The sequence below is a fragment of the Moraxella sp. RCAD0137 genome (genome assembly GCF_002894025.1).
GTDB lineage: Bacteria > Pseudomonadota > Gammaproteobacteria > Pseudomonadales > Moraxellaceae > Moraxella > Moraxella porci.
The window spans coordinates 57,672-169,752 of record NZ_LTCC01000004.1 but is presented as its reverse complement, the minus strand read 5'-3'; the positions used below and the strand labels follow the sequence as shown (position 1 = coordinate 169,752).

At 47.3% G+C, this 112,081-nt stretch carries 103 protein-coding genes, 3 tRNA genes, 1 pseudogene and 2 riboswitches (1 of these 109 running past the window's edge); of the genes and pseudogenes, 53 read left to right on the top strand and 54 right to left on the bottom strand.

Annotated features, from left to right (window positions below):
• Both AZ602_RS05230 and AZ602_RS05225 read left to right on the top strand, forming a co-directional pair.
• A pseudogene (locus AZ602_RS05230) lies at nucleotides 1-102 on the top strand (IS1595 family transposase); the annotation flags it as partial.
• 150 nt (nucleotides 103-252) lie between these two features.
• A complete protein-coding gene (locus tag AZ602_RS05225; RefSeq protein WP_103034013.1) occupies nucleotides 253-1,758 on the top strand; it encodes a sodium:alanine symporter family protein in 1,506 nt (501 codons plus the stop codon).
• A 153-nt stretch (nucleotides 1,759-1,911) separates the two neighbouring features.
• On the opposite strand, the gene AZ602_RS05220 is transcribed toward AZ602_RS05225, so the two are convergent.
• The 5 genes from AZ602_RS05220 to ampD form a co-directional block, all read right to left on the bottom strand.
• Nucleotides 1,912-2,412, bottom strand: a complete 501-nt coding sequence (locus AZ602_RS05220) for a protein disulfide oxidoreductase (RefSeq protein ID WP_103034012.1) — start codon at nucleotides 2,410-2,412, stop codon at nucleotides 1,912-1,914.
• A 69-nt stretch (nucleotides 2,413-2,481) separates the two neighbouring features.
• The gene (gene fdxA, locus AZ602_RS05215; protein WP_103034011.1) at nucleotides 2,482-2,805 is read right to left on the bottom strand and encodes a ferredoxin FdxA; all 324 of its coding nucleotides are present in this window, start codon (nucleotides 2,803-2,805) and stop codon (nucleotides 2,482-2,484) included.
• A 272-nt stretch (nucleotides 2,806-3,077) separates the two neighbouring features.
• Nucleotides 3,078-3,578, bottom strand: a complete 501-nt coding sequence (locus AZ602_RS05210; RefSeq protein ID WP_103034010.1) for a hypothetical protein — start codon at nucleotides 3,576-3,578, stop codon at nucleotides 3,078-3,080.
• A gap of 285 nt (nucleotides 3,579-3,863) precedes the next feature.
• Nucleotides 3,864-5,414, bottom strand: coding sequence for a murein biosynthesis integral membrane protein MurJ (gene murJ, locus AZ602_RS05205; RefSeq protein ID WP_103034009.1), 1,551 nt, complete (start codon nucleotides 5,412-5,414; stop codon nucleotides 3,864-3,866).
• 94 nt (nucleotides 5,415-5,508) lie between these two features.
• Nucleotides 5,509-6,123 carry a 1,6-anhydro-N-acetylmuramyl-L-alanine amidase AmpD gene (ampD, locus tag AZ602_RS05200; protein WP_369803868.1) on the bottom strand — a complete coding sequence of 205 codons (615 nt, stop codon included), beginning with the start codon at nucleotides 6,121-6,123 and terminating at the stop codon, nucleotides 5,509-5,511.
• A gap of 195 nt (nucleotides 6,124-6,318) precedes the next feature.
• Here ampD and AZ602_RS05195 point away from each other — a divergent pair, with 195 nt between their 5' ends.
• From AZ602_RS05195 to AZ602_RS05185, 3 genes are read left to right on the top strand one after another with little or no spacing between them, the layout of a single operon-like run.
• A complete protein-coding gene (locus AZ602_RS05195) occupies nucleotides 6,319-8,142 on the top strand; it encodes a DUF4105 domain-containing protein (RefSeq protein ID WP_103034008.1) in 1,824 nt (607 codons plus the stop codon).
• Between the two features lie 30 nt (nucleotides 8,143-8,172).
• Nucleotides 8,173-9,057 (top strand): nucleoside-diphosphate sugar epimerase, encoded by an 885-nt coding sequence (locus AZ602_RS05190; RefSeq protein WP_103034007.1) that lies wholly within the window; start codon nucleotides 8,173-8,175, stop codon nucleotides 9,055-9,057.
• The gene (locus AZ602_RS05185; protein WP_103034006.1) at nucleotides 9,050-9,634 is read left to right on the top strand and encodes a hypothetical protein; all 585 of its coding nucleotides are present in this window, start codon (nucleotides 9,050-9,052) and stop codon (nucleotides 9,632-9,634) included. The genes AZ602_RS05190 and AZ602_RS05185 overlap by 8 nt, the downstream gene beginning before the upstream one ends.
• Nucleotides 9,635-9,719: 85 nt before the next feature.
• Here the strand turns inward: AZ602_RS05185 and AZ602_RS05180 are convergent, their stop codons facing one another.
• Together AZ602_RS05180 and AZ602_RS05175 are read right to left on the bottom strand one after the other, a co-directional pair.
• On the bottom strand, nucleotides 9,720-10,706 hold the full coding sequence (locus AZ602_RS05180) for an amidohydrolase family protein (RefSeq protein ID WP_103034005.1): 987 nt from the start codon (nucleotides 10,704-10,706) through the stop codon (nucleotides 9,720-9,722).
• A gap of 225 nt (nucleotides 10,707-10,931) precedes the next feature.
• Entirely contained in the window at nucleotides 10,932-12,386 is a 1,455-nt protein-coding gene (locus AZ602_RS05175) for a DASS family sodium-coupled anion symporter (RefSeq protein WP_199174092.1), read from the bottom strand.
• Nucleotides 12,387-12,671: 285 nt separating this feature from the next.
• Here AZ602_RS05175 and AZ602_RS05170 point away from each other — a divergent pair, with 285 nt between their 5' ends.
• The 3 genes from AZ602_RS05170 to AZ602_RS05160 are packed head-to-tail and all read left to right on the top strand — an operon-like array spanning nucleotide 12,672 to nucleotide 18,891.
• Complete coding sequence (locus AZ602_RS05170) at nucleotides 12,672-15,590, top strand: valine--tRNA ligase (RefSeq protein WP_103034003.1); 2,919 nt, start codon at nucleotides 12,672-12,674, stop codon at nucleotides 15,588-15,590.
• Nucleotides 15,590-17,707, top strand: coding sequence for a class I SAM-dependent DNA methyltransferase (locus tag AZ602_RS05165; protein WP_255409077.1), 2,118 nt, complete (start codon nucleotides 15,590-15,592; stop codon nucleotides 17,705-17,707). The genes AZ602_RS05170 and AZ602_RS05165 overlap by 1 nt, the downstream gene beginning before the upstream one ends.
• Nucleotides 17,647-18,891, top strand: coding sequence for a restriction endonuclease subunit S (locus tag AZ602_RS05160; protein WP_199174089.1), 1,245 nt, complete (start codon nucleotides 17,647-17,649; stop codon nucleotides 18,889-18,891). The genes AZ602_RS05165 and AZ602_RS05160 overlap by 61 nt, the downstream gene beginning before the upstream one ends.
• On the opposite strand, the gene AZ602_RS05155 is transcribed toward AZ602_RS05160, so the two are convergent.
• Complete coding sequence (locus tag AZ602_RS05155; RefSeq protein ID WP_103034001.1) at nucleotides 18,888-19,790, bottom strand: histone deacetylase; 903 nt, start codon at nucleotides 19,788-19,790, stop codon at nucleotides 18,888-18,890. The genes AZ602_RS05160 and AZ602_RS05155 overlap by 4 nt on opposite strands.
• A 29-nt stretch (nucleotides 19,791-19,819) precedes the next feature.
• Nucleotides 19,820-20,521, bottom strand: a complete 702-nt coding sequence (locus AZ602_RS05150) for a hypothetical protein (protein ID WP_146025224.1) — start codon at nucleotides 20,519-20,521, stop codon at nucleotides 19,820-19,822.
• Between the two features lie 288 nt (nucleotides 20,522-20,809).
• Here AZ602_RS05150 and ccmA point away from each other — a divergent pair, with 288 nt between their 5' ends.
• Both ccmA and AZ602_RS05140 read left to right on the top strand, forming a co-directional pair.
• The gene (gene ccmA / locus AZ602_RS05145; protein ID WP_227525180.1) at nucleotides 20,810-21,388 is read left to right on the top strand and encodes a heme ABC exporter ATP-binding protein CcmA; all 579 of its coding nucleotides are present in this window, start codon (nucleotides 20,810-20,812) and stop codon (nucleotides 21,386-21,388) included.
• On the top strand, nucleotides 21,385-22,059 hold the full coding sequence (locus AZ602_RS05140) for a heme exporter protein CcmB (protein WP_103033999.1): 675 nt from the start codon (nucleotides 21,385-21,387) through the stop codon (nucleotides 22,057-22,059). Before ccmA ends, AZ602_RS05140 begins: the two co-directional genes overlap by 4 nt.
• A 91-nt stretch (nucleotides 22,060-22,150) precedes the next feature.
• Here AZ602_RS05140 and AZ602_RS05135 read toward each other — a convergent pair whose 3' ends face one another.
• The 12 genes from AZ602_RS05135 to AZ602_RS05075 form a co-directional block, all read right to left on the bottom strand.
• Nucleotides 22,151-23,014, bottom strand: a complete 864-nt coding sequence (locus AZ602_RS05135) for a PhzF family phenazine biosynthesis protein (RefSeq protein ID WP_103033998.1) — start codon at nucleotides 23,012-23,014, stop codon at nucleotides 22,151-22,153.
• Between the two features lie 33 nt (nucleotides 23,015-23,047).
• Nucleotides 23,048-23,908 (bottom strand): nitrilase-related carbon-nitrogen hydrolase, encoded by an 861-nt coding sequence (locus AZ602_RS05130; RefSeq protein WP_103033997.1) that lies wholly within the window; start codon nucleotides 23,906-23,908, stop codon nucleotides 23,048-23,050.
• Between the two features lie 148 nt (nucleotides 23,909-24,056).
• On the bottom strand, nucleotides 24,057-24,257 hold the full coding sequence (thiS, locus tag AZ602_RS05125) for a sulfur carrier protein ThiS (RefSeq protein ID WP_103033996.1): 201 nt from the start codon (nucleotides 24,255-24,257) through the stop codon (nucleotides 24,057-24,059).
• A 49-nt stretch (nucleotides 24,258-24,306) separates the two neighbouring features.
• Entirely contained in the window at nucleotides 24,307-24,675 is a 369-nt protein-coding gene (locus AZ602_RS05120) for a DUF423 domain-containing protein (RefSeq protein ID WP_103034023.1), read from the bottom strand.
• 75 nt (nucleotides 24,676-24,750) lie between these two features.
• Nucleotides 24,751-25,608, bottom strand: coding sequence for an RNA polymerase sigma factor RpoH (gene rpoH, locus AZ602_RS05115; protein WP_199174091.1), 858 nt, complete (start codon nucleotides 25,606-25,608; stop codon nucleotides 24,751-24,753).
• Between the two features lie 386 nt (nucleotides 25,609-25,994).
• Nucleotides 25,995-26,336, bottom strand: a complete 342-nt coding sequence (locus AZ602_RS05110; RefSeq protein WP_103034022.1) for a sulfurtransferase TusA family protein — start codon at nucleotides 26,334-26,336, stop codon at nucleotides 25,995-25,997.
• Between the two features lie 110 nt (nucleotides 26,337-26,446).
• Nucleotides 26,447-27,430 carry a murein tripeptide/oligopeptide ABC transporter ATP binding protein OppF gene (gene oppF / locus AZ602_RS05105; protein ID WP_103033994.1) on the bottom strand — a complete coding sequence of 328 codons (984 nt, stop codon included), beginning with the start codon at nucleotides 27,428-27,430 and terminating at the stop codon, nucleotides 26,447-26,449.
• 3 nt (nucleotides 27,431-27,433) lie between these two features.
• Nucleotides 27,434-28,411, bottom strand: coding sequence for an oligopeptide ABC transporter ATP-binding protein OppD (oppD, locus tag AZ602_RS05100; protein WP_103033993.1), 978 nt, complete (start codon nucleotides 28,409-28,411; stop codon nucleotides 27,434-27,436).
• Nucleotides 28,412-28,476: 65 nt separating this feature from the next.
• Nucleotides 28,477-29,376 (bottom strand): oligopeptide ABC transporter permease OppC, encoded by a 900-nt coding sequence (gene oppC, locus AZ602_RS05095; protein WP_103033992.1) that lies wholly within the window; start codon nucleotides 29,374-29,376, stop codon nucleotides 28,477-28,479.
• Nucleotides 29,377-29,406: 30 nt separating this feature from the next.
• Nucleotides 29,407-30,327 carry an oligopeptide ABC transporter permease OppB gene (oppB, locus tag AZ602_RS05090; protein ID WP_103033991.1) on the bottom strand — a complete coding sequence of 307 codons (921 nt, stop codon included), beginning with the start codon at nucleotides 30,325-30,327 and terminating at the stop codon, nucleotides 29,407-29,409.
• Between the two features lie 398 nt (nucleotides 30,328-30,725).
• On the bottom strand, nucleotides 30,726-32,327 hold the full coding sequence (locus AZ602_RS05080) for an ABC transporter substrate-binding protein (protein ID WP_227525177.1): 1,602 nt from the start codon (nucleotides 32,325-32,327) through the stop codon (nucleotides 30,726-30,728).
• A gap of 125 nt (nucleotides 32,328-32,452) precedes the next feature.
• Nucleotides 32,453-34,132, bottom strand: coding sequence for an ABC transporter substrate-binding protein (locus AZ602_RS05075; RefSeq protein WP_103033988.1), 1,680 nt, complete (start codon nucleotides 34,130-34,132; stop codon nucleotides 32,453-32,455).
• Between the two features lie 252 nt (nucleotides 34,133-34,384).
• Between AZ602_RS05075 and AZ602_RS05070 the strand changes: the two genes are divergently transcribed.
• Nucleotides 34,385-35,908 (top strand): M48 family metalloprotease, encoded by a 1,524-nt coding sequence (locus AZ602_RS05070; protein WP_146025223.1) that lies wholly within the window; start codon nucleotides 34,385-34,387, stop codon nucleotides 35,906-35,908.
• Nucleotides 35,909-36,009: 101 nt separating this feature from the next.
• On the opposite strand, the gene AZ602_RS05065 is transcribed toward AZ602_RS05070, so the two are convergent.
• Nucleotides 36,010-36,672: a YcxB family protein gene (locus AZ602_RS05065; protein ID WP_103033986.1), complete on the bottom strand. Its 663-nt coding sequence runs from the start codon at nucleotides 36,670-36,672 to the stop codon at nucleotides 36,010-36,012.
• 268 nt (nucleotides 36,673-36,940) lie between these two features.
• Between AZ602_RS05065 and serS the strand changes: the two genes are divergently transcribed.
• The 19 genes from serS (at nucleotide 36,941) to AZ602_RS04965 (ending at nucleotide 60,358) form a co-directional block, all read left to right on the top strand.
• Nucleotides 36,941-38,212 (top strand): serine--tRNA ligase, encoded by a 1,272-nt coding sequence (gene serS, locus AZ602_RS05055; RefSeq protein ID WP_103033984.1) that lies wholly within the window; start codon nucleotides 36,941-36,943, stop codon nucleotides 38,210-38,212.
• A 110-nt stretch (nucleotides 38,213-38,322) separates the two neighbouring features.
• Nucleotides 38,323-40,323 (top strand): transketolase, encoded by a 2,001-nt coding sequence (gene tkt / locus AZ602_RS05050; RefSeq protein WP_103033983.1) that lies wholly within the window; start codon nucleotides 38,323-38,325, stop codon nucleotides 40,321-40,323.
• 244 nt (nucleotides 40,324-40,567) lie between these two features.
• Nucleotides 40,568-41,293 (top strand): UMP kinase, encoded by a 726-nt coding sequence (gene pyrH, locus AZ602_RS05045; protein ID WP_103033982.1) that lies wholly within the window; start codon nucleotides 40,568-40,570, stop codon nucleotides 41,291-41,293.
• 49 nt (nucleotides 41,294-41,342) lie between these two features.
• Entirely contained in the window at nucleotides 41,343-41,897 is a 555-nt protein-coding gene (gene frr / locus AZ602_RS05040) for a ribosome recycling factor (protein WP_103033981.1), read from the top strand.
• Nucleotides 41,898-42,010: 113 nt separating this feature from the next.
• Nucleotides 42,011-42,751 carry a polyprenyl diphosphate synthase gene (gene uppS, locus AZ602_RS05035; protein ID WP_103033980.1) on the top strand — a complete coding sequence of 247 codons (741 nt, stop codon included), beginning with the start codon at nucleotides 42,011-42,013 and terminating at the stop codon, nucleotides 42,749-42,751.
• Between the two features lie 36 nt (nucleotides 42,752-42,787).
• Nucleotides 42,788-43,636: a phosphatidate cytidylyltransferase gene (locus AZ602_RS05030; protein WP_103033979.1), complete on the top strand. Its 849-nt coding sequence runs from the start codon at nucleotides 42,788-42,790 to the stop codon at nucleotides 43,634-43,636.
• A gap of 10 nt (nucleotides 43,637-43,646) precedes the next feature.
• Entirely contained in the window at nucleotides 43,647-44,885 is a 1,239-nt protein-coding gene (dxr, locus tag AZ602_RS05025; RefSeq protein ID WP_103033978.1) for a 1-deoxy-D-xylulose-5-phosphate reductoisomerase, read from the top strand.
• Nucleotides 44,882-46,258 (top strand): RIP metalloprotease RseP, encoded by a 1,377-nt coding sequence (rseP, locus tag AZ602_RS05020; protein ID WP_103033977.1) that lies wholly within the window; start codon nucleotides 44,882-44,884, stop codon nucleotides 46,256-46,258. Before dxr ends, rseP begins: the two co-directional genes overlap by 4 nt.
• A 182-nt stretch (nucleotides 46,259-46,440) precedes the next feature.
• Nucleotides 46,441-48,900: an outer membrane protein assembly factor BamA gene (gene bamA / locus AZ602_RS05015; RefSeq protein WP_103033976.1), complete on the top strand. Its 2,460-nt coding sequence runs from the start codon at nucleotides 46,441-46,443 to the stop codon at nucleotides 48,898-48,900.
• Nucleotides 48,900-49,913, top strand: a complete 1,014-nt coding sequence (gene lpxD / locus AZ602_RS05010) for a UDP-3-O-(3-hydroxymyristoyl)glucosamine N-acyltransferase (RefSeq protein ID WP_103033975.1) — start codon at nucleotides 48,900-48,902, stop codon at nucleotides 49,911-49,913. Before bamA ends, lpxD begins: the two co-directional genes overlap by 1 nt.
• Nucleotides 49,914-49,930: 17 nt before the next feature.
• Nucleotides 49,931-50,446 carry a 3-hydroxyacyl-ACP dehydratase FabZ gene (gene fabZ, locus AZ602_RS05005; RefSeq protein WP_103033974.1) on the top strand — a complete coding sequence of 172 codons (516 nt, stop codon included), beginning with the start codon at nucleotides 49,931-49,933 and terminating at the stop codon, nucleotides 50,444-50,446.
• Nucleotides 50,447-50,491: 45 nt separating this feature from the next.
• Nucleotides 50,492-51,265, top strand: a complete 774-nt coding sequence (gene lpxA / locus AZ602_RS05000) for an acyl-ACP--UDP-N-acetylglucosamine O-acyltransferase (RefSeq protein ID WP_103033973.1) — start codon at nucleotides 50,492-50,494, stop codon at nucleotides 51,263-51,265.
• Between the two features lie 291 nt (nucleotides 51,266-51,556).
• A complete protein-coding gene (locus AZ602_RS04995; RefSeq protein WP_103033972.1) occupies nucleotides 51,557-53,044 on the top strand; it encodes a sodium-dependent transporter in 1,488 nt (495 codons plus the stop codon).
• 9 nt (nucleotides 53,045-53,053) lie between these two features.
• A complete protein-coding gene (locus tag AZ602_RS04990) occupies nucleotides 53,054-53,182 on the top strand; it encodes a methionine/alanine import family NSS transporter small subunit (protein WP_103033971.1) in 129 nt (42 codons plus the stop codon).
• Between the two features lie 272 nt (nucleotides 53,183-53,454).
• Nucleotides 53,455-55,059 (top strand): cytochrome ubiquinol oxidase subunit I, encoded by a 1,605-nt coding sequence (locus AZ602_RS04985; protein ID WP_103033970.1) that lies wholly within the window; start codon nucleotides 53,455-53,457, stop codon nucleotides 55,057-55,059.
• A gap of 8 nt (nucleotides 55,060-55,067) precedes the next feature.
• Nucleotides 55,068-56,207 (top strand): cytochrome d ubiquinol oxidase subunit II, encoded by a 1,140-nt coding sequence (gene cydB / locus AZ602_RS04980; RefSeq protein WP_078318560.1) that lies wholly within the window; start codon nucleotides 55,068-55,070, stop codon nucleotides 56,205-56,207.
• 31 nt (nucleotides 56,208-56,238) lie between these two features.
• Entirely contained in the window at nucleotides 56,239-56,361 is a 123-nt protein-coding gene (gene cydX / locus AZ602_RS04975; RefSeq protein WP_078318540.1) for a cytochrome bd-I oxidase subunit CydX, read from the top strand.
• A gap of 205 nt (nucleotides 56,362-56,566) precedes the next feature.
• Nucleotides 56,567-58,525, top strand: a complete 1,959-nt coding sequence (gene dsbD, locus AZ602_RS04970) for a protein-disulfide reductase DsbD (protein WP_227525176.1) — start codon at nucleotides 56,567-56,569, stop codon at nucleotides 58,523-58,525.
• Nucleotides 58,526-58,846: 321 nt separating this feature from the next.
• Entirely contained in the window at nucleotides 58,847-60,358 is a 1,512-nt protein-coding gene (locus AZ602_RS04965; RefSeq protein WP_103033969.1) for an aldehyde dehydrogenase family protein, read from the top strand.
• Nucleotides 60,359-60,544: 186 nt separating this feature from the next.
• On the opposite strand, the gene AZ602_RS04960 is transcribed toward AZ602_RS04965, so the two are convergent.
• Nucleotides 60,545-62,056, bottom strand: a complete 1,512-nt coding sequence (locus AZ602_RS04960; protein ID WP_369803865.1) for an alanine/glycine:cation symporter family protein — start codon at nucleotides 62,054-62,056, stop codon at nucleotides 60,545-60,547.
• A gap of 491 nt (nucleotides 62,057-62,547) precedes the next feature.
• Between AZ602_RS04960 and AZ602_RS04955 the strand changes: the two genes are divergently transcribed.
• From AZ602_RS04955 to zupT, 7 genes are all read left to right on the top strand, one after another.
• On the top strand, nucleotides 62,548-63,195 hold the full coding sequence (locus AZ602_RS04955; protein WP_103033967.1) for a LemA family protein: 648 nt from the start codon (nucleotides 62,548-62,550) through the stop codon (nucleotides 63,193-63,195).
• 84 nt (nucleotides 63,196-63,279) lie between these two features.
• Nucleotides 63,280-64,407: a YgcG family protein gene (locus tag AZ602_RS04950; protein WP_103034020.1), complete on the top strand. Its 1,128-nt coding sequence runs from the start codon at nucleotides 63,280-63,282 to the stop codon at nucleotides 64,405-64,407.
• Nucleotides 64,407-64,925 carry a TPM domain-containing protein gene (locus AZ602_RS04945; RefSeq protein WP_103033966.1) on the top strand — a complete coding sequence of 173 codons (519 nt, stop codon included), beginning with the start codon at nucleotides 64,407-64,409 and terminating at the stop codon, nucleotides 64,923-64,925. Before AZ602_RS04950 ends, AZ602_RS04945 begins: the two co-directional genes overlap by 1 nt.
• 70 nt (nucleotides 64,926-64,995) lie before the next feature.
• A complete protein-coding gene (locus AZ602_RS04940; protein WP_103033965.1) occupies nucleotides 64,996-65,394 on the top strand; it encodes a hypothetical protein in 399 nt (132 codons plus the stop codon).
• Nucleotides 65,395-65,567: 173 nt separating this feature from the next.
• A complete protein-coding gene (gene rplU / locus AZ602_RS04935; RefSeq protein ID WP_078254333.1) occupies nucleotides 65,568-65,879 on the top strand; it encodes a 50S ribosomal protein L21 in 312 nt (103 codons plus the stop codon).
• A 63-nt stretch (nucleotides 65,880-65,942) separates the two neighbouring features.
• Nucleotides 65,943-66,200: a 50S ribosomal protein L27 gene (gene rpmA / locus AZ602_RS04930; protein WP_078254332.1), complete on the top strand. Its 258-nt coding sequence runs from the start codon at nucleotides 65,943-65,945 to the stop codon at nucleotides 66,198-66,200.
• Nucleotides 66,201-66,330: 130 nt separating this feature from the next.
• A complete protein-coding gene (gene zupT, locus AZ602_RS04925; protein ID WP_103033964.1) occupies nucleotides 66,331-67,122 on the top strand; it encodes a zinc transporter ZupT in 792 nt (263 codons plus the stop codon).
• A gap of 106 nt (nucleotides 67,123-67,228) precedes the next feature.
• Here zupT and AZ602_RS04920 read toward each other — a convergent pair whose 3' ends face one another.
• The 3 genes from AZ602_RS04920 to AZ602_RS04910 form a co-directional block, all read right to left on the bottom strand.
• Complete coding sequence (locus AZ602_RS04920) at nucleotides 67,229-67,879, bottom strand: DUF2057 family protein (RefSeq protein WP_103033963.1); 651 nt, start codon at nucleotides 67,877-67,879, stop codon at nucleotides 67,229-67,231.
• Between the two features lie 129 nt (nucleotides 67,880-68,008).
• Nucleotides 68,009-68,794 (bottom strand): DnaA ATPase domain-containing protein, encoded by a 786-nt coding sequence (locus AZ602_RS04915; protein WP_103033962.1) that lies wholly within the window; start codon nucleotides 68,792-68,794, stop codon nucleotides 68,009-68,011.
• Nucleotides 68,795-68,951: 157 nt separating this feature from the next.
• Nucleotides 68,952-70,064 (bottom strand): AI-2E family transporter, encoded by a 1,113-nt coding sequence (locus AZ602_RS04910; RefSeq protein WP_103033961.1) that lies wholly within the window; start codon nucleotides 70,062-70,064, stop codon nucleotides 68,952-68,954.
• A 328-nt stretch (nucleotides 70,065-70,392) separates the two neighbouring features.
• Between AZ602_RS04910 and purM the strand changes: the two genes are divergently transcribed.
• Both purM and purN read left to right on the top strand, forming a co-directional pair.
• Nucleotides 70,393-71,436, top strand: a complete 1,044-nt coding sequence (purM, locus tag AZ602_RS04905) for a phosphoribosylformylglycinamidine cyclo-ligase (RefSeq protein WP_103033960.1) — start codon at nucleotides 70,393-70,395, stop codon at nucleotides 71,434-71,436.
• Nucleotides 71,436-72,110: a phosphoribosylglycinamide formyltransferase gene (gene purN / locus AZ602_RS04900; RefSeq protein WP_103033959.1), complete on the top strand. Its 675-nt coding sequence runs from the start codon at nucleotides 71,436-71,438 to the stop codon at nucleotides 72,108-72,110. The genes purM and purN overlap by 1 nt, the downstream gene beginning before the upstream one ends.
• A gap of 92 nt (nucleotides 72,111-72,202) precedes the next feature.
• On the opposite strand, the gene AZ602_RS04895 is transcribed toward purN, so the two are convergent.
• The 9 genes from AZ602_RS04895 to leuS all read right to left on the bottom strand — a co-directional run bounded on the left by AZ602_RS04895 (nucleotide 72,203) and on the right by leuS (nucleotide 80,767).
• Nucleotides 72,203-72,278, bottom strand: a tRNA-Asn gene (locus AZ602_RS04895).
• A gap of 4 nt (nucleotides 72,279-72,282) precedes the next feature.
• A tRNA-Lys gene (locus AZ602_RS04890) sits at nucleotides 72,283-72,358 on the bottom strand.
• Between the two features lie 20 nt (nucleotides 72,359-72,378).
• A tRNA-Lys gene (locus tag AZ602_RS04885) sits at nucleotides 72,379-72,454 on the bottom strand.
• Between the two features lie 208 nt (nucleotides 72,455-72,662).
• Nucleotides 72,663-74,666, bottom strand: coding sequence for a MacB family efflux pump subunit (locus tag AZ602_RS04880; protein ID WP_199174088.1), 2,004 nt, complete (start codon nucleotides 74,664-74,666; stop codon nucleotides 72,663-72,665).
• Nucleotides 74,667-74,670: 4 nt separating this feature from the next.
• Nucleotides 74,671-76,002 (bottom strand): efflux RND transporter periplasmic adaptor subunit, encoded by a 1,332-nt coding sequence (locus AZ602_RS04875; RefSeq protein ID WP_103033957.1) that lies wholly within the window; start codon nucleotides 76,000-76,002, stop codon nucleotides 74,671-74,673.
• A 160-nt stretch (nucleotides 76,003-76,162) separates the two neighbouring features.
• Entirely contained in the window at nucleotides 76,163-76,606 is a 444-nt protein-coding gene (locus AZ602_RS04870) for a hypothetical protein (protein WP_103033956.1), read from the bottom strand.
• The gene (gene holA, locus AZ602_RS04865) at nucleotides 76,603-77,634 is read right to left on the bottom strand and encodes a DNA polymerase III subunit delta (RefSeq protein ID WP_103033955.1); all 1,032 of its coding nucleotides are present in this window, start codon (nucleotides 77,632-77,634) and stop codon (nucleotides 76,603-76,605) included. Before holA ends, AZ602_RS04870 begins: the two co-directional genes overlap by 4 nt.
• Nucleotides 77,634-78,137: a hypothetical protein gene (locus AZ602_RS04860; RefSeq protein ID WP_103033954.1), complete on the bottom strand. Its 504-nt coding sequence runs from the start codon at nucleotides 78,135-78,137 to the stop codon at nucleotides 77,634-77,636. Before AZ602_RS04860 ends, holA begins: the two co-directional genes overlap by 1 nt.
• Nucleotides 78,137-80,767: a leucine--tRNA ligase gene (gene leuS / locus AZ602_RS04855; RefSeq protein ID WP_103033953.1), complete on the bottom strand. Its 2,631-nt coding sequence runs from the start codon at nucleotides 80,765-80,767 to the stop codon at nucleotides 78,137-78,139. Before leuS ends, AZ602_RS04860 begins: the two co-directional genes overlap by 1 nt.
• Before the next feature lie 120 nt (nucleotides 80,768-80,887).
• Here leuS and AZ602_RS04850 point away from each other — a divergent pair, with 120 nt between their 5' ends.
• Complete coding sequence (locus AZ602_RS04850; RefSeq protein ID WP_103033952.1) at nucleotides 80,888-81,265, top strand: ArsC/Spx/MgsR family protein; 378 nt, start codon at nucleotides 80,888-80,890, stop codon at nucleotides 81,263-81,265.
• Nucleotides 81,266-81,310: 45 nt separating this feature from the next.
• Here the strand turns inward: AZ602_RS04850 and tgt are convergent, their stop codons facing one another.
• Nucleotides 81,311-82,474: a tRNA guanosine(34) transglycosylase Tgt gene (gene tgt / locus AZ602_RS04845; RefSeq protein WP_103033951.1), complete on the bottom strand. Its 1,164-nt coding sequence runs from the start codon at nucleotides 82,472-82,474 to the stop codon at nucleotides 81,311-81,313.
• An 89-nt stretch (nucleotides 82,475-82,563) separates the two neighbouring features.
• The gene (queA, locus tag AZ602_RS04840) at nucleotides 82,564-83,637 is read right to left on the bottom strand and encodes a tRNA preQ1(34) S-adenosylmethionine ribosyltransferase-isomerase QueA (RefSeq protein ID WP_103033950.1); all 1,074 of its coding nucleotides are present in this window, start codon (nucleotides 83,635-83,637) and stop codon (nucleotides 82,564-82,566) included.
• 175 nt (nucleotides 83,638-83,812) lie between these two features.
• Between queA and AZ602_RS04835 the strand changes: the two genes are divergently transcribed.
• The gene (locus AZ602_RS04835; protein ID WP_103033949.1) at nucleotides 83,813-85,039 is read left to right on the top strand and encodes an Mrp/NBP35 family ATP-binding protein; all 1,227 of its coding nucleotides are present in this window, start codon (nucleotides 83,813-83,815) and stop codon (nucleotides 85,037-85,039) included.
• 80 nt (nucleotides 85,040-85,119) lie between these two features.
• Here the strand turns inward: AZ602_RS04835 and AZ602_RS04830 are convergent, their stop codons facing one another.
• From AZ602_RS04830 to gcvT, 10 genes are all read right to left on the bottom strand, one after another.
• Nucleotides 85,120-85,581 carry a hypothetical protein gene (locus AZ602_RS04830; RefSeq protein ID WP_103033948.1) on the bottom strand — a complete coding sequence of 154 codons (462 nt, stop codon included), beginning with the start codon at nucleotides 85,579-85,581 and terminating at the stop codon, nucleotides 85,120-85,122.
• Between the two features lie 175 nt (nucleotides 85,582-85,756).
• Entirely contained in the window at nucleotides 85,757-87,529 is a 1,773-nt protein-coding gene (locus AZ602_RS04825) for a sodium:solute symporter family protein (RefSeq protein ID WP_103033947.1), read from the bottom strand.
• Nucleotides 87,530-87,532: 3 nt separating this feature from the next.
• The gene (locus tag AZ602_RS04820) at nucleotides 87,533-87,799 is read right to left on the bottom strand and encodes a DUF4212 domain-containing protein (protein WP_078317525.1); all 267 of its coding nucleotides are present in this window, start codon (nucleotides 87,797-87,799) and stop codon (nucleotides 87,533-87,535) included.
• Nucleotides 87,800-88,124: 325 nt separating this feature from the next.
• Nucleotides 88,125-89,732, bottom strand: coding sequence for a carbon starvation protein A (locus tag AZ602_RS04815; RefSeq protein WP_103033946.1), 1,608 nt, complete (start codon nucleotides 89,730-89,732; stop codon nucleotides 88,125-88,127).
• Nucleotides 89,733-89,988: 256 nt separating this feature from the next.
• Nucleotides 89,989-92,844 (bottom strand): aminomethyl-transferring glycine dehydrogenase, encoded by a 2,856-nt coding sequence (gene gcvP / locus AZ602_RS04810; RefSeq protein WP_103033945.1) that lies wholly within the window; start codon nucleotides 92,842-92,844, stop codon nucleotides 89,989-89,991.
• Nucleotides 92,845-92,861: 17 nt separating this feature from the next.
• Nucleotides 92,862-93,332, bottom strand: coding sequence for a hypothetical protein (locus AZ602_RS04805; protein WP_103033944.1), 471 nt, complete (start codon nucleotides 93,330-93,332; stop codon nucleotides 92,862-92,864).
• Between the two features lie 28 nt (nucleotides 93,333-93,360).
• On the bottom strand, nucleotides 93,361-93,804 hold the full coding sequence (locus AZ602_RS04800; protein WP_103033943.1) for a hypothetical protein: 444 nt from the start codon (nucleotides 93,802-93,804) through the stop codon (nucleotides 93,361-93,363).
• A 60-nt stretch (nucleotides 93,805-93,864) separates the two neighbouring features.
• Entirely contained in the window at nucleotides 93,865-94,245 is a 381-nt protein-coding gene (gene gcvH / locus AZ602_RS04795) for a glycine cleavage system protein GcvH (protein ID WP_103033942.1), read from the bottom strand.
• 106 nt (nucleotides 94,246-94,351) lie between these two features.
• The gene (locus AZ602_RS04790; RefSeq protein ID WP_146025222.1) at nucleotides 94,352-94,813 is read right to left on the bottom strand and encodes a hypothetical protein; all 462 of its coding nucleotides are present in this window, start codon (nucleotides 94,811-94,813) and stop codon (nucleotides 94,352-94,354) included.
• A 64-nt stretch (nucleotides 94,814-94,877) separates the two neighbouring features.
• Entirely contained in the window at nucleotides 94,878-95,981 is a 1,104-nt protein-coding gene (gene gcvT / locus AZ602_RS04785) for a glycine cleavage system aminomethyltransferase GcvT (RefSeq protein ID WP_103033940.1), read from the bottom strand.
• Between the two features lie 95 nt (nucleotides 95,982-96,076).
• Nucleotides 96,077-96,174, bottom strand: a riboswitch (glycine riboswitch).
• A 21-nt stretch (nucleotides 96,175-96,195) separates the two neighbouring features.
• Nucleotides 96,196-96,351: riboswitch (glycine riboswitch) on the bottom strand.
• A 147-nt stretch (nucleotides 96,352-96,498) separates the two neighbouring features.
• Between gcvT and AZ602_RS04780 the strand changes: the two genes are divergently transcribed.
• The 9 genes from AZ602_RS04780 to AZ602_RS04740 all read left to right on the top strand — a co-directional run bounded on the left by AZ602_RS04780 (nucleotide 96,499) and on the right by AZ602_RS04740 (nucleotide 102,744).
• Nucleotides 96,499-96,819 carry a YcgL domain-containing protein gene (locus tag AZ602_RS04780; protein WP_103033939.1) on the top strand — a complete coding sequence of 107 codons (321 nt, stop codon included), beginning with the start codon at nucleotides 96,499-96,501 and terminating at the stop codon, nucleotides 96,817-96,819.
• 134 nt (nucleotides 96,820-96,953) lie between these two features.
• Nucleotides 96,954-97,472 carry a hypothetical protein gene (locus AZ602_RS04775; RefSeq protein ID WP_103033938.1) on the top strand — a complete coding sequence of 173 codons (519 nt, stop codon included), beginning with the start codon at nucleotides 96,954-96,956 and terminating at the stop codon, nucleotides 97,470-97,472.
• A 166-nt stretch (nucleotides 97,473-97,638) separates the two neighbouring features.
• A complete protein-coding gene (gene rpsF, locus AZ602_RS04770; RefSeq protein WP_078317532.1) occupies nucleotides 97,639-98,040 on the top strand; it encodes a 30S ribosomal protein S6 in 402 nt (133 codons plus the stop codon).
• Nucleotides 98,041-98,056: 16 nt separating this feature from the next.
• Nucleotides 98,057-98,284, top strand: coding sequence for a 30S ribosomal protein S18 (rpsR, locus tag AZ602_RS04765; protein WP_078317533.1), 228 nt, complete (start codon nucleotides 98,057-98,059; stop codon nucleotides 98,282-98,284).
• A gap of 19 nt (nucleotides 98,285-98,303) precedes the next feature.
• Nucleotides 98,304-98,780: a 50S ribosomal protein L9 gene (gene rplI / locus AZ602_RS04760; RefSeq protein WP_103033937.1), complete on the top strand. Its 477-nt coding sequence runs from the start codon at nucleotides 98,304-98,306 to the stop codon at nucleotides 98,778-98,780.
• Between the two features lie 403 nt (nucleotides 98,781-99,183).
• Complete coding sequence (locus AZ602_RS04755; RefSeq protein WP_103033936.1) at nucleotides 99,184-100,113, top strand: META domain-containing protein; 930 nt, start codon at nucleotides 99,184-99,186, stop codon at nucleotides 100,111-100,113.
• A gap of 308 nt (nucleotides 100,114-100,421) precedes the next feature.
• Complete coding sequence (locus tag AZ602_RS04750) at nucleotides 100,422-100,967, top strand: NADPH-dependent FMN reductase (protein ID WP_103033935.1); 546 nt, start codon at nucleotides 100,422-100,424, stop codon at nucleotides 100,965-100,967.
• A 167-nt stretch (nucleotides 100,968-101,134) separates the two neighbouring features.
• Nucleotides 101,135-101,962: an ion transporter gene (locus tag AZ602_RS04745; protein ID WP_103033934.1), complete on the top strand. Its 828-nt coding sequence runs from the start codon at nucleotides 101,135-101,137 to the stop codon at nucleotides 101,960-101,962.
• A gap of 71 nt (nucleotides 101,963-102,033) precedes the next feature.
• A complete protein-coding gene (locus AZ602_RS04740; protein ID WP_103033933.1) occupies nucleotides 102,034-102,744 on the top strand; it encodes a rhomboid family intramembrane serine protease in 711 nt (236 codons plus the stop codon).
• Nucleotides 102,745-102,823: 79 nt separating this feature from the next.
• On the opposite strand, the gene argB is transcribed toward AZ602_RS04740, so the two are convergent.
• The 6 genes from argB to rsgA all read right to left on the bottom strand — a co-directional run bounded on the left by argB (nucleotide 102,824) and on the right by rsgA (nucleotide 106,798).
• Nucleotides 102,824-103,720: an acetylglutamate kinase gene (gene argB, locus AZ602_RS04735; RefSeq protein WP_103033932.1), complete on the bottom strand. Its 897-nt coding sequence runs from the start codon at nucleotides 103,718-103,720 to the stop codon at nucleotides 102,824-102,826.
• A gap of 39 nt (nucleotides 103,721-103,759) precedes the next feature.
• On the bottom strand, nucleotides 103,760-104,224 hold the full coding sequence (gene dut / locus AZ602_RS04730) for a dUTP diphosphatase (protein WP_103033931.1): 465 nt from the start codon (nucleotides 104,222-104,224) through the stop codon (nucleotides 103,760-103,762).
• A 134-nt stretch (nucleotides 104,225-104,358) separates the two neighbouring features.
• Nucleotides 104,359-104,808: a protein-export chaperone SecB gene (secB, locus tag AZ602_RS04725; protein WP_078317541.1), complete on the bottom strand. Its 450-nt coding sequence runs from the start codon at nucleotides 104,806-104,808 to the stop codon at nucleotides 104,359-104,361.
• An 84-nt stretch (nucleotides 104,809-104,892) separates the two neighbouring features.
• Nucleotides 104,893-105,150, bottom strand: coding sequence for a glutaredoxin 3 (grxC, locus tag AZ602_RS04720; protein ID WP_078317542.1), 258 nt, complete (start codon nucleotides 105,148-105,150; stop codon nucleotides 104,893-104,895).
• 67 nt (nucleotides 105,151-105,217) lie between these two features.
• Nucleotides 105,218-105,631 carry a rhodanese-like domain-containing protein gene (locus AZ602_RS04715; protein WP_103033930.1) on the bottom strand — a complete coding sequence of 138 codons (414 nt, stop codon included), beginning with the start codon at nucleotides 105,629-105,631 and terminating at the stop codon, nucleotides 105,218-105,220.
• Between the two features lie 84 nt (nucleotides 105,632-105,715).
• Nucleotides 105,716-106,798 carry a ribosome small subunit-dependent GTPase A gene (gene rsgA, locus AZ602_RS04710; protein WP_103033929.1) on the bottom strand — a complete coding sequence of 361 codons (1,083 nt, stop codon included), beginning with the start codon at nucleotides 106,796-106,798 and terminating at the stop codon, nucleotides 105,716-105,718.
• A 281-nt stretch (nucleotides 106,799-107,079) separates the two neighbouring features.
• On the opposite strand from rsgA, the gene AZ602_RS04705 reads away from it, so the two are divergent.
• Nucleotides 107,080-109,122 (top strand): UvrD-helicase domain-containing protein, encoded by a 2,043-nt coding sequence (locus AZ602_RS04705; protein WP_103033928.1) that lies wholly within the window; start codon nucleotides 107,080-107,082, stop codon nucleotides 109,120-109,122.
• A 63-nt stretch (nucleotides 109,123-109,185) separates the two neighbouring features.
• Here the strand turns inward: AZ602_RS04705 and AZ602_RS04700 are convergent, their stop codons facing one another.
• Entirely contained in the window at nucleotides 109,186-110,349 is a 1,164-nt protein-coding gene (locus tag AZ602_RS04700) for an MFS transporter (RefSeq protein ID WP_103033927.1), read from the bottom strand.
• A gap of 266 nt (nucleotides 110,350-110,615) precedes the next feature.
• Here AZ602_RS04700 and AZ602_RS04695 point away from each other — a divergent pair, with 266 nt between their 5' ends.
• Together AZ602_RS04695 and AZ602_RS04690 are read left to right on the top strand one after the other, a co-directional pair.
• Entirely contained in the window at nucleotides 110,616-111,869 is a 1,254-nt protein-coding gene (locus tag AZ602_RS04695; protein ID WP_103033926.1) for an FAD-dependent monooxygenase, read from the top strand.
• A gap of 42 nt (nucleotides 111,870-111,911) precedes the next feature.
• Nucleotides 111,912-112,081: the beginning of a CidA/LrgA family protein gene (locus AZ602_RS04690; RefSeq protein WP_103033925.1), read on the top strand. It continues 208 nt past the right edge of the window; the window shows 170 of its 378 coding nt (coding positions 1-170); it begins with the start codon at nucleotides 111,912-111,914; the stop codon falls past the right edge of the window.

The following is a 112,081-nucleotide window of genomic DNA, read 5'->3' as shown; positions in this document are numbered from 1 at the left end:
AAGAAACACTTTCATCTTTTTATCAAAGAATGTGAGTTTCGTTTTAACTATGGTACACCATCTAATCAGCTTAAAGTATTGAGAAGATGGTGTGGGATTTAGGCTAATCTAGTACAGCCCCTTACTTTTTATATTGTATAGTCAATTATAAAAACTGTTGAATTAAGGAAGATGATGGCAAGGTGCTATCATCTTTTTTTGTGCTTTTTTTATCTTGGATGGTGATGGGTTGCCATCAAGATGGAGTGTTTTATGTACGAAAATCCACTTTCTTGTACGGCAAAGCCAAACTTTGTCGAGATTTTACATTGTACGGTCAATGCCTTTAGCGCGCCTTTGTGGGATGTGCTGATTTGGATGTTGGTCGGTATTGGCTTTTTCTTTACTGTTTTCTCAGGATTTGCACAGTTTCGCCTATTTGGTCAAAGTATCAAAACGATGCTTGGCAGCCGCAAAAATGACAACGATGCCGATGGTATCTCAGGCTTTCAGGCTTTTGTCACAGGTCTTGCGAGCCGTGTCGGTGTGGGTAATGTCGCAGGTGTCGCGATTGCTATCGGTATCGGTGGTGCTGGCGCGGTATTTTGGATGTGGCTGATTGCCTTGATTGGTATGTGCTCGGCATTGGCCGAGAGCAGCCTGGCTCAGCTATTCAAGGTGCGTGATGAGCATACCAATCGCTTCCGTGGTGGCCCTGCCTACTATATCGAACAAGGTCTTGGTCAAAAATGGCTGGGTGTGGTGTTTGCATTTGCGTTGATTGTGTGCTTTGGCTTTGTGTATCAGTCGATTCAATCAAACTCAATCGCGCTTGCCATCCAATCGGCAGCGGGCTGTGTGGGTGAGAATGATGTTTGCCAAGCTGATTGGCAAATTTATAAGCACGTCGTGGGTGCGGTGCTTGTAGTGATGACTGCGCCGATTATCTTTGGTGGTATCACTCGTGTGGCGAAGATTGCTGAGACTTTTGTCCCTGTGATGGCACTGTTTTATCTACTGGTTGCGTTGTATATCGTTGGTGTGAATATTGATAAAATCCCAAGCGTGATTTCATTGATTTTTACCAAGGCGTTTACTTTTGAAGCAGCGGGCGGTGGTCTGTTTGGCTCAATGGTATCGGTGGCGATGATGCAGGGTATCAAGCGTGGTCTGTACTCAAACGAAGCTGGCCAAGGTTCTGCACCAAACGCCGCTGCCGCTGCCAATGTCAAGCATCCTGTAGAGCAGGGCATCATTCAGATGCTGGGCGTCTTTGTAGATACGCTGATTGTTTGCTCATGCACGGCGTTTGTGATTTTGCTTGCGGTGATGCCAGAGAATGCCGCTGATTTGTCAGGTGTGCAGCTGACGCAGATGGCACTTGAAAGCCATGTAGGCTGGTGGGGTCAATATTTCTTGGCGTTTGTCCTGTTTATGTTGGCGTTTTCGACCATCATTGGCAACTATGCCTATGCTGAGTCGAATATGCAGTTTTTGAAAAATAATGCCTTCTTGCTGACCTTATTCCGCATGGCGGTGCTTGGCTTTGTGTACTTCGGTGCAGTGACCAAAGTGGCTGTGGTGTGGGATATGGGTGATTTGACGATGGGTGTGATGGCATTTATCAACCTAATCGCCATCGTGCTGCTATCACGCTATGTATTTACACTGGTCAAAGACTATAACGCTCAGCTCAAAGCAGGCGTGGATAAGCCAGTGTTTGACATCAATAAATATCCGCATTTGATGAAAAAAGTGCGTTCAGATATTTGGAAGTAATGTGCATTATAACAGCAGGTTTAATGGCCTGCTGTTTTATTTGGTGGTGGGTGAATCTGCATCGGAGTTGTTGCCAATAAATGGCAGTATTAAAGCGTACTTAATTGACCACGCCTCAAAAAGCTCATCCATCGATGGGCTTTTTGATTGTCATTATGACCACCACATTCTTAATTTTAATGACCATAATGGCGCGATGCCAGTAAAGCTTTGGGTGATTTTGCCATCTTTGATGATGGCGTAAGAAGGGGTGACTTGCCCCTGCCATTGCCCAAAGATCTGCCCATCAGCATCATTAATGGTGTTAAAATCATAGCCCTGTGTGCGCATATAGGTATTCAGCGCTTCGTCATCACCTGATGAGACAGCCACACCAAGCACCTGATAACCACTATCTTTTAGTGCCTGCACAGAGGGACTGGTGATGCTACAGATGTGGCACCAAGTTCCCCAAAAATACACCAAAACAGGTGCTTCATGACTGGCAGCCAGTGCATCAGGCACACCCGTCTTGGCTAGGCCGAGCGTGGGTGCATCGGGCGCTGAGGGTGCGCGCCAGAGGTTGATGGCGGTGTACATCACCATAAATATCAGCAGATAGCCCACCAAAGTGCGCATCAAGCGAGCGATCGAAAAGGATGGCTTTTTGCTCATGATGTAGCGTCTACCAAAACAAGACGCCCATGCAAGGCACGGGCGCATCCATCAAATGGCGTGATCAAATCAGCGCTCCAGATACTGAATCTTACCGCTGACACCATCCCATTTCTCGTATTCTGGCAGAGGATCTTTTTTCTCGGTGATGTTCGGCCAGATACCAGACAGCTCTTCGTTGATGGCAAGAAATTCTTCTTGGCCAGCTGGGATTTCATCTTCAGAGAAGATCGCATTGGCAGGGCATTCAGGCTCGCACAGTGCGCAGTCGATACATTCATCAGGATTGATGACCAGAAAGTTTGGACCTTCATAGAAGCAATCAACAGGGCAGACTTCGATGCAGTCAGTGTATTTGCAGCGGATGCAGTTATCAGTTACAACAAAAGTCATAATAGTACCTTGGCTTATTGGCTCGGACAGGGATTGTGCCAGTGTTGCGTAATCACTGGCAAATAAACGAGTTGGGCAACATACACCCATAGACAGTGTATTTTAGCTTGTTTGTGCGATTTTCTCAAACAAAACCGTCACATTTGTTATGCCAAAAGCGAAAAAAGACTGCAATATATGGCAAAAGCTCTAAGCAATCGCAAATGAGAATTACTTAGAGCTTAAGAGTTGGTCTGCTAAGCTGTACACTTAAGCAAAGTGATCAAAAGTCATTAGCCAGCGACACTGTCACGCTGTGCTTGCTTGGCAAGCTTATAGCATTCTTCGATGTGATCAAAGGCAATTTTCTTAAAAATCATATAGCCCAAGCTTGCTGCGACCATTGAGCCACCCAGCGGAATGTATTTGCTGACTTGCTTGCCGATAAAGCGACCACCAAAACCTTGCACGGTCTTATTCACGACACCGCGTGCTGCGACCAGACCGCCGATGGCCATGATGCGCTCTTTCATGCTTTGCTTGCGTGCTTCTTCGGTTGATTTATCCAAATCGGCAGCATCTGCCAAGCCAAAGCGCTCAGTAATCTCAGGTAATAGCTTGGTAAGCATCGCCACATCGACCGCCACATCCAAAAATGGCAATGGAATCACCGCAACGCCAGCAGAAACCTTGGCGCGTGATTTTGCTAAGGCTTGGCACTGGGCGCGAATCTGTTCTAGATTTAGGGTTGGGTCGATATTTTTGGCGACAGGTTGGCTGACTGAAGTTAGCATAATCATTTCCTTTTTCGTTGTTAATGTTTGAATCCTGTTGGGCAAATTACTCTGTGATGCGCTAGGTGATCGGATTAAATCATCTTATTGAGTCATCAACTGAATTTAAGCCGATCCTGTGTGTTTACATTGCAGACTGTCCAAACAGTGTCCAAGCTCTTAAGTTACTTAATATTTTACGGGTATTACCAAAACTTACAAGTAAGTTTTGTGTGCGCTTTGTATGGCTTGTGTCAATACTGTGACGCTGACTTAAATGTATGCTGCCATCAGGTGTTGGCAGATCTAACCATGACGCAACTGCCGCGGTCGAAACCCTGTGGCCAGCAGCACAATGCCATACACCATAGCACCAAGTGCGCAGATGCCTAATAAGATGGCAATTTTTAGCCATTGAGCACCATCCAGTGGATAATAAGGCAAAATGGCATACAGTGCTGCCACCATCGCGATGCATGCGACCACAAACTGCAGCGACATTTTTTTCCAATGTGCGCCAAATCTAAAAATGCCACGGCGGTGCAGTAGGGCGTACAGCAGACCTGCATTGACAAAACTTGCCGCGGTCGTTGCCAGCGCCAGACCGCCATGCAGCGGCAGTTGTAGTAAATAAAACAGCCCGATAAACAGCACGCTAAAAATCATATTAGCAAACACCGACACGATGCCAATCTTCACGGGCGTTTTGGTGTCTTGACCTGCAAAAAACGCAGGCGCAAAAATCTTAATCAGCATAAATCCCAAGATGCCGCCTGATAAGGCCTTCAGCGCAACACCGCTCATCAGCGCATCTTGATGGGTAAACTGACCACGCACAAATAAAGCATCCATCAAGACATCCGACAGCACAAACATCGCAAGACTTGCTGGCAGACCGATGACGATGATCAAGCGCGCTGCCCAGTCCATGGTCTTTTTAAAGGTGTCATGATCGGACTTCGCGCGGCTAGAGGACAGACTTGGCAAAATCACCGTGCCGATGGCCACGCCGATCAATCCTAATGGCAGTTCGCTTAGGCGTTCGGCAGCGTACATCCACGATACCGAGCCTGCGATCATCAAGGAGGCAAACACAGTACTAAGCAGCAAGTTGATTTGGGTAACAGACACGCCAAAGATGGCAGGTAGCATCAGCTTTAGAATGCGCCGAACGCCTTCATCGCCAAAGCCCAAAGAGGGCGGTACTAGTAGCTTTTGTTGCCACAGCTGCGGCAGTTGGAGTAGTAGCTGTAGTAGCCCTGAGAGCGCGACTGCATAACCCAGCGCCATGATGGGCTTGTCAAGAAGCGGAGACACCAACAGCGCACCACCGATCATGCACAGATTCAGTAAGACAGGCGCAAAGGCTGGCGCAGCAAAGCGTCCATAGCTTTGTAAGATGCTGCCAAAAAACGCCGTCATCGAGATGAACAGCAGATATGGGAAAGTCAGCCGAAGCAGCTCGGTTGCAGCATTAAATTTGGTGGTATCGCCTGCAAAGCCTGGTGCGAACACATACACCACCTGTGGCGCAAGCAAAATTACCACCACCGTCAGCACAAGCAGTATCGATGACAGCACGCCTGAGACGCGACTGATGAGCAGCTGCACTTCATTAAAACTGCGCGTTTCTTTATACTCGGTCAAAATCGGCACAAAAGCTTGGCTAAATGCGCCCTCAGCGAATAAACGACGCAAGAAATTTGGGATCTTAAAGGCCACCAAAAAAGCGTCCATCAAGCCGCCAGCACCAAAAACACCCATCAACACCATATCGCGCACCAAGCCTAAAATGCGTGATAGCATGGTCATGGAGCTGACGACCATAGTCGAGCGAAAAAGCCGAGATTTTGCCATAATGATCGGTAATTGCCAAAAATTGAGCTATTTTACTAGGTTTTTGACAATTTTGCTTAGCTTTGTGAAGATTGATTGATACATTTTGTAAATTTCATGCATCGTTTGGGTCGGGTGATTTCATCAGTGCTGCCACCATGACGCGCAGTTTTTGCCAATCAAAATGCACGCCAGGGTCAGTTTTGCGGCCTGGAGCAATGTCGCTATGACCCATCAAATGACGGCGCGTGGCGGGATAGGCTGCATGGATGGCGGCGATCACTTGGCTTAACACCTGATATTGCACGGCTTCATAAGGCAGATGATCAGCACCCTCAAGTTCGATGCCGATGCTAAAGTCATTGCACTCTTTGCGCCCCAGATACGCTGAGCGGCCAGCATGCCAAGCGCGATCGTTAAAATTGACAAACTGTGTGACACTGCCATCGCGCTCGATGAACAGATGCGCTGAGACTTGTAGATCTTTGATGGTTTGAAAATAGGCGTGATCGTCTGGGTTTAGTTGATTTTGAAAAAAGGCTTTGACATGATGCAGACCTTGGGCATTGGTTTGCCCAAAATTGGCAGGCGGCAGGCTGATATTATGAATGACGATGCCGCTGATGATGCCTGTGGCGTCACTGGGCCGAGCATTGAAGTTCGGTGATGCCAAGAACTCTGCACCAATTAAGATGCCGTTTTTGATGCTAAATTGGGTAGCCATGCGCATTCTCAATGTGTCTGATGAAGCCAGTATCGGATGAATCTGCCGCTCGATGAGTAAGACGAGCCTTGCGGCGATGATATTGTAGCACAGATTTGACCATGCTTTGATGACAATTTGGGCATGGATATTAGGCATGCTTATGCTACAATGGTGCTTATGATGATTATTTAAAATTGTACTCATTTAAAAGGATCTCAAATGCCTGTCGATTTTAGGATGCTACGCACCAAAGCTCTGTACGCTGCTTATGCTTTGATGCTACCTGTTTGGGTTGGTATGCTGCTATCCATGCCTGCCAAGGCCAGTGATGATACGGTGATGCCTACCCAAAGCCACGCTCAAGCTTATCCTTATGGACTTGATGCCAAAAAGCTGCGACAAATCAGCGACGCTGTCGGCTGGCGACGGCTGCTGCTGTTTTCAGATCATCAAAAATCAGCCGATCAAAGCAGCTTAGACAACCCACGATTTTTTTTGGCGCCCACAGGTCATCAGGATGCGCATGCTGAGCTGATCGCGATGCTAGAGGCGATGCAGGCAGGCGATGCCGATGCGCTGTGCCGTTTCGTGGCGCGTGTGCATTATCTACAGGCTGAGCTGGCGAAGATGGGCATCGACAGCGGTGTGGCAGATGATGAGTGCGCAGATTTTCAAGCATTTGCCAAATCCTTAAATGCCAAGCATCTGTCATTGGTCTTTGCTGAAGAGCATCCCAATAATATCGCTTCGGCCTTTGCGCATGTATTGATGCGCGCTGATGACGATCAAAGGCAAGATGCGCAGGCGATGGCGATCAATTACACCGTGCAGTCTGACAGTCACGATCCGATGATCCGCTCGACGCTCAAATCCTTGGTTGGCGGCTATCCTGGGGTGATGGAGATCATGCCATTTTCCAACAAGGCTGAAGATTATCTGGTAAAAGATGAGCGAGATCTGTGGCAGTTTGAGCTGGATTTGACCAGCGAGGAAGTGGCGCAGATCATCCGTCATATCTGGGAGGTCAAGGATATGGCGCGGCCGTACTTTTTTACTCATGATAATTGTGCCACCGAGATCGTGCGTCTGATCGATGTGGTGCGACCACAGGCCAGTCTGCGCGCGCATGTCGGCAAAATCGTCATTCCTTCGCGTATCGCATCGATTTTGGCAGATCAAGGTTTTGTGCGCAGCCAAAAGTTCATCCCATCCAACGCCACCATCCGCCAAGCCGCCTTAAATCACGGCCAAGTGGTGGATCCTGATAGCATCTTGCCCAGTCGCAACAATCCCATCCATGCCACACCTGTGCATCGCATCGGACTAGGGGCGGGGATGGATGATCGGCACGATGACCGCGCGGTGTATGGCGTGCAGATCAATGCCGCTTATCAAGATCTGCTGGATAATCCCAATGGCGTGCGCCAGCTGCTCGATGTCAGACTGCTGTCGTTGGATGTCATCAAAGATGCAGAGAAAGCAAAAATCAATGAGCTGACCATCTTTGCCACACGCAGCCTAAACCCTGCCAACACCGCCAAAAATAACGCCACCGATCCCACAGGCATCGGCAAAGCCACCGGCATGCGACTGGGCTTTATCCAAAGTTTTGATGCCTCAAGCACTACCAATGAAGATCATCTGGTGATGGATCTGGGCATCCAAAAAGGCAAATCTTGGGCGCTGGGTCAGGCAAGAGCGGGCAGTGGTGAGATCGCGGACACGGTATGCTATGCGCTGGCTGATGGCGGCGTGCAAGTTGGCCGCATCAATCAAGGCTATCGACTTGGGCTGGGTGCGGTGGCAGGCTGCGTGCATTATGCCACGCCAAGGCTGCGCGCGATGGCGGAGGTATCGCTGCCTTATTATTATCATCCTGATCGTACCGATGGTGTGCGTTCAGGCTATCTGCAGCCATCTGTGCGCGTCGGTATGCAAGCAGACATCGACCGTGTGCATGCACTGCGCTTGACGGCCAAGCACGAAAAATTATACGACAGTGATAACACTCAAGCCATGCTGTCACTACAGCGCTATTTTTGATCCAAAAATCACAGACATAAGGAAAATCCAATGGCACATTATCTAATCATCGGTCAAGGACGCATCGGCAAGCCACTGGCCAAACAGCTAGCCATCACAGGGGTCGATCAAGGCGACACTGTCACGACCGTCGCCAGAAGTCATCATGACTATGATGAGGATCATATCCGATTTTTACAAAAAGACGCCAGAAGTCTGACGGCTGACGATGTGGCAGGTGTGACGCATATTGCCATCATCGTGACGCCTCGATCACCAACAGGTGCGCGCGCGACCGCGAAGGATTATCAAGACAGCTATCTGGCGGTCTGTGAGCATCTGTCACAGCTGGCAGATAGCTTTGATGCGTGGCATCAACATCTTCAGCAGGTATTATTCGTGTCATCGACGGCTGTTTATGGCGAGAATGATGGTGAGTGGATCGATGAGCATACGCCTGCTGTGCCATCAAGCCCAACTGCCCAAGTGCTCAGGCAAGCCGAAACCGTACTGCAAACGACTTTTGGTGACAAAGCAGTCATCGTGCGACCAAGCGGCATCTATCATCTGGACAGCACGTGGCTGATCGATCAGGCAGCTGATGCACATCAGTCAGGCGTGCCAAGCCATCATTATACCAATCGCATTATGGATAGCGATCTGGTGACGGTGCTGGTACAGATTATGCTGCTATCATCCCCAAAGCCCATCTATCTGGCCACAGACAGCATGCCTGCCACAAGCCTTGAGGTGCTAAGCTTTATCGCCAAACAGATGTGCTACCCACCGCCCAAGTCCATTCAGACCCACCCAAGCGGCAAGCGACTCTGTGGCAACATCGATCCTGCGTGGCTAAAGTTTGCCGATTATCAAGCAGGCTATCTGGCAGTGATGGCAAAATACCGCGCCAAGCATGGGATGATGACTGATGGCTAGGGCGGATGATTTTAAGGCTTATGAAAAAATCGTTGAAATCATTGATGCTATGGATGCTGATGATTTTACATTAATCATGCCAGATGAGTTTGAAGGGCTTGATTTTAATCAGATTAAAGCATTTCAAAGATTTAAATTTCGAGCCAAGAATTCAAATCTTTGGGAGTTTGAACATCCTTTAAAAGAGTATTCATTTGAGCTTGGAATGTATTATAGCGATTGTTTTTATCATAATGTCGTGCCCGATGACAAGCTATGCCAGCTACTTAAATTACTGTTGGTGGATTTGAGCCTAACCAATTTTGTTGCATTATTTCCTTGTTATAAGCATTATTTTGATGATAAGGATTATCAAGGTGTTGCAGAGTCTTTATTTCAGCTGATACGAGAAAAGAAAGATGACCATCTTGTTTGTGACACGATTAGATTTTTTATTTGTAAAACACTTGTTAATGAATGCTTGATCAAATGGCAGGATGTTCCAAAAGATGTGGAATGTATTATTGATAATATAGAATATAAAGAAGTAACTGCTGAAGAGATTGAAGCGTGGGGTGTTGTATTTACCGATGAATAATCAACTGCTTATCCAAATAACTAAGTTTTATTTGGATAAGACCAAAGCCATCTTAATCTATAAGATGGCTTTATCTTTGGAGTGATCAATTAAAATGCTTGTCAAATAGTCGCTTGGCGTTATCAGATAAGATGGCTTGCTGTACCGATGGCGCAAGATTGCTGCGCGTAATGTAGTCGCAGGCGCGCGTGTATTTGTCAAATTGAAAATAAGGAAAATCCGACCCCATCATCATGTGCTCACTACCAAAGGTCTGACAGCTGCACTGCAATGCCTGCGGATGAAAATTGGCGGTATCAAACCAAAACTGCGACAAGCTTTGCCATGGACTGTGGTCAAACGCCTGCCAGTCATTGTAGTTATCCTCGATGCGCTGCATCACAAACGGCAAAAACCCGCCCAAATGCGCCACATGAAATTGGATGTTGCCAAACTTTTGGGGGATGTTCGCCTTTAAGAGCTGCAAGACCGCCACCGTATCTTCGATTGGCGCGCCCACCACCCAATGCAGATCAAAGTCATTGACCATCGGTGACGCTGCACCACAGCCTGTGGGATGAATGTAAATCACCGCACCCATCTCATCCATCGCTTGATAAAATGGCAACAACTTGGGATCGGCGATGGACAGCTCGTTTTTGATGAGTGTGTTGATGGCGATGCCCATAAAACCCAGCTCATCGATGCAGCGGCGCGCCTCAATGATGGCTTCATCCACATAAGGCAGCGGCACTGCACCATATGCCAAGAAGCGATCGGGGTATTGCTTGATGACATCGGCATACAGATCGTTGATTTGGCGCGCCATTGCGGCAGCTTGATCAGCGCTGCCCCATGACGGGCTTTGTGGTGTGGCGGACAGCACTTGATACTGCACGCCTGCTTGATCCATCATTTTGATGCGTGCTGACAGATCGCGACTATCCACCATGGCATGATCAACGCGTGCATCGGCAGTGGCATCGCTTGCGCCTGCTTGTTGCATCAGTGATTTTAATTGATCCAAATACTCCGTGTCGATATGGCCATCGGTGGGGCGTGTGGCGGTGTGAGTGTCAGAATGCGTGTTCATGATCTCTCCATGTGTTATTGGTGATTGTTGTGGATAATCGATACATCCGTGAATGTGGTTATTAGTATAACGCTATTATAACTGCTGCGCTGGTGTGTTTTGTTGCGCGATCGAGTGTTTTTGTCAATTTTTATCACGCGTTTTATCCTGCTTTTTGTGATCTGATGAGTGATGTGAATTAAAAAAATGGCCTGCACGAGACAAGCCATTTTAGGTTAATCGGTATTACCAATAGCCCAGCACTTTCCACCAAGCGCCGCCAATGATTAAAAATACCAAAATATTCACCACGCTCATCACAAAGCCAGCTTTCCACCATTCGCCCAAAGTGGTATAGCCCGAGCCGTAGATGACAGGTGAGGTGCCTGTGGCATAGTGCGTCAAGGTCATCATCAAGCTGGATGCAGCCGCCATCGATAGTGCAAAGAACATCGGTGGTGCGCCCAGTGCAATGCCTGCGGTCAAAAACGCCCCAAACATCGCGGTGATGTGCGCTGTGGTACTGGCGAACATATAATGCGCGTACATATAAGCCACTAGCAGCAATAAACCTGCCGTCATACCATTTAGGCCAAGACCACTGATGCCAACCTCAAGGCTTTGACTAAACCATGCGATCAGACCCAGTTTATTCAAAAAAGTCGCCAACATGATGAGTGCTGAGAACCACACGATGGTATCCCAAGCGCTTTTTTCATTGATGACATCCTCCCAAGTCAGCACGCCTGTCAGTAGCAGCAGGCTAAGACCCAAAAAGGCGGTGGCAGTGGCATCGATGCTAAAACCAAATAAGAAATTTGGCACGCCAGCCCAACACAGCAGCAAGATCCCAAAGATAAAGAACATGATGATCTCATCGCGGCTCATTTTGCCCATTTTGACGAGTTCATCTTTGGCAAATTGCACGGCATTTGGGGTGTTTTTGATTTTTGGGGGGTACAAAAAATACAACACGATCGGCATTAAGATAAACGCTACAAGTCCTGGCACTAGCATGGCGATCGCCCACTGGCTCCAGCTTAAGCGAAATTCACTGCCCAGACTTTCGGCGATCAGATTGACCACCAATGGGTTTGGCGCTGTGGCGGTGATGAACATCGCTGAGCTGATCGGATTGCTGTGATAATTGACCAAAGACAGATATTTACCCATCAAGCCCTCGGTGTTTTTGTCGGGCGTTGAGTCATAGCTGTCAGCGATCGAACGCATGATCGGGTGCATGATGGCACCACCACGAGCGGTGTTACTTGGGGTGACAGGTGCCAAGATCAGCTCGGACAAGGCTAAGCTGTAGCCGATGCCGATGGTTTTTTTGCCCCAGACGGCGATGAACAGATAGCCGATGCGACGACCCAGACCAGTCTTGAGCAGACCGCGTGAGATCATGATGGAGATACCGATCAGCCAGATCAGCGAACTTGAGAAATTCGACAGCGCATCTTCCATCGCTTGCTTGGCATTGCCATCTTCGGTGGTGATGCCAGTGATCGCCACGAGCATGATGGCGATGATAGAGATCGCACCGATGGGCATGGCTTTGCCGATGATGGCAGCGATGACGCCGACAAACAGTGCCAACAAGCTCCATGCTTGATCGGTCACGCCATCAGGTGTCGGAATGAAATAGGTGATGGCAGCCAAAGCCAGAGCAATGGCCATTGGAATGGGCTTAAAGCCGATTTTGGGATTGTTCATGATACACCCATTTTTATAACTAAAAAGCAAAAAAGGACACCGCAACCGATGTCCCTATGGATTAAAAATGATGTTATTGTGATCGTGACTGTATTATACGCCAAATAAATTCATAAAAAAAGTAAGGATTTAAAATCATCCAGCAAAAAGTATTTTTATGAAAAATACCAACCAATTTAGTCTGAAAATTTCAGCAGAAAAATCCCCCACAAATCCCCCAAAACTTGTTAAAATAGTACTATTTTTTATGTATAAATTTGAGAGCTGATTATGACCAATAACACCATCCAAACCGCACTAGATCGCTTATCTTCCGCCTATAATCCTGCCGAGATTGAAGCAGGGATGTATCAAGGTTGGGAGAATGCAGGTTATTTTAAGCCTGATTATAGCAAGTCAAAAGCCTTCTCTATCGCCTTGCCACCACCGAATGTCACAGGCTCACTGCATATGGGGCATGGCTTTAATAATGCCATCATGGATACGCTGACTCGCTATCATCGTATGATGGGCTATAACACGCTATGGCAAGCAGGCACTGACCATGCAGGTATTGCGACGCAGATGGTTGTTGAGCGTCAGCTTGGCCTACAGGGCATCAAACGCCACGATCTGGGCCGTGAAAAATTCCTAGACAAAGTGTGGGAGTGGAAAAGCGAATCGGGTGGTAACATCACTCGCCAAATCCGTCGCCTAGGCTCATCGGTGGACTGGAGCCGTGAGCGATTTACGATGGATGAAGGTCTATCAAAAGCTGTCCAAGATGTATTTGTCAAGCTGTATGATGACGGGCTGATTTATCGTGGTAAGCGTCTGGTGAACTGGGATATCAAACTTGAGACAGCGTTGTCTGATCTTGAAGTTGAAAACCATGACGAGCAAGGCTCATTGTGGCACTTTAAATATTTCTTTGAAAATCAATCTCTTACCACCAAAGATGGTCAAAATTATCTCGTCGTAGCGACCACGCGCCCTGAGACTTTGCTTGGTGATACAGCGGTGGCGGTACATCCTGAAGATGAACGCTATGCACACTTGATCGGACAAAATATCGTCCTGCCGATTACCGGCCGTATCGTACCGATCGTGGCGGATACTTATGTCGAAAAAGACTTTGGTACAGGCTGTGTCAAGATTACTCCTGCACATGATTTTAATGACTATGAAGTCGGCAAACGCCACAATCTACCACTGATCAACATCTTTGACAAAAACGCCAATATCCTAGCAGATATGCAGGTGTATGAGAGCCTAACTCAGCGTGAGCCAACGCTAGAAGCGACACCATCTGACTATGCAGGTCTGGCTCGTTTTGATGCTCGCAAAAAACTGGTGGCAGATGCCGAAGCTCAAGGCTGGCTTGAAAAAATCGAACCGCACGCACTCAAAGCACCACGAGGCGATCGCAGTGGCGAGATTGTTGAGCCGTATTTGACCGACCAATGGTATGTTGCCATCGATGCGCTAGCCAAGCCTGCCATCGAAGCGGTCGAAGATGGTCGCATTGAGTTTGTGCCTGCACAGTACAAGAATATGTACATGGCGTGGATGCGTGATATCCAAGACTGGTGCATCAGCCGTCAGCTGTGGTGGGGTCATCGCATCCCTGCGTGGTATGACGACAAGGGTGGTATTTATGTGGCACATGATGAAGCTGAAGTACGCAGTAAGTACAATCTGTCTGCCGATGTTGCCTTGCGTCAAGATGAAGATGTGCTAGATACTTGGTTTAGCTCAGGTCTATGGACATTTAGCACGCTGGATTGGGGTAATGATGCCGATGACGGCAAGGCGCTGGCGACTTTCCATCCGACCAGTGTGCTGGTGACTGGCTTTGATATCATCTTCTTCTGGGTGGCTCGTATGATTATGCTGACCATGCATTTTGTCAAAAATGCTGATGGCACGCCACAAGTACCGTTCAAGACTGTCTATGTGCATGGTCTCGTGCGTGATGGACAAGGTCAAAAGATGAGTAAGTCAAAGGGTAATGTGCTTGATCCGATTGATCTGATCGATGGTATTGATCTAGAAAGCCTAGTGGCCAAGCGCACCACGGGGCTGATGAATCCAAAAGATGCTGCCAAAATCGAAAAAGCGACCCGCAAAGAGTTCGCTGATGGTATCGAAGCATTTGGTACTGATGCACTGCGTTTTACTTTCACAAGCCTTGCTAGCACTGGCCGTGATATTAACTTTGATATCAAGCGTATCGAGGGCAATCGCAACTTCTGTAATAAGATCTGGAACGCCACTCGCTTTGTACTGATGAACTGCGTGGACAAAGCAGGCAATGAGCTACCAATTGATAAAGCTGCCAACAAACAGCTGTGGGAGCTGCCTGAAAAATGGATCATGAGCCGCCTAAACTCAACCATCGAAAGCATCCATGAGGCGATGGCAACTTATCGTTTTGACTTGATGAGCCAAGCGATTTATGAGTTTATTTGGAATGAGTATTGTGACTGGTATGTCGAGCTTGCCAAATCAGCACTCAATGACGACAGTGTCAGCGATGATCGAAAAGCACAGATTCGCTATGTGCTGATTCATGTGCTTGAGGTTGCGATGCGATTTAGCCATCCAATCATGCCGTACTTGACTGAGAGCCTATGGCAGACGGTTGCGCCACTGATTGACCGTAAGACGACTGACAGCATCGTCATCGCCGATTTCCCTGCAGTCAATGCTGATGACATCAGTAGCGAGACTGAGCAGGATATGGCATGGCTACAGGCGCTCATCGGTGCGGTGCGTAACATCCGTGGTGAGATGAAGCTGGGTAATGCTGTGCGTCTGCCTGTACTACTACAAGGCGTGAATGACGCTGAGCAAGCATCGCTAAGCCGTATCGCCAATCAGTTCAAGGCATTGGCAAAAGTTGAGACGCTGACCATTGTCGCTGACAGTGATGAAGTGCCGCTATCATCATCGAGTATGGTGGGGCAGGTCAAGGTGCTGGTACCGATGAAAGGACTCATCGACCCGACAGCGGAGCTAAACCGCCTAGCCAAAGTATCTGAGAAGCTACAAGCACAAGCCGACGGTATCGCTCTTAAGCTATCAAACGAAGGCTTTGTCGCCAAAGCACCTGAAGCGGTGGTCGCCGCCGAAAAAGCTAAGCTAGATGAGTTAAACACTCAGCTTGCCGAGATTGCCAAGCAGGTGGAGCAGTTGAAGGGGCTTTGATGAAAAATCAATCAAGCAGGGTGGGTGGATGCCCGCCCTGTTTGTTACATAAACAAATAAATGGTGCAGCAATGAGTAAAAAGATTCAATCTATTGAACCGAATATTGCAGATTTAGCAAACGGTTGGCTTAGAAAACACAAATTAGATTACAAATTAGAGCAAGAATTTCTCAATGAAGAGATAGATAAGGCTTTAAGGGATTATTTCTCCAAGAATGGTGGTGCAGGTGCAAATCGTCCCGATGCCAAATTGCTACTACAAGCGTCCAATACCGAATTTTACCCGATTTTGATTGAGTATAAAGGCTATGCCGATAAGTTGGTCAAATTAGATACCGAAGGTAATGTAGATAATCGCACCGCGAAAAACGAACCGAATTTCAAACACATCAACGGCTATGCGGTGAATGGCGCTGTGCATTATGCCAATGCCTTGCTGCATCACACCAGCTACACTGATATTATCGCTATTGGTATGACGGGCGAAAAAGACGATAAAGGTAATATTCGTCATCAAATTGGGGTTTATTATGTGTCTAAATCCAATCTTGGTGTGGGGCAAAAAGTTGGCGAATTTAGCGATTTATCTTTCCTTGCCAAAGAAAATTTTGATGATTTTATCGCACAGGTTCAGCAGCTCACGCTTTCGCCCGAAGAATTAGAAAAACTTAAAGAAAAGCGCGAAAAAGAGATCGACACCAGCCTAACCAAACTCAACAATGACATTTACCAAAACGAAAAAGGCTTGGGTGAAAATGACCGCGTGTATTTAGTGGCAGCGGCTATTATCGCCACCATCGGCGTGGCAGGTAAAGTCAAACCTTTGGAAAAAGAGGATTTAAAATCTTCTGAAGAAGATGGCAACCGAGATGGCGATATTATTATTCGTAAAATAAACGCGTTTTTTAATGAAAAACAATTACCACAAGATAAAAAAGATTTAATCATCCGCACTTTGTCTAATACACTTTTAACCGATAACATCAATAAACCGCAAAATGGCGAAAGTCAGCTTAAGCGTGTATTTACCAAAATTGTTGATGACTTGGGTATTTATTACAAAATCGGTTTAACGACCGATTTTACAGGCAAGCTGTTTAATGAAATGTATTCTTGGCTTGGTTTTACTCAAGACAAACTCAACGATGTGGTTTTAACGCCGTCTTATGTGGCGACTTTGCTGGTTAGATTGGCTCGAGTGAATAAAGACAGCTATGTTTGGGACTTTGCTACAGGTTCGGCTGGGCTCTTGGTGGCTGCGATGAACGAAATGCTCAAAGATGCTAAAGCGGCTATTCATTCGCCCGAAGAATTGCGTCAAAAAGAAGTGCATATTAAAGCCAAGCAGTTGTTAGGCTTGGAGTTACTCTCTAGCGTATATATGCTGGCTATTTTGAATATGATTATGATGGGTGATGGTAGCTCAAACATCATCAACAAGAACTCACTGACCGATTTTGATGGTAAATATGGCTTTGGTAATACTGATGACCAATTCCCTGCCGATGCGTTCATTCTCAATCCACCTTATTCAGCGACGGGCAATGGAATGAACTTTGTAGAAACCGCCTTAAATATGATGAACAAAGGCTATGCGGCGATTATCATTCAAAATTCGGCAGGCAGTGGTAAGGCAAAAGAAATCAACCAACGCATTTTGCAAAAACACACCTTAATTGCCAGCATTAAAATGCCGATTGATTTATTTATCGGCAAATCCAGCGTACAGACCAATATTTATGTGTTTAAAGTGGGTGAAAAACATCACGCCGATGAAATGGTAAAATTCATTGATTTTAGCAACGATGGTTATACCCGAACCAACCGCAAAAAAGCCAGCAACAACCTAAAAGATACGGATAATGCCCGTGGACGCTATGAAGAAGTGGTCAATTTGGTGCGTTTTGGCAAGTCTAAATTGAAGTTGTTTAGCGAAAAAGAGTATTTTGAAAATACCATAGACCCAAAAAACGGTGCAGACTGGAACCAAACCGCACCGATAGATACCAAACCAACGCTTGATGACTTTAAAAAGACCGTGAGCGACTATTTGGCGTGGGAAGTGGCAAATATCCTGAAAAAACAAGACTCAACCGACGAACATTTGGGAAAATAGAAGCCCATTTAACGCAAGAATTGCAACAGGTTAAATGGGCGGAATTTGAGTTGCAGGAGTTGTTTGAAAAAATAAAAGTAAAAAAACTCAACTATAAAACTAATGATTTACCAGATAAACCAGAAGGAGATTTTAATTTACCAGCTCTAACTGCAGGTATTCAAAATCAAGGGTTGAATAATTATGTGCCTAGAGATAATGCGACTATTTTAAAAAATGTTATTTCTATTTCAGCTAATGGTGCAAATACGGGCGCAACCTTTTATCAAAATAAAGAATTTACGGTTTTACAAGATGCTTACGCTATTAAATGGATATACACTGATGATATTTTGACAGATAATCAGTACATTTTCTTGACAGCAAGCATTTTAAAAGCAATTTATGGTAACTATGAATGGACGAACAAAGCTGGCTGGGAAAAAATTAAAGGAAATAAAATTCCTCTTCCCATAAAACCCAATACCAATTTGGATAAACTTGCCCAGATTGACTTTGATTTTATGGAAAATTTCATCTCGCAGCTCGAGGCGTTCCGCCTCTCGCAGCTCGAGGCGTTCCGCCTCTCGCAGCTCGAGGCGTATTTATTGGTTACAGGTTTAAAAGACTATACGCTTACCGCTGCTGAACAACAGGCTCTTGCCGATTTTGAAAATGGTAAAGTGGGTTGGGGGGAGTATTGTTTTGCTGATATTTTCAATAAGATACAACAAGGCAGAAGATTGAAAAAAGACGATCAAGTTGCAGGTGATATTCCATTTGTGATGGCAGGTATTACTAATACTGGCGTGGTAAATTATATTTCAAATCCTGTGGCAAGTTTTCCTAAAAATTCTATAACCATTGATATTTTTGGTAATGCTTTTTATAGAAGTTATGCATTCGGTGCAGGAGATGATACGGGTGTTTATTGGAATGATAAAAAAGAACTTTCCAAAGAAATGATGTTGTTTTTGACAAAATCAGCAGAAAAGGCATTAGAGGGAAAATTTTCTTATGGTAAGAAATTGAGAAGTTCGAAAAGTCTAAATTTTAAAATGCAACTTCCAACCTCTAATCAACAACCCGATTACAGCTTTATGCAAACCCTCATTTCCGCCGTGCAAAAGCTGGTGATAAAAGATGTGGTGCTGTATGCCGATAGAAAGATAGCGGCAACACGGCAGGTGATAGAGGGAGATTAACCCAAAATCTCGCCAACCATCCCAAACACCATACTATGCCCTTGTACGATCACATCGATATCAGGGGCATAGCCACCACCCATGGTGACGACTGTCGGTAGCTTGTTGGTGTGCAATGTGTCGATGACATACTTTTCTCTTTTGATCAGTCCGTCCATAGTGAGGTTGATTCGCCCAAGTCGGTCATCAGCCAGCACATCCACGCCCGCTTGATAAAAGACAAAATCAGGACAAAATTCATCCAGCAACCTTGGTAGATGATAGTTTAATAATGCTAAATATTCATCATCACCTGTACCATCAGCCAGAGCGATGTCTAGGTCGGATTTTGGCTTGTGATAGGGATAATTTTTCTCGCCATGCATACTAAAGACAAAGACATCAGGATTATCCGCCATGATGGCTGCATTGCCATTGCCTTGATGGACATCCAAGTCTAGGATTAGGATGCGCTTGGCAAGTCCATCTCTCAGTAGGACATTGCTCGCCACACAGACATCATTGAGGATACAAAATCCTTCTCCGCTATCAGCAAAGGCATGGTGTGTGCCGCCAGAGGTGGATAGAGCAAAGCCGTCTGTCAGCGCATATTTGGCGCAGGCGATGGTTGCACCGACGACATAGCGTTCACGGTCGATGAGTGCTTGGCTCATGGGCAGACCAATTTTACGGCATTCTTTGGCAGGTAGTGTTAGTGTGTCTAGGGCGTGCCAATAGTCAGGCGTATGCGTGGTCAAAATCTCATCTATTGTTGCCATCGGTGGCTCAAAAAACTGACTGGGTGTCGCGATGCCATCTGCGATCAGTTTGATGGGTAGTTGCTCATACTTTGCCATCGGGAAGCGATGACCTTCGGGCACAGCATGACAAAAGATGGGTGAATGGGCGATTTTAAACATGGGTGAGAGTTTTTATAATTTAGAATAACTTATTGATACTGCTGTGTCGGCTCAAAGAATGACCCAGATGGCGACTGATCCTGCTCATCATCAGGACTGTGATGCAGATTGAGATAATCAAGCACAATCGGGCTGGGCTCTTGTTCGCTCATCACATCCCGATACAGTTTTTGGGCAAGTTCGGTGAGACTGGCGACACCTTGTAAATAACAGTCGAGCGCATGATCAGTGATGGTGGTAAATTCTGCATCAAAGCTTGCTTTGGCGCGCACTTCACCATCGGTGGGGTCTAGCTCAAGATTACCAAACGGAATACCAAGATTTGCCATCGCAAGTGACATCATCATCGGTGCATAGTGGGTCACTGGCACAACATCGGTCAATACGCCAAACACCGAGACCAGATGCGTGCGTTCATTAATCCGAAACACGCAGGTCCAATCTTCATCACCATCCCCAAAAGGCACAATCAGATAATGCACCTGAGCAACACCGCTTGGCATCATACCATAGGCATCTGATGGACGGTGCTCGTACTGCCAGTCGTGTGAGTCCAGCCAATTGGCGATCGCAGATGTGATGGGCAGATGCTCAAGCGTGTCGCAGCTTGGCTTGACATTCGCCATTGGGTTGTCTGTATCTGCCAGTGTCTGCGTGCTGATTGGTTTGGCCGTATCGTCCTGTGGTGTATCTATATTAAGTAGCTGTTTTAGTTTTTTTAATAATTTCATCGTCATCATCATACTGTGTTTTGGATGCCTAGCATACCAAAATTTACGCCAAAGTGCCAATCAAACCGCCATCCACATCTTATTCATGAGTGGATTTGCCAAAATTTTTGCAAAATCTGTGCTGATGATGCGGATTTTTCAGCTTTTATGGTGGTTTTTTGGTATGATAGTAGGATAAATTTTGTGGTGATTTTCATGACTATTGCGACTTTATCATCAGCGACTTTATCATCGTCAAATCAAGCCCATCCCAATCCGCAAAACTTAAGCGAACCTATTTTATCCTTGATGCAAGTAGATGTACAGCGGGGAGATTTTTTGCTGTGCCAAGGGGTGGATCTGCAGCTTTTTGCAGGGGATATTTGCCATCTGATCGGCGAAAATGGTTTGGGTAAGACGACCTTGATGTCACAGATTGCGGGCTTATTGCCGATGATGACAGGATCTGCGACCATCAATGGCGCGTGCGTATATGTGTCGCATCAGCTTGGGATTAGTCCTGCCTTGACCGTGGGACAAAATCTGCGGTTTTTGTTATCGCTCTACGGTGTAGAGGCGGATGATAAGGTGCTTGAAGGCGCACTTGAGCAAGTGGGCTTGCAGGGCTTGGCGGGTGTCTCAAGCGTACAGCTATCAGCAGGACAGATGCGTCGTGTGGGCTTGGCTCGGCTGTTTGTGCTGGATGCGTCGGATGCACCGTTTTGGCTGCTTGATGAGCCATTGACAGCACTGGATGTGGCGATGGTTGCACGGCTTGAGGCTCGTATCGGGCAGTTTGCTCGTGATGGTGGTGCGGTACTGATGACCAGTCATCAGGCGACACAGGCGACCAACTGCACTTTGGATTTGGCGGAGTTTGCGGTATGATGAATCAAGCGTTTTTGACCATGCTACGCCGTGAATGGCAAATCAAACGCCAAGGGGCGGTGCAGTGGCTATTTCCATTGGTGCTATTTTTGCTGATCATTACCTTGTTTCCGCTTGCCATCGGCAGTGAGCCAAATCTGCTACTTCGCCTTGCACCGTCGGCGGTGTGGATTGCGACATTGCTGGCTTTGGTGATTGGGGTGGATGATTTGTTCCGTGGTGAGTTTGACAATGGTACGCTTGCCCAGATGGTTGTCGCCAAAGCACCGCTATCGGTATGGGTGCTGGCACGGCTGATGGTGCATTGGCTGTTTAGTGCAGGCGTGGTGGCGATATTGTCACTTCTGGTGATTGTGCTGTTTGGCATGGCAACCGGCGATGCACTGGTACTTGCCTTATCCATCATTGTTGGTTCGCCATTGTTGCTTGCGTTGTCGGCGATTGCCAGTAGCTTGACCTTGACACTCAAAAATGGTGCAGTGCTAGTACCGCTGATTGCACTGCCGATGCAGCTACCTGTGCTGATTTTTGCCACAGGTGCGGTGGATCTGCACGCCACAGGGCTCAATGGTTTGCCGACACTGGCACTGATGGCAGCAGGCAGTATCATTGCCATCTTGGTGACACCGTGGGTGGTGGCAAGCGTGCTTAAGATGGCATGGTCGGATTGATGGCTGAATTTGATGGCGGGTGAAGTGCCATATGGCAAGATATCTGAGCAAAAGACTTGCCAAGTGACCAATCTATCAATCCATGCATCTTTTACACCCAAAACTCGCCTTTGGCCACTTGCACCACACGCCCACCGACAAAAATCGTCTGCTCGCCATCGACTTTGAGCGTTAGGCGGTTGGGTCGCCCCATGTCATCACCTTGATGGATGATTTTGGCGATAGGGTATTGATTTTGAAAAATAAAATATGCGCCCAAATTGGCACACGCTGAGCCTGTACCACTATCTTCGACCATCATCCGATTCTGCTCAAAGAACATCCGAGAATGGATGATGTCACCATCACCGAACCAAAAATACACTGACGGCTCATCGGTGGTCTTAAATGGATTATTCGCATTCAATTCACGCAAGCTTGTCATGTCAAGTTGCAGATTTTGTAGTGCTTGACGATTGGATAATTCAATCAAAAACTGCTGTGTACCACTATTGATAAAATAACCACAATCGGCAATATCATCTGCATGAATGCCGCTGGCCCTAGCGATAGCGTCTTTTGAAGCACTGCTTTGCTTGACATGATGGCCTTTGATTTTTATTTCAACACGGTCATCTTGACTAAAGACTTCAACAGGTTTTGCCAAGGTATTTAAGACAAAATGATTTGGTAAATCAGTCTGTTGTCTTAGAATAAACGCACTGCCAAGTGTCGGATGACCTGCCAGTGGCAATTCATAGTTGGGCGTAAAAATGCGTAAATCGGCCACTGCTGACACACCATGCTGATCTGATGGTGGGAAAATAAACACCGTCTCGGATAGGTTGAACTGCTTGGCGATGGCTTGCATTTGCTCGTCATCAAGCCCATCAGCATGGGCAAAGACTGCCAAAGGGTTGCCGCCAAAATGACTTTCGGCAAAGACATTGACCAGATAAAATGGATAAGTTTTCATGAATAAACTTCAATTATTAAAGGCTAATTGCCATCATGCACCCAAGCGATGACAGTCAAAAATCGGCATCGCTTGGCGGATTTTGGCTTGCTTGACAGAGTCAAATTCACCATACACCACAGTATAGCCATCAGTGCCGATGTCGGTTGTGTCACTATCTGCCACGACTTTGCCACTGGCATCTACCATCATTGAATGCCCCCAAGTCTCACGGGTGCTAGAGCCAATTTGATGACTGCCACCTTGGGCTGAGCCAATGATCATGCACTGAGAATCCAAGGCACGAGCCTGTAGCAGCAGTTGCCAATGTGCCTTGCCTGTCTGATAAGTAAATGCCGCAGGGACGGTGATGATATCCGCACCCATTTGGCGAAGTCGCTGAGATAGAGCAGGAAACCTGACATCAAAGCAGATCATCATGCCGATACCGACATGAACACCATCGATCATGCAGTCGGCGACGATGAGTCTGTCACCAGCTTCAAAGGTCTTGCCTTCATCATAGCTGCCCGTGGCGTCATCGACGGTCGCACGAAACAGATGAATCTTGTCATAGCGTGCCTTGATGGTGCCTGCATCATCGATGAGTAGGCTGACCTGTCGCACCTTATCATGGGCGACGGCTGTGCCATTAGGTCTGGTGGGGCAGGGTAGTGTACCTGCTAGGATATGTACGCCATGAGTTTTTGCAAGTGATTGATAAATTTCACAAATTTCATCAAACCTATCAGCAAGCTGGCTTTGCCGACCCATGACGCAGGCATTCTCAGGCAGTACGATGAGCCGAGCGCCCTGAGCGGCGGCATCGGCGATGGCAGTGCTGATGATGCGTAAATTGGCATCAATATCCGTTTGGCTATTGAGCTGAATGCTTGCGATGGTGATGGTGGTCATGGATCGTCCTTGTGGATGATAGAATGTGAAAAATACCTTGCAAAACCGCCGATGATATGCGATAGTACAAGCATACCCAGTGATTGTCATTTTTACTAACAGGCTATGATGATCATTGGGTATTTTTATGGCTATTTTATCGTCTTAATCAGCCACCGCCTACCGCTTGCACGACTTCGATGCTCATACCATCAAGAAGCTCGGTATTTGCTAGGCGAGATTTTGGCACCAATCCCCCATCAACCTCAACAGCAAATCGACCTTGGGTTAGTCCCTGATCTGTCAATAGTTCAAGCACTGTGCTTGCACTCGTTTCAACCGCTTGTCCATTTAACATTAACTGTGTCATAAAAATATCCGTTTTGTTATTTGGTGAATTGATAAGAAACTATCGTTAATTAATTTTTAACAGTTTTGCGAGCAAAGGCAAGCAATAGCCAAGCGATGATAAACAGCGTGCCACCGATCGGTGTGATTGCACCTAGCCACTTGGGTGCGCCCAATGCCATCGCATATAGACTACCGCTAAAAATCAAAATACCGCCTTGCATGAGATATGCTGAGCGATCAGCACGGTATTGGCTGGCTGTGTGCAATACGCCAATGGCAAGCAATCCCAAGGCGTGCACGAATAAATATAGGGTAGCTGTCTGCCAAATGTCGATGGCATAGCTGTCGGCAATTTTTTTGAGTCCATGTGCGCCAAATGCACCCAGTCCTACGCCAATCGCCAAATTGATTGCTGCGATTTTTAGCCAGTTCATCATCATATCATCTGTGATTATCCACTCATGACTTGGCTATCTTGTCATAACTTGTCATCGGTGGATGGCGGTTATTATTTAGTCATTCTCCAAAATCATGCGATCAAGCGTAATGGCTTCTTTGATTTTATCCATCGCATTTTTTTCGATTTGGCGAACGCGTTCGGCGGAGATATTGTACACAGCCGCCAGCTCATGCAGGGTGGATTTTTGGTCGGCAAGCCATCTTTGGGTGATGATGTCTCGTGAGCGATCATCTAGGCTATCCATTGCATCTTTTAGGGCGTTGGTGGTGTTTTCTTCCCAGTCCGCTTCTTCGACCATATCGGCAGGGTCGGCAGCATCTTCCAAGAATAGCTGCGGTGCATAGCGACCATCTTCATCATCCGAATCTTGTGCTTCAAAAGAGGCATCGTAGCTGGTTAGCCGTGATTCCATCTCAAGCACTTGTTTGACGGTGACATTCAGATCATTGGCGATGGCTTCAGCTTCTTCGAGTGTCAGTTGATTGCTGGATTTTTTAAGACTTCTTAAATTAAAAAACAGCTTGCGATGCGCTTTGGTGGTGGCGACTTTGACGATACGCCAGTTTTTGATGACAAATTCATGAATCTCTGCTTTGATCCAATGCACTGCAAAGCTGACCAGTCGCACGCCTTTATTGGGATCAAATCGCTTGACGGCTTTCATCAGGCCAAGGTTGCCTTCTTGGATGAGATCGGCTTGAGATAACCCATAGCCTGAGTAGCTGCGTGCGATATGAATCACAAAGCGTAGATGGCTCATCACCAGTAGGCGCGCCGCTTCGACATCACCATCATTGTAGTAACGCTGGGCAAGTTCCTGCTCTTGCTCGGGGGTGAGAATCGGAATCTGATGCACAGTATTGATATAAGCACCGAGATTGACACCAGGCGCAGCAAGGTGAGTCGGCATCGTGGGGACTAAGTCACGCGTCGGTACTTCATGCTCTGATTTGTCGTGATCGATGATGGTGCGTGGCGAGGTCGGTGCGGCTTTGAAATCTTCGTCAAACTCGTCCAACTCTTCGATCTCATCAGGATCAAAGGCTTCAAAGCCGTCTAGCTCATCAATCAGCACATCTTCCATGTCATAGCTGTCATCATCGTTTGAATACTCATTGTAGTCATCATAGTGACCATCGTAATCATCTGGTGTGCGTTTTGGTGCCATATCATCCACTTATCATTATAAAATCTTGATCTTATTGTACGGCAAATTGTTGATTGTGGCTAGTGCCATCAAGCGAAATCTACCAAATTTTACGCTTGATAAAATTTATAGAAATGTTTTGGCTGCGATTAGTTCGATGAAGATTTGATGATCAAGAAATGATATAGCATGGCATCGTCTTGCTCACTTTGCCATGCATGGACGGTATGGTCATTTTTTTGGCAAAACGCCACCAAATCATGTTGAGAATTTTTGTCCGTGGCGATCAGATACAGTGCATGGCCATCAGCAACCAAGCGTAGTGTCAGCTTGGCTTTGAGTAGTGGCATCGGGCAGGGTAGATGGCGTGCATCAAAAAAATGACTCACCATCGCCATATCAAGACCATGTGTGGCAACAGCTTGTGTGAGTGCTTGCTCAAGTAGTGACTGTTCGGCGGTATCGACGCTGTCAAATAGGGTGTGTGACATGAATAAAATCACCAAATTACCAACAAAATTGGTCAAGATATGGGGTTGATGACAGTTTTTGCAAGTAAAAAATCCGCCCATTTCTGAGCGGATTTGGATGATTTGGATAATCACACCTCTGCATGCAAGCACGCCACCTGGTGAGACTCATTGCCAGCTAGGCTTGGCTTGGTTTGAGCACAAGCGTCGGTGGCTTTTGGGCAGCGAGTGCGGAACACACAGCCTGATGGTGGATTGATCGGGCTTGGTAGATCGCCTTCTAGTAGCTGTACTGACTTGCTCCGTTCAAGATCTGGATCAGGCAAAGGTACTGCTGACATCAGCGCTTGGGTGTATGGATGCGTTGGCTTGTCATAGACCGCTGCATCCGTTCCGACTTCGACAGCGTTACCCAGATACATCACCAGTACACGATCTGAGATGTGCTTGACGACAGATAGGTCATGAGCGATGAAAATCAGTGCCAAACCCATCTCTTCTTGGACTTCTTGAAGTAGGTTGATCACCTGTGCTTGAATCGAGACATCCAGTGCTGACACTGGCTCATCACAGATGATTAGCTTTGGGCGTAGGATCAAAGCGCGAGCGATGCCGATACGCTGACACTGACCGCCTGAGAACTCATGCGGATAGCGGTTGATGACATTGGGCAATAGACCGACTTTTTTCATGATCTCACGCACACGCTTGTCGATTTCTTCTTTGCCAAGCTCAGGGTGGTAAGTGCGTAGCGGCTCTGCGATGATGTCGCCGACGGTCATACGTGGGTTTAAGGATGCCAATGGATCTTGGAAAATCATCTGAATTTCTTGGCGTTTTTTCTTCCAGCCTTTTTCAGATAAGCCTACAAGCTCTTCACCATCAAATAGGATGCTGCCTGATTTGGCTTTGACCAAGCCAATGATGGTGCGAGCCAATGTCGATTTGCCACAGCCTGACTCACCAACGACACCCAAGGTTTCACCGGCTTTTAGATCAAATGACACACCGTTGACAGCTTTGAGTGTTGCAGGTTTTTGCCAAAAGAACGCACCTTTTTGATGGATATCAAAATGCGTTTGTACATCGCGAACTTGTAATAGTGGGGTACTCATGCATTATTCTCCTACAGGTAGATTTGGGTGCTTCCAGTGGCAGGCACGCTGACGCTCATTTGGTAAAAATTGTAGCTCAGGCGGTGTGCTGTGGCAGATATCCATGGCGTATTGGCAACGCTCAACGAATGGACAGCCGACTGGTAGGTTCAGTAGGTTTGGCGGATTGCCTGGAATGGTGGTGAGTCGCTCGCTGTCATTATCTAAGCGTGGTACGGCACCAAGCAGACCGATGGTGTATGGATGAGTTGGATTATAAAAAATCTCTTCGGTCTTGCCATATGCCATCGTACGACCAGCATACATCACAAGGATACGATCACAAGTCCCTGCGACGACACCTAGGTCATGGGTAATCATGATGATGGTGGTGTCAAAGTCACGCTTAAGATCGTTCAGCAGTGCCATGATCTGTGCTTGTACGGTGACATCCAGTGCGGTGGTTGGTTCATCGGCAATCAGCAGCTTGGGGCGACATAGCAGTGCCATGGCGATCATCACACGCTGACGCATACCACCCGAAAACTCGTGCGGATACATACCGATACGCTTGCGTGCTTCGGGGATCTTGACCGCATCAAGCATACGGATAGACTCTTCCCACGCTTGGGCCTTACTCATGCCTTTATGCAATACCAAGACTTCAGACAGCTGATCGCCCACTTTCATAAATGGGTTCAGACTGGTCATCGGATCTTGGAAGATGATGGCGATTTCGTTGGCACGAATTTTGTTGAGCTCATGCTCTGGTAGTCCGACCAGCTCTTTATCACGGAATTTGATTGAGCCTTCGGTGCGACCATTTTTGGCAAGCAAGCCTAGAATCGAAAAGGCGGTTTGGGATTTGCCTGAGCCTGATTCGCCGACGATGCCGAGCGTTTCACCTTGATTGAGTTTGAAATTAAGTCCATTGACGGCAGTGACCAAGCCATCTTCGGTGGCAAATTTGACTTTTAGGTCTGATACTTCTAATAAAGCCATGTAATTCTCCTAAGGCATGGCAAACCATACCTTGTTAATATCCTTAAATCTGTGTCATCGTTTTCTTAGCGGTCTTTTGGATCCAGTGCATCACGCAGGCCATCGCCTAAGAAGTTGAAACAAAACAGGGTGATGGTCAAGAAAATCGACGGTATGAGCAGCTGCCATGGCGATACTTGCATGGTTTGTGCACCTTCTTGTAGTAGCGCACCCCAGCTGGTCATCGGCTCTTGGACACCCAGACCTAGAAAGCTTAGGAATGATTCGAACATAATCATATTTGGGACAAGTAGTGATGCATAGACCACAACCACACCCAAGACATTCGGTACGATATGGCGAGTCACGATTTTCCAGCCCGAAACACCGCCGACATGTGCCGCTTCGATGAATTCTTTGTTTTTTAGGCTAAGCGTTTGACCACGCACAATACGCGCGATATCTAGCCATGACACTAGGCCAATGGCGACAAAGATAAAGATGATGTTACGGCCAAATAAAGTCACCAGCAAAATCACGAAGAACATGAATGGGAATGCGTTTAATACTTCAACAAAACGCATCATCAGCATATCAACTTTGCCACCCAGATAACCTGAAATCGCCCCATAGATAGTACCGAATAATACCGCGACAAAAGCACCAGCGATACCGACCATCAACGAGATACGACCACCGACAGCGGTACGCACGAGCAGGTCACGGCCTAGGTTATCCGTACCAAAATAGTGCTTGGTTTGCATTGATGGTGCTGATGCCATATTTGCCCAGTCGGTATCAGCATAGCCAAATGGTGCAAACATCGGTACAAATGTCACAAATAACGCAATGAGTAATAATACCAAGCCACTGACCAAGGCGGCTTTGTTGCGTGAAAAGCGGCGCCAAGCATCTTGCCACAGGCTACGACCTTTGATTTCTTTGGCTTGGGTCGCGGTTGGTGTGGTCGTTGCAATGTTAGACATAAACAATCCTTATAAAAATATCGCAATCACTTAGTATTTGATTTTTGGGTCGATGATGGCGTACAAAATGTCCACGATGGCATTGAATACAATGGTCAATACGCCAACCAAAATGGTCAAAGACAATACCAAACTATAATCACGGTTCAATGCACCATTGACAAATAGCTGACCAATCCCTGGTAAGCCAAAGATGGTTTCGATGATGATAGAGCCTGTGATGATGCCGACAAATGCAGGGCCGAGATATGAGATGATAGGTAGTGATGCAGGGCGTAGGGCGTGCTTGATGACGATGTGTCTCAGTGGCAGACCTTTGGCACGAGCCGTACGGATAAACTGAGAATTCATCGTCTCAATCATCGAGCCACGAGTGATACGCGCGATACTGGCGATATAACTCAATGACAGTGCCGTCACAGGCAGCACAAGGTTCATAAACGCGCCATCATTCCAGCCGCCAGCAGGGAACCATTTTAGGATCACCGCAAAAATCAAGACCATCAAAGGTGCTTTGACAAAGCTTGGAATTGCCACGCCTGCCATCGCTAAGGTCATCAAACCATAGTCAAAAACACTGTTTTGTTTCAAAGCTGCGATGATGCCCATTGTCACTCCGATGACCACAGCGATGATAAAGGCATAAACGCCAAGCTCAATCGATACAGGCAGCGCATCGGCCAGCAGTCCATTGATGGTGTGATCTTTGTATTTAAAAGATGGTCCAAAATCCCCTTGCAATAACTGCTTAAGATAGTTCAAGTACTGTAGCCAAAGTGGGTCATTAAGATTGTATTTGGCTTCGATGTTGGCAAGGACAGCTGGTGGCAAGTTGCGCTCACCAGTAAAAGGGCTGCCTGGTGCCAGCCGCATCATAAAAAACGAGATGGTGATGAGAAAAAGTAGCGTCGGAATCGCTTCTAAGGTGCGTCTGATAATGAGTTTTAACATGAAAAAACCTCTGTTTTGCCGTTAGGCAAATTCTCCTACAGATATCCATCACCTGTGGGCTGCCACATGGGAGCTTTTCCTTGTGATGGTGGCGCTAGCTTGCCCACACAGCAAGCTGTGTACAAGACAAGTGGTACAAATGTTACAAATAACAAAATTTGTATAAACAAACAAATGTTAATTCTAAAAAAGACAAATGTTTCGCTATTATATCAAAACTTTGCAAAATGATTATGTTTTATTTGAGATATTTTGCGATGGTATTATCATAAAAATTGTATAAAATTGGCGAAAAATGGCTGATATTGCAAAATTTGAGAATTTGTATGCCGATCATGTATAAAAAAACAGCCTGCACGATCGCAGGCTGCTTTGATAAACCATCACGGATTGATGACTCAATTTTTGGCTTGCCATTGATCCAGTGGATCCGTATTGGCATAGTTGCCAACGCGTGGCTTGACCAGACGCACATTGGCATAGTAAAAGATGTTGATTTGGCTGTGGTCTTGATCCATGATGCGTTCGGCTTGTTCATATAGCTTGATGCGATCGGCATCGCTTAAGCCTGCCGCCAGCGTCTGTGCCATCACTTGATCAAATTCAGCTGACTTATAGCGCGTCCAGTTGTTGGTGTTGTTCGACTTGCGTAGGTTTAGGAAAGTCGATGCTTCGTTGTAGTCGCCACACCAGCGAGCGCGTGCCATCTGATAGTTGCCATTGCGGCGGCTGTCCAGATACGATTTCCATTCTTGATTGGTGAGATTGACATTGACAAAGCCAAGCGACTGTTTCCACAGGCTGCTGGCGGCCACGGCGATTTTCTTGTGGCTCTCATTGGTGTCATAAAGCAGATCAAAATTCAGCGGATTTGACTCACTGTAGCCAGCTTCAGCCAGTAGCTGTTTGGCGGTTTCGATGCGGCGAGCCGTATCCCATGCTTGCCACTGTGGCGTGTAGTTTAGATTGCCTTTGATGGCCGTTGGGGTGAATTGATAGGCCACCACTTGACCTTGACCCATCACCTTATCGGCGATCTGCTCACGATCGAGTGCCAATGCTAGAGCTTGGCGGACTTTTGGATCGTTAAACGGTGGTTTTTCGTGGTTAAGATCATAATAATAAGTGCATAGCGTTGGTGCGGTTTTTAGCTCATCGCCATGGTCTTTTTTGAGCTGTTCAAATTGCTCAGGTGGCAGCTCGCTGGCGGTAATGTCGATCTCACCGGCTTGATAGCGCAGTACATCGGTGGTGGCTTGTGGGATTGGCAGCACCGTTAGGCTCTCAAGCTTGACTTTATCAGCATCGTAGTAGCTTGGGTTCTTTTCTAGGACGATTTTTTCGTTGATGACCCATTGGCTTGGCTTATAGGCGCCATTGACGACGATATTGGCAGGATCAGTCCATTTCTCGCCAAATTGCTCAACCGTCGCACGATGCACAGGCTGCACCGATGAATGGATCATCATATCCACAAAATACGGTACTGGCTCAGATAAGGTGATCTCAAGCGTCTTAGCATCGATTGCCTTGATGCCAAGTGCTTCAGACTTGACCTTGCCATCGATGACGGCTTGAGCATTGACAAGCTTAGCGTCTTCTAGGTAGCTGGCGTAGTATGAACCTGTGGCAGGATCGACCAGACGGCGAAAGCTATACACGAAGTCATCGGCTGTCACAGGATCGCCATTTGACCAGTTGGCATCACGCAGCTTGAATGTCCAGACTTTGTTATCGCTCGTCGTCCATTCGGTAGCGATGCCTGGGATCAGATTGCCGTCATTGTCCGTACTGACTAGACCTTCGGAGAATTGACGGATGATATTGGCTTCTTGAACACCTTGAGCCAGATGCGGATCCAGTGTTTCAGGCTCACTGGCGTTATTGATGGTGATGCCGGTGGGGTTGGCGGCGACTGTGGTTGTGTTTTGGTCGGTTGAGCAAGCACTCAAGGCAAAGATGAGGCCAAGAGCCAGCGCGGTGGGCTTAAAAAATTGCATATTTGATTCCTTGTGATTCATAATACGATAAAACTTAGCATCAAGGCAGAAGGGTATGAGCTTTTACCTTGATAAAAAATCATCACCCGCTGCACGAAATCTCAATAGCGCGGGTGATGATCGGATCAGTGCTTGTTAATTTTTAGGTTTTTGACATGCCACTGACCCAACGGATCGACCACAGAGAACCCTGAGACATAAGGCTGAATCAGACGCGGTGAGGTGTATTGGTACACAAAGATGGTGGCAGAGTCTTTATCCAATACCGCTTCGGCCTGTGCATACAGATCGGCACGCGCCTCTGGGGTGACATCAGCGCCGAGGCTGGCATTCATCAGACGGTCGAACTCTGGGCTGTTGTATTTGCCGTTGTTATTCGAGTTGTCTGATTTTAGGGTATTTAAGAAAGTGGACGCTTCATTATAATCAGCACACCAGCCACCGCGCGCCATCTCATGTCTTTGGTTGCGACGCGTTTCCAGATAAGTCTTCCATTCTTGGTTATTGAGCGTCACATCCACAAAGCCCAGCGACTCTTTCCAAAACGATGCGGCCGCGACTGCCAAGGTCTTATGCTGCTCATTGGTATTGTACAGTAGCTCAAACTTCAGCGGATTAGACGCGCTATAGCCTGCTTCGGTTAAGAGCTTCTTGGCTTCTTCGATGCGGCGGGCTTTGTCCCATGATTTCCATTCAGGCGTGTAATTGTTGATGCCTTGGGTGGCCTCTGGGGTGTATTGATAGGCGACCTTTTGGCCTTGTTTTAAGATGCCATCGACAATGATGTCGCGATCGAGTGTCAATGACAATGCCTTGCGCACACGCACATCATTAAATGGTGCTTTGGTGTGGTTAAATTCATAATAATAAGTACAAAGTCTTGGCGGCTCAATGACTTGGCTGCCCAGCTCTTTTTTGAGCTGCGCTGATTGCTCAGATGGCACATCATAAGTGATGTCAATCTCACCTGCCTTATAGCGCTGCACATCGGTCGTGGCTGATGGGACGGCCAGTAGGGTGACTTTATTGATCGTGGTATTGGCATCGTCATAGTATTGTGGGTTGCGCTCAAGGATGATGCGCTCATTGACCTGCCAGCTTGATAGCTTATATGGACCATTGACGACGATATTGGCAGGGTCTGTCCATCTGTCGCCATGGGTTTCGACGGCTTTTTGGTTTACTGGCTTGACTGAGGTATGAATCAGCATGTCAGGGAAATAAGGCACAGGCTCAGATAAGCTGATCTCAAGCGTCTTTTCATCGATGGCGCGTACGCCCAGTTCTTCAGGTTTGACCTTGCCATCGACGACGGCTTGGGCATTGACCACTTTGGCATCCGCCAAATAAGTGGCATATGGCGATGCCGTCGCAGGATCTCCCAAGCGGCGCAGCGAAAACACGAAATCCTGTGCAGTAACTGGCTCACCATTTGACCAGTTGGCATCACGCAGCTTGAATGTCCAGACTTTATTATCCGCAGTCTCCCAGCTTTCGGCCATGCCTGGGATGGTCTTGCCATCGGCATCGGTGCTGGTTAGACCCACGAACATTTGGCGAAGGATATTCGACTCAGGGACGCCTGAGACTTTGTGCAAATCCAGTGACTCAGGCTCGGCGCCATTATTGATGGTGATTTCTTGGGTATCGGCAAGCTCAGTATTGCTGGTGTCGGCTGTGGCTGTGCTTTGGGCGGTGGGGTTTTGAGTGTTTGTGTTTTGGGGATTGTCACCGCCACAAGCAACCAATAAAGTGCCAAAGCCAAGCGTGGCTGCCAAACGAGCTGGTGTTAATAAATTTTTCATAAATTATCCTTAATTAATGAACAAAGATCATCTGACCGCACCAACCAGCAGCATGAGTCTCCACGACTGTTGATGGCATCGATCCAAACTGATAAAAATCATTGAAAATCGGCAGCATCCTGCTTGATTGTTGCTAAAAGCATCATAATGACACTGCATATTGACAAATCGTAACGATGATGTCAAGTGAAATTAACATAAATCAGGTATCATAAATCACTTTTTGATGAAATACTTGATGAGCCGACGACTTTGAAAAACACAGCCAAACATTCGATGCATGCAGTCAGCTTGGCCTGCTTGGGGATCATCGCCTCTGTACATGCTCACGCTGATGACGCCCATGCTGCACAAGTCAATGACGGTACAGGCAGTGCTTTTTATCACTTCTCACAGGCGCCGAGTGCGACAGGCTTTTATGAGACGCACAGAAACACGCAGATCGCTGCTTGGTCGCTGCGCCAGATCCATCAGAGCTTGCCTTTGATTGATGATCCTTGGGTGGTGCAGGTGCTGAGCCAGACAGCCGCTCAAATGAATGCCAGTGTGCGCACCACGCCACTGTATGCGCTGCCTGTAATTTTGGATCACAACATCAATGCCTTTGCCGTGCCAGGTGGGCTGATCGGCATCCATACTGGTACCATCTTATCAGCAGAGGGGATGGATGAGGTGGCAAGCGTATTGGCGCATGAGATCGCTCACATCAGTCAGCGACATTATGAGCATCGCATGGAGAATAATAAGCGACTGCGCGCACTGCAGCTTGGCGGCTTGCTTGCGACCATTGCAGCATCGGCCGCAGGGGGTGGTGATGCTGCTGTGGCGATGATGGCAGGCGCGCAGACAGCCAGTGCCGAATCTGCAGCCAGCCATAGCCGTGAGCATGAGCGTGAGGCAGATCGAGTAGGGATGCAGATTTTGGCGCAATCAGGCTATGATGCACATGCGATGCCACGGTTTTTTGGTAAATTGCAGCGCCAGATCAACATCAACCAAGCCAAAAACGCCTTTATGCCAAGCTTTATGCAGTCGCATCCCTTCACTGCCGAGCGCATGAGTGAAGCTGCTGCCCGTGCGCGTAGTCATCCCAGACCGACCCAAGCGGCTTTGCAGGCGCAGGCGACGCTGTTTGATCAGCTGTATTGGCGTGTCAAATACTTAAGCAAACAGACCAGCGAAACCGAGCTGGTCGCTAATGCCAAGCACAGTGAGGGCGCTCGATTGGCGCTGATGATGCACTTGGCAGATCGCGGACGCGACACAGAGGCGATGCGTGTGATGACCCAAATACAAAGCGACCGCCATGACCCTGCTGTGTGTTTGACCGCTGCACACATTCATACCAAAGCCAAACGCTATCAAGAGGCGCAGCGCATATTATCCAGTTGTCAGGCGATCTATCCTGAGCGGCGAGATCTGCGTTTGGCATTGGCGCAAGCTTATGGTCATCTACAAGAGCCAACGCGTGCATTAGCATTGATCACCGAGCATACCAAAGATGGCTCACACGATCTGATGGCTTGGCAGATTGCTTATCAGGCTTATGAACAGATGGCGCAGCAGGCAGATGATCAGCGCGCCAAAGACATCGCCACCATACACGCGCTTCGCAGTCGCAGCCAAATCGAGCTGTGGCGCGGCCAATATACAGGCGCATTGCAGTCGCTGGCTCAGGCAGAGCAATTGGCCAAATCCCACGAAGCGACAAGTCTGATCGCCATGCTCCAAAAGGATCAAGCCAGCATCCAAAGCGCGCAGAGTTTTAAGCCTTAAGCTGATTGTACATTATAAAAAGATCTGCGCCGACATTGATTATTGACAACATCATCGACAAAAAAATCAGCAGCCGATTGACTGCTGATGATTAGCTTGAGTTATTTGGCCGAAGGATGCTCTACCATGGATTCGAGTCCCTGCGGCTTAATCTCGCTTAGGTGCTTTTTGATGGTGGCAATTGGCAGACCTTGAGAGTCTAGGCGTTTTGGGATGATTTGGCTGCCTTTTTGACCTTTTATTTCAAACATCATAAACAAAAACTCATCCGTCTCATCCCAGCTGGTCACCGCCGACCAAGGAATGCTTGCTGACTGAGTGGCACCGGCGCGCATCTGCATACCACGCATCTGCGGTGACTGTAGCATATCGCGAGGCGCTGGCATCGCCATCACCAGACCGTGTGACTGCACGCCCAGTTGCAGTGTCTGCATCTGCTCGGGCATCTCGGTACTGGCGATTTGTTTTTCGTATTCGCGGCGCATGTACCATTTCATGCCCAAGGTGCGTGCCAAAAGATACACGACCACCAGCACGAGCATCACCCAAAAAATGATGGTCGAATAACCACTGACAAAGACGAGGCCAGCGATCGCGGCTGCTACCACCAATGCCATCACAATCCACTCGGTCGGCTTGATGGACTTTAGGGTAAAGGTGTTGGCGCTTTTTTCAAATAATGATAACTGTGCTGCGCGAAACTCTGCCTCGCTCATGTTTAAGGCTACAGGCTTTAGCGTATATGGATAAAGGGCTTTGGTCATCGTAATCCTTCCAAATTGTCAATCTGACTATATTACCCATTTTTCCCAAAAAAATAAACCAAAACTTAAAATTTGCAAAAATTTTTGGGCAAATTGGCATGAAATGATGAAATTGGCTGAAATTTTGGGGAAAATTTGCTATCATTGGCAAGTATTTATGTGTCATACATAAATTTTTAAACTTAGTAAAAACAGTATAAACTTTACAAAAACATTTTGGGCTGTTAGCTTTGTCAATCACCCAAAATGCTTTGATAGGATTTTTGATATGCTAGACCCAAAATTTTTGCGTGGTAATTTAGACGAACTTAAGGCAAAATTGGCAACTCGTGGCTATGAGCTTGACATCGCTTTTTGGCAGTCAATGGAAGAGCAGCGAAAATCCATTCAAGTAAAAACCGAAGAACTACAAGCCCAAAAGAACGCAGGTGCCAAAAAAGTCGGTGAGCTCAAGCGTAATGGAGAAGATGCCACTGAGCTGATGAATCAGATGCAAGCAGTCTCTGAAGCGATGAAAACTGCCGAAAATGAACTGCGTGATCTACAAGCAACCATCACCAATGCAAGCCTACAAATCCCAAATATCCCTGCTGATGGCGTGCCTGTCGGCAATGATGAAAATGACAATGTCGAAGTGCGTCGCTGGGGCGTGCCAAGAGCCTTTGATTTTGAGATCAAAGATCATACCGATGTCGCCGAACAGCTCGGTATGCTGGATTTTGAGATGGCTGCCAAATTGACAGGCGCTCGTTTTAGCGTGCTAAAAGGGGCGGTTGCTCGCCTAAATCGTGCATTGATTCAGTTTATGCTAGATACACACACTACAAAGTATGGCTACACTGAGATGTATGTGCCGTACATGGTCAATGCCGACAGCTTACAAGGCACAGGTCAGCTACCGAAGTTTGAAGAAGATTTATTCAAACTGCGTGGCGACAAAGAATATTATCTGATCCCGACATCAGAAGTGCCATTGACCAACAGCGTGCGTGACACCATCTTGTCACCAAGTGATTTGCCAATTAAGCTGACCGCACATACGCCATGTTTTCGCTCTGAGGCAGGCTCGGCAGGCCGTGATACCCGTGGTCTGATCCGTCAGCATCAATTCGAAAAAGTCGAGATGGTGCAAATCGTCAAAGCGGATACATCGATGCAAGCACTTGAGGACATGACTGCTCAAGCTGAATACATCCTGCAATCGCTTGAGCTGCCATACCGTGTGGTGCAGCTATGTACAGGCGATATGGGCTTTAGTGCGGTCAAGACCTATGACATCGAAGTGTGGCTACCGTCGCAGGATACTTATCGTGAAATCTCAAGTTGCTCAAACTGTGGTGATTTTCAGGCACGCCGTATGGCAGCACGCCTAAAAGACGGCAAGCAAACTGAGCTGGTGCATACGCTAAATGGCTCAGGCTTGGCAGTCGGCCGTACACTGCTTGCGATTCTTGAAAACCATCAAAACGCTGATGGCTCAGTGACTATCCCTGCTGTGCTACAGCCTTATATGGGCGGTGCGACAGTGATTACTGCATGATTTTGGCTTGATTTATCTTGCCAATGACCAATCAATAAGCCATTTGATACTTTGATATTGATATTATTTTAGTTTTTTTATAAAAATTTCTTAAAACTTAGGTGGATACTATGCCAACCCAACTGAATCAACGACCAAATGCCAACGCCATCCGTATCCTAGCCATGGATGCGGTTCAACAAGCCAACTCAGGCCATCCAGGTGCGCCGATGGGTATGGCAGACATCGCCGAAGTGCTGTGGCGTGAGTTTTTGAACCACAATCCCAAAAATGCCAAATGGCCAAACCGTGACCGCTTTGTACTATCTAATGGTCATGGCTCTATGCTGATCTATGCACTGCTGCATCTGACTGGTTATGATTTGAGCATTGATGATATTAAGGCGTTTCGTCAGCTGCACTCAAAGACAGCAGGCCATCCAGAGCATGGCTATGCCGATGGCATCGAGACCACCACAGGTCCATTAGGTCAAGGTATCGCCAATGCCGTGGGCTTTGCTTTGGCTGAGAAGACTTTGGCAGCGCAATTTAACAAAGCGGATCATGCCATCATTGACCACTACACCTATGCATTTTTGGGTGATGGCTGTCTGATGGAGGGTGTCAGCCATGAGGCCTGTTCATTGGCAGGGACTTTGGGTCTGGGTAAGCTGATTGCTTATTATGATGACAATGGCATCTCGATTGATGGTGAGGTGGAAGGCTGGTTCAGTGATGACACCGCCAAGCGCTTTGAAGCGTATGGCTGGCAGGTGCTGAATGTGGATGGCCATGACCAAGATGCCATCCGTGCAGCCACCATCGAAGCCAAGGCCGAGACCGCCAAGCCTACTTTGATCATCTGTAAGACCATCATTGGCATGGGCTCGCCTAATAAGCAAGGCAAAGAAGACTGCCATGGTGCGCCGCTTGGGATGGATGAGATCGGTCTGACGCGTGAAGCGATGGGCTGGGCGGATGCCACACCTTTTGCCATTTCTGATGAGATTTATCAAGCGTGGGATGCGACTGCCAAAGGCGCGGATCTTGAAGCAGCTTGGAATGAGCAGTTTGCCAAGTATCAAGCAGCCTATCCAACCGAAGCAGCCGAACTTAGCCGTCGTTTGAGCAGTGAACTACCTGCTGATTTTGAAACTGTGGCGAATGACTACATCAAAGCCTGCAATGACAAAGGCGAGACCATCGCGACTCGTAAAGCCAGCCAAAACGCCATCGCAGCACTGGCGCCAAATCTGCCCGAAATCCTAGGCGGCTCAGCTGACCTAGCAGGCTCGAACTTGACACTATGGTCAGGTGCAAAAGGCGTCCAAGATCATGCTGATGGTAACTATGTCCACTATGGCGTGCGTGAATTTGGTATGACTGCGATCGCTAATGGTGTAGCGCTACACGGCGGATTTATCCCTTATACAGCGACTTTCTTGATGTTTATGGAGTATGCACGCAATGCGGTGCGTATGTCAGCGCTGATGAAGCAGCGTGTCATCAATGTCTATACGCATGACTCGATCGGTCTGGGTGAAGATGGCCCGACGCATCAGCCAGTTGAGCAAGTGGCCAGCCTGCGCAATACGCCAAATCACTTCACTTGGCGTCCATGCGACACGGTCGAAACGGCTGTGGCGTGGAAAAAAGCGCTACAAACTACCAATGCACCGACTTCATTGATCTTATCTCGTCAAAATCTAGCGTTCCAAGCACGTACAGATGAGCAAATCGCAAGCATCGAAAAAGGCGGCTATGTCTTGGCAAGCGAGCAAGGCGATCTTCAAGCCATCATCATCGCTACAGGCTCAGAAGTCGAGCTTGCGATGAATGCACATAAGCAGCTAACCGAAGCAGGCGTGGGTGTGCGTGTGGTATCGATGCCATGCGCGGAGATCTTTGTGAAGCAGTCGGCTGATTATATCGAATCAGTACTGCCATCGGCGGTGCGCGCTCGTGTCGCTGTCGAAGCAGGTATCGTTGATTATTGGTATAAATTTGTCGGCTTGGATGGTAAGATCATCGGTATGACCACCTTTGGTGAGTCAGCACCTGCCAAGGATCTGTTCCAGCACTTTGGCATCACGACCGAAGCTGTCATCGATGCGGTCAAATCGCTGATCTGATCGATATTTCAACTGACAGCCATCGATTTGGCTTGGTGATTGATAGGCGTATCCTGCGATGCGCCTTTTTTGTATCCTAAATTATGCATTCTAAATACCATCAAGCTGCCACAGAATCACGATGATTGGTGAAACTGTATCCAAATAACAGTATCCAAAATTTGGCTTTTGTGCTAAAATTAAGACAATTTGTCGAAGTATTATTCAAGGCGAAATCAGCCAATCACATCAGCGCGGAGGCGATATGTCTGACAAAAATCCACAATTTTCTCGTATTTTATTAAAGCTGTCTGGTGAGGCATTGGCAGGCGGTCGTGACATGGGCATCGATGCCTCTATCTTAGATCAGATGAGCTTATCGATCGCACATCTGCGCGGCTTGGGCGTGCAAGTTGGCATCGTTGTTGGTGGCGGCAATTTGTATCGTGGCAGCACGCTTCAAAAAGAAGGCTTGGTGGGTCGAGTGACGGGTGATCAGATGGGTATGCTGGCCACGGTGATGAATGGCCTTGCGATGCGCGATGCCTTGGTTCGCCGTAACATCAAAACCCGCCTGATGTCAGCCATCGCCATTGATACTGTCGTTGAGTCATACTCTAGCCGTGATGCCATCCGCCATCTGAATAATGGCGAGGTGTGTATCTTTGTTGCTGGTACAGGCAATCCATTTTTTACCACCGACACTGCAGCATGCCTACGCGGCATCGAGATCGAAGCAGGTCTTATCCTAAAAGCCACCAAAGTTGATGGCGTCTATGACAAAGACCCAACCACCAATGAAGATGCGGTGAAGTTTGACAGCCTAAGCTTTGATGAAGTGCTTGAAAAGAAACTTGGCGTGATGGATCTGACCGCCATCGCACTGTGCCGCGAGCATAATGTGCCGCTACAAGTGTTTGATATGAATAAGCCCAATGCCCTGCTCAATGTCGTGATGGGTGAGGCAGAAGGCACGCGCGTCTATCACTGATCGCTGCTTGAGATATTTTTACCATTTAGAAAATTTAAAGGAAAGTTCCATGATTAATGACATCAAAAAAGACGGCGAAAGCCGTATGCAAAAAGCCATCGAAGCGCTAGAGGGCGCTTTTGGTAAACTGCGCACAGGCCGCGCGCATCCAGGCGTGCTTTCAGGTGTGATGGTCAGTTACTATGGCTCAGAGACGCCATTAAACCAAGTGGCCAGCATCAATGTCGAGGACAGCCGCACGCTATTGGTACAGCCATTTGACCGCTCAATGGTGCAAGCTGTCGATAAGGCCATCCGTGAAGCAGATCTGGGTCTAAACCCAATGACAGCCGATGTCATCCGTGTACCGATGCCAGCGTTGACCGAAGAGACTCGCCGCGACATGCAAAAAATCGCCCGTGGCGATGCAGAACAAGCACGCGTCTCAGTGCGTAATATCCGCCGCGACATGCTAGGTGATATTAAAGATCTACTAAAAGAAAAAGAGATCTCTGAGGACGACGAGCGCCGTGCAGCAGATGACATCCAAAAGCTGACTGATAAATACATCGGTACCATCGATGCTCGCCTAGACAAAAAAGAAGCCGAGCTGATGGAAGTCTAATGCCGCTTGGCAGATACACATGGGTAAAGAGCAGTCTTTGCCCATGTGTCATTTCATCAGATGAATTTTACTCTCATCCATCACCTTGTAAACCCTGACGGTAGCTGCATAACATGACAAGCCAAACCCAAATCCCCACCACTGTACCACAGCATATCGCCATCATCATGGATGGTAATAATCGCTTTGGCAAAGCCAATCAGCTGGCGACAGGCGCAGGACATGTGGCAGGCAAAGATGCGCTTGATCCGATCGTTGAGCATTGCTTGGCGCGCGGTGTGCAAGTACTGACAGTATTTGCCTTTTCAAGTGAAAATTGGGCGAGACCCGCCAATGAGGTCGAGCTGTTGATGGGGCTTTTGGAGCAAACGATTCACGAGCAGATGCCACGGATGGATCAATATCAGATCCGTTTACGCTTCATTGGAGATCGCAGTCAGCTGTCTGATCGGCTGGCATCCTTGATGGCTGATGCTGAGGCAAAGACGGCGCATTTTGAGGCGATGACTTTGGTGATTGCCATCAGTTATGGTGGTCAATGGGATATCGCCAATGCCGCCAAGGCTGTGGCGTCACAGGTGGCGCAGGGTAGTTTACAAGTCAAAGACATTGATGTTGATTGCCTAGCCAAGCACTTGCAGCTGTCAGATCTGCCAGCGGTGGATATGCTGATCCGCACAGGTGGTGAGTATCGCATCTCTAATTTTTTGCTGTGGCAGGCGGCCTATGCTGAGCTGTTTTTTACGCCGACTTTATGGCCTGAATTTGGCGTCGATGAGCTTGATGAGATGATTGAGATGTTTGCCAATCGTGAACGCCGCTTTGGCAAAACCAGTGAGCAACTAAAGCGCTAGAGACTTTTACCACACCAACCCAAGGATAATTTTGCTATGTGGCAGCGAATAAAGACGGCAATTATATTGGTCATCATCGTAGGGTTTGCACTGTTTGCAAGTTCGATGCCGATTTTTGTGGTGCCGTTATTGGCCGTGGGCGTATTGATCGCCGCGCATGAATGGACCAAACTCATGCCAAAATGGCGACAACCAGCGCAGTTTATTTTGGCGGTATTGGTCATCACCATGATCTCGATTGCTTTGCCTTGGACTTGGGTGTTTTGGTGGGCGGCCTCATTGTTGATCTGGGCGCTTGCGACAGCTTGGGTGGTGCAATATCCTGCCAAGGAAAAATGGTACGGCAGACGCTTGGTGTACATGGGCGCAGTGATTTTGACTGCTGCCATTACCGCGATGTATGGACTGTGGCAGATGTCACCATGGTGGCTGATGTATGTGTTTTTATTGGTGTGGTGTGCTGACAGTGGCGCGTATTTTGTCGGTCGTAAATTTGGCAAACGCAAATTGGCACCAAATGTCTCGCCCAATAAGAGCATTGAGGGGCTGATTGGCGGTATTTTGACCGCAGGCGTGGTTGCGATTGTTGTGGGCAATTATCTACAGCTATCAGGCACAGCGTTATTGTTATTTCTCATCTTATCTGCCATCACGGTCGCGGCCAGTGTGCTTGGCGATCTGTTTGAGTCGATGCTAAAGCGCCGCGCTGGAATCAAAGACTCAGGCAGTATCTTGCCAGGGCATGGTGGTGTGCTTGATCGCATTGACTCTTTATTGTCAGCGACACCAGTGTTTGCATTCGGGTTTTGGTTGTTATCAAAAGCAGGCGTGTTCACCGAGGTGTGGATCATGATGCATTTGGCTGCGCTACGCGTGCCGTTTTAGGGGGTAGATCATGACAACAGCGCTACAGTCCTTGGCAGTGCTTGGTGCCACAGGTTCAATTGGTGATAGCACCTTATCTTTGGTACGTGCGCATCCTGACCGCTATCAGATCTATGCACTCACTGGCTTTGGCCGTGTGGATAAGCTGTTTGAATTGGCGTGTGAATTTCACCCAAAAATCATCTGCACAGCACCAAAGCATCATCACGCACTCAGTACCCAAATTCATGAGGCAGGCCTTGACACCAAAGTGCTGTGTGGTGATGCAGGCTTAATCGCCATCGCATCAGATCCCAAGGTCGATACCGTCGTGGCCGCCATCGTTGGTGCAGCAGGTCTTAGCTCAACTGTCGCGGCAGCCAAAGCAGGCAAACGCATTTTATTGGCCAATAAAGAATCTTTGGTGATGGCAGGGGAGCTGGTGATGCCACTTGCCAGACGCTATGGCGCGACCATCTTGCCGATTGATTCAGAGCATAATGCGATTTTTCAGTGTCTGCCAAAGGCAGTACAGCTTGACAATCATGCCATCCATGAGTCAGCACACGGCATCAGGCAGCTGTGGCTGACAGCATCAGGCGGTGGCTTTTTGGATAAGTCCATTGATGAGATGCGTGAGGCAACCGTCAGCCAAGCGGTGAAGCATCCCAACTGGTCAATGGGTCAAAAAATCTCCATCGACTCAGCGACGATGATGAACAAAGGACTTGAGCTGATCGAGGCATGCCATTTGTTCAATCTCACCGAAGCACAAATCAAAGTAGTGATCCACCCAAACAGCGTCGTGCATTCATTGGTAGAATATGTCGATGGCAGTTTTTTGGCACAACTGGGCAGTCCTGACATGCGCACCCCGATCGCACACGCACTGGCTTATCCAGAGCGCATCGAGGCTGGCGTGGCCCAGCTGGATTTGTATCAATTGGCTGAATTAAAATTTATGGCACCAGATTTACAAAAATTTGCCTGTCTAAAGCTTGCCCGAGATTCCGCCAAACAAGGCACGGGCGCGTGTATCACACTCAATGCTGCCAACGAGATCGCCGTCGTTGCTTTTTTAAATGAACAAATCAAATTAACAGACATCGCGCTGATCGTTGAGCGGTGTTTGAATGACGATGCCATCAAAGCGCAGTTTGATCAGGATTTTTCTGATGAAAATCAAGGTCTTGAACGCATTTTAGCGATGGATGCTCTTGTGCGTGATACGGCTCAGCAAAAAATCGCCCAACTGGAGCGCTTAGCATGACGGCGATATATATGATCTTGGCGGCGATTTGTGTGCTGGGGCCATTGGTGGCTTTGCATGAATTTGGCCATTATATTGTCGCGCGGCTGTGCGGTGTCAAGGTGCAGACCTATTCCATCGGCTTTGGCCCAAAACTGATGGGCTGGAAAAGTCGGCGCTCGGGCATCGAATATCAGATCGCTGCCATTCCTTTAGGCGGCTATGTCAAGATGCTTGATGGCCGTAATGAGACAGTGCCAGATGAGCTAAAGTCAGTGGCCTTTGATCAGCAGCATCCCCTTAAAAAAATCGCCATCGTCGCAGCTGGCCCCGTGATGAATTTTATCATTGCCATCGCGCTATTTTGGGTGCTATTTTTATTTCCCAGTGAGCAGTTAAATACGCGCATTGGCCAGATCCTGCCAGAGTCACCTGCTGCCAATAGCGCTCTTGTGGTCGGCGATCGTTTGGTCAGCATCGATAATAAGCCTGTGCAGACTTGGCAAGAGACGGCCTATGCACTGGCTGCCAAGATGGGTGAAAGCACCGCCATCGATGTCGGCATCGAGCGTGATGGACAGCCGCAAAAAGCTCAAGTACAGGTACAAAATTTCATGCAGCCAAACGATGGCGCGCGTGATCCTGTAGATCCTTTGAGTAGTCTGGGAGTGCTGCCGTATCAGCCAGTGATTGAGCCTGTGGTCGGTGAAGTGGTGGCAGATGGTGCTGCTGCAATGATGGGGCTAAAGGTCAATGATCGCTTCACTGCCATCGATGGTGTGGCGATAGAGGATTGGCAGGCCGCCACCAAGATCATCCAACAAAGCCCTGAAAAGATGCTGACTGTCCAGATCATCCGCGAGGGTCAAGCCCAGCAGATCCAGCTGATGCCGCGCGCTGTCCAGACCCGTGCAGGTACGGTAGGGCAGCTGGGCATCCGCCCAAAGATCGATGCCGATGCATTGATCCCACCTGAGTATCTGACCACCATCCATTACACGCCGATGCAGGCGCTTCATCAGGCCTTTGGGCGCACTTATGATTTGTCGGTGATGACCCTAAGCGCGATGGGCAAGATGGTCACGGGAATGATTGGCATTGAGAATTTATCTGGTCCGATCACCATCGCCGAGGTCTCAAAGACCAGCTTTGAGTTGGGATTTAAAGAGGTGCTTTCTACTGCTGCCATCATCAGTCTTAGCTTGGCTGTGCTGAATCTGCTGCCGATCCCTGTGCTTGATGGTGGGCATTTGTTGTTTTATACTTATGAGCTAATCCGCGGTAAGCCGATGAGTGAGACCGTGCAGCTGGCGGCTTTTAAAATGGGTGCGTTATTGCTTTTTTGTTTCATGGTACTGGCAATCAGTAACGATATCCTGCGAGTTCTTGGCTGAGCGGCACAATATCAGCCAATTAACAAAAAAATTTACCTTTTTTGGCAGGAAAAGCTTGCCAAATTAGGCATTTTGGCTTACCTTTACACGGTATTAAATCGGTTATGAAAATTTTTGCAACAATTTTGATGTAAATTTTCTGCCAATGTTAAAAATCTTAAAAATTAAGTTTGGATAGACTTATGCGTAATTCATATTTCAAAGGTTTTAGACCGAGCGCTGTGGCCTTGGCAGTGACGATGATGATGGCAACCCAAGTGCATGCTGCTGATGTGGTGGCCAATGACATTGCCATCAGTGGCTTGCAGCGCATTACCATCGACAGCTTGCAGACAGTTTTGCCGTTTCGCTTAGGCCAAGTGGTGAGTGATGCACAGCTGGCTGAGGGTGTGTCGGCATTGTATGCCACAGGTCACTTTTCAGATGTGCAAGTATATGCCCAAGATGGCCGCATTGTCTATCAAGTCACCGAACGCCCACTGATCGCTGAAATTAACTTCGAGGGCAATCGACTGATCCCAAAAGATGCATTAGAAGAGGGTCTGCGTAACGCAGGGTTGGCCGTCGGTCAGCCGCTCAAACAAGCGACCGTGCAGATGATCGAGTCGGAGCTATCGAATCAGTATATGATGCAAGGCTACTACAATACTGAGATCACCATTAAACAAACCGAACTTGATGGCAACCGTGTTAAGCTTGACATGACTTTTGCTGAGGGCAAAGCTGCGCGCGTGGTGGATATTAATATCATCGGTAATCAGCATTTTAGCGATCGTGATCTGATTGATGAAATGGCGATTAAAGATAACAAAATCAATCCGTTGTCCAAGGCTGATCGCTATAGCCAAGAAAAGCTGGCGGCAAGTCTTGAGAGTCTGCGTGCCAAATATCTGAACGAAGGCTTTGTGCGTTTTGAGGTCAAAGATGCCAAGCTAAATATCGATGAAGAAAAAAATAAAGTATTCGTCGAGATCTCAGTGGATGAGGGTGAGCAGTATCGTTTTGGCCAAGCCAGATTCATGGGCGATTTGACTTATCCAGAAGATCAGCTAAATCAGCTATTGGGCTTTCAGGCAGGCGATGGCTATTCACAGGCCAAGCTTGACCAGACCACGGCAGACATCAGCACCAAGTTTGGCGATGATGGCTATTATTATGCTCAAATTCGACCTGTCACGCGCATCGATGACGCCTCTCGTACGGTGAATGTCGATTATTATATCGATCCTGTACGCCCTGTGTATGTCCGCCGCATCAATTTCACGGGCAATTTTAAGACCCAAGATGAAGTGCTGCGTCGCGAGATGCGTCAGCTAGAGGGTGCATTGGCATCGAACCAAAAAATCCAACTGTCACGCGCGCGTCTGATGCGCACAGGCTTTTTTAAGAATGTTACCGTCGATACGCGCCCTGTGCCAAATTCACCAGATCAGATCGATGTTAACTTCACCGTCGAAGAGCAGCCATCAGGCTCATCGACCATCGCAGCAGGCTATTCTCAAAGCGGTGGTGTGACTTTCCAATTTGATGTCTCTCAAAATAACTTTATGGGTACGGGTAACCGCGTCAATGCCGCGTTTTCTCGCTCTGAGACCCGTGAGGTGTATAGCCTTGGTATGACCGACCCGTATTTCACGGTCAATGGCGTCTCCCAAAGCATCAATGGTTACTACCGCAAAACCAAATACGATGATAAGAACATCAGTAACTATGTACTTGACTCGTACGGCGCTTCATTAAGCTATGGCTATCCGATTGATGAAAATCAGCGACTAAGTGCTGGTATTAATATCGATAATACCACGGTGCGCGGCGGCCGCTATATGGGCATCAGCAATGTTAAGCAGATCTTGGAAGACGGCGGTGTGGCAGATTTTAACAACGCTGCAAGTTTTGAAAACGACTATACTACCTATAACGCCATCTTGGGTTGGAGCTATTCTAGTCTGGATCGCCCTGTATTCCCAACCAGTGGTATGAGTCATAATGTTGATTTGACCTTAGGCTTTGGTGATAAAACATTCCAAAAGGTCGTCTATCAGGGCAATATCTACAGACCATTCATCAAAGATTCGGTACTGCGCGGCTATACACGCTTAGGCTATGGCAATAACTTGCCGTTTTATGAAAACTTCTACGCCGGCGGTTATGGTTCAGTGCGTGGCTATGATGCTTCAAGTTTGGGCCCGCGTTCTCAGGGTTATGAATATTTAGCAAACGGTTTGCGTACTGTTCGTGGTGAGATTGTCGGCGGTAATGCGTTGGCAACTTTTGGCGCAGAGCTGATTTTGCCATTGCCATTTAAAGGTGACTGGGTGGATCAAGTGCGACCTGTGATCTTTGTGGAGGGTGGGCAAGTGTTTGACACTACAGGCATGAAAGATGAAGTGGTGGATATAGGCAGTATCAATCCAGATGTGCTTAAAAAAGTTAACGAGAAAACACAAGAGCCAATTATTAATGATAGTAACCGTTATATAAATTTGATTAATGATGACCGTGATTTGCGTTTCAGCGCTGGTGTTGGCGCGACTTGGTACACACCGATTGGCCCATTGTCCATCAGCTACGCCAAGCCGATCAACAGCAAAGATACGGATGAAACCGATAAAGTCCAGTTTCAAATCGGTAGCGTATTCTGATGATCAGCATCGATCAGATTTTCAAAGCCATCGAAGAGCGTCAGGGCGTATCAAATCGCTCTGAGCATGATGGCAGCCGCCAAATCGAGGGTGTGGCAAGCCTAACAACTGCCAATGCTGCACAAGTGGCGTTTTTGGCACAGCCAAAATACCTGAATGAATTGGCAAGCACGCAAGCAGGCTTGATACTGATCTCTGAACAGTATGTTGATAAAGCCAAGCAGATCAATCCCGATGCTGCTTATGTGATCGTCAAAGATGCGTATTTGGCTTATGCCAGCATCAGTGGCTTATTCGCTCCATCGATCAGTGCAGGTATCCATCACACTGCGCAGATCGATGACTCAGCCGTCGTCCCATCGGATGTCAGCATCGCGGCCAATGCCATCATCAAAAAAGGTGTGACGATCGGTGCAGGCACGACGATCGGCGAGGGTGTGGTTATCGGCGAGGGTGTGAGTATCGGTGCGGAGTGTCACATCGATGCCTGTGCTGTCATCCATCATGGATGTATCATCGGTGATCATGTACGCATCCATAGCCATGCCAATATCGGCTCTGAGGGATTTGGTTTTGCGCCTGCATTTAGCGATGGGCAGATGCAGTGGCAGCGCATCGCACAGCTGGGTCGGGTGCGTATCGGCAATCATGTTCGCATCGGCAGCCATACTTGCATTGATCGCGGGGCTGTCGATGACACTGTCATTGAGGATCATGTCATTATCGATAATCTGGTGCAGATCGCGCATAATGTCTGCATTGGTGCAGGCACAGCCATCGCCGCCAAAGTCGGTATCGCAGGCAGTACCAAAATCGGCAAAAACTGCATCATCGGCGGTGCGGTCGGCATTAGTGGACATCTGACCATCACTGATGGCGTCACACTGACCGGGATGACGATGGTCATCAGTAATATCTCTGAATCAGGCACTTATTCATCTGGCACTGCAGCCATGCCTTCACTCAAATGGCGCAGAGCGGCAGTGCGATTTCGTCAAATGGGCGAGAAGTAATATTTTAAGGAATGATTATGTCAGTATCAAATATTGATTATGAATTGCTGAGCGAAGCTGATCTGGCGATGCTGGCTGAACGCGGCGTGACTTTGCCACTTCGCTATGATCAGATTAAGCATTATCTGCCGCATCGTTATCCATTTATGCTGATCGATCGAGTCACTGCTTGCTGTCCTGATGAGTGGATTACAGGCTATAAGAACATCAGCATTAACGAAGAGCTGTTTAATGGCCATTTTCCTGACAATCCAATCATGCCAGGCGTGCTGATGGTCGAGGCGATGGCGCAGCTGTCAGGGATTTTGGGGTTTATCAGCGCAGGCCAAACCTCAGAAGATGGCTATCTGTATCTGTTCGCGGGCGTGGATAAGGTGCGCTTTAAAAAACTGGTCACGCCAGGCGATCAGCTGGTAATTCGCTCAAAAGCCATCATGAACAAAAGAGATATTTATAAATTTGAATGCACCGCGCATGTCGATGGCGCTCTGGCATGCAGTGCTGAGATCATGATCGCTCGCCAAAAAGTGTGATGCTTGACGGTTCTCATTTTTTGCATTCATCCATAAGGGGCAACCATGACCATTCATCCTACCGCCATCATTGACCCGAGTGCCGAGATTGACCCAACGGCTTCTATCGGGCCGTATTGCATCATCGGCAAAAACGCCAAAATCGGTGCCAACACCTTGCTGCGTCGCCATGTCATCATCGGTGAGAATACCACCATCGGTGCGCATAATGACATCTATCAATTTGCCAGTATCGGCGAAAATCCGCAGGATCTGAAGTATGATGGCGAAGAGACATTTTTAGAGGTTGGCGATCATAATCGCATCCGTGAAGCTTGCACCATCCATCGCGGCACAGCACAGGATCAAAGCTTGACCAAAATCGGTAGCCACAATCTATTTATGGTCAATGTCCACATCGCACACGATTGCATCGTCGGTGATCATAATGTCCTAGCCAATAATGTCGGTGTGGCAGGGCATGCGTATATCGGTGACTATGTCATCATCGGTGGTCAGTCGGGCGTGCATCAATTTTGTCGCATCGATGATTATAGTATGATAGGCGGTGCCAGTCTGATTGTCAAAGATGTGGCGGCATTTGTCACTGTCTCGGGCAATCCTGCCAAAGCACATGGCATCAATAAAGAGGGCATGCGCCGCAAAGGTTGGTCGGCTGATACCATCAAAGCCATCGATGAGGCCTATCGTGTGGTATTTCGTTCGGGGCTTTTGCGTAATGAAGCGCTTGAACAGCTGTCTGTACTGGTCGAAAAAGAACCCAAAGTACAGCTGCTGATCGATTCGATCAATAACAGCCAACGCGGATTGGTGCGCTAAGCCTGACTTAAGCACATTCTTAAACCTGTAACGATTTGTTGCAGGTTTTTTTCTTTTGATTATATTATTTGTTTGACATTTTTTCGTGATTCATACAAACTATACTGGTCGTTTTGTTGCTTATGATTACCTGAAGCTGATGCGTGGTTGATCGTGGTCAAAACACTATAATTATTTGGGTGCGGATTTATGCTGATTGCAGTTGATGAAACGATCATCATCAATGACGGCATAAGTTTCGCAAAGCAGGATTAGCCGTGCTTGGCATGGCGATAGGATTGGAGAGCAAAGATGTCGGCACAACGAGAAAGTTGGTCAGCACGCTCTGGCTTTATTTTGGCAGCGGTCGGATCTGCTGTCGGTTTGGGTAATATTTGGCGTTTTCCGTATGTTTCTTATGAAAATGGCGGCGGCGCATTTTTTATTCCGTATTTGATTGCTTTGGCAACCGCAGGTTTTCCATTGCTGTTTTTGGATTATGTCGTCGGTCAAAAGTACAAAGGTGCGCCGCCGACAGCATACCGTCGTATGGTCAAATCAGCCGAAGGTATCGGTTGGTGGCAGGTGGCAGTGTGTACCATCATCGGTATTTATTATGCGTCGGTGCTGAGCTGGGCGGGTAGCTATACGCTGTTTGCCTTTGGGCAAAAGTGGGGTGAGGACACCGAAGGGTTTTTCTTTAACACCTACCTTCAAAACGCCAGCGAGATGACGCTGAGCTATTCATCAGAGCTGTTGATCGGCCTTGTCGTGGTTTGGGCGATCGTGCTGCTGATCATGTATGGCGGCATCAAAAAAGGCGTTGAGCTATCAAACAAAATCTTCATCCCGCTATTGGTGGTGATGTTTGCGATTTTGGTGGCTCGTGCGGTGACTTTGCCGGGTGCGACTATGGGTTTGGATACTTTCTTTAATCCAAACTGGGAGAAAATGGCAGATCCAAAAGTCTGGCTGGCTGCGTATGGCCATGTCTTCTTCTCGATGTCGATCGGCTTTGGTATCATGGTGACCTATGCATCTTATCTGAACCGCAATGCCAACTTGACAGGCTCAGGTTTGGTGGTCGGTTTTGCCAACTCATCATTTGAGCTATTGGCAGGTATCGGCATCTTCTCTGTGCTTGGCTTTATGGCGCAGGCATCGGGCGTGCCAGTGGCTGAAGTAGTCAAAGGTGGCATCGGCCTTGCCTTTATCGCATTCCCAAAAATCATCTCAACAATGGGCGATGCTGGTCACATCGTCGGTATCTTGTTCTTTGCCTCATTGACCGTGGCAGGTATCACCTCGATGGTATCTATCCTACAAGTGCCAATCTCAGCGGTGCAAGATAAATTCGGCTGGTCAAAAAACAAATCAGTCACCATCGTCGGTCTAGGCTCTGCGATTATCTCGATTGCGATGTTCGGCACCAAAAATGCCATCACTTTCGTTGATATCGTCGATAACTTTGCCAACAACATCGGCATCGTACTTGGCGCGATCTTGTCGATCATCTGGGTGACTTGGTTCAACCGCAATAAGCTACCAACCTTGATCAACCACATCAATAGCATTTCTAGCATCAAGGTCGGCTTTGTATGGTCATTCATGCTGACTGTGGTGACGCCACTGGTGCTGATTGTGACTTTAGCACTGTCGCTTCAGTCGCTATTTAAAGAAGGCTATGGCGGCTATCCATCGGATGTGCTATTGACTTATGGCTGGGGTGTGGTGATCATCTGTGCGATCGTCGCTTTGGTACTACCAAGAATTAAAGGCCATCACTCTCACGAAGAATAAGGAGTTATTATGGGTACGACAGCTTTGATCGTCATGGTGATCGCGATGATTGCGATCTGGGGTGGGTTGATCTTATCATCGATTCACTTGATCAAAAATCCTGACATTGATATGGATAAAGTCCCAGTGGATCATTAATCGATGGATTTGGATCCAACTCAAAACGCTAAGCGATTGCTTGGCGTTTTTTTGGCTTAGGCGCATTTGTCAAGCGTTTAGCGAGGATTTATCAACCCAAAAATCAACCCAAAGGTCATCAAAACATCGGTAGTATTCACCTCTGTTTTTGGTTATAATGGGTAAAATCTTGGTCGGGCTAAGGAGCGGTGACCAGCATTAAGACTCATCTTATTTGATATAGCCATGCGGATATGGAGCATCGGCGGCTTGTCACGCTAAAGGGGTTTGGTATGATTACCGAGCATCTGGTCGATATCTCGCGGCTGCAGTTTGCCTTAACTGCATTATTTCACTTCTTATTTGTGCCTTTGACGCTTGGCATGACTTGGCTATTGGTCATCATGGAAGCAGTCTATCTCACCACAGGCAAAGAGATCTGGAAAGACATGACCCGATTTTGGGGCAAGCTTTTTGGCATCAACTTCGTGCTGGGCGTGACCACAGGCATCACCATGGAGTTTCAATTTGGCACCAACTGGGCGTATTATTCGCACTATGTCGGTGATGTGTTTGGCGCGCCTCTGGCCATTGAGGGCTTGATGGCATTTTTCTTAGAATCGACGATGGTGGGGCTGTTTTTCTTCGGCTGGGATCGCATGTCTCGGGTGCAGCACTTTGCCACCACGCTGTTGATGGCCTTAGGCACGAGTCTATCTGCTTTGTGGATTTTGGTGGCCAATGGTTGGATGCAAAACCCTGTTGGTGCTGAATTTAACTATGAAACCATGCGCATGGAGATGGTCAGTTTTGCTGAAATATTCCTAAATCCAGATGCCCAAAACAAATTTGTACACACGGTATCAGCAGGCTATGTGACAGGCGCATCTTTTGTGCTGGGTGTCTCAGCGTGGTATCTGCTAAAAGGGCGTGATGTTGAATTTGCCAAACGCAGCTTTCATGTGGCGGCGGCTTTTGGTTTTGCAGCGATCTGTAGTGCCATCGTGCTTGGTGATGAGTCGGGTTATTCGATTGGCCAAGCTCAACAAACCAAACTGGCCACGATGGAAGCAATGTGGGAGACTGAGCCTGCACCAGCAGGATTTAACATCATCGCTGGCATCAATGAAGCTGAACAAAAGAACGATTGGGCGCTGCATGTGCCTTATGTGATGGGTCTGATCGGCACACGCTCTGTGGATACCGAGATTTTAGGTATTCATGACATCAAAAAATTGAACGCCGATCGCATCATCAATGGCGTGACGGCGGTCAGTGCGCTGGATTTGATGCGTGAAAATAAGCTAAATGGCGTTGAGAACCCACAAGCGCTGATTGAGATTTTTGAGGCGCATAAAGAAGATCTGGGCTTTGGCTTATTGCTCAAAAAATACACCGATGATATGGCAGATGTGACACCGCAAATGCTGTCACAAGCTGTCGATGACAGTGTGCCGCGCGTCACGCCGATGTTCTGGTCGTTTCGTGTGATGGTCGGCATGGGCGTGCTGATGCTGGTGTTGTACAGTTTGTGCTTATTTTTCACCCTAAAAGGCAATTTTATGCAGAAAAAATGGCTGCTAAAATTTGCCCTACTGATGCTGCCTGCGCCATGGATTGCCATCGAGGCAGGTTGGTTCGTTGCTGAATATGGCCGTCAGCCATGGACAGTGTATGGTGTGTTGCCAACGCATTTGTCGGTGTCGAATATTGATGTGAATAATGTCATCTTCTCGATGATCGGCTTTGTGGTGTTTTATATCATTTTGGCAATCGTTGAGGTGTATTTGATGCTCAAATATGTGCGCCTTGGGCCTGCCAGCTTAGGCACGGGCAAATATTATGGCGAAAATAATTCTGTGCACTTGATCAATCCAACCGACCAACAAGGAGCATGAGTATGAGCATGTTATTAGATTATGAAGTGTTAAAGCTGATCTGGTGGTTGCTCGTTGGCGTGCTGCTGATCGGGTTTGCGATCATGGATGGCCATGACATCGGCGTCTGTACCTTATTGCCTTTTGTGGGTCGTGATGATGTTGAGCGTCGAGTGATCGTGAACACCATCGGCCCACACTGGGAGGGTAATCAGGTGTGGTTTATCACTGCAGGGGGTGCGATCTTTGCGGCACTGCCTTTGGTGTATGCCACAGCGTTTAGTGGATTTTATTGGGCGCTGATCGCCGCGCTTTGGGCGCTATTTTTCCGACCTGTGGGCTTTAAGTATCGCAGTTTGATCAAGAATCCCACTTGGCGCAATACTTGGGACTGGCTACTGCTCGTCGGCTCAGCGGTGCCTGCACTGATTTTTGGCGTCGCTTTTGGTAATCTTTTGCTGGGTGTGCCGTTTAGCTTTGATCAAAATCTGGTCTCGACTTACACAGGTTCATTCTTTGAATTATTAAGCCCATTTGCCTTATTATGCGGTGTGGTGAGTGTGGCGATGCTAACCATGCAAGGCGGCGTGTATCTGGCGCATCGTACCATCGATGGCATTCAGGCGCGTGCTAAGACTGGTGCTACTTTTGCTGCCATCATCACAGTGCTGCTGTTCGTGGCAGCGGGATTTTGGGTGCGCAGTTTGGATGGCTATGTGATCAGTTCTGTGATCGACACCAATGCTTTGATCGATCCTTTATCAAAACAAGTAGAGCAGCAATCTGGCGCTTGGCTGAATAATTTTATGGCTTATCCTGTGCTATGGCTGCTGCCTGCTTTGGGGGTGCTAATGCCGCTTATCAGCGTGGGGCTATTGAAGATCAATCAGACGCTGAGTGCTTTTGTGGCATCGAGCTTTGGCATCTTAGGCATCATTGCCACAGCAGGCGTGGCGCTATTTCCTTTTTATATGCCATCATCGAGTGATCTGCGTTCAAGCCTGACTGTGTGGGATGCCACCTCAAGTCAGATGACTTTGTTCATCATGCTATTGGTGGTGATTTTTCTGTTGCCTGTGGTGGTTGCTTATACCAGCTGGGGCTATGCAGTGATGCGTGGCAAGGTCACCAAGGCATACATCAAAGAAAACGAAAAAACGCTGTATTAACCACGGCGGAATGCAGATAAAGGAGAGGATTATGTGGTATTTTGCTTGGATATTGGGCTTGGGATTTGCGGTATTGCTTGCGATTTTAAGCGCGGTTTGGGTGGAATTTGAACAAAGCCGTCAAGATGCTTTTTATAAAAAAGATGAGCAATGATGTTTGGTTTTAGCCAAAGCCGTGCAAGATTTACCGCTATCGCCTCAAGTTTTGGGGCGATTTTGCTTTGGTGGATTTGATCAGCAAAAATTGCGCAAGGTCGGCGTGTTATAATGCTGTATTTGGATAAGCAGATTGGGGCTTAATCCCAAAGAGTGCTTGAAAAGTGCTAGATAATTAGGCAAATAAGCGAAAGAGTGTGATCATGCAAAAAACTTGGGCATATTCTGTGATGCTGGGCGCGTGCTTGGCGACAGCGACGGTGGGTGCGACGCCTGCCTCTGCCAATTCGTTGGCGTCATTATTTAGGCAAGGCAGTACTCAGCCCAAATTTTTGCCTGTGCATGAAGCGTTTGCGGTGACGCCATCACAAATGGGCGATGAGCTTGTCGTGCAATTTACTGTGACGCCCAAGCACTATGTATATCAAGAACGACTATCATTAAAGCTGCCTGAGGGCGTGACTGCCGAGGAGTGGCAATTTGATAAGACACCAAGCATCATCGATGATCCGACCTTTGGGGTGGTGCCTGTATTTGAGGAGAATGTCACGGCGCGCGTGCGATTGACTGCAGCCAATGACATCCATCAGCAAGAGATTGGCATCCGCTGGCAAGGCTGCGCCAAAGCCGGTCTGTGCTATCCGCCTGAGACGACGACGCTAAAGGTGTCACTGGCAGGCACGGCAGGTGATGAAGCACCGCTGCCTGTGCCAGTAACCGCGCAGCCTGAAGTAGCGCCCATAGCACCCACAGCCCCTACTGTCATAGCAAATGAGCCTGTAGATGCCCAATCCAAGTCAGCTGATTCGGCTGATAATGAGGAGTCTGACCAGACTCATCAACAGCCCGCACCCACCGCCTCAGCCCAGCCCTTAGAGTCTGATGAAGGTAGGCAGGCTGTTCATCAGCTGGATCATACTCTGCCAGATAGCCAGACCCCTGATTCATCACCACTGATCATGATATTGCTGTTATTTGTGGCAGGATTGTTGTTGGCTTTTACGCCATGCATTTATCCAATGGTGCCGATCGTCGCCAACATCGTTGCCAAGCAACATGCCAAAGCCAATGCCAAGCGCGGCTTTATGCTGTCGGCAGCTTATGGCATCGGCGTGGCGAGTGCTTATGGACTGCTCGGTGCACTGATTGCTTGGTTTGGGCAGACGCTTGGCATCGCAGCTTGGCTACAGCGAGCTGAGGTGTTGATGGTTGCAGCGGTGCTGTTTGTGCTGTTTGCATTGATGATGTTTGGATGGGTGAATGTGCGCTTGCCAAGCGCGATCTCTGATAAGCTCACTGCTGGCGCTCAGGCTGCCGATGGCCGATTGGGAACACTGGGCGGCAGCTATGTGGCGGGTCTGCTGTCTGCACTGGTGGTGTCGCCATGTGTGTCGGCGCCGATGGCGGGAGCGCTGACGATGGTCGCTGCCAGTGGTCAGGTCTGGTTTGGTTTTTTGGCATTATTTATGCTGGGGCTGGGACTGTCTGTACCTCTGATGCTGCTTGGCGCACTACAGGGCAAATGGATGCCAAAGACAGGCGCTTGGATGCAGCATGTTCGCACGCTTGGCGGTTTTTTGTTATTGGCAGTGGCGCTGCTGCTGATTGAACGCGTGCTATTGACGAGTGCGATGCTCGGGCTATGGGCGGTGTGGTTTTTGGCGTTGGCGTTTTGGCTGTTCATCAGTGTTGGGCGCCGCAGTGGGATTGTCAAATGCATCGCCATCTTACCCATGCTCTGGGCGATGCTGCTTGTCTATGGCATCAGCATTGGCTCGAACGATGCTTGGCGCCCGTGGTATTTGCCCAAGATCAGCCAAGCCCAATCTTTGCCTGATATTAGAGTATATACCCTAGATGAGCTTGATCAGGTGCTGTCTGTCCACGATCGGGTACTGGTCGATGTCACAGCCGATTGGTGCATTGAATGCCGCATCATGGAGCGGACGCTGTTTGGTGATCGCCCCGATGAACTGCATGCGTATCAAGTGGTGAAATTGGACATCACTGAGACAAATGAGCATAGCCGCGCGATCTTGGCACGCTATGAGCTGTTCGGGCCGCCAGCACTGCTGATTTATCATCAAGGCAAGCTTCAGCAGGTGCTGCTTGGCGAAACCAAGCCTGATGCATTTAAAGCAGCGCTGTCTGACATACCGTGATGGCCGCTTAAAGCCCGAAGAGATTCGGGCTTTTTTTATGCCTTATCTTAAATTTTGACGGCTGAGCTGAAATACACATCGAATGACTGGCGCATGACAATTTGTTAAATATCGTTAAGTTGTGAAAATCTGCTTGATTGCCATTAAAAAATCAGGCATGATGGAATTGCCGAAAACGAGTAAACTTGTTCACTCAATGCCAGATGGATGATGCTTGCTTTCGCGATCTTATTAATCGTGTATCAGATCAAAAAAGCAGTATCATTAAGATGGGCGGTTTATCGATCGGTATATTCATTTAAAAAACAAAGGAGCTGTTCAATGCGTTATGCTAATCCCAATACTGAAGGCAGTAAAGTTACTTTTAAAGAAAAATACGACAATTTCATCGGCGGCAAATGGGTCGCGCCAGTCAGCGGCGAGTATTTTGATGACATTTCGCCCGTTGATGGCAAGGCCTTTGCTAAAGTTGCCAAATCAGGTGCCGAAGATGTCGAGCTGGCTTTGGACGCTGCACATGCGGCTAAGGATGACTGGAGTCGCTCATCGCCAACCGACCGCGCCAATCTGTTACTAAAAATCGCCGATCGCCTTGAAGAAAATCTTGAACTTTTGGCGGTGGCTGAGACTTGGGAGAATGGTAAGCCCATCCGCGAAACACTGGCGGCCGATATTCCTTTAGCCATCGATCATTTCCGTTATTTTGCAGGCTGTATCCGCGCCCAAGAAGGGGGCATCAGCCAGATTGACGAAGATACGGTGGCGTATCATTTCCATGAGCCGATCGGTGTCGTCGGGCAGATCATCCCGTGGAATTTTCCGATCCTGATGGCGACATGGAAGATCGCACCAGCACTGGCAGCAGGTAACTGCATCGTGCTAAAGCCAGCTGAGCAGACGCCTGTCAGCATCATGGTGCTCATTGAGCTGATTGAAGATTTATTGCCTGCAGGCGTGATCAATATCGTCAATGGCTTTGGTCCTGATGTGGGTCAGCCACTTGCCACCAATCCACGCATTGGCAAAGTGGCGTTTACAGGTTCAACCGAAATTGGCCAAAAAATTATGGAATACGCTACCGAAAATATCATTCCAGTGACACTGGAGCTGGGCGGCAAATCACCGAATATCTTTTTTGCCGATGTGATGGATAAAGATGATGAATTTTTGGATAAGGCGCTTGAGGGGTTTACCATGTTTGCGCTGAACCAAGGTGAGGTATGTACTTGTCCATCGCGCGCTTTGGTGCATGAAAGCATCGCAGAAGAATTTCTCAAAAAAGCCGTTGAACGCGTCAAAAAGATCAAAACTGGTCATCCGCTTGATACAGATACCATGATCGGCGCACAAGCCTCCCAAGAGCAGCAAGATAAGATCTTAGGCTGCATCGCCAAAGGCAAATCAGAAGGCGCTCAAGTGCTGACAGGTGGCAGTGCGCGCGACGATGTGGATGGCGGATTTTATATTGAGCCGACCATTTTTAAAGGTGAGAACAGCATGGAGATCTTCCAAGAAGAAATCTTCGGCCCTGTGCTAGCTGTGACGACCTTTAAGGATTTTGATGAGGCCATCGCCATCGCCAACGACACCATTTATGGCCTAGGCGCTGGCGTGTGGTCGCGCGATGGCACCACGGCATATCGTGCTGGTCGAGCCATCCAAGCAGGGCGCGTGTGGACAAACTGCTATCACATTTATCCTGCGCATGCAGCCTTTGGCGGCTACAAAAAATCAGGCATCGGCCGTGAGAATCACAAGATGATGCTTGAGCATTATCAGCAGACCAAGAATCTATTGGTTAGCTATTCACCAAAAGCGATGGGATTCTTTTAATCTGAATTGATCCCATCAGCATCATCACATTGATGATAAAAAGCCTGGCTTATTTGGGTCAGGCTTTTTTATGACAAAATAATGCTAAGAACATAGACTGTGACATCTTAAAAGCACTGATGGCGATTTAGTACCCAAAACAAAAGCCCTACATCAGTAGAGCTTCTGTTTTTGACTAAGGTTGAATTAGTCTTTTTTGTTTTTTAGCTTATCTTCCCAGAAGGTAGCATTGCGGATACCAAGCTTGACAGGGTCGAAGGTGTAGTTGGTTACGCCAGCTTTTTTCTGAGCTTCATAGTCTTTTAGGGCAAGTAGTGTTGGTTTTGCCATAAAGAAGATAACCAAGATACCAACGATGTTCAGCCATGCAGTCAGACCGACGCCCACATCACCCATGTTCCAGATATAGCCTGCGCTGTTTACCGCGCCATAAGCGACAGCTAGCATCAGCACCAATTTGATCAAGAACAAAGCGATATTTGACTTGGCAGAACGGGTTAGGTAAGCGATATTGACTTCAGCGATGTAGTAATACGCCATGATGGTGGTGAATGAGAAGAAGAATACCGCCACCGCAACGAAAGTATTACCAAAGCCACCAAACACGCTAGATACAGCCATCTGAGTGAATGCAGGGCCACTGATGGTGGTTGCAGCATCGACATTTTGAACTAGGAATTGACCATCAGGTAGTGTGCCTTGGATGTTGTACATGCCAGTCATCAGGATCATGAATGCAGTCGCTGAGCAGACGAATAGGGTATCAACATACACAGAGAATGCTTGGACGATACCTTGCTGAGCAGGATGCTGCACTTCAGCTGCTGCTGCATGGTGCGGGCCTGTACCTTGACCAGCTTCGTTTGAATAAACACCACGCTTCACACCCCAGCCAATGGCTGCCCCAAGACCTGCTTGAGCGGTAAAGGCATCGCTAAAGATCATGCTGATGATGCCTGGTAGTTTTTCAAAGTTAAATAGAATGATCAATACCGCCATCAAGATGTAGCCAAGCGCCATAAATGGTACAACAAATTCAGCCACACGAGCGATACGCTTGATACCACCGAAGATGATTAGGCCAAGTAGGACAACCACGACCAAGGTGACGATTAGGGTATTCATACCGATGTCACCAAAAGATGTCGCGACCAGTTCACCTTCACCAGTGATACCAGTGATGGCTTTGACAACGCCGTTCGCTTGTACGCCTGGTAGGAATAGACCGCACGAGATCACAAATGAGATGGCAACTAAGATGCCGTAAGCTTTACCGATGCTGCCACCGAAGAATTTTTCGAAATAAAAGGCAGGGCCACCACGGTACTGACCATTGTCATTGATCTTATAAATCTGACCAAGGGTAGATTCGACATAAGCAGTTGACGCACCCAAGAATGCCACCACCCACATCCAAAATACTGCGCCTGGGCCACCAAAACCGATCGCCGCTGCGACACCAGCAATGTTACCCATACCAACACGGCCTGACAGTGCGACGACCAATGCCTGAAATGAGCTAATACCTTCTGGAGATTCGTTACGAGCAAAAAGCAGGCTGATCATTTCTTTAAAATGACGAACCTGCATAAAACGAGTGAGAATAGAAAAGAAAAGACCGGCTGCCAAGCACAAATAAATCAGCGCAGGGCTCCAAATAATGCCGTTAAGTGTGTTAATCATGCTTTCCATAAGCATATCCTTCAACTTATTTTGCACCAACTTGTGATGCTAACATCAATCCGACCATCTAAAGATCATCTCGTCGATGAATAAGATAACCTTTAGATGATCAATCCATTTGCCCCAAATTGTGTAACAAAATTTAACCAATTAAAGCTTGGCTGAAACAAACACAATTTGGATTGTTGCAATTTGCCATAAAATCGTGATAAAAGCTAGTAAAAATTTTAATAATTCGTAAAAATTTGTGAATTAAGCGCCTTGCATGAGAAAATCTCATCACAAAATTTTGTCAATGACAGGTATGGTTCATGGCTCAACTTTTGAATCAAGCGATGATAAAAAGGCGGCTTTTTGTTATTTTTGGTAAGTTTTATTGAAAAAGCTGCGCAAAGACTGTATTTTAATAAGCAGCTTATTCTTATTACAGATACACAGATTTTGAATCTGACTATTTGACTGTATATCAACATTGATGTGGCTTGCCACGATTTTATGGAGTTGTCATGAAAAAGAATTTACTGGTTTCGCTTATGCTGGCATCGACGCTTAGCTTGTCTGGTTGTGGTTATAATGCCCTACAAGCTCAAGATGAACAAACCAATGCCGCTTGGTCTGAGGTGGTAAACCAATACCAACGCCGTGCTGATTTGGTGCCAAACTTGGTGCAAGTGGTGGAGCGCTATGCGTCGCATGAGCAGGCGGTATTTAGTGAAGTGGCCGAGGCTCGTGCGCGCGTCGGTAGTGTGCAGCTCACGCCAGAGGCATTAAACGACCCACAGGCGATGGCTCAATATCAAGAAGCTCAAGGTCAGATGACCTCGGCACTATCGCGCTTGATGATGGTGTCTGAGCGTTATCCAGAGCTAAAGGCGGATGCATTATTCCAAGATCTACAAGCGCAGCTTGAGGGTACCGAAAACCGCATTGCCGTCGCGCGCAATCGCTATATCGAAGATGTGCGTACTTATAATACGACAGTTCGCCAATTCCCAACCAACATCACTGCTAAGGTGTTTGGTATGCAAGCCAAGCCAAATTTCACCGTGGAAAATGAAGCTGCCATCTCAACAGCACCAGCAGTGAACTTTGGCAATAACACAAGCAATGCAAACACAGGTAGCGCAGGCACGAACAACGCCGCAGCGCAGTGATGCCTTGCTTTAAATTCACCTAAGATATGGGAAACCAAGATGCCACCACAGTTGTCATCTGTAAAATCAGCAATGCAGCAATCGATGTTTAAGATGCGATCGGCGATGGCTATGCTCTTAATATCGACGGCATGCGCATTGCCTGCTGCGGCTCAGACAGCCACAGCCGCTGCTGAAAGTTCTTCAAATATCGCCACAGCTTCAGCTGAAGATGAACTGACAGGCGCGATCATCGCGGGTCGTCAAATACAAGGCGCAGCGGCCGATTCACCGCTGGCTGAGTCGGTTAGAGAGTTTGGCGGTGTGATGCATGAGATGACTGATGAGGGTGACCGGGCGGCTACAGCGACTTCGTCAAACAGTCAGACGCTGCCGACCTCACAAGCACAGGCGGTGACGCATGACAAGCTGATCTTAAATACGCCGGTCGTCGATGCTGCCAAGATATTAACGCCAGCTGAATACATGCATCTGACTGAGCAGCTGCAAAAAATCCATCAAGATAAGCTTGCCCAAGCTGCGCTGGTCATTGTACCGACGACAGAAGGCATGGATATTTTTGATTATGCACTGGCTGTGGCAGATCGATGGCAGTTGGGTCAAGCCGATACCGATGATGGCTTATTAATTGCTGTGGCGATCAATGATCGAAAGTTGCATATTTTGACAGGCTATGGCTTAGAAGGTGTGCTGCCTGATGCTGCCTTAAATCGCATCATCCGTGAGGATATTACTCCTGCCTTTAAAACAGGCGCTTATGCTCAAGGGCTGTCAGCTGGCATCGCCCGCATTGATGAAAGACTGCGCGCTGATCCTGAATCATTGGCTCGCGCAGATGCGCAAGCTGCATCAGTCAGTGATGAGTCGGTTGGCGTGGATTTGATTGGCTTATTTATCATCGCGCTGATTGCAGGTTCATTTTTGGGCGCGATATTGGGCAGATTCTTGGGAGCGACCATTGGCGCTGGCGGTTTTGTGGCGCTGGCGGTGATGGGCGGATCGAGCCTATTTTTGAGCATCATTGCCGCGGTGATTTTATGGGTATTCATCTTGGCACGCGGCATTGCATTACCGACCTCTAGCGGCGGATTCGGTACTGGTGGTCGCGGTGGTGGCTTCGGCGGCGGCTTTGGCGGTGGTGGATTTGGTAGCGGCGGCTTTGGCGGCGGCGGTGGTGGTTTCGGCGGCGGCGGTGCAGGAGGTTCTTGGTAATGCAAACAATTCAATCTACCAAAAGCATCGCGCGTTTGATGCGCCAGATGCTGTTTGTGCCATCGTTGCACAATCGTTGGCTGACACCCGATGTCAAGCAGTCTTTGGCCGATACGATCACCCAAGCTGAAATGGGTCATATGGGCGAGATTTATTTGATCATCGAAAATCATTTGCCCATAGCCACCGCATACCAACAAGACTGCCGCGAGCGAGCATTATACTTATTTGCCACGCATAAAGTGTGGGATACTGAGCATAATACTGGTGTGCTGGTGTATGTGAATCTGTGCGAGCATGATCTTGAGATCATCGCCGATAGAGGCATCGATCAAAAGGCTCATGAAGCCTGTTGGCAAAGCTTGTGTGAACAGACACTAAGCCGCTTTAAATCAGGTCAGATGCAGTCAGGTCTGGATGATTTGATACGGCAAATTGGTGAAATTTTGCAGACGCATTATCCAAGCACTGATACACTTGGCAATGAGCTGTCCAACCAAGTCACTTATTTGCGATAAATGCTGCACTCATCAAAGCAAACACGCTATGCTTATCAGTGCGTAATATGTGCAATAAAGGATCAATGCAATGTATGAATGGATGTGGCTCATCGGTCTGTGCTTGTTGCTGCTTGTGCTGTTTTTGCTTGCGCTATTAAAGCCTAGGCTGCATAAACCAACCGAAAAGTCTTCCAAAAAGCTCATTATGCAGACTACTAATACACACAGCCAAAAGCTAAAAACCCAGCTGGCTGGGCATCTGTCAGATTATACGATTGAGGCTAAATCCAATCGTTTGCTGATCAGTCGAGACGGCTCACAGATCGCCATCATCACCCTCGATGATCATGCTGTGATGCGCGAGCGCTTGCTCGATGAGGTGCTGGTTTTATCGGTGCCAACACGCGTTGGATCATCGCAGCTGGCACAGATCAGCGATCAGGTGCGTCAGCATGCAGCAAAGCTAGGACTATCTGATCAGATCTGATAACTGTGATGTGCTTGAAAGTGGGCAATAAGACGAATAATTTCATCAAATACTGCTTGCATATCACGACAAATTTTAGTAAAATATCGCCTTATTTTGCATCCTTGTCGTGTTCGTTATCAAGTGCTATCAAGGGATAGCCACGGCACACAGGTTTATCTGGAGAACTCAAGATGTACGCAGTAATCAAAAGTGGCGGTAAACAACACCGTGTTAGCGTTGGCGAGACTTTGAAAGTTGAGCTACTAAAAGCTGAAAAAGGCGCAACGCTAAAAATCGAAGAAGTGCTAATGGTTGTCAATGGCGCTGACATCAAAATCGGTGAACCGCTAGTTGCTGGTGCGAGTGTAGAAGCTGAGGTGGTTGATCATGGTCGTGGCAAGAAAGTGCGTATCGTTAAGCACCGTCGTCGCAAGCACTACCACAAAGAGCAAGGTCACCGTCAATGGTTCACTGAGCTAAAAATCAAAGCCATCAACGCTTAATTCACCACATTAGTATTTGATACCTAGAGCGCACTCAACGGTATCCCAATAGGAGATATTCTCATGGCACATAAAAAAGCCGCAGGTTCTACTCGTAACGGTCGTGATTCTAACCCAAAAATGCTTGGCGTAAAAGTATTTGGCGGTCAAGATGTCGTTGCTGGTAACATCATCGTTCGTCAGCGTGGCACTGAATTCCACGCAGGCGAAGGCGTTGGTATGGGTCGTGACCACACACTATTCGCTTTGACCGAAGGTGTGGTTAAGTTCGAAACCAAAGGTCAATTTGGCCGTCGCTATGTTTCTGTATTGGCTAAATAATTTTAGTTAATCGGCACACAGCCAAGACTCATCATGATCCGTCATGATGGGTCTATTTTGTTTATAGCGTTTGATAATTTTATTAAATTTGATGTATTCATACAATCAATCATAAATCAATGAGTTACTCATGATCGATCATGTTTTGATGGCGTTTGGCATCACTTTGGCAGCTGGACTTGCCACAGTGCTGGGTAGTGCCTTGGTCTTTTTTCAAAAAACTCCAAGCCCGAGGGTGTTGGCATTTGGCCTGGCTTTTGCAGCCGGTGCGATGGTATTTGTATCCTTGACCGAGATTTTTGGTAAGTCGGTGGATAGTTTTAGCGAAGTGAGTAGCGCAGGCTTTAGCTGGGCGACGGCGGCATTTTTGACTGGTTTGCTTGCCATCTTGGCGCTTGATCGCTTGATCCCCAATCCACATGAGACACTCGATGTTAATGATCCAAGATTTTTGGATAAAAATCAAAGCTACTTAAGACGCATCGGCCTGATGTCGGCCTTTGCCATCACAGCGCATAATTTTCCAGAAGGGTTGGCGACTTTTTTTGCTACCCTTGAGAGCCCGACACTGGGTACGCCATTGGCATTTGCGATCGCTGTGCATAATATCCCAGAGGGTATCTCGATCGCAGCTCCGATTTATTTTGCGACACAGAATAAGCGGCTGACGGTCTTGGCGTGTCTGATCTCAGGTCTGGCTGAGCCATTGGGCGCGGTAATGGGGTATTTTATACTCAAGCCATTTTTATCGCCAGAGATTTTTGGCTGGGTGTTTGGCATCATCGCTGGGGCGATGGTATTTTTGGCGATGGATGAGCTGCTGCCTGCCGCCAAGCGATATTCAGATGGTCATGAGACGGTGTATGGCCTGGTGGGCGGCATGGGGGTGATTGCGATCAGTTTGGCGCTGTTTAATTTATAAGCCATCAATCGCAACGCTGCTGTACTTGTCGTACTGGATTCTGCCTCGGTGTAGTACATAAAAAAGCTCAATAAAAATTGAGCCTTTTTTTGATGTGTATGAGCGATTATTGACCGATCCATTGGCGGATTTTTTCACGCTCTTCATCGCTGGCATTGAGCCACAGCTGCATAAATCCATCCAAATTATCAGGATTGGCACGCGCTGGTGCTGGAGCTGGTGCTTGAGTGGGCGCTGGGGCTTGGCTATTGATGGCGGCGATGGCTTTTTGATTTGAGCTGACCGCCGATTCACCACGACCAAACAAGCCGCCAATGGTGCCTGTGATGCCACTAAGAATACCAGTGCGAGTTTCGCTGATGCTCTCTTGGGTGACGATGGTGCCATTGTGGCTAACAGCTAGGCTAGGCGCTTTGGCGTATTCTTTGGCAGCGGTGTAGTTATTTGGCTGATTTGGCATGATGAGCTGATAAGTTTGGTTATCCGCCAAATCCGCGGTGACGGTGATATTGCCAGATTTTAGGTAATCATGCTCGTTATTGCGCAGGTTAAATAGGCGGTCATAGCGCGCCGTGATCACATGGCGACCTGGCTCAAGGGTGAAATTTTGTTGTAGTGGCTGCAGCAGACCGTGACGAACCTCTTGACCATTGATGGCAGTGACTTTGATATTATCATCAACTTTCAGTTGTACTTGGGCTAGAGCAGCGGTGCTGATTAAGCTGCTGGCCAATAAAGTGAGCGCGATTTTTTTCATGAATTATCCTTGTGGCTTTGGTTGAAATGTCGCTTTGGCTAAGATCTCGACAATTATGCATAACATAGCATTATTTATAAGATTTTACCAGTCATTTCAAATGCTGTTGATCGGCAGTATGATACTAAGTCAATGGCGCAACTCTGCTGCAGCCGATGGCATCAAGTCGCTTTCGCCAATTTCTAATAAAAAAGTCTGGTGTAAGATGAGGTTTTTGGCCTCGGTGATGGTTTTTTTGGGGATTTGTACGCGTGATAAACGGGTCAGTAGCGGACGAATCTGATCAAGCACGGTGTTGATATCGCCAGCATTGCGTGGGCCTTCGTGCAATAGATAATCAAAAATCTCAGCAGGCAGCTTCCAATTTTTCTTTTTTAGGATGGTATCAAGTAAGATGCGACGATCCTCGACATCATCGTGATCTGGCAAAGTCAGCATTGGTGCTAACGATAAGCGCGTGTGCAGGTCCAGCAGGCCGATTTGTAACTCGCGTGCTGTGTCATCAGCAAAATATAAAATCTGCTTTTGGTGTTCGCGAATGCGATTGATCAGATGAAATAGGCCTTCTTGCCATTCATAGCTTAGGCGCACCAGTTGCAAATCATCGACGATGATCAGATCAAACATCTCAAGACCGACCAACGCGGTGGCGTGAGGATCTTCTTCGATGAGTTCAGATAAGTTTAGGCTGATGGCGCTTCTGCCAGTCATGGAGGTAAAATGATCATAAATGGCGTTGGCCAAATGCGTCTTGCCAAAGCCCAAAGCACCGACCAAAAAAAGCTCGCGTAAGCTGCCGTGTACCAATTTATCGATGGCGTCTAGAATGGGACGAAAGCTTTCGGAGCGAAAATCATCGAGCGACGCTTCAGGCCGAATGTCGAGATTGAGTGAATTTTGGATCGCTTGGGTCATGTGACAGCCTTATTTTTGGCCATCAAAATGGCGTAAGCGGCGTTTATAATTATCGTTCGCTGCTTAAGTTTTGATGGCTAAAATATCAGTTCTGGTGTTTTTTTGGTATGTATATATACCATATTTTGTGTATGGCAGCAAGTCATTTATCAAAAATTCACAGCTCGTCTTCATCCCATAAGGGTAGCTGCTTGCGACCTTTATGCCATTCGCTGCCCAAATAAGCTTCATAAGCATAATGAAACAGCACATTAATCACTGCCGAGACAGGTAGGGCGATCAGCATGCCAACAAACCCAAACAGCGATGCACCAGCCAAGACCGCAAAAATTACCCATAATGGCGACAGACCGATCTTATCACCCAGTAATAAAGGCTGCAATACATAACCTTCGACTGCCTGACCCACCATAAACGCACCAAAGATCAAGCCCAGTGACACCCAATCCAGCCCAAACTGAAACAATCCTGCGATCAGTGCAGCGATGATGCCAATACCAAAGCCAAGATAAGGCACAAAACTTGCGATGCCAGCTGTGATGCCGATGATCAGACCAAGCTGTAAGCCAATGAGCTGCAGCTGAATGGCATAGACAGCGCCCAATAGCAGCATTACCAAAAATTGACCTTTGGCAAAATTCATCAAAGCATCATCACAGTCTTTGGTGATGCGGACGACTTTTTTGGTATAAGGCTTTGGAATGGCAGATTTCCAAGTCTGTAGCCGTTGATCCCAACCCAGCAAAAAATAAAAAGTTAAAATCGGGATCAACACGACCAAGCCAATATTATTTGCCGCAGTCAGACCTGAGCTAAAGACTTGTTTGACCAGTCCTTGGACATCGGTGACTTGATAGTTATTTTGAAAATAAGTCAGTGCTGTATTGGATATCAAATCCAGATCCAGTGGCAACAGTTCGCTATCGGTGTACTGAGCGATCCAAGTGCGACCTGCGTCATTATACCATGCGATGATGCGCGGCAGTGACTCCCATAACAGCTGCGCCTGCGCCCAGAGCATCGGCACCAGCCAAATGATCAAAGTGCTGGTGACAAAAAAGCAGCTGACATACACCACAGTGATCGCCAAAATCCGAGGCATGATCAATGATAAGCGCTTGACCAAAGGATTTAAAAAATAGGCCAAAATAAAAGCGGCCAAAAATGGTGCAATCACGGTTTTCATCAAAAACAGTGCATATAAAAACACGCACAGCGCGGCTAAAATAAACAAGCGGCGAAAAAATGGATCGATTCTGGCTGGATACATAAAATTGATAACATTAAATAAAAAGTTGCTGGCTATTGTAGGGGATTTTGTTGGGATTTGCATGTAATTTTATGTGTATTTATTTAAAGTCTGGTAATGATAAAATCCCATCTTTATGATGACCTTGCTTAACCATCAACCGCGCCGATCTACTGATAGCCGGTAAAGAGTGATGCCATTGATGCCAAAAATTAGCGATACAATGATAAAGTGAGCAGAAGTTTGTCACAATTGGCAGAAAATGGCGTGTGAAACGATATTTTTGCTCAAAAATTTGGTATAATTCACCTGATAATTTTATTGATGCTAATTCAACTAAGGGCAAATCATGACACAACAAACTTCACTCAGCTACAAAGACGCAGGCGTGGACATTGACGCAGGCGAGGCGCTGGTTTCTCGTATCAAATCAGTGGCAAAGGCGACGACTCGCCCTGAAGTGATGGGCGGCTTGGGCGGCTTTGGCGCATTGTGCCGTATCCCAGCTGGCTATAAATCACCGCTATTGGTCTCTGGTACAGACGGTGTTGGTACTAAGCTAAAGTTGGCACTACAGCTGAATCGCCATGAGACCATCGGTCAAGACTTGGTGGCAATGTGTGTCAATGACCTACTGGTTTGCGGTGCTGAGCCGCTGTTTTTCTTAGATTATTATGCAACAGGCAAACTGGATGTTGATACAGCAGCGACGGTGATCTCAGGTATTGGTGATGGCTGTCAGCTTGCCAACTGCGCCTTGATCGGTGGTGAGACTGCTGAGATGCCAGGGATGTACCAAGACGAAGATTATGACTTGGCGGGCTTTTGTGTTGGTGTGGTCGAAGAATCTGAAGTCATCACAGGCGACAATGTTCAACAAGGTGATGTGCTGATTGCACTGGCATCAAGTGGCGCACACTCAAATGGCTATTCGCTAATCCGCAAAGTCATCGAAGTGACGGGTACAGATGTGGCGAACGAAAAACTGGGCGAGCGTTCATTGGCGGATGCACTGATGGCACCAACACGCATCTATGTCAAATCAGTCAATGCGCTGCAAAAATCACTGGGCAATGCCAATATCCATGCGATGGCACACATCACAGGTGGCGGCCTGACTGAGAACTTACCACGCGTACTGCCTGAGAACTTGGCTGCTCAAATTGACACATCAAGCTGGGCGTTGCCAGAAGTGTTCCAGTGGCTACAAAAAGGCGGCAACATCGAGACGCTTGAGATGTATCGTACCTTCAACTGTGGCGTGGGCTTTATTCTAGCCATCCCTGCGGACAAGGCTGAGCAAGCGATGAGCGAGCTGGCTGCTAGTGGCGAGACCGTCTGGAAAATCGGTGAAATCGTCGAACGCACCGATAAAGCTGTGGTGTATATCTGATGAGCAATCGCCGTCTAAAAGTCGCTGTGCTGGTCTCAGGCAGCGGCTCAAATCTGCAAGTGATGATCGATGCTATGCAGGCAGGTACCTTGCCCATCGACATCATCGGTGTGATTAGCAATCGTGAAGATGCGTATGCTATCACCCGAGCCAACACTGCCAACATCCCTGTGGCGGTATTGTCTCATGTACCGAGTGGCAAGCGTATGAGTATCGCCACCTTTGAAAAGCATGCTTTGGCTCAGATCGAAGCTTGGTCACCTGATTTGGTGGTGCTGGCAGGCTTTATGCGCGTGCTATCAGCTGAGTTTATCCATGCCGTGCCATGTGCGATGATCAATCTGCATCCGTCACTATTGCCTGCCTATAAGGGGCTGGATACTCATGCACGAGTGATTCGCTCAGGTGATCGGTATCATGGCTGCAGCGTGCATTTGGTGACGCCTGAACTGGATGCTGGACAGGTATTGACCCAAGCTTGGCTGTCTGTCGATGAGCATGATACCGCTGAGGGTCTTGGTAAGCGAGTACAAAAGCTTGAGCATCAGCTCGTACCAGCGACTTTGGATTTGATCGCCAAAAATGTGCTGGAGCTTGATGCCATCAAGGTAGGGCGGATAACTGGACTTTTGAAGTTGCCATTACGATTTTGGCTACATGAAACACAAAAATGATCAAAGGCGTCTTAGGGCGCTTTTTTTATGCTTTGTGTGATGATGCGTATATAAATAAAAACCCTTGGCAATCACCAAGGGCTTCTCGAATATGGCTCCCCAACCTGGGCTCGAACCAGGGACACACGGATTAACAGTCCGATGCTCTACCGACTGAGCTATTGGGGAATGATGGTGGGTCGTGCAGGATTCGAACCTGCGACCAATTGATTAAAAGTCAACTGCTCTACCAACTGAGCTAACGACCCGTTAGCGATACTAGGATAAATGGTGGGTCGTGCAGGATTCGAACCTGCGACCAATTGATTAAAAGTCAACTGCTCTACCAACTGAGCTAACGACCCATTTATCTAGTCGGATACGGTACTCCGTATCGCTAATGTGGTGCATATTATACGCATAATTTTTATGATTGCAAGCATTAATTTGCAAAAAATCCAAAAATTTTCAAAATTTTAGCAAAAAGCACACCAGACCTTGATTTTATTGGATGATATTTGCTGTGCTTCAGTATTAACCACGCATCATAAACCTACGCTGCCATCAGTGCGATTAATTACGACTCAGTGCATCCACAGGATTTAGCTGTGATGCCGAGCGGGCAGGCAAAAAGCCAAATACCACGCCAATCAGCGTTGAGCAGACAAAAGCAGCCACGATGGATAAGGGTGAATACACCACGCTAAAATCTCCACCACCGAATTTATTAATCAGCTCACCGATGGCAAAGGCAAACGCCACGCCCAACACGCCGCCAAGAATACACACAAGCACCGCTTCAATCAAAAACTGCTGCATGATATCACTTTGGCGAGCACCAACTGCCATACGTACACCGATTTCGCTGGTGCGTTCGGTGACTGAGACGAGCATGATATTCATCACGCCGATACCACCGACGATGAGTGAGATGATGGCGATGGACGATACCAGCAAGGTCATCGTGCCTGTGGTGGATTCGACCGTCTGACGGATAGAATCGGTATTCATGATATTAAAATCATCGGTGCCGTGGCGAGATTTTATCAGATCACTGATGGCGGTCTCGGCGACGCTCGATGGTGTCGCATCATCAATCAGCACCACAAAGCGATCAATATAGCTTGTGCCAAGCATTCGATGCATCACGGTGGTGTAGGGCATATAAAGCTGTGGCGTGTTGTTTTGGCGGCCAAAACTGGTGCTTTTGTTGGATAAGACGCCAACCACTTGACCGGGAACTTTGCCGACTAGAATAATCTCACCGATTGGATTGCCTTCACCATTAAAGAAGGTCTTATAAGCATTATTATCCAAGATAATATCTTGGGTGAGCTTATTGACGCTATCGGCAGTGAAGCCTTGTCCCATGACGAGCTTCTCGCCAGTGACCGCCAGATAATCTTTGCCCACACCATTGACACTGGCGGATGCTTCGACATTTTTGTAGCGAGCGGTGACGCTACTATCAACCTGTGGGCTGACGCTTTTGGCATAAGGCTGAGCGGCGACAGCTTCAGCATCGGCAGTGGTGAGATTGTCATGACCGTACTTGCGGCGTGGATCGCCAAAAGGATAACCATCGATGACCGTGATGGTATTGGTGCCCAGCTGATTGATATCGGCTAGAATTTTTTGTTGTGAGCCTTGACCTAGACCCACCACAGAGACCACCGATGCGATGCCGATGATGATGCCGAGCATGGTCAAAAGCGTTCGCATCTTGTGGGCTTTCATGGCGTACAGCGACATTTTGAACGCTTCTTTTAGCCGATCAAAAAAACCAAATAAGGCATTTTTTGTGTCCGGTTTTTGACGTGAATGGTCGCTGTGGCTGATGTTGGTGCGATGGGTGGCGTGCTCGGTGTAGTAGTCGGCGATGACTTGACCATCTTTGAGCTCAATCACGCGTTCAGCTTCGGCAGCAAGCTTAGGATCGTGCGTGACCATGATGATGGTATGGCCTTTGTCCTTGAGTTCGTGCAGGATTTTCATCACTTCGATGCCTGAGTGGCTATCAAGTGCACCTGTCGGCTCATCAGCTAGGATGATGTCACCACCATTCATCAAAGCACGAGCGATGGAGACGCGTTGCTGCTGACCGCCTGAGAGCTGATTTGGGCGGTTTTGGGTTTTATCCCCTAAGCCTAGAGAGGTCAGTAATTCAGCTGCACGAGCGCGACGCTTGGCGGTATCCATACCAGCATAGACGGCAGGGACGGTGACATTATCCAGCGCATTGATATCACCAAGCAGATGATATCGCTGAAAAATAAAGCCAAAATGCTCACGGCGTAATTGTGCCAACTCTTCGGTATCCATTTCATCGACTGAGCGACCAAAGATGGCATAGTGCCCACCACTGGCTTTATCAAGGCAGCCCAAGATATTCATCAAAGTGGATTTGCCTGAGCCTGACTGACCGATGATGGCAACCATCTCGCCTTGGTACAGCGTGAGATTGATGCCGTGCAAGATGCGGATTTGGCTATCGCCAGCTGGAAAATCTCGCACCAAATCACGCACTTCGATCAAAGGTGTCTTGCCTTGATGGGGATTGAGTGTTTGCATCATCATCGCCTTACATCATCGGTGGACGGTTATTGCTTCGGCTTTGGTTGGATGATTGTCCTTGACTTTGTTCGCCAATGACAATGACATCCCCTTTGCTCAGCCCTGATTTGATCTCGGCATTGACACGGTTATCGATACCAACTTCGACTTCGACAGGCTTGGCAAAACCATCTTCGCCAATGATACGAACGGTGCTTTTGCCATCTTTGGTCTCGATGGCAGATGATGGCACGACAAGTACGCCACGCACAGCATTGATGATGATATTGACTTGAGCAGTCATATCGATACGAAATTTACCCTCGCTATTATCCACATCTAAGTAGCCGATATAATACACCGCTGAGTCGGTGCTACTGGTGTCGCTGATGGTCTCAGGCGCAGGTTCGACACCGTTTAAGATAGCATCAAACTGCTGATCGGGATTGCCAATGATGTTAAATCGGGCTGGCATATTTGGGGTGATATTCACCACATCCGCTTCTGAGATTTGGGCGTTGATACGCACACGGCTAAGGTCGGCAAGCGTGACGATGGTCGGTGCTGATTGATTGGCATTGACTGTGGTGCCTTGTTTTTGGTTGATGGCGACGACCGTCCCGTCCATCGGCGCACGAATGGTGGTGTAGCTTAGGTCTTCTTGGGCGGTGATGACATCATTTTGGGCTTTGGTGATGGCGGCTTGTTGGCTGTCAATGGCAAGTTTGGCGTTATTCACCGCTGTGATGGCATTTTGATAATTGGCTTTGGCGGTGGCAAGAGCGGCTTTGGCGACTTCCAGATTTGATCTGGCTTCATCGTATTCTTCGCGGCTGATGGCGTTGATGTCGATGAGACCTGCTAGGCGATTAAAGCTTTGTTCGGCTTTTTTGAGTTCAGCTTGGCGAGTGTCGATGGTGGCTTGGGCGCTTGCGACATCACCTTGTTTGCTTGCCAAATCACCACGCGCTTGATTGAGGCTGGCTTCGGCTTGAGATAGTGATGCTTGGGCGTTTGAGACGGTGTTTTTTTGTTCGACTTGGCTGATTTGGGCAATCAAATCCCCTTTTTTGACCTGATCACCGATCTCGACATACAGCCTGGTGATCTCGCCTGAGACCTGTGCGCCGACTTCGACAGTTTGGATGGCTTTGATTTTACCTGATGCCAGTACGGTGTTTTCGATATCGCCTGTCTCGACAGTGGTTGTCAGATACTCGGGTGCGGTTTGGGTGGGGTTGAATTTTTTATAAACAAAAAAAGCTATGATGGCAAGCACAAGTGCAAGGATAATCCACTTCAAATAACGGCTGAATTTCACGGATTTGAGCGGTTTTGCGGTGGGTTTGGTGGCGGACATGAGTTATCCTAATTATGATTTACAAAATGATGATGTACAAACAGACATAGTGTAACTGAAATTTGGGCGAAATGATAACAATTTTTATTTATAGAAGAATTTGACCAGATGCGAATTATGTAGAGAATTGTTATAATTTTGTAATTTTTATAAATGGGTGTTATGGACAGCTGCGGTCTTTAGGGTTGGTATAAAAATACAAGCTGATGACGACATCATTTGGATGTAGTGATGAGGGTTCGATGCGTAATTCTTGTTGGTTGAGGCAGTACAGTGTCGTAGTCGCATCAGAACCGGTGGTGATTTGCCAGTTGTGTTCGATGGCATTGGTGTGCACAAGCTGAGTCAGCGTTTCGCTCTTGGGATATGAATGGCTGATGCCAACAAAATCCGCACCTTGTTTGTGAGCATGAAAAATGCGTGTTGGTTCGCCCAGGCCTTTGGTAAGCTTAGGCATTTCTTGTTGAAATTCTTGGAAAATCTTTGTGCGATTGGCATAGGGTTTGTCACGGCCATAAGGGCGTTCACCACTGATCACAAAGTGTGCGATACTGATCACAAAGACAATCACTGGCACTATAAAGGCAAAGGGGTGTGTGTTCATACACTTACCTGTAGCACATCCACGCCACAAATCCCCAAAATCAACCGCTCAAGCTGACGCCAGACATTGGCATCGCTGAGTCCTTTGATGCTTTTATCAATCTCATACACATCACTGATGGTATGGTTGATACTCTGCGGGCTTAGGCGATTGGATAGGCGATAATAGCTGTTTTCTTTATTTCGCCAAATGCCAAGGCTTTGGGCATCTTTACCTGCTTGTAGACCTGCAATGGCTTGCAAATCCTTATTAATCGCCCAGAGGATAATGCTGGGCGCGGTGTCGGTTTGCTTAAGATGATGCAGGATTTTGAGTGACTGTATGGCATTTTGGGCGATGAGTGCATCAGACAGATCAAAGACGCTAAAACTACCACCTTCGGTCAATAGCGTCATCAAAGTGTCACTATGAATATGCGTCGGCGTGCTTTGAGTAGGTGCGGTGTGGTTGAATGATAATCGCCACAGGGTCTGATAGGCGGTGAGTAAATCATGCTCGGTATGGCTCATCAATATCCGCCAAGCATCGGTATCAAGCGTCATATTTAGGCGTGTTGCCCAGTAGTGTAAGAGTTCTTGACGCTGCTTTTCGTTATAGATATTGCCATCAATGATGGTGCCATGGGTATCAAACAGCCGAAATGCTTTGGTGGCTTGGGATTTTTTATCTTGCTTGGGTAGTAGCCAAATCAGATGATGGCTGCTATTGCCTGCTTTGACATCATCAGCAAAGCGAGCCAGTGCATCCATCGTATCATTATCAGGCTTATGTTTGCCTGTCACGATGATGGCACTGGATTCGGCAAACAGCGATAGGGCAGACAGCTCATTGATGGCTTCTTGCCACTGCTTGGGGCTATTGAGTTCAATGCGTTTGATGAATTGGCTGTGTGCTTGCCAGCTTGGGCGACAAGCATCGATGAGCCACTGTAGTACCAATGGCTCATCCGAATGCACAAGCCATAATCCGCACAGCTGTTTTGGTGCTTGGGATAGACTTTGGGCAAGTGCCAAAAATCGCTGCTGCATCAGGGATTCTGTACTCTGCCAAGCGTGTAGTATTGTTCAGCGATGCGATGAGCTAGGCTGTTTTGCAGCCAGATTTTGGCTTGTTCGCCTTGTTGATCACTGGTGGCGACACTTGCTTCGTTGTACTGATAGCTGCGTTCGACTTGCACGGTATGGGTGTGTGTTTGGTCAGTCAGCTGATAGCTGACATCGGCGGTCAGCACCAAACGAATCTCGGTCAGCACGCCAAGCAGCTTGTACTCACGATAGCGCAGGTTGCTGATTTTGATGTGTTGGCTGGCAGTGTCATCGGTTACGATGCCAAGCTGAGCCAGCTGTGTGCTAAGCTTGGGCTTAAGTGCAAAGGCCACCGCGTCATTGTCAGTGATCAGTGCTACTTGGGTATGATGCGGTGCCAGTTGCACGCCAGTATTACCGACGCCACGCAGACCAAAGCCACAGGCGGTCAGTGTCATGACACTCACCGCAACTAAGCTTGCTTTGATTAGATGATTGATTTTCATTAGCTACCTGCCACCACGAAGCTGATCAGTTTATTTGGCACGACGATTTCTTTTTTGATTTCGCCGGTGATGAACTTAGCAACACCTTCTAGTGCTTTGGCTTCACGGATCAGCGTATCATTATCAGTGCCAACAGCGACTTCCATCTTGCCGCGTACTTTACCATTGACTTGTACGACCATCGTGATGGTGTCATTCACCAGTGCTGATTCATCCAGAGCTGGATAAGTGACTGTGCGAGTGTCCACACCAAGCTCATTCAATAGATACTCACCGACATGTGGTGCGTATAGCGACAGCATGGCAAGCAAAGCATGGATGGCTTCGTGGCGTACTGCCAGCTCATTATCGTTTGTTGCCTCAAAGCTTGCAATCTCATTGCACAGCTCCATCAGGCTAGAGACTGGTGTATTTAGTGCCAAATGCTCACCTAGGCTGACATCGATTTTGGCGATGGTTTCGTGTGTCTTGCGGCGTAGGTCTTTGGCAGCTTTTGATAAATTGGCTTTATCGATATCGCCAACGGCTTTATTGCTGATGGCGTCAATATGTTCGCCAACGGTACGCCATACTTTTTTGACAAAGTTATGCGGGCCTTTGAGTGCTGAATCTGACCATTCGAGAGTCTGATCAGCAGGGGCGGTGAATAGCGTGTATAGACGCACTGTGTCCGCACCGTATTGCTCGATGATTTCTTGTGGATCGACGCCGTTGTTTTTCGACTTACTCATTTTCTCGATTTTGCCGATGATGACAGGTTCGCCATCAGCTTTGAGTGTCGCGCCACTGACTTCAGTACCATTCATCACAAGGTCGATCTCATGTGGGAAATAGTATGACTTTGAGCCATCAGCATTTTCACGATAATACGTGCCAGCCAGCACCATACCTTGGGCAAGTAGATTGGCAAATGGCTCATCACCGCTCACCAGGCCCTCATCACGCATCACCTTGTGGAAGAAGCGTGCGTATAGCAAATGTAGGACAGCGTGCTCAACACCGCCAACATACTGATCCACAGGCAGCCATTTGTCAGCTGCAGCACGGTCAATCATTTGCGTGTCGTCATGTGGGCTGGCAAAACGCTGTGCATACCAGCTAGACTCCACAAAAGTATCAAAAGTATCTGTCTCACGCTCGGCAGGCTGACCGCATTTTGGGCAGGTGCAGTTGATGAATTCTGGCATATTTTTGAGTGGATTGCCACGACCATCAGGGATGACATCGGTCGGTAGCACCACTGGCAAATCCGCTTCATCGACAGGGACAGTACCGCAGTATTCACAGTTCACCATCGGAATTGGGCAGCCCCAATAACGCTGACGGCTCACGCCCCAGTCACGCAGGCGGTATTGAATGGTGGCTTTGCCAAGATTTTTGGCACTGACGATTTCTTCGACTTTGGCGGTGGCATCAGCTGATGATAGACCATCGAGTACGCCTGAGTTGATGCAGTAGCCTGTGTCTTTATCGCCGTACCATTCTTGCCACTCACGGCTGTCGTATTGACCTTGTTTGTCTTTGAAGTCAATGACTTGGGTGATTGGTAGGTTGTATTTATTGGCAAATTCAAAATCACGCTCATCATGTGCAGGTACGCCCATCACCGCACCTGAGCCGTAGCTCATCAGTACATAGTTGGCGACCCAAACAGGAACATTTTCGCCAGTGATTGGGTGGGTGGCAAATAGGCCAGTATCCATGCCGACTTTTTCGGCTTTGGCAAGGTCGGCTTCTGCTACCGAGCCTTGTTTGCATTCGGCACAAAACTGTGCAATCGCTTCATTTTGCTTGGCGGCATATTGTGCCAAAGGATGCTCAGCAGCCACTGCCAAATAGCTGACGCCCATCACGGTATCAGGGCGAGTGGTGAATACACGCAGTACATCGTCATTGCCATCGATGTGATAAGCAAAATCCAGCTCCATACCACGGCTTTTGCCAATCCAGTTGTGCTGCATTGATAGTACTTGTTTTGGCCAATAACCTTCTAGAGTTTTTAGGTCGTCAAGCAGCTCATCAGCATAGTCGGTGATCTTAAAATAGTACATCGGGATGTCGCGTTTTTCGACAATCGCACCTGAACGCCAGCCACGACCATCCACCACTTGCTCATTGGCAAGGACGGTATTATCCACAGGATCCCAGTTTACGGTGGCAAGTTTTTTGTACACCAAGCCTTTTTTGTAGAGTTGTAAAAACAGCCACTGCTCCCAGCGGTAGTATTCAGGCGTACAGGTGGCAAATTCACGAGACCAGTCAATCGATAGACCCAACGCCTTGAGCTGCTCACGCATATTATCGATGTTTTGGAAGGTCCACTTGGCAGGGGCGACCGCATTGGCGATGGCGGCGTTTTCGGCAGGCAGACCGAACGCATCCCAACCCATCGGCTGCATGACATCATAGCCTTTTTGGCGATAATAACGGCTTAGCACATCGGTGATGGCATAGTTACGCACATGACCCATATGCAGTTTGCCACTTGGATAAGGGAACATTGACAGCATATAGCGAGTCGGTTTATCGCTTGGCTCGTTGGTGGTGTGATAGCGTTTGTCATTGTCCCATTGGGCTTGCAACTGGCTTTCGATGCTGGCAAAATCATAATTTTCTAAAGAAATTTTCATGTCTTTATCCAAAATAGCAAATTAAAATTAAATTGTGAAAAATAACATCGTATTATACCGAAAAATGCCAAGAATTTGCTATAATTTGCCAAATTTAACCAAAAAACTTTGGGGGATATGATGACAATCACGGTTTATGGCATCAAAAATTGCAATACCATGAAAAAAGCCTTTGATAAACTGAATGAACTTGGCGTGAACTATGACTTTTTTGATTATAAAAAGCAGGTGCTAAGCGGAAATGAATTTGGCGAATTTGTCCGTATTTTTGGCGACAAAGTGATCAACAAGCAAGGCACTACTTACCGTAAACTTGATGATGACACCAAAGCAGTGCTTGGCGGTGTGGCGGATAGCGATCAGCTTCAAGCGGTGTATGAAATTGTCAAAAATCAACAAAGTATGCTAAAGCGTCCTATCATCATCGGTGAGCATCAAGGTGAGCAGGTGGCTGTGATTGGCTTTGATGATGGTGAATATCAAGCGGTGTTTGGCTAAGCCTACCCAAAAAAAGCGCCATCAGTGTGACGGCGCTTTTTGGCATCAAAGCTGATGTGCGTCTTTGTCATACTCAGGCACTGCCATGCCCCAGTTGGCATAAAAATCAGCCACAAACTCATCAAAGCGGTTTTCTTCGATTGCTTTGCGAATATCTGCCATCAGACGCTGATAGTAGCGTAGGTTGTGGATGGTGGCGAGCTGTGCTGAGAGCATCTCTTTGCACTTGTGCAGATGATACAGATACGCACGGCTGAAGTTTTGGCAGGTGTAGCAGTCGCAGTGCTCATCAAGTGGTGCCAAATCGGTGCGATATTGGCTGTTTTTGATGCGGACGATGCCTTTGTTTTCGCTATTACCTGTGACAAAATAATGTCCATTGCGTGCGTTACGTGTCGGCATGACGCAGTCAAACATATCTACGCCACGGCGTACTGCTTCGACGATGTCAGCTGGCTTACCGACGCCCATCAAGTAGCGTGGCTTGTCGCTTGGCATGGCGCTAGGTAGATAGTTGAGTACGCCGATCATTTCATCTTTTGGTTCACCCACCGACAGACCACCGATGGCATAGCCGTCAAATGGCATATCTAAAAGACCTTTGAGCGATTGTTCGCGTAGATCCTTGTACATACTGCCTTGGATGATGCCAAATAGGGCGTTTTTGTTGCCTAGACGCTGATGTTCATCGATGCATCGTTGCCCCCAACGCAGTGACAACTCAAGTGATTTTTGGGCATCGAGATGTGTTGCAGGATAGGGCGTGCATTCATCGAACTGCATGACGATGTCAGAATTGAGATCATTTTGGATTTGCATCGAAGTTTCAGGGCTTAAAAACACCTTAGCGCCATCAACAGGCGAGCGAAACGCCACGCCTTCTTCACTGATTTTACGCATCGCACCTAGGCTAAATACCTGAAAGCCACCCGAGTCGGTCAAAATTGGTTTATCCCAATTGATAAACTTATGCAAACCGCCAAATTCACGAATGACATCCATGCCAGGGCGTAGCCATAGATGAAAGGTATTGCCAAGGATGATATCGGCACCGATGCCATGAATGTCACGTGGTAACATCCCTTTGACAGTGCCATAAGTGCCCACCGGCATAAAAGCAGGGGTCTGTACATCGCCATGTGCCAGATGTACTGTGCCACGGCGTGCGTGATTGTTACCGCCATCGGTATTATGTAGGGTAAATTTCATAAGTTTCTCTAAATGATTAATTGGATTAAAGCATCATGCACACTTTCTTGGCTGATGCCAAATTTATAAATAATAAATAAGCGAAAAGCCTAAACCGATTTTTCCAAAAACATCGCATCGCCATAGCTAAAAAAGCGATAGTTGTGATGAATGGCGTGCTGATAGGCTTTTTTGATAGAATCAATGCCTGCAAAGGCAGAAACCAGCATCAGTAGCGTTGATTTTGGCAAATGAAAATTGGTCACCAAACAATCCACCACGCCGAAGCGATATGGCGGATAAATAAAGATATTGGTATCGCCTGCATATTCGATCAGCTTGCCATCTTTGTGATGTAAATACGCTGTCTCAAGCGTGCGAGTGACCGTCGTGCCGACAGCGATGATGCGACCGCCATTGGCTTTGGTTTGGTTGATGAGCTCGGCAGTTTCTTTGGGTAGGTGTGCATATTCTGAATGCATCACATGATCACGCACATCGTCTGCTTTGACTGGGGCAAAAGTCCCTGCACCGACATTGAGTGTGACAAAGGCAGTTTTAACGCCTTTTTGTTTTAGTTTATCTAATAAGTCATCATCAAAATGTAGGCTTGCTGTGGGTGCGGCAACACTGCCTGTCTTGGCAGGGTCATGAAACACCGTTTGATAGCGTTCATCATCCATCTCATCAGCATCCCGCTCAAAATAAGGCGGAATCGGCATCTGACCATAGCGATCCAAGTCAGGCAAAATGGGTGCGTCAAAGGCTAGGATAAACAGATTTTCTTCACGACCAAGCACGGTGGCGTGCATTTTGTGATCAGCTAGACTGAGCGTCTGACCGGCTTTGGGCGAGCGACTTGAGCGTACATGGCACAGTGCACGATGGGGCGGATGACCAACTTCATCAGGCAGTAGGCGTTCGACCAGTACTTCAACCACGCCGCCAGTGGCTTTTTGACCATGCAGGCGTGCTTTCATGACTTTGGTATCATTGAGCACCAACAAATCGCCATCTTTTAATAGCTCTGCCAAATCGGTAAACTGCCGATCACTGATGACGCCATCTGCCACATACAAAAGGCGTGAACTGCTACGCTGGTCAAGCGGATGGCGTGCGATCAGTGCTTCTGGCAAGTCATAGTCATAATCGCTGATGAGTACAGGTTGGTCGGTGTGGCTCATGGGGGTATTCATAAATAAAAATGATTATTGTACCAAAAATAAGCCGTTTACTCTAGGGATAGTTTGCTTGTACAAGTGCCAAAATTCATCATTTTTGTTGTGATTTATGCTAAAATTGACAGTAATTTTAAATCTTGAGTAATTTTCTCGGAATTATCCGAGTAATCAGGTGATTATGTTTAATTTATTTAAAAAGAAAAAACCTTTAGATGAACAAGTGCAAGCTGTGCTAGATACCAAAACGCTGTATGGTCAGCCATTTATGAATTTTGTGGTGGATCACACGCTCGATGGCGATGTCTTGACGATGAATATGCGTATTGGCATGAGTGATGATACTGCTGAGCTTGAGCGTGAATATCATGTCCTGCAGCAGACACTGTATCCGATGGGTGTGACCGAAGTGAACATCAATGTATCGATCGCTGAGCAAAGTATCGCCAATGCCAAAGATGCACCCAAGACTTCGCCAAAATCCACAAATCCATCACCAAACTCACAATCAGTGGTGCAGTCTTATCAGCCGCAAACTCAGCAGCAGACGGATACCATCCCGACCCATCAAGCAGAGAATCAGCCTGCCAAAGCTGCACCAAAGCAAAGTGAGCTTGTTGCCCATCCACGCATCAGACACATCGTGGTGGTTGCATCAGGCAAGGGTGGTGTGGGTAAATCTACGACGACGGTCAATCTGGCACTGGCACTGCAAAAGCTGGGCAAAAAGGTGGGTGTGTTAGATGCAGACATCTATGGACCATCGATTCCTGCGATGCTTGGTGTATCGGGTATCAAGCCACAGGTGGAGCATGATCAGTTTGTACCGATCAATGCCGATGGGCTGGCGGTTCTGTCGATTGGCAATCTGATTAACTCAGATGAGACGCCTGTGGCATGGCGTGGTATCAAGGCAACTGGCGCACTGATGCAACTGTACAATCAGACCAACTGGCCGACGCTTGATTATCTACTCATCGATATGCCACCAGGGACGGGAGATATTCAGCTGACTTTGGCACAGCGCATCCCTGTGACGGGGGCGGTGATTGTCACCACGCCGCAGCACATTGCACTGCTTGATGCCAAAAAAGGCATTGAGATGTTTAATAAGACCAATATTCCAGTACTGGGTATCGTAGAAAATATGGCGCTGCATACTTGTAGCCAATGTGGCCATACCGAAGCCATCTTTGGTCACGGTGGCGGTGATGAGATGGCTCAAAGCTATGGCGTGCCACTGCTTGGACAGTTGCCACTGGATGCCAGCATTCGTGCATCGATGGATGAGGGGCAGCCTAAGCGTCTGTATGATGCCCACTTGGGTCAGCATTATTTGGATATTGCTCATGCGGTGATGGATCGGGTGGGTAAATTTGCCAAGCCAGCGACGGACAGATTTTTTTAATGCGGTTATTAAATCCGCCATTTACATGAAAAAAATAAAACCCAAAGCTGATCGTTAGAGCTTTGGGTTTTGGTTTTGGGCTACTGGCCGCACAAGATTTTGGTGATGGCTTGATTGGTCTGATCATCAAAGCCTAAAACTGGCTTGTTGCAGTCGATGCTGATGCCTAGCGGATGTGCGGCAGCGCGGCGCTCAAAAAAATACAGAGTTGCTTTTTTAAGGGCGGGATTGTCGGCGCTGATTTGGATGCTGCGTTTATCGAGTACCACGAACTGAAACACTTGTGGCTTGACATATGACCAAGGCCGAAACCAAGTCTTTTTAGGCACTGTGGCGACCACCACGCTGTCATCTGGCAGCTTGGCGATGGTGTTGTTTGCCCAACTGTATTCGCTGTACACTTGAAAGCCAATCATGCCAATGCCAGCTGCGACTGGCACCAGCCATTTGGGTGTGCCTTTATAAAATAGGCGTATTGGCATCACCAATCCTGCCAATAAAAAACCACAAAAAACCGTTGCCAAAATTTCCCAAAACATCATCGTTATTGTATCCTTTTGTAGAGTTGGTCGTTAAAATGTATAAATAATGTAATTTATTCTTGACACTATTATAGACAAGTTTTGAGTTGAATACCACATGAATTTCAACGATTAATGCAGATTAAATAAAAAAATCACCCAGCTGGCTGAGTGATTTTTTCGGGTAGGGTGAGGATCAATGATCGACCGCAGCACCTGCACCTTTTGGATAACGGACACTTTCTACCAAGTCTTGAACTTCTTTTGGCGGTGGCGGTGTCATTGATGACACGATGAATGCGACCGCGAAGTTGATCAATGCACCGATGGTACCAAATGATAGTGGTGAGATGCCCATGATCCAGTTGGCTTCAACATTCTCAAAGGTGTTTGTGCCTGGAATGAAGAACCAGCCCATGTACAAGAATACATAGATACAGGTAATTGCACCACCAACAATCATACCCGCTGTTGCACCTGCTGAGTTGATGCGTTTTGAGAAAATACCCATCATCAATGCTGGGAACAGCGTCGATGCAGCGATACCAAAGGCAACAGCAACAACTTGCGCGGCAAAGCCTGGAGGATTGATACCTAGGTAAGTTGCCACTACAATCGCAACAGTCATCGAGATACGAGCAGCCATCAGCTCACCTTTGTCGGTGATGTCAGGCTTGATGGTTTTCTTGATCAGATCATGTGAGATCGCAGATGAGATCGCAAGTAGTAGGCCAGCAGCAGTAGATAGCGCAGCAGCCAAGCCACCAGCAGCAATCAAACCGATCACCCAGCTTGGTAGGTTCGCGATTTCAGGGTTTGCTAGTACCAAGATGTCGTTATTTACGGTCAATTCATTACCAGCCCAGCCTTTTTCGGCAGCAACAGTGGCATTGAACTCTTCATTCTTGTCATTGTAGTACTGGATACGACCATCGTTATTCTTGTCTTCGAATTTTAGTAGGCCAGTATTTTCCCAGTTGACCATCCACTCAGGACGCTCAGCGTGTACCAGTGCAGGCGCATCACGACCTTCTGGATAGACGGTGTTGATGATATTCATACGAGCCATCGAACCTACGGCAGGTGCAGTGGTGTATAGCAATGCGATGAAGATCAAAGTCCAGCCTGCTGAGGTACGCGCATCAGAGACTTTAGGTACGGTGAAGAAACGGATGATGACATGAGGCAGACCCGCTGTACCAATCATCAATGACATGGTCAATAAGAACATGTTCAGCTTATTTGGCACATCGGCAGTATATTGTTCAAAGCCCAGATCAGTCACGAGCATATCCAATTTTTGAAGGATAGGGGTGCCGCTGGCAACATCAGTACCGAACATGCCCAGCTGTGGAACTGGATTGCCAGTCAGCTGCAGCGAGATGAAGATGGCAGGTACGATATAAGCAATCATCAAGACCACATACTGTGCCACCTGAGTGTAGGTGATGCCTTTCATGCCGCCAAGCACCGCATAGAATAAAACAACAACAGCGGCGATGATTAGACCAGTTGTGCTATCGACTTCCAAGAAACGCGAGAACGCCACACCAGCACCAGTCATCTGACCGATCACATAAGTGGTACATGCCAAAATCAAGCACACGACAGCGACCAAGCGAGCGGTCTTGGAGTAGAAACGATCACCGATAAAGTCAGGTACGGTAAATTTACCAAACTTACGCAGATATGGAGCAAGAAGCAGTGCCAGCAGTACGAAACCGCCTGTCCAACCCATCAAATAAGCAGAAGCTGCATAACCACCCATCGCAAGCATACCAGCCATGGAGATGAATGATGCTGCACTCATCCAGTCAGCAGCGGTCGCCATGCCATTGACGACAGGGTGAACACCGCCGCCGGCGACATAGAATTCTTTGGTTGAGCCAGCGCGCGCCCAAATCGCAATACCGAAGTATAGCGCGAATGACAGGCCTACAAAGATAATGTTAATCCAAAACTGACTCATGGGTTAGTCCTCCTTGACCCCGAAGCGTTCTTCAAGCTTGCTCATTTGCCATGAGTAGAAGAAAATCAATACGATAAAGCACAAAATAGAACCTTGCTGACCGAACCAAAAGCCCAAATCAGAACCGCCAAATTGAATGTTGGCAAGTAGTGGGCGTAGCCAAATCGCAAAGCCATGAGAAACCAAAGCCCAAATTGCTAGGCAAATCGTGATAATGCGGATATTGGCAGCCCAATAGCCTTTTAGATCATGGTGTTCGTGTTGTGACATACATCACTCCTTATAAAGGAGCAGGGAGAGAGTGTGATATGATCTTCTGCCGCTATCCCTGCTTGTGTTAATCCTTTTTATAATCTGATCGCCGCCAATTTAGAATTCATTGGATTTAGTTAGACAATTCAGACAGTCATAGAATAGCACAACTGTTTTGAATTGCAATATGTATGTATGATTTTTTTTCAAAAAGTTTCTGCCATGTATCGATTATTTTTATGGATTAATGAGTGCACAGGTGTATCATTGATAGACTTACCCATTGCAAATTCACATCAAAAAAAGAGCCCTTGATCACTCAAAGGCTCTAGAGCTCACACGCTTATCTGCTCAGTTCGATCTTAGGTTCAACAACCAAAGCATCAGGGTCGCCCGCGACGCGCTCACGCTTGACAAACAAGAAGAATGCGATGGTAGTTAACAGGGTCAAGCCAATGCCGATGTACACAGACAGCTGATATTCAAGGCCAAAGCCAATTTGGTTATAAGCCAAGAATGTGTAACAAGCTGCACTCATAAAGATCGCTGGAATGGTGCAAATCCAGTGGAATTTGCGATAGCGATACAGATAGCCTGCTGCTGTCCATAACATGACCACAGCAACCGTTTGGTTTGCCCAGCTAAAGTAGCGCCATAGGATCTGAAAGTCCACTTTTGAGACGATAAAGCCAATGACAAACAGCGGAATGGCAATCCATAAGCGCTTAAGCAAAGTGCGCTGTTCCATATTAAAGAACTCAGCGATGATAAGTCGTGCAGCACGAAATGCCGTATCGCCCGAGGTGATCGGCAGCACCACGACACCAAGCACCGCAAATATACCACCGATGGCACCCAAGAAATAGATCGAGCTGTCATAGACCACTTTTGATGGTGAACCAGCCGCGATGGCTTCTTGAAGTGAAACCAAATCAGGATAAAATGACATGCCAACAGCACACCAAATCAGTGCAATGATACCTTCAGCGATCATCGCGCCATAGAAGATGAATCGACCTTCAGACTCGTTCATCGCACAGCGCGCCATCAAAGGTGTCTGAGTGGCGTGAAAGCCTGACAGCGCACCACAGGTGATGGTTAAAAATAGCAGTGGCCAAATCGGCAAATCGCCTTTTGGTTGTAGATTTGACATGAATTTTTCAACAGACAAGCCATCAATCGAACCAAAGAAAGACACAGCGCCAGATCCCAGATGGTTGCTGACTAGGCCATACATCATGCCAAGTGACATAAATAGCAGCAGACCGCCAAAGAATGGATAAATGCGGCCGATGATCTTATCGATTGGCAGCAAAGTCGCGATGATATAATAGATAAAGATGATCGCTGTCCAGACAACCAAAATTGTCTCTTTGGTCATGCCAAATGCTGTCGCACCATCTGCAGTTGTCGCAGCGGCAGCAGCGGAAATCTCTTCAGCGTTATTTACTGAGATCGTGCCATTGGCCGCAGTGCCAAACACATCCATGGTAATGGTACTCATCAGCTGAGCAGGGCTTGCCACGAACACCACGCCGACCAACACCAGTAGCACCACCGCCAAGACATTGATAAATGCCTTAATCGGTGCGCCCAAATATTTACCCGTCAAATAAGGCATCGACGCACCGCCGTTACGCACTGAAAGCATGCCGCACATATAATCATGTACCGCACCGGCAAAAATACAGCCCAAAACGATCCATAGCATCGCCACAGGACCGTATAACGCACCCAAAATCGGACCAAAAATCGGCCCTGTGCCAGCGATGTTCAGCAGCTGGATTAGCCAGATTTTGGTTTTTGACATGGGAACATAGTCCACGCCATCAGCCATGGTATAGGCAGGGGTGTTTTTGTTGGGGTTGATGACAAAGATTTTCTCAACCACTTTGCCGTAAATAAAATAGCCGACAAGCAGCACGGCGATACAAAAAAAGAACCATAACATGAATTAATCATCCAAAATGATGGGCGCTCGCCCAATGATAAAAGTCGCCAGCTTCCACAGGCAATTCACGATAAAACTTCAAATTTACATAACATAGCGAAATTTATGGGCATTGTAAAGTAAATTATGTGTTTTTTATCTGTTTGTATGCATATTTTTCAATTGTGACTAAAGCGTGGTGAGTTTACGCTTTGGCGAGCATAAAAATCGCCCATTGATGGCTACCAATGGGCGATTGTCAGTACTGGCTTATGATTTATTCATAATTATCGATACTTGGGCAAGAACAGATCAAATTCTTGTCGCCATAGACATCATCCACACGACCGACTGATGGCCAGAATTTGTGTGCTTTGATGTAGTCTAGTGGGAAAGCAGCTTCAGTGCGGCTATATGGGCGATCCCATTCACCAGTGACGACTGCTTGGGTGTGCGGTGCGTTCACCAGTGGGTTGTTGTCCGCTGTCCAGCCGTCGGTGCCTGCTTGTACTTTTAGGGCTTCTTGTTTGATTTGCTTCAATGCTGAGATAAAGCGGTCAAGCTCATCTTTGCTCTCAGACTCAGTCGGCTCAATCATCAAGGTGCCTGCCACAGGGAATGACATGGTCGGTGCATGGAAACCATAGTCCATCAGACGCTTGGCGATGTCAGTCTCAGTGATGCCAGTTTCTGCTTTGAGTGGGCGAATGTCGATGATACATTCGTGTGCGACTCGGCCATTTTTACCTGTGTATAGCACTGGATAGTCAGTAGATAGCTGGCTTGCCACATAGTTGGCGTTGAGTAGCGCTTGCTTGGTCGCTGCCAATAGACCATCACGACCCATCATGGTGATGTACATCCATGAGATCGGCAGGATGCTTGCAGAGCCGTACGGTGCTGCTGAGACAGCAGATTGACCTTCGACAGCATTATGCACAGGGGCGACGCTGTGGCTTGCGATGAATGGCGCTAGGTGTTTTTTCAGACCAATCGGACCCATGCCAGGACCGCCGCCGCCGTGTGGGATACAGAAGGTTTTGTGCAGGTTCATGTGTAGCACGTCCGCACCGACATCAGCAGGCTGCATGATGGCGACTTGGGCGTTCATGTTAGCGCCGTCCATATAGACTTGACCGCCATGAGCGTGGATTAGATCACAGATATCACGGATGCCTTCTTCAAACACGCCATGCGTCGATGGATAAGTAATCATCAAGGCGCCTAGGTTGGCACTGTGTTCTTCACACTTGGCTTTTAGGTCATCAAGATCAACATTGCCTTGCTCGTCGGTTGCTACGACGACAACTTTCATACCCATCATCTGAGCGGTAGCAGGGTTGGTACCGTGTGCTGAGCGTGGGATTAGGCAGACGTTGCGGTCGGTTTGACCTAGGCTTTCGTGATAGCGGCGAATAGCAAGTAAGCCGGCATATTCACCAGATGCACCAGAGTTTGGTTGCATACTGATTTCATCAAAGCCTGTGATGGCTTTTAATTGGTCTTGTAGGCTGTCAATCATCTCAATGTAGCCGACCACTTCGTCGCGTGGTGCGAACGGGTGTACATTAGCAAACTCATTCCAAGTGATTGGTAGCATTTCGCTTGTAGCGTTTAGCTTCATGGTGCACGAGCCAAGCGAAATCATCGAGCGGTTCATCGCCAAATCTTTGTCTTCTAGCGATTTTAGATAGCGTAGCATCTGATGCTCAGTGTGGTGGCTGTTGAATACAGGATGGGTCAAAATGTCATCAGTACGCACTTGTGAGCCAAGCACTGATTTGACTTCACCTAGAGCGCCAGCGACACCAAAGAACCCACAAAGGGCGTTAAATTCTTCTTCGTCAGTCAGTTCGTTAAACGCTACTGAAATGCGAGTATCGCCATCACGCCATAGACTATAGCCTGCCGCTTTGGCAGCTTGCATGATGCCATCGGCAGCCGCTTTGTCCGCTACATCCACAAGCACGGTATCAAAGAATGTACCATGTACGACAGCGAATTTGGCTTTGACGGCGTCACTAAACGCCACCGCCAGTGCATGAATGCGAGTGGCAATGCGTTTTAGTCCCACTGGGCCATGATAGACGGCGTACATACCTGCTAGGTTGGCAAGTAGTACTTGAGAAGTACAGATGTTTGAGTTGGCTTTCTCACGGCGGATATGCTGTTCACGAGTCTGTAGTGCCATGCGTAGAGCAGTATTGCCTTGTGCATCGATAGATACACCGATGATACGGCCAGGGGCGGAACGCTTATCTTTATCTTTGAACGCAAAATACGCTGCGTGTGGACCGCCAAAGCCCATTGGGATACCAAAACGCTGTGTGCTACCCAGAGCAATATCAGCGCCCATCTCGGCAGGTGATTTAAGCAGTACTAGGCTTAGGATGTCGGCTGCCACGATGGCATAAGCGCCTTTTTCTTTGACTGCTGAAATGATGTCAGTCAAATCAACGACATCACCTTCTTTGCCGACATATTGGAAATATGCACCAAAGAAATCACCATTTTTGGCGGTGTCAAAGTCGCCCACGACCACATCCCAACCAAAGTACTTGGCACGAGTGCGGATAACATCTAGGGTTTGTGGATAAGTGCGTTCATCAACAAAGAACTGCGTTGATTTTGACTTACTGACACGGTTTGCCATCGCCATCGCTTCAGCGGCGGCGGTTGCTTCGTCCAGCAGTGATGCACCTGCCAAATCCATACCAGTCAAATCAATACAGACTTGTTGGAAGTTTAGCAAAGCTTCAAGACGACCTTGAGCGATTTCGGCTTGATACGGGGTGTAGGCAGTGTACCAGCCCGGATTTTCTAGCACATTGCGCTGAATGACTGCAGGTAGGCGAGTTGGTGCATAGCCTTGACCGATGTAGCTTTTTGAGACGGTGATTTTGTTCGCCATTTTGCGTAGTTTGGCAAGCGCATTGTGCTCGCTCATCGCCACTGGCAAATCAAGCTCTTTGCCCAAGCGAACTGCTTTTGGGACGACAGCGTCAATAAAGCTGTCCATATCATCAAAGCCAACAGCTTTTAGCAGGGCTTGTTGTTCGCTTGCGTCCTTGCCAAGATGGCGATGAACGAACGCATTTTCGTAAAATAAATCGGAAAAGGTGTTAAATGACATAATTTATCCTTTTAGGGTTAGTAATCAGAATAGCTTTGTAATAATTTCACTTCATTGGGTGAATTATCCCAAAAAAATTGTATGTCATTTTTGTCAAAAGAACCCATAATGACCATGCCACAATCATCATCTTTTTCAAAAATATCATAATAAACCAAATCGCCATTTGTGTCATAAAATGATGTTTTGGCTTTTTTATCAACTTCAATCCATTCTGTTTTTTGAGATTGGGTTAAAATTAATTTATCATTGAGTTTGCGATAATCTTCAAAACCATTTTCTGTGTATTGACGCATGCCAAGAATGGTAATATGGTCTGGTGCAAATACAACATCAGCAATGTGCTTTCCGTCTGAATTGTATTCGGATAACTCATCTTGAATGATGTTGTTGTCTTTGTCTAAAACCAAAATGCGACAAGTTACATCGTCAGCATTGCGATAATAAATTTTAATGAAATCATCGTAATCTAAAATTTCTGTTTGCATTTTTTACCTTCGTTTGTCCAAAATCTATTTATCTAAAACCTGCTGCATTGGCTTCTGCTTTGTTTGGCTTTGTTGGAGCTGCTTTTGTAGACCACGTTGTTGCATCTTTCGATACATACTTTCCGCATTGTGCCAACTTAGCATCGGTAATATATGTACTTAATATACTTCTTTGCTTTTCGTACATTTGAATATGTCCTTGATAGGAGCCGTAGGTTGGATGTGCATTTTTGACACTATTATGTTTTGCATGCAAATTATATCTATCAAGTAGCAAATCGTAATATCTATTCCGAACAGTTGGCACTTGATTATTTATTTTATCTGTATATAGTTTGCATTCTTTGGCTGTTTTTTCTTTTGCTGATTTATTACCCTTATTGCCTTTGGCTTGAACTTCTATCATTGAAAGGTTAATAAAGGCAGTCAAAAACACAAACAGGAAAGCACTTGATAAAATTCTCTTTTTCATAAATAAACTCCAAGGCTACCAAAATAGCGTAAGTCCAAATTGAACTTACGCTATTTTTAATTACAGACTTTCTTCGTATTCGTCTGCACTCATTAGGCTGTCGTAGTCCGCAGGATTGGCAGGCTTAACTTTAAAGAACCATGCTTTGCCGTATGGGTCTTCGTTGGCAAGCTCTGGGTTGTCCACCAATTCTTCGTTGATCTCAACGATTTCACCGCTGATTGGTGCATAGACATCAGATGCAGCTTTGACAGACTCAACGACAGCGATTTCTTGGTCAGCTTCGACAGTGCTGCCAACTTCTGGTAGCTCAACGAATACCACATCACCAAGTGCATCTTGGGCGTGGTCAGTGATGCCGACAGTGATGGTGCCGTCTGCTTCTAAGCGTAGCCATTCGTGGCTGGCGACATATTTTAGATCAGCTGGGATATTGCTCATGGGTTTTCTCCTTTGAGTGGGGTTTGGGGTTGATAAAAAGTTTTGGTAATAATAATTTTATCTAAAATTAATAAGATGTTAATTATTATCACCTTTATAAAATTGGCTAATCCAAAAAGTTATGAACATTATCATTAAAGGTGAATGACAATAATCTCCAATCATTTTTGCTTTTGTAAAAGGTGCATTGATACCATAAGCCCAAGTTTTCACGACGAAGCATAAACTCATGACGGACATAGTTGTCTTTGCCAAATTTTGTGGTGTTGTAAGGAATGACATCAATGGGACTTCCCCAAATTGGAACGCCTTTATGGGCAAGTTCAATCACTTGATTTTCAACTACTGCCAATGATTTTTCAGGTTGTAAATCACTCCAAGACCAATAAGGTTCCATGATTGCGGTCATATGCTTTGGGTTCATATTATTGCTGTTTAGGGCGGTTGCCATATCTTGACACAGTTCAAAAGTATCCTGTTCGGTTGCCAAAGTTTTAAAAGTTGGTGTATCAGCAAAAGCCGATACAGATACCATGCTTAATAATAAACCGATTGCCAGTTTTTTCATAATCATAACCTTATTTAAAATCCCCCAAAAGCACTCACCACAGCAAAGCTTTTGGGTGTTATCATCAATCAAACTGCTTTTGGCCATTTCTGACAAATGGCAGTTTTAGCACACGCACATCCACTTCTTTGCCGCGCATGATGACTTTGGCGCTATCACCATTAAAGTCACTTGGCACACGAGCGATGGCGATAGACTCTTTTAGGCTTGGGCTAAAGACACCGCTGGTGGTGATGCCATTACCTGCATCGGTCACGACTTCCATATGGTCACGCAGTACACCACCTTTGCCAGTGAGTAGTAGGCCGACTTGTTTGACTTTGACGCCGTCAGCTTTTAGGGCGACGAGTTTGTCTTTACCGACAAAATCACGGCTGTCATCTTTGAGATCCACTGTCCATGCCATGCCTGCTTCTAGTGGGCTGACATCATCGTCCATGTCGTTGCCGTATAGGTTCATACCTGCTTCCATACGCAGGGTATCACGAGCACCCAAACCGCATGGCTGTACGCCTGCATCAGCAAGTTGTTTGAAAAACTCGCCTGCTTTATCGGCAGGTAGGATTACTTCCACGCCATCTTCGCCAGTGTAGCCAGTACGAGCCACAAACCAATCATCACCCAAATCCACGCCGACAAATGGCTTAAGGGCATTGACCTTGTCTGCCCATTCAGGCTTGACGGTGAGTAGTTTTTCAATCGCTTTTGGGCCTTGAACGGCAAGCATCGCCACATCGTAGCGTGGATTTAGTGTCACACCAAACTCTGCACCGACTTTGGCAAATTGGGCTGAGTCCTTTTTACGAGTTGCGCCGTTTGAGACGATGCGATAGGCAGTTTCATCATCATTCATGCGATAGACGATTAAGTCATCAATCACGCCGCCATTGTCGTTTAGCATGGCTGAATACAGCGCCTTGCCGACAAAGCCAAGTTTATTGACATCATTAGCGATAAGCTTACGAAAAAATGCTTTGGCATTGTCGCCAGTCACATCAGTCACCAGCATATGCGAGACATCAAACATCCCTGCGTCAGTACGCACGGCTTCGTGTTCGACGATTTGTGAGCCATAATTGACAGGCAATTCCCAACCGCCAAAGTCAATCAATTTGCCATTGAAAGCGACATGAGAATCATATAGGGGAGTGCGTTGTGGTGCGGTCATGGTTGTATCCTTTTTAAAGATGTCGGTGCAAATATTTACTGATTTATGATATCGCATAGATATGACAAATCATCGAGCAAAGCCCAATAAAATCAAGCACCCCATCTGTCCTTTGACCTGAGATTTTCAACCAATAATTGGTTTTCTTCCCTTCGGTGGGTAGTCTTTGCTACCACTCTCCAGATTGTGTTGATAAATCTAAACTATTGATTTATCGAGATTTTCAGTCCATTTACCTGAGCGATTATGGGGATTGTGCGAGCACAGTTTACGCCTTCGGTGGTGTTTACCTAAGTCATCCGACATAGGCTTTGCTGTTTTATCCTTCCTATCAAAAAAAGCAAAAAACACACTCTCCTGAAAATCAAAACACCTTTATTATGAAAAATAATGCTACAATTTACAAGTAAAATTTTTGATTTTTGATAAAATATGCGGATTGATGGCAGATGTGTGCTAAGTTTTGTGCCATCCACCCATAAAATTCGTAGTTTAAGCAATCAGTGAAGGAAATTCCATGCATTGTGATGTTTATAAATTCCCAAAAAGCGAAGGCTGGTATGCTTTCATTGCTCGTCCTAATTATCCCAATGATACCGAGACTTTGACCGATTGGCTGGGTGTGCTGCCATCGGCACTGCGCGCCAAGCTTGGTATGGGGCAGTTTGTGATGCATTTGGATTTATCTGAGCGTGACAAGCTTGCCCAAGCCGACATTCATCAAGTCAAAGCCCGTCTTGCAGAACAGGGCTATTATGTGCAAGCACCGCCAGCGGAAATGTTGGCAGCACAGGCGCTCAATAAAGTCAAAGACGCTCAAGATAAAAAATACGATTGATCCACCGAAGTCTGGGTTCAAATTCACTAAAAATCCATAAAAATCAGCCAGTTTTTAATTTTAACAACTTTTTACTACGATATTTTTTAAAAAGCATGTTAAAATGGGTAGGATTTTATTGCTTGGTAAAATGAATGAATTGGTTAAAAAATTTACCGCTTGAACAAATCAGCGATGCACTGTCAGGTTTTTTTAGCTTTTGGGGTCGTATCACCGAAGGCATTCCTGCAGGGCAGCTGCCTTTGATCGTTTATGTCATCTGCTGTGCTTTGGTGCTGCTGCTGTGGCTCGTGGTGATGCGTGTCATTCCGCGTCCATTTAAGGGCATCAGCTGGGTGGCTTTGGCGGCAGTGATGTTCGCGCCAGGTCAAGCAGCAGGCGGCACAGGTGAGATCGCGCCGGCGATGCTGGGCGTATTTCATGGGATTTTGATGAAAGATTTTGGCGCAGCCTTTTCGGCATCGGTGCCGATTTTTGCGGTGATGGCGGCTTTATTGGTCGTGGGTGCGGTGTGGCAAATGGCCAAAGGCGTGATCGCTGGCAATGCTGAAAAAGAAGCTGAGGCACTGCGCATCCAAGAAGAGCGCCGCCGCTATTTGGCAGCCCAAGAGTTATCAAAAAATCACAGTGATCGTACTGGCCATCCGCGCTAAGTCGATGCTTTGTGATCATCACTAAAAAATACATTGCTTTTATCGTTCAATGTGCGTATAATATGCGCTTTGTTAAATAGGTTTGGCATGCCAAGCCTTGTTTTTCAATCTCCTTGCTGCCGTCGGAGATTCTGAGGGTGGCTGTTTTAATCCGTAGGGAGTCCTTATGAGACATTATGAAGTGGTGCTACTGGTTCATCCAGATCAAAGCAACCAAGTTGCCGACATGGTAACTAAGTACCGTTCAATCGTAGAAGAAAATGGCGGTGCAAACCATCGTTTAGAAGATTGGGGCCGTCGTCAATTGGCTTATCCAATCAACAAAATCCACAAAGCACACTATGTGCTACTGAACATCGAATGTAACGAAGAGACCCTAGCTCAGCTAGAAGAACTATTCAAGTACAACGATGCTATCATCCGTAGCCTGGTTATCCGCCGCGAAGCTGCCATCACTGAACAATCGCCACTAGCGAAAGAAGCAGAAGATAAGCGCACTCGTAAAGCCAACCGTCGTAACGACGTTCGCACCGAACAAGGTGAGAGCGACGCTGACAGCGATAACTGATTAAGGAGATAGTATCATGGCACGTTTTTATCGTCGTCGTAAGTTCTGCCGTTTCACCGCTGAAGGCATCTCACACATCGATTACAAAGATGTAGAACTTCTAAAGCAATACATCAGCGAAAATGGCAAAATCGTTCCTAGCCGTATCACTGGTACTTCAACCAAGTATCAACGCCAACTGGCTGTAGCGATCAAACAAGCGCGTTACTTGGCTCTATTGCCATATACCGACAACCACAAGTAAGTATTAACGGAGATAAATCATGCAAGTTATTCTATTACAGCGTGTCGTTAATCTTGGCAAACTTGGCGAAACGGTTGATGTAAAAGCAGGTTACGGTCGTAACTACCTAATCCCACAAGGCAAAGCACTGCCTGCAACTGAAGCGAACATCGCTAAGTTCGAAGCGCGTCGTGCTGAGCTAGAAGCACTAGAAGCTGAAGAATTGGCTGCTGCCAACAAGCGTGCTGAAGCATTGACTGATGTGAATGTCATCATGCGTGCTAAGTCTGGCGACGAAGGCAAGCTATTCGGTTCTATCGGTGCTCGCGATATCGCTGACGCTCTGACCAAGTCTGGCCTAGAAGTTGATCGCGCTGAAGTGAAGATGCCTGAAGGTGCCTTCCGTCAAGTGGGTGAGTACAAAGTGACTATCCAGCTACATCACGACATCTCAGCGGACATTCTTGTGACTATTCTGTCAGAAGACGCGCCACAAGCAGATGCTGATGAAGAATAATCCTTAAGATTATTTACGCTAAACCCCTAAAGTGAATAGCTTTAGGGGCTTTGTTTATCCGCTGTATAAATGCTTTGTCATTGGAGAAATTTGGTTGACTGTTTTTAAAAATCTTCGCCAAAAACTGCAATATCCAGCTTGGCAATCATCATAAGTGAATAAATGTACACTAAATTTACAAAACGCTACAACTTCAAATAAAAACCATTACAAAAATTACGGAATTAAAATCCCGATCGATGATACAATAATCGCCAATATGTAGAATCCTCTTTACAGCTGACCTTGGCCGATCCTTGAATAGTTGATTATCTGATGCCTGATCATTTAAATTTTTGGTATTGATACATTTTGATTTGTTCATGCTTTGGTGTTGAGAGCAGCCGCAGCCCAAGTGAAAATTATGAAACTGCCACCTTCTTTAAAAAAGTCTAGCACTACCGCTTTATTAGCGCTCAGCTCAATCTTCGCTGCTGTCAGCTTTTCGGCATGCTATAATGTCAGCGATATGGTCAATGGCGCCGTCCATGATGCCTCCGTCAAAGGCGAGGACGCCATCAAATCTCCGCAGTCTTTTGCTAGTCTTCCTAAGTCAACCGCTGACCAAAATCAGTCTTATGAGCATCAGGTCGCTTCCATCGATGAGCTGAAGAATTATAACTGGCAGCTGGTCTCTGCCGAGGTTCAAGGCGCGCCGATTCATAGCTATGAATGGGTCATTAAGCATCAAGAAGGTAAGCTTGAATTCTTTAATCAGAACATCTATTTTAATGTCGGCTGCAACCAAAATCTACAAAATTACCAATTTACTGACGGTATATTAACCCTGAGCGATTCACGCACCTCAACCATGATGGCGTGTCCAATCGCTGATGGCAGCTCTCCGAGTCTGCATCAAGTAGAATCAAAGCTTGCCAATGATCTGGATGGTGCGAAGTTTTTCATTGAGACCAATGCCCAAGAACATACCGCCATCTTAAAACAGGTCAAAGGCGCCGAGGTGCTAACTTGGCAAGGGCAAATGAAATACGATGTGCGCTTTGGTGAGCCGGTGCGCTTGTTCTGGGAGATCGATCCTGAGACCATCAACTGCATCGATGAGGCTGGCCGCGATCAGCAGTGCCTAAAAGTGCGCCATGTCAGCTATGATGAGCAGGGCATTAAGCTTGGCTCAGGCGCTTGGCGTACCTTTTATGGTAAGATTCACGGCTATGAACATCAGCCAAATCGCCGCCAGATCATCCGCCTACACGCCTATAATAATCCCGATGGTGATGAGAACCCATACTATGTCTATGATATGGCGATCGAGACGCATGTCACGGATCAGTGATGTATAATTCATCAATGAAATTTCAAAAGCGCTGCCGATGGGTGGCGCTTTTAGATTCAATGTTAGGCTAAAGTCATCATTACTGTTTGGCAAGCTGATTTATCTTTGCGCAAATGCAAAATTAACTTGTAAAAAATATGCTTGTACAGCACCACATTTCACGGCATAATATCCACCAAGCGAACGATCATAGGGCGCGCGATCATGCGCCAAGAATGATCCATTAAATTAACTATTCACCATCGAGCATGATAACCGCATGGCGATGCACCATCTGGCCGATGGCCAAAAAAATAAGGAAAACAACCATGACTAAAAAAGTAGCTGTATTGATTGGTAGTGCCAGCAAAACTTCATTCAACCAATTGGCATTTAATTATCTAAAATCAGTGGCACCAGCGTCACTTGAGCTTGAAGTGGTTCAGATCGCTGATCTACCATTGTATGATCGTGATCTGGATGAGCAAGAGGTGCCTGCTTATACACGCCTTCGTGAGGCCATCAAAGCTGCTGATGCGGTGCTGTGGATCAGCCCAGAACACAACGGCGCGCCATCAGCGATGCTAAAAAATGCCATCGATGTCGCCTCGCGCCCAGCAGGCCAAAGCGTCTGGACAGGCAAGCCATTGGCGCTGATGAGTGTTAATGCCAGCGGCAGCCCACGCGTCACCGATCAGCTGCGTACCATCGCTACAGGCCCTGCGCTGAATATGCCAACCATGCCATTTGCCGCATATTTCGGTGGTATCTTCGCGGGTGCATTTAATGAGCAAGGCGAGCTGGTCGCTGAACCTGCCAAAGCCACGCTACAAAATTTCATCACCGCATTTGATCAGTTTATCGATAAATTCTGAGCCAAATACCAAGCTAAAATCAAGCCATCGACTAAATTTTAGCGCGATGAAAAGTAATCTGATGACCATCCAACTGGGTGGTCATTTTTATTACTGATTACAAAGCGGTGCTAGGCATTTTTATGATTTTGGGCTAAAATAGAACATCTTTTTTAGTATGATGACTCATGCCACTCATCCAATCCTCCAAAAAATCCTTAAAAGACAAAATCCACATCATCATCGAAGGCACCGATACGCCCGCAGGTAAACTGTTTGATGTGCTGATATTGATGGCCATCATCACAAGCGTGTTGGTGGTGATGCTCGACAGCGTGCTGTATTTGCGGTTGCAATACGGACGGCTGTTCTTTATTGCAGAATGGTTCTTTACACTGCTGTTTACGGTGGAATACGCGTTGCGACTGTATTCTGCGCCCAATCGCCGCCGCTATGCGACGAGTTTTTTTGGGGTGGTGGATCTCTTGGCGCTGCTGCCGACTTATCTGAGTTTGTTTTTTGTGGGTACGCATTATCTGCTCGTGGTGCGTATTTTGCGGATTTTACGGATTTTTCGGGTATTTCGACTGAAGTCTTATATGCAGCAGGCGGGATTTTTGGCAGCAGCATTCAAAACCAGTCAGCATAAAATTACGGTATTTTTCTTATCCTTATTATTATTGGTGACCATCTTTGGCTCGGTGCTGTATGTGGTCGAAGGCCCTGAAAATGGCTTTACCAGCATTCCGCTGTCGATCTATTGGGCGGTGGTGACGCTGACGACGGTGGGCTATGGCGACATTTCCCCAAAAACACCGATCGGTCAGGCCATCGCGAGTATGGTGATGATCACAGGTTATGCCATCATTGCGGTTCCGACGGGGATTTTTACCGCGGAGCTGACACGCACCATGCGTCCACAGCTGCAACCTGTCTCTTGTTCTAACTGCGGCAAATTTGGCCACGCAACCAATGCCAAATTTTGTGATCGCTGTGGCCATGATTTGCATCTATAATTGCCACCGCTGCCCAAGTTTACTTAAAATGAATATTTGACTGCCTATTATTTACTTAAGCTAAGAGAACGATGAATATTTCTCGATTATTAAAAATCGCGCCTGTGACTTTGCTGTTGATTGCAAGTTTTGTGCTGATGAGTGCTTATCAATGGCTCGCTGGCGTGCAGATCGATGCACCAAGCACACGCGATTTGCTGCGATTCGGCGCGGATTTTTTGCCGTTGTCGATGATCGATGAACCATGGCGACTGATCAGCAGCGGTTTTGTGCATATTGGCGTGCTGCATCTGCTATTTAATGGCTTTGCGCTGTATTATTTTGGGCAAGTGGTGGAGCTTGTTACTGGTTCCAAATTGTTCTTGCTGATATTTTTGTTGTCAGTGGCGGGCGGCAATCTGTTGGGTAATTATACTGCATGGCAAGGTGTTCTGAGCGGTGCTATGCCTCCTGTCAGTGCAGGTGCGTCAGGCGGGATCATGGGTTTGGGCGCGTTTTTATTGGTGCTGGCTGTGCTTAAGGCGCCCATCGGCATCCAGTTGAATACGCGCAGCTTGGCGATGATCATGGCCATCAATCTTTTGATGGGTTTTGCCATCGATGGTATTGATAATGCCGGTCACATCGGTGGCGCGGTGACTGGTATGGTACTGGGTCTGTGCTATGCGTATTTGCGCCCAAGACGCACAGATGCTCACATGATTTGGGTGGCAGCGTTATTGAGTATTGGCTTTGGGCTTGTGTGGTATTGGCTGCATAGCCGCGTGCTTTTGTTGATATAGTTGGCCAAAGTCACGCCATCATAAAAGTCTGCACCACTGATGCAGACTTTTATTATTATCACGCCGATGAATTTGAATGTTATTTATCTCTTAAAATCTGCGTACCCACACCTTCTTCGGTAAAGATCTCAAGCAAGCAAGCGTGCGGGACACGACCATCGACGATGGTGGCACTACGCAGACCTGATTTGACAGCATCGAGCGCACCAGCGATTTTTGGAATCATACCACCTGAGATGGTGCCATCAGCGATGAGCGCATCGACATCATCGGCGGATAGATGGGTTAGGACATTGCCTTGTTTATCCAGTACACCTTTGATGTTGGTTAGTAGTAGCAGGCGTTCAGCACCGAGAAATTCAGCGACACGGCTGGCAACCAGATCGGCATTGATATTGTAGGTATTGCCATTGGCATCCACACCGAGCGGTGCGATGACAGGGATGAAGTCACTGGCGATCAGCATATCGATGACATCTTTATTGACGGATTCGACTTCACCGACGAAGCCTAGATCTACCGCTTGTGGACGACCTTCATCATCGATCTTTTGCATATAGAGTTTTTTGGCACGGATTAGGTTGGCATCTTTGCCTGTCATGCCGATGGCTTTACCACCGTGTTTATTGATTAGGCTGACGATGGATTTATTGACCTGACCGCCAAGTACCATTTCGACGACATCCATCGTGGCTTTGTCGGTGACTCGCATCCCATCGATACGCTTAGACTCGCGACCGAGCTCTGATAGCAGGCTGTCCACCTGTGGGCCACCACCATGCACGACGACAGGGTGGATACCGACGGTCTTGAGTAGCACGATATCACGAGCAAAAGAACTCTCAAGAACCGGATCCGTCATGGCATTGCCGCCATATTTGACGACGATGAGTTTGTCTTTGTATTTTTGGATATAAGGTAGGGCGGTGGTGATGACTTCAGCGGTGAGCTTGGCATCTTCTAAGCTTAATGACATAAAAAAATCCTTCTAATTCAACATGATATAAATCTGATCTTATTGACGACCTGACGAGCCAAAGCCACCTGCACCACGCTCGCTCACATCACTAAATTCATCAACAATCTCAAAGCTTGGGCGTACCACAGGCACGACCATGTATTGTGCCATACGCTCGGCGGGATGAAGCACAAAATCAGTGGCGCTGCGATTCCATACACTGACCATCAGCTCGCCTTGGTAGTCAGCATCGATCAGCCCGACTAGATTGCCCAGTACGATACCATGCTTATGCCCAAGTCCTGAGCGTGGCAAGATGATGCCTGCGTAGTTTGGGTCGGCGATATAGATGGATAGACCTGTGCCGATCAGCTGGGTTTCACCGGCTTTGATGGTGATGGGCTCATCGATACACGCACGCAAATCAATCCCTGCTGAGCCATCGGTCGCACGAGTGGGTAGGGGGAAATTTGGGTCTTGTCCGATTTTTGGGTTTAGGATTTTGACTTGTACGCTGTTCATGGCTTTGCCTTTTTTGTGATTAAAATCATCTAAAGGTATCAAAATTGGCAGATATTTGCAATATGTTTGGTGCTTTATCTGAATTTGCCAATAAAAAAGCCCGAAATATTTTCGAGCTTTTTGGAATCATGAAATTAGGCGTTACCTTCAGTGCTAGCAGCTTCAGCTTGGGCTTGCAAAAATGCTTGCTCAAAGTTCACTGGCGCAAGCAGCAACTGTGGGAAGCTACCACGAGTCACGATGTCACTGATGACCTCACGCGCATATGGGAATAGAATATTTGGGCAATAGGCTTGGAGTAGATGTGGTAGATCAGCTTCAGGGATATTTTTTAGTAGGAAGATGCCTGCTTGTTGTACTTCAGCGATGAAAGCGACGCTGTCATTTAGCTTTGCTGTCACACTGACAGTTAGGATGATTTCTTTATAATCTTCATCCAAATCATTGACGCTGGTGCCGATGCTGACATCGGTTTCTGGTTGCCATTGTTTGGTGAATACCTCGGTATTCGGCACTTCAAATGAGATGTCTTTGGTATAAATACGCTCAAGACCGAGCTGTGGTTGGTTTTGTTCGTCTGACATGGTGTACTCCTTGTGTCAAATCTATCAATGTGTGAATTTATTTATCAAGTGACTGCGATATTGCCATCGCATCGATGTGGTCAATTATGCCAGCATCGCATCCAGTTTGCCTTCTTGATTGAGCTTATTAAGCTGATCAAAACCGCCAACAAAAGTCTCACCGATAAAAATCTGTGGCACAGTGCGATAGCCGTTGGTCTTGGCAGATAGGGCTTGACGCTCTTCGGTGGTCAAATCGTACATACTGATTTCGCTGTACTCGACGCCTTTGTTGGTCAGTAGCTGTTTGGCATTGGTGCAGTATGGACAAACTGGGGTGGTGTAGATGGTTACTTGGCTCATAAGGGTTACTCATTTTTTTAAAGACAAATCCTACATGGGGCTTGGTTCGCCTGATTTCAAGCAGGATTTATTTTTTCTTAGCACCAACGAGTGGCAAACCTGCTGCTTGGTAGCCTTGGATACCGCCTTCTAGTCTCATGAAATTTGGGCGTGCAATCAGCTGTACCGCTGCACCAGCTTGGATACCGATGTCGCAGACGATGATGACAGGTACTTCGATGCCTTGTAGTTCAGGCAGGCGGTTTTTGAGTTCGGTGAATGGAATGTTCTCACTGCCTGTGATGTGCCCTTGGGCAAACTTGTTGGCAGGGCGGATATCGATGATGCGTGCGTTTTGGTTATTGACCAATAAACCGACTTCGCTAGGCGGTACTTTGCGACCACTGCGTTTGCCTTCGATGGCAAAAAAAGCAATCGCAAGGACGATTAGTAAGCCGAACAAAAATGGGTGATTGCCCACAAATTCAAACCAGCGTTCCAAGGGATACTCCATAAAAATTTAGTCAAACGCTTATTATAGCGTTAAATGACAGTAAATGCACATGATTTATCAGGGTAAGCCGTGCTATTTGCCCTGTGGCTTAACGGCAGATTGTCCGTTTTTGGCTTCATCAATCAGTGATGTCAAGCTCTCAATGCGTCGTGGCAATACTTCGCCTTGGGTAGCCGCCGCCCAAAGTGCACAGCCTTTGGCATTGCTCTGATGGTTGCAATCTCGAAATTGGCAAGTGCCTGACAGCTCATCAAGCTCATCAAAGCCAGTCAAAATATCATCGGCGGACAGATGCCAAATGCCATATTCACGAATCCCAGGGGTGTCAATGATGCCGCCTGCAGATAGATTTTGGTCATCATAAGCAAGTAGGCGACTGGTCGTGGTGGTGTGCTGACCCAGCTGTGAGTTCACCGAGATGATGTTGGTGGCTTGGTGAGCATCAGGCAGTAGCTCATTAATCAAGCTTGATTTGCCGACACCTGATTGCCCAGCAAAGATAGACAACTTGCCATCGATATGTTGATGCAGGATGTCTAGACCATCTTTGGCGATACTTGATGTGCTGATGACGCTAAAGCCGTATTGATCACCAAGTGCTTGATATTCTTGGATAATTTTCACGACTTCGGGATGCTTGGGCAGTAGGTCGGATTTATTGAGCACCAGTAGTGGCGTGATGTCATTGAGCCGTGCGATGAGCAGATAGCGGTCAATCAGATTGACGGCAGGCTTGGGCAAGGGGGCAAAGACGATCGCCAAGACATCGACATTGGCCGCTACAGGTTTGACCTTATGATAGCGATCAGGGCGAGTGATGAGTGTTTTGCGGTCTAATAACTGCTCGATACGCCCAAGATTGGCGGTGGCGTCTAGGCTGAATTTCACCGTATCGCCCGTGGCAAGCATCGGCAGGTTGGTGCGGGTGTGGCATCGCCAAATTGCACCCAGTGCGACGGCGGATTTATCCGTATCTTGGTCGTTATAATCAGGTAAAATCGCTGGCAAGGCAGTGATTTGCACATCAAGCTGCTTGCCAAAATGCGAGATAATGACACCGGTTGCCAGCGTGCCATCGTCGATTTGGGTGGTTTGGTTTTGTTCAATTTGCCGAGTTTGGCGTTTGGTCAGTTTGCGTTTGCGAATGAGCGACATAAAGACTTGTTAAAAATAAAACCACTGTAGCACAAAAGCGGCATCTGGGCAATGTGCACCATGAAAATTGGTGTGTTTTGGCCATCATTATTTGGATAAAACCGATATTCGCACCATAGATCTTAAGCTGCTTTGACAAAGCTAGGATGGCGATGGCCATTTCGCAGTGCGGTGATGATGGCTTGATCAATTAAATTTGGGAAATTGGCCAAAATATTTTATAATAGGCATTAAAATCAGCTTTTAATTTTAATAATAATTAATATACAATTAAGGTATCCATGAGTAACCTCAACCCACGCCAACAAGACGCTTTAAATCACACCCAAGGGCCGCTATTGGTACTGGCAGGTGCAGGCTCAGGCAAGACCTCGGTCATCACTCAAAAAATCGCGCACTTGATTCAAAACTGTCAAATTCCTGCCGATCGCATCACGGCGATGACCTTTACCAATAAAGCAGCCAGAGAAATGAAAGCGCGTGTCCAAAAACTGCTACCGAGCGAAAAAACGCGCGGTTTGACGGTCTCGACTTTTCACCAATTTGGGCTGCAGTTTTTGCGTTATGAGCTTAAAAATACTGAGCTAAAATCAAATTTCTCCATCTTAGATGCTGATGACTGCAAGCGTCTTTTGATGGAGCTGATGGTGCGCGATAACATGAGCGGGGCCGAGAGCCGTGAACTGGTCGGAAAGGCCATCAAGATGATATCGGATTGGAAAAATGATCTGGTAGCGCCACCTGATGCTGCCCAAACGCTTGAGGATCCTGAGGATATGATGTTCGCGCATCTGTATGGACTGTATGAGCGGCATTTGCGCGCTTATAATGCGGTGGATTTTGATGATCTGATCGTGATGCCGGTGCATATTTTGCGCCACAACAAAGAGGTGCGCGATAAATGGCAAAACCGCGTGCGTTATTTGCTTGTTGATGAATATCAAGACACCAACACCGCACAGTATGAGCTGATCAAATTGCTTGTCGGGGTGATGGCGCGCTTTACGGTCGTGGGTGATGATGATCAATCGATTTATACTTGGCGGGGTGCTAAGCCTGAAAATATGGCGCTGCTTAAGCAGGATTTTCCGACATTGAGCGTGGTCAAGCTTGAACAAAATTACCGCTCAACCAATCGCATCTTGAGCGCGGCCAATGCCGTCATCGCCAATAATGCACATATTTTTGATAAAGCATTGTGGTCAGATAAAGGGCATGGCGAGCTGATCCGCGTGATCACTTGCGCCAATGATTTTGATGAATCTGAGCGCGTGGCCAAAGAGATTTTGACGCATCGCATGCGCCACGGCAATACTTGGGATCGCTATGCGGTACTGTATCGTAGCAACTTTCAGGCACGGGCATTGGAAGCGCAGCTAAGACAGCTTGAGATTCCTTATAAGCTGTCAGGCGGCACCTCGTTTTTTGCGCGTACTGAGATCAAAGATGTGATGAGCTATCTGCGCATCATCATCAATCCTGATGACGATGCGGCTTTTTTGCGAGTGATTAATACGCCTAAGCGCGGCGTAGGTTCGGCGACGCTCGAAAAATTGGGATTATTCGCGCAGTATTGTGGCATATCGTTACTCTCAGCATGCACGCGCACAGGCATCAAAGAGGCGGTCGGCACGAAAGCTGGCCATACGCTGATGGACTTTGGGGAGTTTATTGAGCGCTATACCCAGCTTTTATATGACAACAGTGATCCGATGCCGTTGGTGCGTCAGATGATCGAAGAGACGGGCTATATTGATTATATCAAAGAAGACTCAAAAAACCCTCAGCAAGAAAAAGGGCGTCTTGATAACATTGAGGCGCTGTATTCAAGCATCAGCGCACTCATCAATCGCGCTGAAGATGAGGAAGATAAGACCATCGAAGCGGTGATCCGAAAGCTTGTGCTACTCGATATGCTTGAGCAGCAACAAGAAGAAGAAAATACCAATAAGGTCAACTTAATGACTCTGCACGCGGCCAAGGGGCTTGAGTTTGATTTTGTGTATATCATCGGCTGTGAGGAAAATCTGCTGCCGCACCACAACTCCATCTTAACCGACAACATTGAAGAAGAGCGCAGACTGATGTATGTTGGTATCACGCGCGCCAAAAGTGAGCTGACTTTGTTGTTAAGCAAACAAAGGCGTTCTGGCAGTGATTTTAAGGCGGTGGAGCCATCGCGGTTTTTGGATGAGTTGCCTGCTGAGCATATTAATTATCCATTTCACAAAGGCGGCGGTGCCAAAAAAGAAGATCCTAAGAAAATCGCCGAAAATTATCTGGCCAATATCCAAGCGATGCTGGCGGCGAAGAAAAAGGGATAAATCCCAATATAAAAGCCTGAATTCATTTCAGGCTTTTTGTTTGATTTTAACATGGCTGGCTTGTTATCCACGCCCACGCATAAAACCAATCACAACCGTCAGTGCGATGATTTGCATCATCAAAATCAGCCCAACCGTCCACAGCCACTGACCCTGCGCATAAGCAATCGCACAAATCCACGCACCAACAAAGCCACCACCATAATACGACATATAATACAGCCCTGATGCCAATGAGCGACCTTGCTTGACATGACTGGTCAGATAGCTAATCGTCGCCGATTGGGTGACAAATACGCCCGATGACATCAAGGTCAGTCCGACAATCACCACCCATAATGGCGTCAATAAAGTCATGCCAATGCCAATGGCAGATGTCAGCACTGCAAGTATGATGGTGGTCGTCATACCAAATCGTGTGGTGATTTTGGCAGACAGTGGTGTAATCACCATGCCGATGAGATAGATGCTAAAAATATTGGCAAGATCAGCCGTGCTCAGCTGATAAGGTGCGTCGGATAAATGCAAATTGACAAAAGTAAAACAGCCAACCAAAGTAAACAGTACGCACGCACCTAAAATACCACTGCTGATGACATGGGGATTTTTGGCGTGAGAAGTGAGTGTCTCAAAGGCTTCTTTGAATGATTCGCTGACCACAAAATTTTTGGACTTTGGCAAGGTTTTTAGCACCCATAAAGCCCCAATCAGCGTACAAATCGCCATCACGCCATAGCCATATCGCCAGCCGATAAAATGCTCCAAATGCCCTGCAAAAAACCGCCCACTAAAGCCACCAAGCACCGTGCCAGACACATACAAAGCCATCATCGTCGCGAGGTGTTCGCTATATTCTTCACTGATATAAGCAATCAGCACCACCGTAATCCCTGGCACGCTAATCCCTTGTAAGAATCGCCACACGGTAATCTCACTCATGCTACTACTGATGCCAATCAGACCTGTAGGAATGGCGAGTAACAATAATCCACCGACAATAAATGGCTTACGCCCAATACCATCTGACAGCATCCCAATAAATGGTGAAATCACAGCAATGGCAAGCACCGTTGCACCGACAGCCATCCCTGCTTCGATCTCATTGGCATTCAAATCGGCAATCAGCACGGGCAAAATCGCCTGCACAGAATACACTTGCAAAAAGGCAAAAAAGCCAATCATGGCGATGGTGAATTTTTCGGATAAGCTTGGTGCGTGATGAGTCATAAGCTTTGCTTCTTATCATTGGTAGATTTATTGCAATCAATTAAACACAAGAGACATTGTAGCATGATGATGGCGCTCAGAGAAATTGCTTGTGGTTATCTTTATCATAGCCAAAAACTATTACAAGTTTTCAAAAAATTAGTAAATTCATATAAAACTATCTAAGCCTGTGATAGATTAACGAATTTATCCCTATGCAAACTGGTCATCTATGGCGTAAAGGTGTAGAATAACAGACAATTTTTTATCAAGTTTGGCAAAATCACATGAATTTGAGCAATCCTAATGTATTAATCGTCGGCGGTGGTCATGTCGGGCTGTCATTTGCACTGCTTTTGGCGCATCATGGCATCAAAAGCACGCTGGTTGAACATAGTCGCTATCCTGTCATCGAGCCTGAAGCGGACACGGCACGCACGCATTATCTGGATGCGCGTAACACGGCTTTGTCGCGTCGTACGGTGCAGATTTATCAAGAAATCGGGCTATGGGATCGCTTGCAAAGTCATGCTTGTCGGATTGATAAGGTGCTGATCAGTGAGCTGGGTAGCTTCGGTCGAGCGACCTTGGATAAGCAGGCAGAAGGTGTTGAGAGCTTTGGACAAGTAATGGAAAATGCTTATCTGGGCAGACAGCTACTCGTGGCAGTTCAACAAAACGAGTTGATTACACTGATTGACGGTGCGACCGTGACAGACATCGCCCAAGATGAACAGATGGCAAGTATCACTGTAGAAAGTGATGATGGCGTGCAGACACTGTCAGCACCACTGGTCGTGGCGTGTGATGGACAGCATTCAAAGGTCAGACAGTTACTACACATCGATGTCGATACACATGACTATCAGCAGGTGGGTATCGTGGGCGTGGTGCAGACGGATAAGCCACATCGTCATGAAGCGATTGAGCGATTTAGTGAAGCTGGGCCGCTTGCGGTGCTACCACTGACCGATGGCGTGGGCGATGGTGGTACAGATCAGACTGCAGGTTATCGCCGTTCGGTGGTGTTTATCTGTCCAAAAGGTGAAGAGCAGCAGTATCTTGAAGATGATGATAAATACCTATCGACCCTACAGACGGTATTTGGGGCGGATGCTGGACGCTTTGTGGCGACTGGGAAACGAGGTGCTTATCCACTATCTAAGGTGCTGGCACATCGTCAGGTGGCAGGCAGATTTGTCATCATGGGTAATGCGGCACACACCCTGCATCCTGTGGCAGGTCAGGGCTTTAATCTGTGCCTACGAGATGCTTATGCACTGGCCAATCTACTTGCCCAAGCGGTAGTGGATGATGGTGATGCGGTGGACTTTGGGCGATATGACCGCCTAGCACATTATGAAAAATCACGCCTAGCCGATCAAAAACGCGTCATCAAATTCTGTGATACGGTGGTGGGTAGCTTTACCCATCCTAATCCTGTGATGAAATTTGCTCGCAATGTCGGCTTGGTGTGTTTTGATAAAATCCCTGGGATTAAGCCATTGGTGGCGACTTATGCCATGGGGCTAAAATCTTAATTGGCTGATGATGCCCATAATGATTAATAAAAAGAGTTTGCCATGATTTTAAAGGCATTTTTGGTGATATTTGGCTGTTTGTTCATCGGGCAGGTCATCATCGCATTGACTGATTTACCACTACCGCCGAGCGTGATTGGTTTGGTGGTGCTGTTTGTTGCATTGCAATCAGGCTTGGTCAAGCTTGCCACTGTCGAAAAACTTGCCAAAGT

Bases quoted from the DNA above. Each gene is read 5' to 3' on its own strand.
- purM (WP_103033960.1), top strand. From the start codon at position 70,393: ATGACACAACAAACTTCACTCAGCTACAAAGACGCAGGCGTGGACATT.
- AZ602_RS04790 (WP_146025222.1), bottom strand. From the start codon at position 94,813: ATGAAAAAACTGGCAATCGGTTTATTATTAAGCATGGTATCTGTATCG.
- AZ602_RS05155 (WP_103034001.1), bottom strand. From the start codon at position 19,790: ATGTTTAAAATCGCCCATTCACCCATCTTTTGTCATGCTGTGCCCGAA.
- cydX (WP_078318540.1), top strand. From the start codon at position 56,239: ATGTGGTATTTTGCTTGGATATTGGGCTTGGGATTTGCGGTATTGCTT.
- AZ602_RS04985 (WP_103033970.1), top strand. From the start codon at position 53,455: ATGATTACCGAGCATCTGGTCGATATCTCGCGGCTGCAGTTTGCCTTA.
- AZ602_RS05120 (WP_103034023.1), bottom strand. From the start codon at position 24,675: ATGATGAACTGGCTAAAAATCGCAGCAATCAATTTGGCGATTGGCGTA.
- AZ602_RS05225 (WP_103034013.1), top strand. From the start codon at position 253: ATGTACGAAAATCCACTTTCTTGTACGGCAAAGCCAAACTTTGTCGAG.
- AZ602_RS04805 (WP_103033944.1), bottom strand. From the start codon at position 93,332: ATGCAAACAGAAATTTTAGATTACGATGATTTCATTAAAATTTATTAT.
- bamA (WP_103033976.1), top strand. From the start codon at position 46,441: ATGCGTAATTCATATTTCAAAGGTTTTAGACCGAGCGCTGTGGCCTTG.
- AZ602_RS05210 (WP_103034010.1), bottom strand. From the start codon at position 3,578: ATGCTAACTTCAGTCAGCCAACCTGTCGCCAAAAATATCGACCCAACC.
- AZ602_RS04955 (WP_103033967.1), top strand. From the start codon at position 62,548: ATGAAAAAGAATTTACTGGTTTCGCTTATGCTGGCATCGACGCTTAGC.
- dxr (WP_103033978.1), top strand. From the start codon at position 43,647: ATGACAACAGCGCTACAGTCCTTGGCAGTGCTTGGTGCCACAGGTTCA.
- AZ602_RS04815 (WP_103033946.1), bottom strand. From the start codon at position 89,732: ATGTTATGGTTCTTTTTTTGTATCGCCGTGCTGCTTGTCGGCTATTTT.
- dut (WP_103033931.1), bottom strand. From the start codon at position 104,224: ATGAACAGCGTACAAGTCAAAATCCTAAACCCAAAAATCGGACAAGAC.
- AZ602_RS05065 (WP_103033986.1), bottom strand. From the start codon at position 36,672: ATGACCAAAGCCCTTTATCCATATACGCTAAAGCCTGTAGCCTTAAAC.
- gcvP (WP_103033945.1), bottom strand. From the start codon at position 92,844: ATGTCATTTAACACCTTTTCCGATTTATTTTACGAAAATGCGTTCGTT.
- murJ (WP_103034009.1), bottom strand. From the start codon at position 5,414: ATGGCAAAATCTCGGCTTTTTCGCTCGACTATGGTCGTCAGCTCCATG.
- AZ602_RS04850 (WP_103033952.1), top strand. From the start codon at position 80,888: ATGACAATCACGGTTTATGGCATCAAAAATTGCAATACCATGAAAAAA.
- AZ602_RS04945 (WP_103033966.1), top strand. From the start codon at position 64,407: ATGCAAACAATTCAATCTACCAAAAGCATCGCGCGTTTGATGCGCCAG.
- AZ602_RS04870 (WP_103033956.1), bottom strand. From the start codon at position 76,606: ATGAACACACACCCCTTTGCCTTTATAGTGCCAGTGATTGTCTTTGTG.
- lpxA (WP_103033973.1), top strand. From the start codon at position 50,492: ATGACCATTCATCCTACCGCCATCATTGACCCGAGTGCCGAGATTGAC.
- AZ602_RS04700 (WP_103033927.1), bottom strand. From the start codon at position 110,349: ATGACTCATCACGCACCAAGCTTATCCGAAAAATTCACCATCGCCATG.
- AZ602_RS04800 (WP_103033943.1), bottom strand. From the start codon at position 93,804: ATGAAAAAGAGAATTTTATCAAGTGCTTTCCTGTTTGTGTTTTTGACT.
- AZ602_RS05130 (WP_103033997.1), bottom strand. From the start codon at position 23,908: ATGACCACCATCACCATCGCAAGCATTCAGCTCAATAGCCAAACGGAT.
- uppS (WP_103033980.1), top strand. From the start codon at position 42,011: ATGACAAGCCAAACCCAAATCCCCACCACTGTACCACAGCATATCGCC.
- frr (WP_103033981.1), top strand. From the start codon at position 41,343: ATGATTAATGACATCAAAAAAGACGGCGAAAGCCGTATGCAAAAAGCC.
- serS (WP_103033984.1), top strand. From the start codon at position 36,941: ATGCTAGACCCAAAATTTTTGCGTGGTAATTTAGACGAACTTAAGGCA.
- tgt (WP_103033951.1), bottom strand. From the start codon at position 82,474: ATGAAATTTACCCTACATAATACCGATGGCGGTAACAATCACGCACGC.
- AZ602_RS04755 (WP_103033936.1), top strand. From the start codon at position 99,184: ATGAAACTGCCACCTTCTTTAAAAAAGTCTAGCACTACCGCTTTATTA.
- rplU (WP_078254333.1), top strand. From the start codon at position 65,568: ATGTACGCAGTAATCAAAAGTGGCGGTAAACAACACCGTGTTAGCGTT.
- fabZ (WP_103033974.1), top strand. From the start codon at position 49,931: ATGTCAGTATCAAATATTGATTATGAATTGCTGAGCGAAGCTGATCTG.
- AZ602_RS05080 (WP_227525177.1), bottom strand. From the start codon at position 32,327: ATGCAATTTTTTAAGCCCACCGCGCTGGCTCTTGGCCTCATCTTTGCC.
- rplI (WP_103033937.1), top strand. From the start codon at position 98,304: ATGCAAGTTATTCTATTACAGCGTGTCGTTAATCTTGGCAAACTTGGC.
- AZ602_RS04705 (WP_103033928.1), top strand. From the start codon at position 107,080: ATGAGTAACCTCAACCCACGCCAACAAGACGCTTTAAATCACACCCAA.
- AZ602_RS04880 (WP_199174088.1), bottom strand. From the start codon at position 74,666: ATGATGATGCAAACACTCAATCCCCATCAAGGCAAGACACCTTTGATC.
- AZ602_RS05110 (WP_103034022.1), bottom strand. From the start codon at position 26,336: ATGTCACACACCCTATTTGACAGCGTCGATACCGCCGAACAGTCACTA.
- AZ602_RS04775 (WP_103033938.1), top strand. From the start codon at position 96,954: ATGAATTGGTTAAAAAATTTACCGCTTGAACAAATCAGCGATGCACTG.
- rpoH (WP_199174091.1), bottom strand. From the start codon at position 25,608: ATGCCGACTCACCTTGCTGCGCCTGGTGTCAATCTCGGTGCTTATATC.
- queA (WP_103033950.1), bottom strand. From the start codon at position 83,637: ATGAGCCACACCGACCAACCTGTACTCATCAGCGATTATGACTATGAC.
- AZ602_RS04740 (WP_103033933.1), top strand. From the start codon at position 102,034: ATGAATATTTCTCGATTATTAAAAATCGCGCCTGTGACTTTGCTGTTG.
- AZ602_RS05140 (WP_103033999.1), top strand. From the start codon at position 21,385: ATGATGAATCAAGCGTTTTTGACCATGCTACGCCGTGAATGGCAAATC.
- gcvT (WP_103033940.1), bottom strand. From the start codon at position 95,981: ATGACCGCACCACAACGCACTCCCCTATATGATTCTCATGTCGCTTTC.
- fdxA (WP_103034011.1), bottom strand. From the start codon at position 2,805: ATGACTTTTGTTGTAACTGATAACTGCATCCGCTGCAAATACACTGAC.
- AZ602_RS04820 (WP_078317525.1), bottom strand. From the start codon at position 87,799: ATGTCACAACACGAACACCATGATCTAAAAGGCTATTGGGCTGCCAAT.
- lpxD (WP_103033975.1), top strand. From the start codon at position 48,900: ATGATCAGCATCGATCAGATTTTCAAAGCCATCGAAGAGCGTCAGGGC.
- AZ602_RS04910 (WP_103033961.1), bottom strand. From the start codon at position 70,064: ATGTATCCAGCCAGAATCGATCCATTTTTTCGCCGCTTGTTTATTTTA.
- AZ602_RS04990 (WP_103033971.1), top strand. From the start codon at position 53,054: ATGGGTACGACAGCTTTGATCGTCATGGTGATCGCGATGATTGCGATC.
- AZ602_RS04695 (WP_103033926.1), top strand. From the start codon at position 110,616: ATGAATTTGAGCAATCCTAATGTATTAATCGTCGGCGGTGGTCATGTC.
- rsgA (WP_103033929.1), bottom strand. From the start codon at position 106,798: ATGTCGCTCATTCGCAAACGCAAACTGACCAAACGCCAAACTCGGCAA.
- tkt (WP_103033983.1), top strand. From the start codon at position 38,323: ATGCCAACCCAACTGAATCAACGACCAAATGCCAACGCCATCCGTATC.
- holA (WP_103033955.1), bottom strand. From the start codon at position 77,634: ATGCAGCAGCGATTTTTGGCACTTGCCCAAAGTCTATCCCAAGCACCA.
- AZ602_RS05190 (WP_103034007.1), top strand. From the start codon at position 8,173: ATGGCACATTATCTAATCATCGGTCAAGGACGCATCGGCAAGCCACTG.
- AZ602_RS04835 (WP_103033949.1), top strand. From the start codon at position 83,813: ATGTTTAATTTATTTAAAAAGAAAAAACCTTTAGATGAACAAGTGCAA.
- gcvH (WP_103033942.1), bottom strand. From the start codon at position 94,245: ATGAGCAATATCCCAGCTGATCTAAAATATGTCGCCAGCCACGAATGG.
- oppC (WP_103033992.1), bottom strand. From the start codon at position 29,376: ATGTCTAACATTGCAACGACCACACCAACCGCGACCCAAGCCAAAGAA.
- AZ602_RS05030 (WP_103033979.1), top strand. From the start codon at position 42,788: ATGTGGCAGCGAATAAAGACGGCAATTATATTGGTCATCATCGTAGGG.
- thiS (WP_103033996.1), bottom strand. From the start codon at position 24,257: ATGACACAGTTAATGTTAAATGGACAAGCGGTTGAAACGAGTGCAAGC.
- AZ602_RS04960 (WP_369803865.1), bottom strand. From the start codon at position 62,056: ATGCTTATGGAAAGCATGATTAACACACTTAACGGCATTATTTGGAGC.
- oppB (WP_103033991.1), bottom strand. From the start codon at position 30,327: ATGTTAAAACTCATTATCAGACGCACCTTAGAAGCGATTCCGACGCTA.
- leuS (WP_103033953.1), bottom strand. From the start codon at position 80,767: ATGAAAATTTCTTTAGAAAATTATGATTTTGCCAGCATCGAAAGCCAG.
- oppD (WP_103033993.1), bottom strand. From the start codon at position 28,411: ATGGCTTTATTAGAAGTATCAGACCTAAAAGTCAAATTTGCCACCGAA.
- AZ602_RS04950 (WP_103034020.1), top strand. From the start codon at position 63,280: ATGTTTAAGATGCGATCGGCGATGGCTATGCTCTTAATATCGACGGCA.
- purN (WP_103033959.1), top strand. From the start codon at position 71,436: ATGAGCAATCGCCGTCTAAAAGTCGCTGTGCTGGTCTCAGGCAGCGGC.
- secB (WP_078317541.1), bottom strand. From the start codon at position 104,808: ATGTCAGACGAACAAAACCAACCACAGCTCGGTCTTGAGCGTATTTAT.
- zupT (WP_103033964.1), top strand. From the start codon at position 66,331: ATGATCGATCATGTTTTGATGGCGTTTGGCATCACTTTGGCAGCTGGA.
- AZ602_RS04860 (WP_103033954.1), bottom strand. From the start codon at position 78,137: ATGAAAATCAATCATCTAATCAAAGCAAGCTTAGTTGCGGTGAGTGTC.
- AZ602_RS04920 (WP_103033963.1), bottom strand. From the start codon at position 67,879: ATGAAAAAAATCGCGCTCACTTTATTGGCCAGCAGCTTAATCAGCACC.
- AZ602_RS05135 (WP_103033998.1), bottom strand. From the start codon at position 23,014: ATGAAAACTTATCCATTTTATCTGGTCAATGTCTTTGCCGAAAGTCAT.
- pyrH (WP_103033982.1), top strand. From the start codon at position 40,568: ATGTCTGACAAAAATCCACAATTTTCTCGTATTTTATTAAAGCTGTCT.
- AZ602_RS05170 (WP_103034003.1), top strand. From the start codon at position 12,672: ATGACCAATAACACCATCCAAACCGCACTAGATCGCTTATCTTCCGCC.
- AZ602_RS04780 (WP_103033939.1), top strand. From the start codon at position 96,499: ATGCATTGTGATGTTTATAAATTCCCAAAAAGCGAAGGCTGGTATGCT.
- AZ602_RS04875 (WP_103033957.1), bottom strand. From the start codon at position 76,002: ATGTCCGCCACCAAACCCACCGCAAAACCGCTCAAATCCGTGAAATTC.
- rpsF (WP_078317532.1), top strand. From the start codon at position 97,639: ATGAGACATTATGAAGTGGTGCTACTGGTTCATCCAGATCAAAGCAAC.
- argB (WP_103033932.1), bottom strand. From the start codon at position 103,720: ATGTCATTAAGCTTAGAAGATGCCAAGCTCACCGCTGAAGTCATCACC.
- AZ602_RS05185 (WP_103034006.1), top strand. From the start codon at position 9,050: ATGGCTAGGGCGGATGATTTTAAGGCTTATGAAAAAATCGTTGAAATC.
- oppF (WP_103033994.1), bottom strand. From the start codon at position 27,430: ATGAGTACCCCACTATTACAAGTTCGCGATGTACAAACGCATTTTGAT.
- AZ602_RS05150 (WP_146025224.1), bottom strand. From the start codon at position 20,521: ATGAAATTATTAAAAAAACTAAAACAGCTACTTAATATAGATACACCA.
- ccmA (WP_227525180.1), top strand. From the start codon at position 20,810: ATGCAAGTAGATGTACAGCGGGGAGATTTTTTGCTGTGCCAAGGGGTG.
- AZ602_RS04830 (WP_103033948.1), bottom strand. From the start codon at position 85,581: ATGATGTTTTGGGAAATTTTGGCAACGGTTTTTTGTGGTTTTTTATTG.
- rpmA (WP_078254332.1), top strand. From the start codon at position 65,943: ATGGCACATAAAAAAGCCGCAGGTTCTACTCGTAACGGTCGTGATTCT.
- AZ602_RS04825 (WP_103033947.1), bottom strand. From the start codon at position 87,529: ATGAGTCAGTTTTGGATTAACATTATCTTTGTAGGCCTGTCATTCGCG.
- AZ602_RS04940 (WP_103033965.1), top strand. From the start codon at position 64,996: ATGTATGAATGGATGTGGCTCATCGGTCTGTGCTTGTTGCTGCTTGTG.
- AZ602_RS04995 (WP_103033972.1), top strand. From the start codon at position 51,557: ATGTCGGCACAACGAGAAAGTTGGTCAGCACGCTCTGGCTTTATTTTG.
- AZ602_RS04750 (WP_103033935.1), top strand. From the start codon at position 100,422: ATGACTAAAAAAGTAGCTGTATTGATTGGTAGTGCCAGCAAAACTTCA.
- AZ602_RS05220 (WP_103034012.1), bottom strand. From the start codon at position 2,412: ATGAGCAAAAAGCCATCCTTTTCGATCGCTCGCTTGATGCGCACTTTG.
- AZ602_RS05180 (WP_103034005.1), bottom strand. From the start codon at position 10,706: ATGAACACGCATTCTGACACTCACACCGCCACACGCCCCACCGATGGC.
- cydB (WP_078318560.1), top strand. From the start codon at position 55,068: ATGTTATTAGATTATGAAGTGTTAAAGCTGATCTGGTGGTTGCTCGTT.
- AZ602_RS04915 (WP_103033962.1), bottom strand. From the start codon at position 68,794: ATGACCCAAGCGATCCAAAATTCACTCAATCTCGACATTCGGCCTGAA.
- AZ602_RS04745 (WP_103033934.1), top strand. From the start codon at position 101,135: ATGCCACTCATCCAATCCTCCAAAAAATCCTTAAAAGACAAAATCCAC.
- dsbD (WP_227525176.1), top strand. From the start codon at position 56,567: ATGCAAAAAACTTGGGCATATTCTGTGATGCTGGGCGCGTGCTTGGCG.
- rseP (WP_103033977.1), top strand. From the start codon at position 44,882: ATGACGGCGATATATATGATCTTGGCGGCGATTTGTGTGCTGGGGCCA.
- grxC (WP_078317542.1), bottom strand. From the start codon at position 105,150: ATGAGCCAAGTAACCATCTACACCACCCCAGTTTGTCCATACTGCACC.
- AZ602_RS05195 (WP_103034008.1), top strand. From the start codon at position 6,319: ATGCCTGTCGATTTTAGGATGCTACGCACCAAAGCTCTGTACGCTGCT.
- AZ602_RS05165 (WP_255409077.1), top strand. From the start codon at position 15,590: ATGAAAAATCAATCAAGCAGGGTGGGTGGATGCCCGCCCTGTTTGTTA.
- ampD (WP_369803868.1), bottom strand. From the start codon at position 6,123: ATGCGCATGGCTACCCAATTTAGCATCAAAAACGGCATCTTAATTGGT.
- AZ602_RS05075 (WP_103033988.1), bottom strand. From the start codon at position 34,132: ATGAAAAATTTATTAACACCAGCTCGTTTGGCAGCCACGCTTGGCTTT.
- AZ602_RS04965 (WP_103033969.1), top strand. From the start codon at position 58,847: ATGCGTTATGCTAATCCCAATACTGAAGGCAGTAAAGTTACTTTTAAA.
- rpsR (WP_078317533.1), top strand. From the start codon at position 98,057: ATGGCACGTTTTTATCGTCGTCGTAAGTTCTGCCGTTTCACCGCTGAA.